This window comes from Paenibacillus sp. FSL H7-0918 (assembly GCF_038007025.1).
Lineage (GTDB): Bacteria > Bacillota > Bacilli > Paenibacillales > Paenibacillaceae > Paenibacillus_AQ > Paenibacillus_AQ odorifer.
In genome coordinates, this window is record NZ_JBBOWJ010000003.1 from 346,029 (window position 1) to 461,371 (window position 115,343).

A 115,343-nucleotide genomic window follows, 5' to 3' on the forward strand; every position below is an offset into this window, starting at 1 on the left:
TGATTTTTAATAATATACCGCCGTAACAACTCAGCATGAGTCCGGCTGCGGACGGCCTGACTGGAATCGGGTAACATATCGGCAGTTACTCGCTTATCTAAGGGATAACCGCTTAAATCAAGACCCAGCACCGATTTGAGCGATGCATGTCTGCGTTCAAGGCTTAAATTCGCATGTGCAGCTTTATGTAATTCAAGTGCTTCTTCGCGCGTATCGGCCAGGAAAAAATATAAGCCCGGCAAAACTTTGATAGCATCCGGATCACGGCCCTGCTCAGCCGCTTTTCTTCTCAGATCATTCCTTAGTTCCACTCCCGATTCGATATCCGGCATTGCGGCAAAAATAGCATCAGCTACAGATGAGGCGAAATTCCGTCCAATATCCGAAGCCCCAGCTTGGAATAGCGGCGGCGTTCCTGACTTGTGAGCAGGCAAAGTAAGCGGCCCTTTTACACTGAAAAATTCCCCGGAATGATTAATGGCAGTCACTTTATCCTTATCCGAAAACATACCTGACTGACGGTCGATAACAATCGCTTCATTCGGAAAACTCTCCCAAAGCTTGCATACAACATCCGTGAACTCCATAGCCTTGGCATATCTCTCTTCCGGTGACGGCATAGGTGAGTCGCTGAAATTATCGGCGCCTTCAATAGAAGTGACAATATTCCAGCCGGCGCGTCCATTGCTCAGCCAGTGTAAGGACTGCAGCTGCCTTGCAACAACATACGGCGGATTAAAAGTAGTGGAAATCGTCGTTACCAGTCCGATCCGCTCGGTTTCACGAGCTATCGCTGCAAAAAACAATGCAGGGTCTGGGCTGCCGAAATTTGAGGAATCTCCTAACATCTGCGGACTAACATACAGATAATCAGCTCTGAAAAGAAAATCGAGCTTTGAATTCTCCGCTTTTTTTGCCAAATCAATATAGTAATCAATAGAATCCATCTTTTCTACTCCGCTATCCGGGTGCCGCCAGCCGTCTCCTTTCATCCAGGTTGCATTTAAGGACAGGCCAATACATAATTGTTTGGGTCTTTTTTCTGTCATATCTACCAGCCTTTCATTTATAAATCAATTTACTGATAATGATTCTCAGTTACAAAGGTGAGTTTATCAAAAATTTAAATAAATTCAAATGTACAAATCTCAAATCCAGCATGCATCATTATTTAATCTAAATAAAAAAAGTCTGCACTTCTGGCTTATCACCAGTAGCTGCAGACGTAGTTCAAGTACAAGAAGCTCATTATGTACATTATTTATAGGCAGAGGGAGAAACACCGAATTTCTTTTTGAATAATCGGCTGAAATATAGTGGATTGTCATAACCGACACGGTCAGCAATCTCGCGGATAGGAAAATTACCTGCTTTGAGTAATTCACAGGCCCGTTCCAAACGATAATTAACAACATAGTCGATGGGTCGTAGTCCCGTATATTTATGAAAGAGGTAAGAGAAGCGGTTGGCACTCATTGCATGCTGTTCCGCTAACTCACCAAGTGTAAGTGAATTCATATAATGAAGTTTAATATACGCAAGGGCTTCGTCTACCATTCTTTGATTCGGAGAACGATCGTTCTCTCTGTAACTGCACGCAATCAGAACCTGGTGCATCAGGCTTAAGAACAACTCCTTGATACGCAGCTTCCCAATTTCTCCGGATGGATGGGCATTCTGATGGAGCATAATTAGTAATTCAATAATTTTTAGATTCGCTCCCGGCTCCAGTTTGAAATGAGAGTCAAATTCGTGAGTACTATTCAATTCTTCCGGCATATCCAATTTATAAAAAAGGGAGTAATACTCGAGCTCAGATTGTCCTATAACCTGCGAATCCATCTGCATGCCCGGAGCAGCATGAAAAACTGATCCTGGTCGTAATTCATATACCGTTCCATTCACACATATTCTGGCTCCCCCGCGAATGATAAATAGAAATCCATGCTTAACGGTGGTGAATTCACTTAATAAGCTTTTGGGCTGGATGACTAAGCGGCTTCTATCTTCTATTTCATAGACACCTTTAGTAAATGCCTTTGCTAATTTGTCCAAATTTATCAATGCTCTGCACCTGCTTCCTAGCACCATGCTTCTTATAAAAATCAGATCCAATTCCGATATTTATTTAAAACAGTATAGACAATAGTATGCGAAATTGCTAGAAGTGTAGTAGATATTCTACTGTACACTGCAACCCAAGAAGATGCTCAGGAGATTTTGCTTGAAAATATGCCGTTTTCATTACAATCAATTTGAAGAAGTTCATCCTGTAAAATCCAAACATCAGTTTTTTCAACAAAGAAATGAAATCCGCCAATGGATTGAACCCATGCGGGATCGATCGGTGTAGCACTTGCATTAATTCCAACAGTGAAAGCATCAGAGCCTCCACCGGCATATTTTGCGTAAATTCTTACATATTGCCCCTCTTCCAAACCCCATTCATTCTTAAATGAATCCAATGCTTTTTCGGATACTGCAAATGATATCATTCCTCTTCTCTCCTTCCTGCTGTTTAATCACATTTTTTTATTTCGCCACGATAATTGGCCATTCTGAAACTGGCTCCGCATCCACATGAAGCTTTTGCATTAGGGTTATTCATAGTGAATCCGCCTACCATTCCACTCTCTTCATAGTCAATTTCAAGACCGTCAATATATGGAATACTATTCGGGTGAACCAATATACTAAAATCTTGTTTATTTAATATAATATCCTCTTCTGCTTGCTGCTCATCCACGACTAGGGTATAGGATAGTCCACTGCATCCCCCTTCATCAACACCCACTCTTAGAAATGGATTTCGGATATTCGCACTTGATAAGATTTCGGCGATTTTTTCTGATGCTTTGTCACTGACCTCGATGATCATTGTGAACTCCTCCTTCGTTTATTTGTTTTTCAAACCTAAAGATTGAATACCCGTTCCTATCTGTTCAGCTACTGGTGAGATCCGAGTGCTCGCAAATAAACTCATTACAATCAACAAAAGATGGAAACCCATTGCTACAATTAATCCGGATTGGAGTGACATTCCGCCAGCCTGACAAACCACAAGGATGGAACCGCCGATCCCGATAACTACACCGGGTGTAAAAGAATCCGCAAATTGCAGATTAGCCGAGGTGTTGCCGACACCTCCTTCTCCTGTCTGAGAAAACGCCACAACACCGCTAATCGGATGCGCCAATCCAATGCCGATTCCAGCGATGATCTGTCCAATAACTGCTACGGTAACGGTCACAACGGGTATCCAAAATACGATAGTAATCCCTATGGCAAGCAGCAATACACCCAGAATAATTCGCGTATGCCGTCCACGGCCCTGATCTGCCGAATCCCACCGTCCTTGCAGATACGCTATGACGCACCAACTCAACGCAGCACTCGCTACAATCAATCCGGCCTGAGAAGGCGTTATTCCTTTCACATCGATTAGAGCCAATACCAAGAAATTCTGTGTGCTGGTATAGGCAGCGAAGAACAGCCCACGTGTTGCCAGAATAGCTGGCATGCCTCTTCGAAGCGTAAGAGTTCCCTTCGGTAGCAGTTTGCGGAGCGGAAATATCATAAGTACTAAGCCGATAATGACTAAAACAAATCCCATAATGCTCGGAAGCATGCTTAGACCAACTAAGAAAATCCCTGTACCCATCGTTAACAGTAACGCATTCCAAGTTGATGAAGCTCCGATATCCCCTTGCGTCTTCGGTGTTTTTAATTTCGTGAACGCAGGTAAACTAAGCAGTGCTGAAATCATCAGGATCGGTAATATTCCCCAGAAAACAAACCGCCAGGACCACTGATCTGCGATAAGACCTGCAACGTATGGACCGAGCATGGACGGAAGAACATAGGCCGTACCAAATGCTCCGAGTATTTTGGCGCGTAATTCATCCGGGTAGCTTAAGGATATTGCTGTGTACACACAAGTCATCATAGCTCCGGCACCCAAACCCTGCATGGCCCGTGATCCTATCATGGTATACATATCGCCTGATGTTGCGGCAGCAATCAACCCAACGATAAACAAAAGAAGTGCGATAGTGAACGGTACTGCAGGTCCTCTTCTATCTATGATTCGACCGACGACCAGAGTTCCGATAATCTGCGCAAGCAGATAAGTACTGAATATCCAGCCAAACAGGCTAAGGCCGTTCAAATCTCCAGCAATTGAAGGGGCAATGGTGGTTACGGACAGGCCTTCGAATCCAACGGCCATCACTGACAGAATAATACCTATGGATAGTGCAAAATAACGTGGGCTGAAAATACTTTGATGATTAGACGACATGAAATGTGACCTCCAAGAAAATTGGTATGTATACATCGTATCCGGACACTTAGTAAACATTTTTGTTTATAATGTCTAAGCTACAGTTCAGCTTTGACTTTGTCAACATTTTTGTTTAAAATGTAGTCTGTGATGTAGATTTAGTTGTTTCAGTAGGAGGTGCAACATGAGCCGAAATCAAACCAAAAAGGATGTCTCAACCAAGACCCGAAGAGCGATCATTGATCTGTTAAAGCAACAAGGGGGAATGGATGTTATGGCACTCTCCTCCCAGTTTTCGCTATCTGGAATGGCTATTCGTCAACATTTGAATGCGCTGAAAGAAGAAGGGCTAGTTACTAATATAGAAGAGTCCCGTCCCATGGGGCGACCCACCAAGCTATGGATCTTAACCCCCGCGGCCGATCGGTTTTTCCCAAGCGGATATTCGGATTTATCCGTCAGTCTGATCCATTCCATGAAAGAAGCTTTCGGAAATGAGGGGCTGGACAAGCTGCTGGCTGTTCGAAATAAGAATATGCAAGAACAATATCTTCAGCATCTTGGTGATACAGCAGACGTTAGAGAGAAGCTGGAGAAACTGGCCGAGATTCGAACAAATGAAGGGTATATGGCCGAGGTTAAGGAGCAGGATGATGGCAGTCTTTTATTCATTGAGAAACATTGCCCGATCTGTGAAGCTGCTGCTGTATGTACCGGGTTATGCAAAAATGAGTTACATCTATTTAAAACTGTTCTAGGTAATAATGTTCATATTGAACGGGGGGAGTACATATTAGCGGGAGGAAGAAACTGTGTTTATACGGTTAGACAAAATAAGCTCTTGTTTCCAAGCTGCCATGCCGAATGACCGCGCCACTAAGGGAAGGTGTTCCCGTTGAAATATTCATAATTTGAAGCGGTACCCTGCAGCGGTTTTACATATTGTAACAAATTCGCGGGGCATAACTTTCCTTTTCTGATACGGTCATATCATGCTTTATTTCACAATTGGAAATTTTGGTGGGAAATTTTGGATGGATATGTTCATGGGAAAATGGTAGATTATTCTATGGTTAATCCCTCAGCTTGTTCGTGTTCGATATATGTTATTGGGATTACGCGCAAGTCGGGAGATATGTTTAGGTTTATATAATCTATATTTGGGGCGGGTGTCTGCATGGACAAAAATTCTGGTTATAGAACAAACGTTATAGGCGCTGGTGAGGTTGGCGTCGCCATCTCGGTCGATATGGATACGAATACTATTCATGAAACAAACAGCTTATTTTGGGATACAAAAGGAAATGAAGTTTTAGGAGCTACTGCACTTCCTCTTTATGGAGCATTTGTATCGGAAGAACAATGCCAACTTTTTGGTGATGTCTCAGGGAAAAAGTTGCTGGAGATAGGCTGTGGAAGCGGTCAATCTTTGCAATATCTGGGTGAACGAAATGCATCTGAACTATGGGGTACGGATATAGCAGAGAACCAAATCGAAAAGACTAGGCAACTTTTGACGGAGCACGGTCTTTCAGCAAAGTTGATCTGCTCACCCATGGAAGAAGAATGTGGCCTGCCAGAGGATTATTTTGACTTTGTATATTCGGTCTATGCCATAGGCTGGACAACTGACCTTGAGGGTACTTTTAGCCGGATTGCCTCTTACCTTAAAAAAGATGGATCATTTATTTTCAGCTGGTCTCACCCTATACACAAATGTGTTGTTGCAGAAAATGATATGCTTGTTTTTAAAAAATGTTATTTCGATGAATCTTGGTATTCAGTATCTCTTGATGAAAGTACGCTAACTTTATCGGATCGTAAATTATCAACTTATGTGAATGCGCTATCTAAAGCTGGATTTGTTATTGAGCAAATGATTGAGCAATCTGATGATGAACTTATGCAGTCGCGGGACGATAAAAGCGATTTTGCAAAAAAAGCAAAGATGCTTCCTGTAACTTTTGTAATTAAAGCAAGAAAACTCTAGCATCCGATACCTATTGAACAACCTTACAACGTAAAAATTATTTTTCTAAGCCGATCCAGAAAAGGATCGGCTTATTTGATAGCTTTTTAAGATCAATCTTGTCTGTTCTCAACAGATTTCATGCGGTTTTGATCATCTGGCACTCGGTCATTACTGAATTCCTGGCCTGCTTCTGCTTCACCATGACCGGAAGCACTTCGGGCAAAATTTGTGAACTGCCTCTTCTGCTCATCCAGCTTGTGTTTACTTTTAAGAAGCTCCTGCGGATCTTGATTTGTCATCATTATCACCTCGCAAAATAGATTCATGCTGTTTATTCGCACTACATAAGTTTTCCATAATAGGGCGGTGCTTATGCAAGATAAAAAAACTCCTGCTCACCATAAGCAGAAGTTTCTAAATGAAGTTCTAGTTAACGAAAAATATCAATTATTTTATGCAAAACAAGGTATTCCAAAACAACAATTCCACCGCAAATGAGTATAAAAAACTGAAGTCTTGCCGTATTCATTCTATCCTTCCAATACTCTCCCCGGAATAATGAAATGATGTTAGGTGTAAAAGTATGCCTAATCGATTCGTTATAATCATCATTATCCACGAAGAACACGCGAAACAAAAATATATATACTGGAATATTTAAGAACAGTAATAAAATGATCATCACAAGACTCATTGTCCTCGCCTCCCAAGATCCAATTATCCTAATTTTACCACATGGGTAACTGTAGAAATCGGAAACTGATGACAACTTTATACCGCTCATAAAAAAAGACCTTCCTTTTAGGAAGGCCCTATTGAGTAATGTTCACTTTCAGCTGCGTAAACGACTATTTATGCTCCAACCACTTACACTCTGTAATTTCCATTTCGGTGAAAACACCTTTAAATGAAGAATTCTCTGGGCTACAAGCATATAAGCCAAAATTTATTTCCTCATTCCCTTCAAACAAATGAAAAATACGCATCTGTTCAAATGTAGTCCCGTCCAAAGAGCTTTCAATACAGAAATCACTTTCGCGTCGACTTAGTCTATAATACATAGTTTTAATGTTTGCATCGATATCAGTTGTTGCCCAATCTGAATATCCGTGATTTGTAACCACACTTCCAAGTCTTTGGAATTCCTCATTTTCATATTCTACCGATGCCTTGAACCAATTATCACTGTCCTGATAGATGACTATCCCACACTGCTCGTATCTATGTGTACTATCATAATCTGTTCTTACTATAAATGAAAAATACTTCTCAGCAGTTTTCATTAACAGTGCAGGTGAATTATCATTTCTAAAACCATAATAGGTTCGTTGCCAAAAATCTGTATTCGGCATCGTTACAAATTCAATCCTGTTTTCTGTAATAGAATAATCATTGATTGGATTTATCCAAAAAAGCTGTTCTTTATCAAAGTTCATTGCTCTACTCCTCACTTTTTATAAAGTTTTGTCAACCATTTTCATTGCTAAGATTCCAAATACAATTTAAATAGTTTTCAGCAGTTCATCCTAATAATACCATTTGAAAAATATAACGCACTACATTTTCTAATCTTTTATTTTGAAGTATCCAGAGAATTAAATAAAAAGGTTGTCCCGTTTACATACGCTCTCAAAATCGCTTGAGCATATGGCTGCACTTCAATCAAACCCTCGGTCTCTAGCGGATTCTCTGCATGAAAGCTATAGGCTTCGATTATTGCCATGACTAAGAAGCACTCTAGCTTCATTATATATTCATTTTCCAGCTTCCTGATTCTCTGATATCCTTCGACGAAATAAGCTCTCTGTGTTGGGTATAATCCCATAATAGCCTGAGCTATATCGTAAAGATGATAGCCGAAGCCACACCTGCCAAAATCGATAGGATACGGTTCATTATCCCGAAAAATGACATTTCCATTATGTAAGTCCGCGTGGATCATCCCATAATTTTGTTCATGTCTTGTGAACGTTTCGAGACATGTTGCCACTTTAGTGGCGGCTGCGGAATATAACTTAAAACCCTCATCCGATATGAAATGTTTGCGATGTAGACTTAGGTGATCCCAGTCCCGTTTAAAGCTCAGTACACCCCAAGAAGGACGAGTAAAACCGCTGGAAGGACTAAAATCAGAGCTGGCCTCATGAAGCTTTGCCATCAATGATCCTGTTTTACGGATGCCCTCCTCCGTTAGTTCGCTTTTGTCTACATGCTTTCCCTCGACCCATCGCATTAAGCTCGAATAAAACGGTTGTCCGTCACACACCGATGTTTCCGTAATAAAGGCCCCTTCACGATTGATTACAGCTTCGGGCAAGAGGAGGCCCTTGCTCTTCAAAGCGAACAACCACTCAATTTCTGAAATGGTTCCTTCGCGTTGTTTGTTATCCGGGTGAATGCGGAGCAAGAACTGTTCCCCCACATCGCTTACAATGCGGAAGGTGACATGTTCGGATACTTGAATGAAGTGAATGGAGTTCCAGTCTATTTCATATTCCTGTAAAGCATGAAACGCCGCTTGTTTTACTTGCCTCAGAGTTCGGTGTCGGTTCTCCTCAGTATTGATCCGAAAGCCATTATTCATTGCTTATCTCCTTTGTCTACCATACTTCCATCATTTTAACAGTCTAGACAGATAGCTGTAATGATAAAGAATGAATATGAAAAGAGTTTTCTCTTTTTGACTCACCTATAAAAATAGGGAATTCATTGCCACTTAGGCATGAGATTCCCTACTCTTCAAATCTAATAAGATTCTTCTACAAGCGAAATTGCAACAGGTTCTGCTGGCCCTCATTGTTCGCTCCCCATATCCATACGTTTCCATCGCTTTTCAGAGCCATGCTATGCAAGGCACCAGCGGATACACTGATAACTGGGACACCCTCGGATCAGCTTATCGCCTCACCCTTCGAGCAAAATCCACGAACTGGAATTTATCCAGCCGGTGTCTAGACTCGGTATATTGGTAAAGCACCGTGTTCTCCAAATACACATAGTTTCGTACTACTACAATATGCGTAAAATTCTTCAAATCGAGCAGTCTATGATCCTCCTCAGTAGAAGGCTCAACGGATATCAGCTTCTTCGCATAACTGATCTTAAGCCCCAATTCCAGCTCCAGATATTCATAGATTGAGCCTTCCGCGATTTCCTCACTCAGAAAGGAAACAATATCCGCACGAAAATAATCCTTATCCAAAATGATCCGTTCACCTTCAATTTCTCTGGCGCGAACAACCTTCCAAATCAGAGTTTCAGGTGGAATCTGCAGATGTCTGGCGATTGCGGAGCCTGCCGGCTCTTGTATCGTCCGCTCTACCAGTGTCCGTGAGGCAGTACCCAGGGTATCGGCCATCTCTTTAAATGAAATCAAACCGGTAACAGGGAAATCCATTCGGGTCATGTCAAGCACAAAGGAGCCTCTGCCCTTAATTTTGTGAATATATCCTTCACGGAAAAGTAGATTCAGCGCTTTGCGCACGGTCTCTCGTGAAGTGGTGTAAGCTTCGGCGAGTTCACTTTCGGAAGGCAGCTTGGTTCCCGGCAGCAGTTGTCCAGAATGGATTTGGTTGCTGTATTCATTATAAATTTGCAAATATTTATTTTCTCTCAATTTTGATCACCGCCCTTTATTGTATCACGTCATGCCTTTGGAAGCATCGATTCAATTGGAAGGGAATTTATAGCGTTGAACATATAAATTCTTATATTTATAGAAAAACAGCCCCCAAGGGGCTGTCTTTCTAAAGTATAAAGTCTTTGCCAATATAGCCTTTATCAACCCTTGAGATGAATAGTCAAGATGCTTGTTTGTTTGGCCGTAGCTGGTCCGGTCTTCTCCTCGATCTTCTCAACCATCTCCTGACCTGCAGGAATGATGATTGGAGTAATCACCGGGTAACCTGCTGCGCGGATAGCTTCCATATCAAATTCTAGTAGAAGCTCTCCTGCTTGCACCTTATCACCAATATTCTTCAGGCTGGTAAAACCGCTACCTTTAAGCGCCACCGTGTTAATTCCAACGTGGATTAATACCTGAATACCGCTGGCATGCTCCAGTATAAGCGCATGTTTGCTCTTAATCACATGGGCTACTGTAGCATCAAAGGGAGCATATACTTTCCCCTCAGAAGGTTCGATTGCAATTCCCTCACCCATTTGCTTTTCAGCAAAGGCAGGATCGGGCACCTGTTCCAGCGATACTGCAGTTCCACTAAGCGGGGAGACAAGCTCCAGAGTATTAACTGATTCCTGTGACCCTTGAACGGAATGACGGCTGCTCAATTCCTCTGCTTCGTTCGTAGTACTAGAAGTCTCTGTAGCTGTGTTCTTTTCGGAACGACCCACTACAGAACGTCCGTACAATACTGTGGCGGCAAATGGCACAACGAGAACAATAACCATGCCAATAAAGAAAACGCCCCACTGATTCGGGAAAATCGAAAGGAAACCGGGAATTCCCCCTACGCCAATGGATGAAGCTCGAACCTGGTTAACGGTAAGGAGCATACCGGCAATTGCTGAGCCGATCATCCCGAAGATGAAAGGATAGCGATAGCGGATATTCACCCCAAAGATTGCCGGTTCAGTCACGCCGAGGAATGCAGAGACGGAAGATGTAGCCGCCAAACCTTTTGCCTTTTGTTCTCTAACAACGAACATCATCGCCAGTGCCGCGGCGCCTTGCGCAATATTGGAGAGCGCCAGCATCGGCCAGAGGAAGGTGCCTCCCTCACTGCCGATGAGCTGAACATCGACTGCCAAGAAAGTATGATGCATCCCAGTGATGACCAGAAGTGCATAGAATCCACCATAGATCAAACCACCAAGGAGCGCAAAATGATCAAATACATAGATCAAACCCGAGGTGATAGCATTGGCAATGGCGAACGTAACGGGTCCGATAATGGTGAAGGCCAGAAAACCTGTAACCAGCAGGGTCACTGGAGCAACGACCAGTAGTTTAATGGAATCAAGCACCCGGCGGTTGAGGAACTTCTCCAGTCTAGCCAGAATATAGGCCGAAACCAGTACAGGCAATACTTGCCCCTGATAACCGATCTTCTCCAAATGCCAGCCGAACAAATTCCAGGTCGGAACGGTTCCCTCAGTTGAAGCACTTGCATAACTGTAGGCACTTAATAGATCCGGATGTACGAGAATGAGACCCAGCACGATTCCGAGTAGAGGACTGCCCCCGAAACGTGTAACAGCTGCCCAACCGATAAGGGCTGGTAAAAAGGTGAAGGCTGTGCTGGCAATCGTGTTAATAATCGCAGCAATGTCTTTCCATGCAGGATAGACATCTACCAATGACTTACTTTCAAAAAAGATACCAGGTCCGGTCAAAATATTATTAATCCCAAGCAGCAAACCTGCGGTTACGATGGCCGGAAGAATCGGAATAAAAATATCAGCCAGTGTTTTGATCGCCCGCTGCAGTGGATTCTGTTTCCGTGCTGCCGCTGATTTCACCTCATCCTTGGAAGAGCGGGCACCACCAGTGATCTGAATCATTTCATCATATACTTTATCCACAGTTCCTGGTCCGATAACGATCTGGAACTGCCCTTGCGTAGAGAATTGTCCTTTTACGAGTTCGTTACGGTCCAGGGCTTCCGAATCCACCTTGCTCTCGTCATACAGCGAGAATCTCAGCCGGGTTACACAATGCGTCGCAACCTCAATATTCTCCTTGCCCCCAACCGCCCGTACAATATCTTCAACATTTTTGCGGTCTATAGCCATATCTTCACTCCTTACAAAATTGATGTGTGCTCCTTCTCAAGTACACCTCGTTAGCGGACTAACCACATGTAGGAAGCATAAGGACTAAGCTGAAGCTCTTGTGTTAATGATGGTGCATCTGCTGTATTCCCAATCAGAAGCTCGTCCTTACCACTTGGCGACAATTCAGTCCAGTGATTGTCTTTAAAGCGGAAAGAGATTTCTTTATTGCTGAAGTTCGAGACCACAACAAGTGTCTCTCCATCTCCTGTTCTGGCGTAAGCGAAGACTTCAGGATGACCTTCATCGAGTCTCTTGAAAATACCTTCTATGAATACTCCATACTCCTTGCGAAGTGCAATTAGTTTGCGGTAATGGTGGAAGATGGAATCAGGGTTTTCCAGTTCCTTCTGCACATTGATGTCTGGATACCGCTCATCTACCTTCAACCATGGAGTACCAGTGGTAAATCCGGCATTCCGGCTGTCATCCCACTGCATCGGCGTACGTGAATTGTCCCGCGAACGCTCCTGTAGAATACTGAGGGCAACCTCCGGGCTTTTCCCCTGTTCACACAGAATGCGGTACATATTTAGTGACTCAATGTCGCGGAACTCATCGATGCTTTTCCATACCGGATTCGGCATACCGATTTCTTCCCCTTGATATACATAAGGTGTTCCCTGAAGGCCATGCAGAGTTGTCGCGAGCAGCTTGGCGCTTTCCACACGGTAGACCTTATCATCAGCGAATCTGGAAAGGGCACGCGGTTGATCATGATTGTTAAAAAATAGTGCGTTCCAGCCTCCGCCTTTCTGCATTCCGGTCTGCCACTGCGCGAACAACCGTTTCATTGCCTCGAAATCATAAGGCATCAGTTCCCACTTCTGTCCATTCGGATAGTCGACTTTTAAATGATGAAAATTGAAGGTCATGGAAAATTCCCGCTCTTCGGGACTTGAGTACCGGATACAATGCTCCAGTGTAGTTGAGGACATCTCTCCTACAGTCACCATCTCAAACGGACCAAACACCTCTTCATACATTGCTTTGATGTATGCATGGACCTGTGGACCGTCAGTATAGAATTTACGTCCATCCCCCGGTGGAACACTCCCGTCATCGTTAGGGAAGCGCTGATCTTTGGAGATTAAATTAATTACATCCATGCGGAAGCCGTCGACACCCTTTTTAGCCCAGAATAACATCATATCATTCACTGCTCTACGTACCTTCTCATTCTCCCAGTTCAGATCCGCTTGGGTTTTATCGAAGAGAGTAAGATAATATTGTCCCGACGCTTCGTCGAACTGCCAGGCAGGCCCCCCGAACTTCGACTGCCAGTTGTTGGGTAAGCCGCCGTCCGGAGCCGGGTCCTTCCAAATATAGTAATCACGGAAAGGGTTGTTCCTGCTTGAAATGGACTGTTTGAACCACTCATGTTCAGTCGAGGTATGGTTAACCACGATATCGATCATTAGCTTCATTTCGCGTCTATGCAGTTCCTGTATTAGCTCGTCAAAATCCTCCATCGTACCGAAATCCGGGTTAATATTTTCATAATCTGCTACATCGTAACCGTTATCATGTTGCGGCGAAACATAAACCGGCTGTAACCAGACAATATCGATTCCAAGCTTCTGCAAATAATCTAATTTCTCAATAAGTCCTTTAATATCTCCTGTTCCGTTGCCTGTAGTGTCCTTAAAGCTTTTCGGGTACACCTGATACACCGTGGAGCGGCGCCACCATTCCGAATACTGGGACTGACTCAAGTTGAACACCTCCAAAAAGAATTCCTATATTTCAACCATTAAACCTGTATATACAAGTTCAAACACTTCACACAGTTTAAACCTGTATATACAGGTTGTCAATACTATTACTATCGAAGGAGTGGCATGAGTAGAAACTAGATTATTTATAACGTTGTATTAGAATGCGATTCATCGAAAAAAGGGTTAACGACAGGTGGCTCTAAAATTAACCCTTTTAATAATTGATTATTACCCTAATATTTGATCCGTAATAACAAAAAAAGCCGCTTTCTCGGCAGCTTTTTAGATACAAAGATATGTAGATAAAAAAACAAACAGGATACCTTTTACTAATACAAGTTAGGTATCCTGTTTCTATTCAAAGTGTCTATTCAAATTATAGTTTATTTAAGCTCCTGTAGGAGGCTCTTACCAAATTGGGGCATGGTCACAACAAAGTTATCAGCAACTGTTGCTCCAATATCCGAAAAAGTCCTCGATATAGGCAGCTCCCCTTGTCGATTGAAACTCTTACTGTAGAGGAGTAAAGGAACATATTCACGGGTGTGATCCGTACCCGCATGAATGGGATCATTGCCATGGTCTGCCGTAATTATAAGAAGATCATCTTCGCATAGTTCTGCTAGAACTTCATGTAAACGATCATCAAATTCTTCCAGCGCTTTCCCATACCCGATCGGATCTCTACGATGGCCATAAAGTGCATCAAAATCAACAAGATTCAAGAAACTAAGTCCTGTAAAATCAGTATGAAGGGTCTCCATGAGTTTATCCATGCCATCCATGTTAGACACTGTTCTGAAAGACTTGGTGACACCTTCCCCATCGTATATATCTGAGATCTTGCCAATCGCTAGTACATCGAACCCGGCATCCTTGAGCTCATTCATCACGGTTCTTCCATAAGGCTTCAAGGCATAATCATGACGGTTCGATGTTCTTTTGAAATTTCCGGGCTGCCCGAGGAAGGGTCTAGCAATCACTCTGCCTAGCATGTACTCCTCACGTAAAGTAATCTCTCTGGCAATCTCACAGATTTGATACAGTTCTTCCAAAGGAATAACCTCTTCATGAGCCGCAATCTGAATCACGGAATCTGCAGAAGTATAGACAATGAGTGCACCTGTGTTCATATGCTCTTGTCCAAGCTCATCGAGAATAGCTGTACCACTAGCGGGTTTATTCCCAATCACCTTTCGTCCTGTTCTTTCTTCTAATTCATTAATTAATTCATAAGGAAACCCTTCAGGAAACACTTTGAAAGGAACATCAATTCGTAGGCCCATGATCTCCCAGTGACCTGTCATCGTATCCTTTCCATTAGAAGCTTCCTGCATTTTGGTCCAATAAGCTAAAGGGTGCTCTACGTTGGGAACTCCGGGTATTGGGTCAATATGACTTAACCCTAGCTTGGATAACGCAGGAACATGTAGCCCATTCATTTTTTCTGCAATATGCCGTAATGTATGTGATCCTGCATCCCCAAACTTGTCAGCATCTGGAGCTTCACCAATGCCAACAGAATCCATAACGATGACGAAAATCCGCTTAAACCGGGGTGTTTGTTTCATGTTAATACTCCTTGCATCAACTAGAATATGATACCGATAATCAAAGCTGATAAAACGCTTACAAGTGTGGCGCCAAATAACAGCTTTAATCCAAATCGTGCGACGATATTCCCTTGCTTTTCATTCAATCCCTTCACTGCACCCACAATGGTACCAATCGACCCAAAGTTAGCAAATGAGATTAGAAAAACGGAGACAATGGCTGTAGTACGGCCACTTAAACCTTCTTGAATCTTAACAAAGTCAAGCATAGCAACGAATTCATTCGCAACAAGCTTTGTCGCCATAATACTACCGGCCTCAACAGCTTCATGCCATGGCACACCGATAAGAAAGGCGATGGGTGCAAAGACGTAGCCTAACACTCCTTGGAACGAGATTCCGAATATGCCACTGAAGACTCCGTTAATTAAAGCAATGATTCCCACAAAACCAACTAACATTACCCCAACTACTATGGCTACTTTAAAGCCATCCATAATATATTCGCCCAGCATTTCAAAAAACGTTTGTTTTTCTTCTACCTGAACTTCAACAATATCTTCTTCAGGTGTAACTTCATACGGATTAATGATGGATGAAATGATAAATCCGCCAAATAGGTTTAATATCAATGCAGCTACTACATACCGAGGTTCTAGCATCGTCATATAGGAACCAACGATTGACATGGATACCGTAGACATTGCAGACGCACATAATGTATACAAGCGATGTTTTGGCAATAGTCCAAGCTGATTTTTCACCGAAATAAATACTTCATTTTGTCCGACAATTGCGGCTGCAACTGCATTATAAGATTCCAATTTACCCATGCCATTTATTTTACTCAATACCAGTCCAATATACTTTATAATGAATGGCAGTATTTTGTAATGTTGCAAAATCCCAATCAATGCTGACATAAAAACAATGGGCATCAAAACATAAAGGAAAAATGTATGCGCCCCTTCATTTGCAATGCCGCCAAACACAAAGTCAGTACCTTCATTGGCGTATCCAAGTAATTTTGCAAAACTATCAGCAAACCCTTTAATCAAAAATTCTCCAATGCTCGTTTTTAGGATAATTAATCCCAAACCTATTTGAATAGCAATCATTACAATGATCGGACGATATTTAATCTTTTTCTTATTGTTACTTCCTAGCCATGCCAGTAATAGAACAATAACCAGACCAGCAATAGAAATTAGATAATGCATTTTTAGCCCTCCAAATTATCGGTTAATTTTCTTGGAATCCTCATATCGAAATGCATCTTTCCACATTAACCCTTGTTCCAAAATAATCGCTAACAGGCTCCCGCATATTAATCCATTATTTAAAATGGCTATCACGATCGGAGATAAATGGGCCGTAGCTGATGCAGGAATAAACATTAAACCTACACCCACTAAAAGGGAAAGCCCACTGACAATAAATGTTCGCTCTTCATGAATAACCTTTTTCAATTCCTTTAGCGCTAGTCCGACCATCTTCACAAAAATGACGAAGGTAACAGAATAGCCTATGGGAGCTGGAATCGCAGATATGAAATTCATCATAGGCGGAAACAAGGATATTGAGATCACTAAGCTGCAGCCTATTAAAAATGATTTGCGCTCCCTCATCCCTGTTTGCTCAACATATCCCGCCGCTCCCGAAATAGGGACTGAGCCGACCGCTCCTAAACCACCACTAATAAGATGCGTAATTCCAGAAGTAAACCCGGCGCGCAAATAACGACGATGATCCCCTTGCTTTGGTTTCATAACGGTCTCCATCAAACGGATGGATGCCACTGCATTGGTTATTAATAATAGGGTTAGTAAAAATGCAGTAGTAATTGTCCCGGCATCGAATCGGGGTGTTCCAAATGGGAATATTTCCGGCAGCTTAAATAGAGTATCCGCACGAGAAACCGCCGGCATACTACCGCAGATTATAAATAATAGGCAGCCTATCACTATACTGAGAATTATTGAAAACTGGCTTAGTAATACAAAGCGGCTGTTGCCTAACCAAAAGGTAATGCAGACCACGATCACACTAAGGATGAATACTTTAACATCTAACATGGTGTGGGCTATGGTAATCCCCATCATCCCTTTCATAAAAGATCCGCTTAATTGAAAGATCAATAAAAGTAAATAAATAAAGGTGATGGTTGGAGTAAAAAGACGAGCGATTTTATCCATTAGCTTAAATGCTGAAATTAGGATAAACAACACTCCGCTAATGATCATCGCTCCACTTAAAGCCTGTAAAGCGCCGTTGTTAGAGGAATAGAGTCCCCCCACTAAACTCGCGTAAATGGTAAAAATGCTCCACCATAACCCTGCCGGACCTTCATGAATAGGGAATTTATGACCCATCAGGCCTTGTAAAAATCCAGCTATTGCTAAAGTAATCATGGTGCTCTGAATGAGTCCAGAAGTCTCTATGGGTGTTAAGTTATATAAATCTGCGATAGCAATGGGTGCAGCAATTGCACCAGCGATCATAAAAATCATCCACTGCAATCCTGACAGTATTACCTTCATTTCTTTTTCACTCTCTTTTCTAACAACACTGCACTCTTATCAATAAATCAGCCTTCAACGACTGTGTTAAGAGCTACTTCGACCATTTCATAAAAGGATTGTTCACTTTCTTTATGAGTTAGGTGCTCCTGTCTTAACAATTGACTGCCGACGGTCAAAATCGATAACGCTTTTACACCATATTTAGCGGCTAAAGTGTATAGGGCGGTACTTTCCATTTCTACAGCTAATACACCGAAATCCATGAACTTATGAAGCCGATCTAAATTTTCACGATAGAATTCATCAGAATTATAGATGTTACCAACAAACACCTTTGCATTTTTAGCTTGTGCTTGTTGATATGCTTTCATTAGCAATGAGAAATCTGCCGTTGGTGCAAAATTACAGCCATGAAAGATCTTTTCCGTCATATTACTGTCTGAAGATACTGCTTGGGCTAATATAATATCGCGGATATTGATATCTTCCTGCATCGCGCCACATGTACCAATGCGAATCAATTTCTTAACTTCATAATCGACGATCAATTCTGTTGCATAGATACTCATCGATGGATTTCCCATCCCTGTCCCCTGAACCGACACAGGCACACCCTTGTATAATCCAGTGTATCCATACATCCCTCTTACTTCGTTATAACAATAAGCCTCCTCTAAAAAGTGTTCTGCCACAAACTTTGCACGTAAAGGATCTCCTGGGAGCAAAACGAGCTCTGCTATTTCTCCCTTATTTGCACCTAAATGCCTACTCATAGTTCTTCCTCCAACTTTTAATAGTAAACTGAGGTTTACCGAAATCGCTTTCCACTTGCCTTCAAGTAAAATCAGTTTCGAAACTAGATTGAGCATAAGGTTTTTTAACATTACAAACTAGACCAAAAACTTACGGAGCTTACGGAAAATAATTGGTCAAATTATAAAAGCAGTTCTTTACGAATGTTGTCTAAATCTCTTTTAGAGGGGATCGTGGAAATAATAACAACAGGCACTGTCGTTAATGCAACCGGGATATTACTAATGACAAGATCGATATTATTTTGCTGCATGATCTCGTCGGTCAAGCCCTTCATTATGGAAGTATTAAGGATCAACTGATCTCCAATTTCCTTCTTTATCAAATCTGCTATGTAATGACGAATTGAAAATTCTTCCCCGATCACTAAAAAAGCCCTCTTACTTTTATAACGTAAACTCGAGCGGACAATTAAGGTTAGCTTTGTTAAATGAAAATGATTAAACAAAACGGAAGGGTAAGTTTTATTCCACGTTTGCATACAGGTTTGCAATTCTTGATAAATCTGCTGGCATTCCTTTTGAACATATGTTGTTAAATGGCTTGTTGAAATCATCATCCATTCCGGAATGGCATTTTCGATTAATAGCTTGTCAAAGAACCCGTAAATCTCCAAAATAAACCGTTCTTGCATATCTAAGTTCGGGTATACCTTTGCTAATAACATTAGAAGCAGATTCCCCATTTGATATTCTTCTTTATCCTTGTGTAATTCGACTTCTTTCATCGGAGTGATCTCTGACCCTTCATAATAATGATATTGGCTGAGACTAACCATGGATTGCATAAAGAATATTTCACTGTTTGGAAATTCAAGGGACAGCATATCCTCAAGACGTTTTGCAATAGTTTTCACTGGAAAATAAAACATCCCCTTTTCCCAAGGGTAAGCATTTTCGTCGATTTTTACACATTTTCCTTTAGCCACTCTTTTTATAACAATGGCCAACAAAAACGATAATCTCCTTTTGGAATTGATAAAATATACAATGTTATTCTCATTTTCTATATTTGTGATTAACTGATTAATATAAGCAAAATCAACATTCGCAAAGGGCCAGCCTGTAAACTCATACGCATCACAATATAACTTCCAATAAAAATATCGAATATTCATTTCATTCCCTTTAATCATGGGGGTAGAAAAACTAATGCGTAGCTTATAAGCTTTTAGATCATCATTATTTAATTGCACAATCAATTTCTTTAAAGACGAGGTACTCATAAACATGGCTTCGGAGAGCTCTTCCACTGACAGTCGACCCACATTCGTAAACAAAAAATCCATCAGCCGATAAAAGATGGTTTGTCTGAACATAGAAGAAATCACTTCACTAATCGTACTTCGCCCATCACGTTGAAGAACTATTCCCTTTCCTCTAGAAACCTCAATGGTTACAGTAGATGGTAATTGCTTGCTGATTTCCTCCACCATCTTCCGGATGGTCTTATCAGAGATCCCTAAACTTTTTTCGATTTCCGCTAAGGTAAACCATCTATGTTCTGTATCAAGCAGCGTTAATAGTTGACTAGCTAAATTAAATCCCTTATCCATTTTTCTACACCCACTTCAATTTCGTTTTAATTTTTATAGTATAAACAAATTCGCAACCATACCCTATTATTTTTCAATAAAAAAACCCGGGTTTTATTTACCCGAGTTTCAAATCACATTATATTTGTGTTTTTTCTTCAATAGGGCTAATTGCTTTCAACTGCATCGTTATGATGGCTGCAATAACGGCTTTGATGATGTCTCCCGGAAGAAAGGCCAACGCTCCGACAAGACCAGCCCAGATCGAAGTATTGGTTAACAATGCCATGACAGGGGCACCAATCAGACTCACTAGTAATACACCGAAGATTATGTTGATAGCTACCAGCTTCCAAGTTCGAACCTTCGGCCAGATTTTTTCGGAATACCAGCCAATAAGGCCGGCCGCGATTGGAAAACTAAATATGTATCCTGCAGAAGGTCCAACTAACACCGCGATTCCGCCGCGACCGCCAGTCAGTACAGGCAGCCCAATGGCTACTAGTATGATGAAAATAATGAGACTGAGGGCGCCCATCCGTTTCCCCAGAAAACATCCAGCCAACATGACGCCAAGCGTCTGGGCAGTGATCGGAACGGGGATGAAGCCGAGGGGGATGGGCGGTATCATCCCCAATACCGCGATAAGTGCTGCGAATAATGCAGCATAAATAAGTTCTTTTGTCTTCAAAAAAATGACCTCCATTGGATATCAATGATTGTATTCTGGTTAGTAAATACGTCCAGTAAGCTGAATTATAATGGAGTTATTCTTTATTGTAAACCATAAATTAATATATGGTTTACAATAGAATAAAATACCATGCTTGAGTTTTTCCTATTGTTATATAGAATTAGAGTATTCAGTCGCAATCGTTGGATGTTAATCTATTCAATGGGTTTTGGTCGGAGAGTTATACTTTTGGAGGTTTAAGTTCATGACAGTAAAAGAACATATTCTTGCCTTGCTCGACAGTAATAAGGGTGAATATTTTTCCGGCGAGGAAATAGCCGTTCAGTTATCCGTGACGCGCAGCGCGGTCTGGAAAGCCATAAAATCTTTACAGACAGACGGTTATTCCATACAAGCTGTAACCAATAAAGGATATTCCATGTCACCACAAACGGATATCTTATCAGCCAGTGCAATTTCAAAGTACCTGGATACTCAGGGGCAAAAGTTACGTGTTGAAGTCTTTAAGACCATATCTTCCACGAATGAAGCCGTAAAAAACCTTGCCTCAAATGGAGAAGCTGAAGGTAAAGTGATTCTTTCGGAAGAACAAACAGCTGGTCGCGGGCGAATGGGCCGGAAATTTTTTTCTCCACCTGGAACGGGTATCTATATGAGCATCCTGCTGCGTCCCAAGCTGTCCGCAACAGACTCAGCTTTATTGACCACTTGCGCCGCAGTAGCTGTAGCCCTTTCTATCGAGAGCGTATCCGGTAAAGAAACGCAGATTAAATGGGTAAATGACGTTTTTATGGAAGGTAAAAAAGTATGCGGGATCCTTACCGAAGCATCCGTGTCATTGGAAAACGGCTGGCTTGATTATGCTGTCCTCGGCATCGGTATCAATGTAGTCCTCCCTTCCGAAGGCTTTCCCAATGATCTTACCGAGATTGCAACAACTGTAATTTCAGAAAACAATCCTTATGGTGATCTGCGCAACCGTCTCGTTGCAGAAGTACTAAACCATTTCATGAGATATTATGAACATTTAACGGACAGATTGTTTCTTTCCGAATACAAAAAAAGGTTAATTTCACTTGGCGAACCTGTGACCGTGATAAAGGATAATGAACAACGTAAAGCAACAGCCATTGATATCGATGACGATTGCCATCTGAAAGTCAGATATGAGAATGGTGACGAGGAATATCTTTCAAGTGGAGAAGTTAGCATTAAAATTTAACTGTTCAAAAAAAGCCACCAAATTGGTGACTTTTTTGTGTTTTCCCGCTGCGTTTATAAGCGAAAACTTTTCCTCTTAAGATTATTCTACTTTAATTATTGTATATTATTTTTTATCCAGCTAAGCAGCGACTCTTCCTTCGGAGCCCAACCAAGTAAATTTCTTGCATGGGTGGCACGTACACGGCTGTTAGAGGCGATAGCAAAGCGTGCCCAGTCTCCAAGCTCTGCTATCGCTTTGTCTGCGGGCCAGCTTATGGTCTTGCCTCCAAAGCCTAACGCCTCGCTGACCGATTTGGCGATGTCCCCGTAAGATTCCTCTCCATTTTCGGCAAAGAAATACGACGCGGATGGTGCTTTTTCAAGTGCCAATACATACAGTTGGACCAAATCCTTGATGTGGACATTGGACCAGCGGTTTACGCCTTTACCTACGTGAACGCCTGCCTGCAACTCTCTCGATTTGCGAATAATTTGTGGCAATTGATCGCTTTCCACAGGCAACGCTAGTGCATTACCATAAATCATAGATGGGACTATCACGATGCTTCTTACCCAATCCTCAATTCCAACCTTGCGTACGAGGTTGTTGATCGCTACCCGGTTTTCCCTAATATCCATAGGCACAAATGGTGTTTCCTCCTCAAAAATTTGTTCGCTTGCTGTTTCGCCACGGGCATCATCCCCAACCACACTTGAACCTGATGTATGCAAAAATGGTTTTCCACTTCCGCGCAAAGCAGCTATGAACGTCTCAACTGCCAACAAATGATCCGAATCGGCCGTGTGAATTACTGCGTCGCTGAGCTTAGCATATTTCGTTAGAGTACCCGTATCTTCCAACGTGCCGAGTATAGGCTCTATACCAATAACTCTTAACGCCTCCACCTTATCGGGATTGCGAACCAGACCGAAAACAGTATGCCCGTTATCTAACAAAGCTTTAGCCACCGATCCGCCAATATATCCTGAAGCTCCTGTAACAAACACTTTCATAACAATTCCTCCTCATCTATGATGTTGACGCTTGTTCATTCGACCAAGTATGGCACCAGCCTCAATTATTTTTAATTTTGTTACTACATTATTGTAAGCTTCAGGGTATAAATAAAACAAATTACGAAATAACGACGTATTAATAAATATTTTTATAAATGATACTAGCTAATCCATCTTCGTTTCCCTTATGACAGAAATGATCTCATGAAATTGAGGCAAATGCTTATTCTTTAACTGATATGCGATATATAACTCGTTTTCTACTTTTAAATGCTTAAACACAACTTTTGTTTTGCCTGCTTTTAATGAATCTTGCAAGAGGTATGTAGGTATAACACTCAAGCCCATACCGATTTCAATAGCCTTTAGAATCATGTGTAAATTAGGAATGATGTGAACAGGTCTAATTTCAGGACGTTTCTTATAATGTTCTCTCCAAATTCTTCTTATTATCGGCAATTCCAGACCATAGCTGATCCACTTCTGTTCAGAGAGCCATTGCTCTTCAAGCTTCAGATTATCAAATTCATGGATTTCATAATCGATTGGAGCTACTATAACAAACTCCTCATCCATCAATTTCAAATACTCGATACCGGGAGCTGGGAACCTTTTTGACATAATGAGGATATCTAACTTGTCTTCCTTCAGCAGCTCTAGCAATTGCTCGGCGGTTCCAAAATGCGAAAGGGTACAAGTATTGTATTTAGGAAGCTGTGGCAGTATTTTTTCACTAAAAAACTCATGCGCTGCTCCAAGCTTGATTACACTTTGCGTAGGTAAAGAAGCCATTTTAAAGCTCATCGTCGTATTCTCTAATGACTCTATGAGCGGAGCGAGCTGTGAATATAACTCCTTCCCCCGCTCTGTAGGGGTGATTTTTCTAGTCGAACGAACAAATAAAGTTTCTCCCACCTCCGCTTCCAAGGCGGCTAAGTGCTGACTCATGGCTGGCTGCGTCATCATACGGGTTTTTGCAGCTTCGGAAATCGATTTATACTTATATATTGTGCAAAAGCTTCTATACCATTCGAAATCAACCATACTGTATGAACCACCTTTAGAAATGTATATTAATCAGAATTTGAACAAGATTGATGAGATGTTCCTTAGTGTTCCAAATTATATCATTTTACAATAAGCCCCGTAATTAAAAGCTATAGTGGACTTGTAAGCCCAATGCACCAAAAAAACCTTGCTGATTCAAGGTTTTTTTAGATGAACTAAAAATATCAACTTAAAGCTTAGGATTCTACTGTACTAAAGTATCTAAATCAGGCTGCAATTTGTTCCGCAAAACATACAGCATGATGGCACCCACAAGGAACGCGACAGCATCCGAAATGACGAGCGACCAGACTACTCCGTGGAAACCGTTCATTCGATTAGCGATATACAATACTGGAATCAGAGTAACACCTTGAATAATTGACATAATAAAGGCGGCGGTTCCTTGTGCTGTCGCTTGGAAGATCCCCGTAAACAACGCGGTCGTTCCTGAAATGAACAGGGATAAGAACGTTACATGAAGAATATAGCTGCCCAGTTCAATTAATTGCGGGTCATTCGTAAATAAACCGATTAAGTGGTCGGAAATCAGATATACAATAATGCCGAACACGGCTGCTAATGCCACAGTCACTTTGATTGTGAATGTAATGGTATGCTTCATGCGTAATTTATTGGCTGTAAAAGAGAAGGCAATCAGCGGCACGACTCCCTCACATAAGCCCATCAGAATAACCTCTGGAAATTGTAATAATCGTGATGAAATTCCGAAGGCCGCAATAGCCTGCTCCCCATATTCGACCAGAAAACGGTTAAAGATAAGTGACATTGCACCCATGAAGAGACTCATAACAAAAACGGGTACTCCAATTTTAAATACATTGCTGAGAATGTCTTTGGAAGCTTTGAACCATTTAACAGAGAGGGTTAAGAATTGGCTCTTATATCCCATGTGGAAGGCGTAGAATGCACTTGCAACCAAGTTAGAAATGACTGTAGCAGATGCAACCCCGATCACATCCCAATGGAAGACGAAAATGACTAGCGCATCGAGAATAATATTCACAACAACACTGAGAAGCATGCCAATCATCGAAGTGATTGCTGCCCCCTCCGAGCGCACGATATTCTCCAGCGTGAAGAATAAAACGACGAAAGGTGAACCAATAAGCATAATCGTGACATAGTCCTTCGTGAATCCGAAGGAGTCAGGCGTCGCTCCCAAGCCATGGACGATTGAATCGATCAACGGGATGCCGGCAGCCATCAAAATAAGACCGAGAACTAAACTGCTGTAAAAGGCGAATGAAGACACATGCTTTACATCATCATATTTTTTCTCTCCCAGCAAACGGGAGATGAATGCACTGCTACCGATGCCAATCAAGTTACCTAGCGCCATAATGGCGGCGAATAACGGTAAAGTCAGTGCGAGTGCGGTTAACATCGCAGTATTGCCCAGTGTACCAAGGAAATAGGCATTCAAAATGGAGTATATGACACTCATCGACATGCCTAGCATCATCGGTACTGCGAAGTGAGCTACGGCTTTTGCGACAGGTGCTTTTTCAAAGTAATGGAGGTTTTCTGCATCCATAAGGTTCACCACTATCTTTCTTTATTTTGTTTTTTGAAATTACTTAGAATTCTAACTATCGGTCCAATATGATCCGTGACGCAGCAACAAGCAAACCTGTACCCTAACGACGAGTTTTCAGATTTGGCGTACGAAATTTAACTATTCTTCAGTTTCACATTACGCTGCCTTTGACGTTCATCTTTCTCTGGTGGAAAGGCAGCGCCTCAGCTACTGTTTGCTAAAAGACTTTAATTACTTATCGTCTGGGCCATGTGACTTGTCAGGTGACGAATTACTGTCATCACTGGAAGGCCAGCCGAATCCGCGCATGTCACCACGCCCTTCTCCGCCAAATCCAGGGAACCTTCCGCTAAAGCGTTCGTCCCTAGAATTTCCCCACATTCTGTGCATTTGTCCGCGCATAGCCATCATTTTTTCAAATTCCTCTGTTCCCATACGCGCCTTGGCAGCTTCCATCCACATAGCCATCACATCACGTTCTTCGCCCGATCCAAGTTCTTCCTCCAAAGCTGTAATGACGCGAGTTAGGTAATCCGCGAAAGCTATCTGCTCTTCTGGGGATAAGCGAGAAAATATGTTGCCGCTGTCTATCTCTTGTTTCTCTTCCTCTTGTCCTTTTTGCGTTAGGTAAATCAACATGATACGTTTGTCTGTTTCTGAGGGTTTACGGGTGATGTATTCTGCTTTCTCCAGTTTACCAAGCAATTCATTGAGGGATGATACACGGATGTCCAACATATAGGATAAGTCTTTGGTGCTGATACCGTCTTTCATCCGAAGAAACGCTAATATCCTCCCTTGCCCACGTGATGCGTCGGCCATAGGACCAACCGCGGCATGAGACTTCAAGTGTTGCCTTTGCAACAGCCATTGCAGTTTCGCGAGTTTTTCGTACAATTCAGTATTCATGTCCATAATGAATCCTCCATTAAGTTTTTACGGTACCTGTTGAACTTTATAACGGTACCTGTTGATTTGTATTATAACGGTACCTGTTAGATATGTCAAAATATTTTTTACAGGTACCGTTAATATGTCGTTTGACTGTTTATGGACGTGGCTTATAAGCTTGCAAACAAATATAAAACCCGCGCGGTGCGCGGGTTATTTTAAAATTATATTGTGATTAGTTTTCATTTTTTATATCTGCAAGCAATCCTTCAAACCACTTCAGAACGGTTTGCTCGCCTATTCGATGTGCCTTGATATTCTACTTATCACCGGCAAGTGTAAGCCACTTGCGGTTATGATGTTCCTGTACTTCAACGGGGGTATCGAAGAAATCACTCAAAACATCTGACTGCAAGCAGTTTACTGTCTCGTCACCTTTGTAGATTTCACCGTTCTTTACCAGCAGCGTGTGCGTGAAGCATGGTGTTATCTCCTCGATATGATGGGTTACATACAGCAAGGTTGGTCCACCAGGTTGCTTTGTTATCTTCTCGATCATCTGCAGCAGCTGTTCACGGGCAAAAATATCTAGTCCCGTGCACGGCTCATCAAGGATTAGTAGATCTGGATTGGCCATTAGTGCGCGTGCAATGAGGACTTTCTGACGCTGTCCTTGCGACAAGGTATCATATGTACGACCAGCCAAAGAAGAGCAGTCTAGAAATTCCATTAACTCCTCGGCTTGCTTTTGATCCTCTTCATTCGTCTTATCATACAGACCAATGGTCGCAAATTTTCCGCTTAGGACGATGTTCAGGGCAGTCTGATGGCCGTACAGCTTCTGCTGCAAGGAGGTGCTTACCCAACCGATTCGTTTGCGTAGCTCTCTCAAATCCACATCGCCAAAGCGATGGTCCAGCACCTCGACTTGTCCTGTTGTCGGCCAGATATAGCCGTTCACGACGTTTAGCATCGTCGTTTTTCCTGATCCATTCAGACCGACGATACACCAGTGTTGTCCCTGCTTCACTTCCCAATTCATATCGCGTAAGATCATTGTCGTATCACGTTGCCATGATACATTTTTGAGTGATATAATCATGCCCAATTTCCCCTCCTTAAACATGCTTCAATGAGTTCAATATTATCATGGTACAGTCCTTCCCGTAAAAAAACCATAACCTCAAGATTTTTTTACCAGTGGTTCTGCGGACAATTAATCTTTGATTCTCTGTTTGTTTCGGTATACTGTCGGAGGCATCCCGTTTAGCTGTTTAAAAATCTTGCTGAAATGATATTCTTCGTAGTACCCGCATAATTTGGCGATTTCCTTAACTGGATAATCGGTAAAAACCAGATAACGACAAGCTTGCTGGTTCTGTAAGTGCATATGGTATTCCTTCGGCCCCATCCCCGTAAATTTCAGGAACATCTTCCGCAAGTAAGATGGCGAAATGCCGTATTTCTCCGCTAATTTCTCGATCCGGTGATGATCCTTATAGTCGTTCTCGAGTGTTTTCTTGATCTGTTCGAAGGCGGCAAAAGCTCCAGACTCCATCAGATTCCAGTCCGGTTGTACGGTCTGGTGCAGCATATGCAGCAGGATCTGCATTTTAGCCCGGGATACAGCTATGCCATCGGTTAGTCCGGGCAGCCAGTCCTGGTGAATCCCCCAGACCAGCTGGCTAATTTCCTCAGCCTGCTGTTGGTTATATTGGCTTAAGAAGGGAAGTCTCAGTTTTCCGATTGGCTTGACTTCCTTCCATACCGCATCATAACTAAGCTCTGCACAATCGAAGAGCAGCATCGTTATGCGAAGTGGAGCATCCATCTGCGAGCGCATGGACAGTTTAAGGCCTGGTTTTAAATAGATTAGCATTCCAGCCTCTACTTTGTGCTCAACATTGGTCAGGAAAACCCCTTTACCTTCATGAATCCAGTACAAGCTGTGCACATTTACCATGTTACGGATGTCCTCCCAGCCGGGATAAGTAGCTTTGTCGAGTACAAAATGGATATGCACTGTGAGGTCATTCAGCTTGTAATCATTTTCTTCCAATTAATATCCCCTCCTGCTGCTAAAAGAGCGATTTAAACAAGACGGTAACGTTTTTTTCTATTCAATGCTTAAACTCCAAATGTTACTATCCATATTATCAAGATGTCTGAAATTCACAATACATTCCAGGAAAAAAAGGAGGAACACACTTGTTAAGGACTTTTAGCGAGTATCAAATTCGGAGAACTGCGCTGTTGGATGGGCCTTGGGATTTCATGAAGGATCCGTTAAATACGGGTGTTCAAGAAAAATGGTTTGAGCGATTTCCACATTCTTGGCAGTCTCTTTATGTGCCCTCGTGCTGGAATAATGAACTGGGAATGTACGATTATGAAGGTGTCGGTTGGTATCGTAAAAAAATACAGATTGTGAATTCGCAGCATGTCAGACTCATCTTTCATGCCGTGCTGGGCCACACCGATGTCTATTTGGACGGGCAGCACCTTGGGTATCACTATGGAGGATTTACACCTTTTGAATTTATTGTTCCTTCCTTAGGGGCAGGAGAACATGAGATTATCGTCCGGACGGACAGCACCTTGGACCGACTTACGATTCCTACGGAGCAGGTGGATTGGTTTCATTATGGGGGAATCATACGGTCGGTGGAGCTGCAATATTTGCCTGAACTTTACATCGAACAACTGAAGATTGATTATGAACTGCATGGACCAGATGCCGATGTCACTGTTCAGGTGAGGCTCCATTCCTTCTTTAAGGAGCAGCACACTACAAAGATCACATTCTCCGAAAGCGGACATGAATTGCACTCGGAAGAAGTACAGATTGAGACTGGCCAGACCCTCAGTCATACGTTCAAGTTGCTTATGCCTGAAGTACGTTTGTGGAACGTAGGTCTTCCAGAACTGTATACCTTTCAACTGCGGACAGAGGAAGACGACAAGATTGAACGGATCGGTTTTCGCTATATTGAAACAAAGGATCATCGGATTCTAATTAACGGTTCACCCGTTTATCTTAAGGGGGTGAATAGACATGAAGAGCATCCTGAGTGGGGTTTCGCCTTCCCTCCGAAGCTGATGCACAAGGAGCTCAGTATCATTTTGGAGTTAGGTTGCAATTCCGTCCGGGGTTCTCATTATCCCCAAAGCCCATATTGGCTTGATCTACTCGATGAGCAAGGGATTGTATACTGGAGCGAAATTCCGATATGGGGAGCCTTTCTGCCGAACGAAACAGTAAGTGAGCCGCTCTTCCAGGAGCGTGCACTGACTATGATTGAAGAAATGATCAGCTTGCATATGCATCACCCAAGTGTGATCTTTTGGTCCGTTCATAATGAGATTGATACCCGGACGCAAGAAGCATATGCTTTCACACAAGCTCTAGTCGGATTGGTGAAGAAACTCGACAGTACTAGGCTTGTCACCTACGCTACGATGCATCCACTCGAAGATATTCTACTTCCTTTATTCGATGTTATCGGTATTAATAAATATTTTGGTTGGTACGAAGGCGATACAGCCAGCTTTAAAGACATGCTGGAACAGTTCCATGTGCGTGCGGAGCAGATGGGAGCCGGTGACAAGGTAGTGCTCATGACCGAATTCGGTGGTGCTGGACTATTTGGGGATGTGGGCTGGGAGCAGAGATTGTTCAGCGAGGATTATCAGGCAGATATTGTAACTGAAGCACTGGCGATCTTCAAAAATGATTCGAAAATTGGCGGGACTTACATCTGGCAGTTTGCAGACATCCGCGGCGATCTGAAGAGCAGCAGCAAGAACTTTCGCGACCGTGCCCGCGGCTTCAACAACAAGGGTCTGGTTAATGAATACCGCAAACCTAAACAATCCTTCCGTGAAGTGCGCCGTATCTATCGATCTTGGACAGATTAATATCCACATTGACTAAGAAGCCCATCGTCAGCATGGTTTTTTTTAGTGTCTGCATTCTTAGTTCCTTACAGTTGGTGTCGGACGCGGTATTTATATAGTTAAACTGGGCGTATTAAGTCGGTTCTATTCTTTGCGTACTCGGGTAGCAGTAAGTTGATTGTCTATTTTCGGCATTCGATACAAGTGCTAGATAAAGGAGTTTTAATCTAGAGTGATCAGTATGGTATGAATAATACTTGTTAATTTCTCATGGTCCGTTGCCGTTTTTACCATTGTACGTAGTCCTAACCAGGCATTCATTAAATAATGGGAAATAGCCTCGGGCTCCAGTGAAATTCTAAGTTCACCTCTTTGCTGGCCAGTCTGAACGAGGTCATATAACAACTTCTCCGTTTTTGAATAGCTATTCTCAACAAAGGATGCAACCTCCGGATCCAGTACTCCCAACTCCACACCCGAATTAACTATGAAACATCCTTGAGGTTCTCCTTCGCTCCTCATCGAAGATTCTAGAAATTGTCGAATGATCTCCTTTACGGGTTCTTGTTTCTCAACCAAGAAGCTCATTTTTTTGTTTTGAGTAGATTCGTACCGTTGGAGTGCCGTCAAATACAAGGCGTGCTTATCACCAAATGTATCATAGATACTTCTTCTGTGAATTCCCATACAGTCTACCAAATCTTGCATTGAAGTTTTCTCGTAACCTTGCATCCAAAATAGTTTTATCGCTTTATCTAGTACTTCATTAATTTCAAATTCTTTGCTTCTTGCCATTGTAATCACCTCAAGCAATCATTATACATTTAAGTAAACGATCCGCAAACTAATATATAAAACGTAAATAAAATCAAGCAAGATGCTTGATTTTATTCATAACATGATAACTTAACTGATGCTTACCGAAGAATTCTTACTTTGTCTGCTTATAAACAATCCAGATTCCAATCTTTTTCCAGCGTATGCAAAAAAGTTGTACCCCACGTTTAAGAATAGGGAAGCCAGTTCTTTTTGCTCCAGTTTCTTCAACGATCATTTTAGTGACTAATATCTAATTCGATTTAAAACTCAGATATAATTGGATAGATTTGATCTCTCAGATTGAAGTCATAGTTCTGGTCAACAATTCCTATCATATCATTGCTATCATAAAGCTCTACCATGAAACTCGCCATTTGTTTGGCAGTGTGGTATTTAGGCATGTTTGCTTTGTAATCAAATTCTTCAGCATCTATAGATTTCTTCACAAATTCCGTTTCAGTTATTGCTGGTGCTAAAACCTTTGCTTTTAATTTCGCGCCTTTAAGCTCTAGTTCCTTTGCAAGCCCTTCGGTGAAGGCACTAACATAATATTTAGATGCAGAATAAGCAACGCTCCCAACAGCAATGGCATATCCGAGTGCGGAGGATACGTTAATTAACTGAGTTCCTTCTACATCAGCATAATCTCGCACAAATAGTGTAGAAAGGATCGTCAAGGATTCGATGTTAACACGTAACATAATTTCAACTTTATCTAAATTCTGTTCTACCACAAAAGAAGCTTCACCAAGTCCTGCATTATTAATCCAGGTTTCTATTTGGTATTCCTTCAAAGTGTTATACAGTGTGTAAGCCTGCTCTGTAACAGACAGATCACTTGAACGAACAATAACATCTACACTAGGATCAATATTCTGAATTGTTGATTTAAGTTCTTCTAATTTATCTAATCTTCTAGCTACCAAAATTAAATTTTTACCGCGTGCAGCAAAAGCTAATGCTGTTTCATACCCAATTCCTGAGCTTGCTCCTGTAATCACTGTATATTTCATATTATTCTCTCCCTTTTAAGTTTTTTGATCATTTAACAACATTTCAATAGAGTTTTGTTCACGATTAAACTTGTATCTCATTCATCCCTCCCTTAATAAATTTCTTCAAAATATTCAAGAACGATCATTCTAGTTAAGGTAAAAAAACTACACTATTAAATCTAATTTGCATCAGTATATCAATTCTAGAATGATCAGTAAAGAATTTTTTGACAACAATTGAGCCCCCTCCTTAAAATCTGATAATAACTTTCCCTTTAGGATGACCTTCAGCAACAAAATTCAGTGCTTCGTTAATATCTTCTATATGGAATTCTGTAGGGTCCACTGCTGGTACAATCCCATTATCTTCAATAATCTTCGTAATTTTCTTTAATTGTTCGCCATCACTGCGAACAAAAATGAAATGATATTGAATCTTCTTTTTCTTCGCTTTATGATCATACTTAGCCCCGGCGATGGTGAAGAGCTTTTGTTTCCAGCCAGAGAAGCCCAAAACTTCTGCAAAACGTTTGTTAGGACCGGTCCGCAGAGAAAGAAGGCGGCCTCCTGCTTTAATAATTGAAAGCTCATGATCAAATTCGCTGGGTCCCAAGGTATCTATCACATAATCAACATCACTAAGCTGTTCCCAATAGTTCGTAGTCGTATAATCAATATATTGGTCTGCACCAGCGGCCATTGTCCGTTCACGTGCTTCTGGATTTCCACTGATAATGACCTTGAGCCCCATGTTTTTGGCGATAGGAATGGCCATTTGGCCAAACGAACCAGACCCTCCAGGGATAAACACGCTTTCGCCAGCTTTAGCATTTAATTCTTCATTTAATCCTTGATAAGCTGTTAATCCTGTTAATGGCGCAGCAGCACCAGTCACAAAATTCAGATTGGCAGGTAGGTACCCGATGGCATCTGCATTAATTGCCGCGTATTCCGCAAAGGCACCGATTTTTTGTAGTGGCAGACGTGAATAAATTGCATCGCCAACTTTGAAACCTTGCACCTTCTTACCCACTTTTTCAATAACACCCGTCAGCTCGTTACCAAGTACTAATGGGAATTCATAATCCTGAATCAGCTTTACACTTCCGGTACCAATAAGCAATTCCAAATGATTAACTGCTGCTGCTTTCACCTGAAGCAAGACTTCGTTATCACTTATTTCTGGGATTGGAATATCGTTCACTTTTACTATGAACTTTTTTGAATATTTGGTGATCTGTGCTGCTTTCATAATTAATGACCTCCTATGCGTTAAAAAAAGTAACATTTATTTGTTTTTGTAACTTACACAACAAGCATAAAACAATGAGTTACAAAAATCAACAATTGTTACTGAATATTTTATATGTTAGAATACTCGCAAGTGTATTAACGATAAAAGGGAATTTATTGAAGAAAGAAGGGTTAGCAGTACGGTGGCTAAAATCACTCAAGAGCTCATTATTGAAACAGCGGAGGCATTAATTAAACGCACGGAAAAATCCGAAGTGACACTCTCACAAATTGCGGATGAATTAAGTATCACCCATGCAGCGCTCTATAAGCACTTTAAAAATAAGCAAGAGCTCTGGGCAGCCGTATCTAAGAGCTGGTTCAACCGGATGATTTCAGAACAAATTAAATTAGATATGACTAATTTAACTAAACCGCAAGAAATGCTTCACGATTGGCTATGGGCATTTGTTAACGCAAAAAAACGCGCTTATAACGAGAATCCCAAGATGTTTGCCTTGAATACTCAATACGTGGATAGCAATCCACTGGTATTACGCGATGTTCTCTGGGATTCCTACCAAATCATTGACGGCCTCATGGACTATCACGATCCCCACTTGGAACGGGCTGAGGCGATTCTCTCTGCGTTTGCAGTATTTAGCCTCCCATCCTTCAAAGAATCCTGGAATTTACCTGACTACCAAGACAGGTTTGAACGCATCTGGAGTTTAATTAATAAGGGTCTTTGAATTCAAAGTTTTAGCGTATCTTATGGCTACAAATTCTAATTCGTAGAGTTCATGAATTGCTGAAATATGCTTAGCTTCTACAATCATTTATCTCACTCCTAAATACTCCAAACCGTATCCAGCAGCTCGTCCACTGCTTGAATTCTGTTCACAGAGGGTGTTTGTATTAAATTCCCTCTGACCATAACCATAGCTACATTCGACAAAGCTTTTATGTTCTCCAATGGGTTTTGCTCCATCATGATTAAATCCGCATATTTGCCAACATCTATAGAACCTGTCAGGTGATCGATTCCCAAAATCTCTGCATTTGATTTGGTTACTAGTTCAATAACCTGACTTGCGTTCAGCTTTGTTTGTCGCATGAAATGATCAAGCTCACGCCAAAGATCATAGTGGGTTACATAGGACATAGCGGCATCCGTGCCCACACCAATTTTGATATCATGTTCTATAGCCTGCTGTAGCCCTTTTAACATTGAGTCATACACAAGCCGAGCATTTTCCTTAACGGTTGTATTCAACTTTGTCAGGCTCGGATCTAATTTCGCACTGGGATAAGCTGCTTGTAAAGTAGGGATCACAGCGGTGTAGCCCTTTAAGGCTCTGGGATTATTTTTGTACAGCCTGATCATTTCCTCATCCATCTCCGCGCCGTGTTCAATAGTATCTACCCCACCCTTTAACGCAACTCTTACACCTTCGGTACTTTCTGCATGTGCCGCCACACGCATCCCAATTTTGTGAGCTTCCTCGCAAATGGCAGCCACCTCTTCTTCCGTCATTTGCAAGCGGCCTGCTTCTCCGACCCTTTTGGCATCGGTAACCCCGCCAGTTACACATATTTTGATTAGGTCCACTCCGTTTTTTACATTGATTCTTACATTTCTTCTCCCTTCCCATGGTGAATCACCGACCAAAGCCAAATAAGGTGCACCGTGGCCATCCGTTACGCTCAGGAAATACCCGGACACCAAAAGATTAGGTCCAATAAATTGATTTGCCTTAATCTCATCCCTCAAAAGAACATCAGTATAAAAAAATTCACCTACGCTACGCATCGTTGTTACTCCGGAATGCATTGCGGTTAGGGCATTTTTTTTCATCCGTTTCTTCAATACGTTTCTGCCCAGTCTCGTATCCAAAATATGATGAAACGCAAAATTCAGCAGCCCTTCACTGGCAGATAGCGTAAATGGCTTCCCATCGGCAAAAAGATGAACATGCGCGTTGATGAGACCGGGCATCACATATTTCCCCGAACAATCGATCGTTTGGTAATGGGTCGGAACAGTTACAGCGCTTGCTTTCCCGATCTCTCGAATCAATCCGTTTTCCTGAATCAAAATAGTCATATGGGTATCTGTGCCTTTTATTGCATCTCCATATATAACATTGCAGTCCTTAAACGCATAACCTATCTTCATCGTAGCTTCCCCCGTTTCATGATTACACCTTTCAATAGTGAATTTATTATTCATTATTGGATTAAAAAAATAGGGACCCTCGTAGATGCTTAATGTGCATATCCACTTAGTTGTCCCTCATTGCAGCGTTGTGCGTCAGTTCCACCCCACACCTAAATTCGGCGCATTGACGTTATTCGTTTAAGCTTTTTAGTCCATGCAGCCAGTATAAGCTTAATGCCTCAAAAATCCGTTTCCGGCTATCGGCGCTCATCTCATGCTTTAATAAATCCAGAATCATATTGATGACATTGTTCGCGATGATCTTCAGCAGAATCATATTTTCTTCGGTTCCGATTTCGTATCTTTTATAATGATCCTTAATATAGGGCCTTTTAGTTTCGATCATCAGATCGATCAGCTCGTTTTTGGCATTGCTATATACGGTCCCTTTATTCTTTTCAAAAATAATAACAATCTGCCTGCTGTACTGGGTTAATATAGTTATTTGCTCTTGAACGATAGCTGATTTTTTCTCATTATTAACATCATCAAAAAAAGTCTGGTTATCGATGCGAATATTTTCCACTAACACATTCTTCAAATAGTCCACTAAAGACGGCGGAACAACCGAATAGAACAACTCTTTTTTATTTTTAAAATAAGTATAAATATTTCCAACAGAAATTTGAATTTCATCGGCAATATCATTCATTTTGGCATCAGAGAAGCCTTTTTGGAAAAATACCTTTAAAGCGGCGGATTCAATTTCCTGTTTCACTTCATCTTTTTTAGACTGCATATTGCCCCTCACTTTTAATAATGAACTGATAATTCACTATTAAAAATAATTCAAAAGCTTGAATTTGTCAAACCACATTCGTGAATCAGCCATTACAATATCTCGATATAGCCTTCTGTTCCATGCACACGAATTCGTTGCCCGTCTTTTATCAATTTGGTAGCGTTCTCCACGCCGACAACTGCTGGCAAGCCATATTCACGCGCAATAACTGCCCCATGGGTCATGAGTCCACCAACTTCAGTAACTAGGCCTTTTACAGATACAAACAATGGAGTCCAGCTAGGGTCAGTAAATAAGGTAACTAATATATCTCCGTTTTCTAGATCAGCATCCTCCATGTTTAAGACGACACGCGCACGTCCCTCTATAACACCGGCAGAAACCGCTAAACCTACAATAGCTTCAGTTGGGAGGTTTTCTCGTTTATACTTCCCCGCAATGATTTCACCTTCAGACGTAATAACACGTGGTGGAGTTAGTTTTTCAAATAATTTGTACTCTTCTTTGCGTTTGCTGATGATCTGGTAATCCAATTTATTGGAGCTTACAACTTCGCATAGTTCTTCAAAAGTGAGGTAGTATATATCTCCTTTTTCAGGAATAACTCCCGCTTGTACTAGTTGTTCTGCTTCTTTCAGTAAAGCTTGTTTATAAACGAAGTAGCGATTAACCATGCCGTATTTTGGGTATTCTCTAAACCCGCTGAAATTCCGGATGAGATCAATCATTCGTTTTGTTTCATTCGCTTTTTGTTCACCATCGGGTAATTGCTTCAATCGATCTAATAGCTCTTGTTCTTTTTTCAAAGCTTCTTGTCGACCTTGCTCAAATTTCCGATGGCCAGCATTAGGTTTAAAGTTTTTGATATTACTGAGAATCATGGGGACAAGTGTAGTTGGTTTTTCGCTCCAACGAGTTCTTGTAAGATCGATTTCTCCGGTACATCGCATTCCGTATTTACTGAGATAGTCATAGAAAGCGTCTTGGGTTTCCTGCCCACCCTCAAAGCTAACCAGTTCATTTAAGAAATTTTCATCTTTAACCTGCTGTAAGTAATCAATGACTTCCGGATAAGGCCGAATCACATCAGCGAGATTGAGTAGCGCCAGACCCATTTCTGAAGTTATATTGCCTTGTACAGATTGAGAAAGCGTATCCGCTACGTTTTTTTCACCCAACCACTCGTTTATTTTTTCATTGATCCATGCTGAAGCATCCATAGCCGCCATAATCACACGCATACTTTGTGGGTTGAATAGAATCTTCTTTAACTGCTGCATATCTTCCAGAATAAAATCAAACAACTCCGCCCCTGATTTGGTTTGAATGTTTTGTTGCAACTCTTCTATCGAGGCTTGGTTGCTCTTAATGAGGTCAGAAACGATTGTCGGATCATTTTCGAGTTGTACTTGAGAATCACTAGGTGGCAGGCTTGCATTGCTCTTACTCGGAGTAGAAGCCTTTTCATTATCTGCCGAAAATTTCATAAAATCTTCTCGCTCTACGATGGTTATGAGTGCGTCTTTTATGAGGGGATCAGATTTACCTAAGGCTTCTATGATCATTTCTCTGCTGCCAGATGAAGCAAGACTTGGTGTGACATCAACAAACAATCTTCCGCCAGCTGTACGCATAGGTGCAGGAGTCGTTAACAGGTAAAAAGCCAATCCCAGCGGTTTCATGGGATCTGTCATCATTTGTTGATGACCAACAGATACATAAACGTGGTTTTCTTGATCATTCGCTTCTGGGATGGGGAATAAAGTCGTGATTGGCCGACTCTGGACGATATAAAATGTATCCTCAGCCAGACACCATTCGATATCTTGTGGGCAACCAAAATAAGCTTCAATCTGTCTGCCTATCCTTGCTAATTGTAAAATTTGTTGTTCAGTAAGTGTTTGAGTCTCTTGCTGATCGATTTCGATCTGCCGGGTCTCTGTTCCGCCTTCTTTTAATCCGTAAATAGCCAATTTTTTGGTCGCTATTCTCTTATCGACAATTTTCTCTTGCTGTACTTTATAACCATCGGCAGATACCAAGCCAGAGACCAGAGCTTCGCCAAGTCCAAAACTGGCATCGATGGATAGTAGTTTCCGGTTAGAAGTAATCGGATCAGCGGTAAATAAAATGCCTGAAGCCTGTGGAAAAACCATCCTTTGAACGATAACGGATAAATAAACTTGACTGTGGTCAAATCCATTTTGCGTACGGTAGATTACGGCACGATCCGTAAATAGAGAAGCCCAACATTTGCTGATATGCTGAAGGATTGCTTCTATGCCGATGATATTTAAATAGGTATCTTGTTGACCTGCAAAAGAGGCATGTGGTAAATCTTCAGCGGTCGCACTAGAACGCACTGCATAAGCATGTTCATCACCCAGCTGGGTGAGATAGTGAGAAACTGCCTTCACAACATCGGAAGGAATTTCTGCTTCCATAATGATTTGCCGAATCTTCCTACTGATTTCACCGATTTGATCCCGATCTTCTACTTTTAGCATAGTTAGTTGATCCAAAAAAGCATGATACGTTTGGTTCTGTTCGAGGGCTTGGTGATATCCTACTGTTGTAATACAGAATCCTTCTGGTACTTGTATTCCTTCTATTTGTGATAGTTTCCCTAAATTTAACCCTTTTCCGCCAACGAGCAAAAGCTGTGTATTGTCCACTTCCTGAAAACCGAGAACTAAAGAACGCATTTATTATCGCTCCTAACTATTAAATTGAGAAAAAAATTGACAAGAATTTAATGGCATGATAAACTAAATATATAAGATGCAATTATTATGCCTAACTATATAAATTCAGTCGTGAGTTGATTATATCATCGTGTCTTTTCATATGCAATATATAAGAATCTGATGAGATAAATCAGGTTCTTTTTTTGATTTCAGCTATCATTAGTGTTAAAGCAAATAAACCGTAGCCCCTCAAGTGGCCTACGGTTTATTTGCTTTAATATTAGAATGACGTAATAGGGTATATTATAATCCCTTCACTTCAAACTCATAGATTCGCGCTGCCGTATCGGCTCCCTGCGTAGGTTTGAGAATCAATAATTTTACATAGCGGGCTTTTACTAACGCAATTGAATCAGTCGACTCGGCAGCCGAGTTTCCTTGGACGTTGACGACATCCGTCCAGTTCGTTCCGTCACTGCTGACCTGAATCGTATAATCACTGGTATTAAAACCGGACCATTCTCCTCCGCTCTCAGCATGCTTGATGACAAAAGCGCTGAGTTGATGTTCGGCGCCGAGGTCGACCTGAAGCCAATGGGGCAGATTGCCAATTGCGCACCATTTACTGTTATCCGTCACTTTACCATCTACGGCGTTAGGTGCCCCTTCCTTTTCCCCGCAGGCATGATCGGCTGTTGCAGTTTTACCAAGTGCCAGATTTTTCACTGCTCCAGCTTCCTTACTCACTGTGATAAGCGCTTTTTTCGTAATTGTGTCTTGGCCCGAGCTGTTAGTTGCAGTCAGCGTCACACTATAAACGCCTTCCTGAGCGAACGTCACAACTGGGTTCTTTGATGTGCTGACCGCGGGGCTTCCACTTTCGAAGGTCCATGACCATCCTTCTGTCACTTCAGTCGACAGGTCGGTGAAGTTTACGCTCTCGCCTGGAGCGACTAGGGTTTGATCAGTTTTGAACTCCGCAGTCGGCTTTGGATAATCCGGCCAGCTGATCTTCACGCTAGAGGATTGACCTTGCTCGTATCTTCCATTGACGGAAACAACCTTCAATACTGTGATAGTTTCTTTGTCTATTCTTCGCATCTCAGGAACGTAAAACACATGATTTGGTGTTGCACCTATGAACATCTCACTGCCATCTGGAAGCACTCGATAGATTTCGTATTGCTTGACCTGTTGGTCAAGCTGTTTCCACTGTAATCTGGCATCTCCATAAATACCATTGCGAAAATCAGTTTGAGTGACCTTAAGATCGCGAACCGCGGGTAGTGGTTTGATTGGGTCATTAGCATTTTGAATGGAGAGCTGGCCAATTTGAATGTTGTAATTATTAACCTCATTCTTAGAATCAAAATACAGTGACAACGCTACGATCCGTTTCCCTTTGTATGGGGTCAAATTCAATGTTTCAGTTGTCCAGTCTGGCGATGTCTTATCCTTCACATTAAGGAAGATATTTTGATCGGGCTGATCTGCGAATGAAAGACCAACCTTCACGCTTGGCTTATTTTGTGTTTTGTACGTAATAGACAGCTTTGTGCTTGCTTCGATCTTAAGGTCGGTCTTGTAGAGCTTCAAATGTGTCGCATTGTTAGGGTTCAGCACGCCTGATACCATCAACGAACTGCCGCCGTAATAGGCATCGGACCAATCGAGCACTGGTGAAAGCGGGGTACCTTTGCTGTCTGCAATCCAGCGCCAGGAGGGAAGAATATCCTGCAGACTCCGGTTGTTCCAGCCTTTATCCCGCACCTGCTTCCCTCTTACAAAATATTTCTGTCCGCTTCCCGTGTTGAAGTTGGTGGTGAAAGGCAGCTCATTGATTGGTGATGATTCGATCACATCGTTAGCGATACCTTTCCAGGCTTGATCACTCGAGGTGTTACTCGGATTCCCGTTTGGACCCACCCAGAATTTATTCTCGCGTACGAAGAAATCTTCCATACTCTCTGCGCTGTTAAAAGCCCAATCGGGGCGGTAAATACCAAGGGAAGTAACGGCAGGATCTTTATCCGGAAACAACAGATTCCAGTTCACCTTTGTATCGTAACCCTTGGCTTCGACATCGATGCCTGCATACAAGTCATAAGGACTTCTGCCCAAGCTTCTAGCCTTCTCTGCCGAGCTTTTAAGATCCTTCCACCAAAAGTTCAGGAACATATTGTCTGTTATTTGCTTTTTATTGTCTTGCAGGAACATCGCATTCTTGTCGTTAAGTGCATTTTGCCAACTGATACTGCCCTCATTGGTCATGGAATCATACCATACGATGTGCATAGAATTTGACTTGTGTGACTCCAAATAACTTAGGAAAGCTTGCATTTGCTGTGCGTCAGCCGGCGTTCCGCCCTCAGTCTCCTGGTTAATAAACCAGCCGTCAAATCCGTAATGGCTCGCAACCTGGATCAACTTGTCAGCAGCAGGAAAGGAGCCGTCACTATTCTGCTGAAGCATCTGCTTGACCCATTCATACTTCCCGCCATATACGGTTGGTGGGAAGAATACCGTTCCAATGATCGGCACCCCATTTTTATGAGCCGCGTCGATCGTATCAGCGCTTGGAGGTACGATGATCCCTTCGCCCGCGGAACCACCCCAATAGACCAGCTTGTCAACATATTGCCAATAGGTAAATGTGTTAGCTTCGAATTTGCTTGAACCCTGCGATGGAACTCCGCTTGTTCCCGGGTTCAGTGCTGATAAAGCCATGACTTTTGGCGTTTTGGTTGCATGAGCGTTGACTCCATCTGCTACAAAACGGTCCTGCAGCGGCACTGTGCTCCGGTTAAATGCGGCATCCGGGTCGGATGCCGGACTCCACTGAAGCAATTGCTCCGGAAACCAATAGGATGAATAAGGCTGTTTCGCGAACGTAGTTGTGGATAAGGCTGCGCACATCACAAGTAAGAATATAAAACCTGCCCCAATCTTTTTCATGCCATACTCCTCCAATCGATTGATTAAATGATTGCGCTTACATTTTATCAAGTTGGACAAAGCTATAGATAGTGGATTAATGGCAAGTTCAGGTGCATTTATTACAGGTCGTCAGCCTAGGCTATAATCCCAGTGGGGAATTTGCTCCTAGAAATTTGATATTTATATACAAAAAGCCGCAATTATGCGGCTTTTAAATGTTTATGATAAGGTAAAGCGTCAGTTATTACACTTTTAGGTTTAAAAGAAAATGCCGTGTGTCCTGATAAGCCTCTGTCCAGCCCATCTTAGCATAGAATCGAAGTCCATCGAGTCCCTTAAAATAATAGGCACCGATTAGCCGCTCCTCAAAATTCGGGGTTACTATTCTAGCTTTCTTTTGATAATTTTGATATGTGTTAATGACATCACACCAAGGCATATGCTTGTTGAGAACCGCAAGGTCTATGAGAGAATCGCCATACATGCAATTTCCATCAATAATGCCGGTTATCCGTGTTCCGTTGGACAACATATTCCACTGTTGAAAATCTCCGTGTATAAAGCTTCTATTAGATTCATTATAGGGTACATAGGTCATCAAACGACTATAGATTTCTTCGTATACGTCTCTTTCCAAGCAAGACGTGCGGAAGAGTTCATGCCAATTCTCCCAGAATGTCCCCGTCTGATCTTCCGCATTTACGGCAATGACGAAGTCTTTCCAAGATGAATAGGAACCATTGCCGTCAGGTCCGATCCAACCATAACCGTTAGTTCCCCCAATATCCGCTTCGGCCATTCTTGTTAAAATGCCGATAATTTCTGGCATCAGACGGGTTTGTTCCTCTGCTGTACAATCGGATAGATTGCGACCTTCCATTCGCTCCATGATCAAATAGGTTAACTGATTAGTCCTCCCTAACCCCAAACATTTTGGGAAAGGGATACCTTGGTCGAGTAGCAAATTAGATACAAATTGTTCGGTCTCATATGCTCGTTCCAAATCGCTGAATTTCACAACATAGTCTTTTCCTTCTAAAATAAAAGAAAACACGTTGCTTATATTGCCGCCAGACAACGGTGTAATCTCAGCCGCTCCCTGTCCAAGATGATTCCACAGTACTTTTTCAATTTCACTCATGGTCAATTCCGGTTTTTCGTAAGCCATATTTACTCCAACTCCTGCTTATTTGAGTCTACATATGAATTTATCCGCAGCATATCAAAAACACCCTCATCCTAAATATCTCGTTTCTCATACTCAAAGGGTTCATCACATGAGTAAATTTCATGGAAAAATCCTACATATGGGATATCGTCTTCTAGACATTTTATACGATATGACAGCTCTTCATCGCATTCCGGGTCTTCACCATTGTTCCGCATTACCTCGAATGCATCAACGATGTTTTCCATGAGGGTTACTTGGATAAATAATGGCAATGTGTCTAACATCGAATCTTCGATCCTGGTCTCGGATCTGTAGCCATCAAGGACTGTTTTAAAATAATCATCCATAAACTTTTTGCGTTTATCAGTGTCTTGTTCAAATTGTATCCAGCCCACTCCAAGTGTCCAGAGATTTGCCAGGTCATACATATACCAACAAAAGCAGGAGTTATCGAAATCAAAAACAGTTATTTGCCCTGTATCAAAATCGATCATATAATTCCCATCGCAGTAATCAAAATGAACCATCCCAAAAGACTCGTGATTCCTGTCCATCCCTTCTAAGGTTGTTAAGAGATCTACCAGTTTCTCTTTCAACAGAGATAACGAGTCAGGTATTAGCTTATCTATATAATCGGCATTGTATTTATCAAAAAAATAATACCGGGAATGGACAGGTGTATAACCCTTCGATAATTGATGCATTTTTCCAAGAACTTTGCCACAGTTATAATAGTATTCCGTAATAGGAACGCCTTCCCGATACTGATAATTATTTTCCACGAGCATACCCCCCTTGGCCTTTTCAAACAAGCAGACAAAAAAGGTATGATTATTAAGAGTTATCGTTTCCAGCAGATTCCCCTTCTGGGAGTTGACCACATTCGAAACACTGCCGCCATGCTCGTACAAATACCTGATATATTCCACTTCACCCAAAATATCTTCTCGGCTTCTGTCACTTAAGAAGGCAATTCTGATTATTTTTGCTTCAGAATCAGCTTTATCACAGTTATATGCGACATTCCGTCCTCCTTCATGTGCATTGATAAGCCTGATTTCACAACCTTCCAATCCGTACAATTCATTCACTAATGGAAGTAAGTGTGTATCAGCGATTTTAATAACCTCGTTATAATTCAGAATATCTCTCCTTTCAACTTCTTCAATATATGGATAGTTTACCAGCTCCAGCTGATAAACTGGATGGAGAAAACAACTATAACTGAACTATCCTGCTTCATTAGGTCATCGTTCCTAGGTACACACGAATGAAAATATCTTGGTCATGGTTACCGAATCCAGCCCCATAAAGTGTCAAACCACCAACATTAACAGCCTTCTCGTCAACTGCGAACCGAAGCGTCCAGAATTGTTCCCGTAGCAAAATATCTGCGACAGTAATGTCCGACATCCTTTCTTCATCAATAAATGTGCCCGAAGTGTCAATGCGGATCGTCTTCAATAACCCGTATTGATTTACATTCCGATGCCACCAATCCGGAGTATATATGCCTCGTGCCGCTCTTCCAAAGTCTGCCGGACTGGTCCAAGTTCCAAGCTTCACACCGTTAAAAAAGAACTCAATATCCGAAGGCCAATGATCTTTCAAGCCTGGCGCTTCAGAAGCAATTTCCATTGAAATCTCGATGGCCTCGGGCATTTGACCGGGAAGTAAGTAGTTAGGCGTTTTGTACTCTACGTAACCTCTCCCAAACCACAAAATGCCGGCGTTGACCCGCTCGGGATCGAGAAAATAGCGGGGATCGTCCCAAACCCCAATCTCTTTCTCTTGTGTCCCAAGACCACATGTAGGATGGACATCAAACGAGGTATAATGACCGACTGAAATGGTCTGCTCTCTGATCCTCGGAGTTTGAGTGGCAGTGGGGAGTTCGATTTCAACTCTTTTTTGTTTAAGGAAGCACATTTTGTGTGTTCCTCCGTTTAGGCGTATCCTGTGACTTCCTGTAAGTCCAGCTTGTTCGAGCTTTCGGATATGCATAGTAACTATGGAAGGGCTAAGCTCTAACTTAGCCGCGATCTCCTTCACATTCATTTCATTATCTGCAATGAGGCTCATAATCCTCCATCTGACTTCGCTTGCCAGCGCTTCATACAACGACATGAATTTTGCTTCGCCGTTTGCTTTGATCATCATCATAATCACCTGACCTGTGCTTATTGAAATTACATATATATTAATTTAATAAATATAACGTATATCTTCAACCCCGATTCATTGAAAACCTATAAGCAATAGTGTTTAATTTTCTTAGTAGTTAAATATATTGAATTCTTATTTATATGAATTAATTAATGAGGTGGAGAAATGAAATACAATAACCCGGTCATCAAAGGGTTTTATCCTGATCCCAGCGCATGTAAAGTTGAAGACACTTATTATTTGGTCTGCAGTTCCTTTCAGTATTTTCCCGGTGTTCCGATTTTTGAAAGCAAAGATTTAATTAATTGGACCCAAATCGGTCATTGCTTAACCCGAAAGAACCAGATTCAACTGGATACTGTGGATAGCTCCGGTGGTGTATTCGCCCCCACCCTGCGGTACAATAATGGACGATTCTACATGACGACCACTAATGACACTCTGCGCCAGAACTTCTATGTCTGGACTGACAATATTTACGGCGAATGGTCTGATCCGATTAATGTAGATCAAGGCGGTATTGATCCGGATTTGTATTTTGAAGACGGCAAAACGTATTTCATGAGTAATGGGACAGACGATTACGGAGTTAATGGTATAGTCCAATGTGAAATTGAAATTGAAACTGGGCAGAAGCTGTCGCCAAGCCGTTCAATCTGGCAAGGATCCGGTGGGCGTTATTTGGAGAGTCCTCATTTATACAAAATTAATGGACAATACTATCTACTAGCTGCTGAGGGTGGAACCGAATATGGGCATATGGTTACTTATGCAAGAGGCAATTCTCCTACTGGTCCATTCAAAGCCTACCCGCATAACCCCGTATTGACTAATCGAAATTTAGGCGGTTACGAGCTTCAGGGAGTTGGACATGGAGATTTGGTACAAGACCATGAGGGGGAGTGGTGGCTGTTACATCTCGGATTCCGGCAGACTGGCCAGTATCTTACCTATCACCATTTGGGGCGCGAGGTTTTTCTAACTCCGATTACCTTTGGCGAGGATGGATGGTTTACAGCAGGTCAGGAAGGTACCACACTTATAAGTTTCGAGACTGATCGTATTGCGGACACAGTCATTCAGCAGGAGAAAAGAGTCTTTACGTTCGAGAATACAGATTGGAATTTGGACTGGTGTTACCTGCGTCACCCGGTTACAGAAAATTATCGGTTAGAAGCTGATAAAATAAAGCTTAAAGGAACAGCAGTTACGTTAGATATCCCGGCTACTCCGACATTTATTGGTATACGTCAAAAAGATTTTAACGCAATTATTTCCTGCCAAGTCAGCCTTACGAATGGTGAAGCCGGAATTACACTTTACATGGACGAAAATCACCATTATGACTTGGCCTTGCGTAAACATCCAGAGGGTTATGAGATTATCGAACGGCTGAATATCGGAGATATCAAATCCATTGAAAAAACAAAAAATATAGGTCAGTGCAACCATGCTTCATTAGTTGTCAAAAGCAGTCCAACGCATTATCACTTTTATATCCAGGTAGACGGTACTGAGATCTTACTCGGAGCTGCGCAAACCAAATATCTATCCTCTGAAATAGCCGGAGGATTCACAGGTGTGCTTATTGGTTTGTACGCCACTGGAGAAGATCAAGATTATAATGCGATATTCACAAACTTTAGCTGCCTTTATTCTTAAACCTTCAAATTAGAATGAACTGTTCAAGGCTAAGGGTGTTCATATAAATAAAAGAGGGGTTAACCCCTTAATTATGGTTAACCCATCTTTTATAAAAACCAACAAGATCCTAAGAAAATTAGATATCCAGCTTCCTGGTACTTAACGCTTTTACCATTACAGGATCTCTATGTGAAAAGAACAAACTCTCTTTTGTGTCTAACAGCGCAATTTGTTCTATATCCTCTGAGTTTAATTCAAAATCAAAGATATTAAAGTTTTCAATTATTCTTTCTTTCCGGACAGACTTTGGAATCACAACAACTCCTCTTTGCGTCAACCAGCGTAAAACCACTTGGGCAACAGATTTATTATATTTTTGAGCTATTGATACTAAAACTTCGTTCTGGAACATGTTGTTTTTACCTTCAGCAAATGGACCCCATGATTCAATCTGAACATTGTTTTCTTTCATGAATGCAGCACTTTCAATTTGTTGGCAGAAGGGATGTGTCTCAACTTGATTAACGGCAGGTGTTACTTCATTATGAATAATCAAATCAATCAGACGATCGTTCTGGAAGTTACTTACGCCAATCGCTCTGATTTTTCCTTCACGGTACAATTCCTCCAGCGCCCGCCAAGAACCATGCACATCGCCAAATGGCTGATGAATTAAATACAAATCCAAATAATCAAGATGCAATCTTGTAAGGGATTTTTCAAATGCTTCCTTTGTACGTTCGTATCCTGTATCTTGAACCCATAATTTCGTAGTAATAAATAGATCCTCTCTTGGTACTCCACTCCGTTTGAGGGCTCTTCCCACCGCTTCTTCGTTTAGGTATGAGGCTGCGGTATCTATCAGTCGATAACCTGACATGATCGCATCGTAAACAGCTTGTTCACATTCAGCTTCATTTTGAATTTGAAAAACCCCAAAACCAAGTATCGGCATTTCAACACCATTGTTCAAAATAACTTTTTGCATAAAAAATCCTCCTATTAGTTGATGATATAGCTCTATTTAAAAGTGTGAACTATCAATATCCATTTTAGACAAAGCTTCATTTAGACTATCTACATCTTCCTTTGTTAATTTGAGATCAGCTCCATATAGGTTTTCTTCTAATCTGTTTAATTTTGTAGTGCCTGGAATTGGAATGATATATGGTTTTTGAGCTAATTCCCACGCGAGTACGACTTGAGCTGGTGTTGCATTTTTACTTTTTGCAACTTGAGTAATTAAATCTAATAACACTTGATTATGATCAATCACATCAGGTTTGAATCTTCCCATGAAACTTCGATAGTCACCTTCATCATATTTGGTTTCCTTGGTATATTTACCACTTAAGAAACCATTTCCTAATGGACTGTAAGCGATAAAAGCAATTCCTAACTCTTCACAAAGCTCAAACAACTCTTTTTCCGGTTCACGCCACATCATGGAGTACTGATTTTGGGTTGCAGTAATCGAACATACAGCATGTGCTCGTTTCATATAATCAATCGGTGCATTAGAGACTCCCCATGTTTTAATCTTCCCTTCAGCTATTAAATCTTTCATTGTTTCTGCGACAGCTTCAGGTTCGACATTCGGATCCACTCGGTGCTGATAATATAAATCAATGCAATTGACCTTCAACCTTTTTAATGAGCCTTCTATTTGTTCACGAATAGAATCTGGTGTGCTATTCAAAATAAGTTGAGGTTGACCGTCTACAGCTTCTTGTCCTAAAATTCCAAATTTAGTTGCAATCACAACTTGATCTCTTAGTGGTGCAAGGGCTTCGCCTACTAATTCCTCATTGGAATCTCCATAAAAAGCAGCAGTATCAAAGAAATTACATCCTAGTTCAACTGCTCTGCGAATTAATTTAACCATTTCATTACGATCGGCTGGCTTTCCATAGGCATGATCCATTCCCATACAGCCAAGCCCTATTGCCGAAACTTCCAAGCCACTATTTCCTAATTTACGCATTTGCATCTGTGATCTTCCTTTCGCATGAAGTTCAGTCAAAGTTCAACGTTCGACGTAGTCTGCATTATTTTCAGCACGTTAATCCAGCTAAATTAGTTTGGGTACTATTTTAGTATGCAACAATTTTTCACAAAACAGATATCATAATAGTATTAAATCATTGCCTATTCCTCTCATTTCATTGAATTCTCCCTATGTATGAGTCACTTTATATCGACTACAAGGATTTCAAACCAAATCTTAAGATTAGATAAATATTGATTCTGCTCCCTTTAAAACAAAATCCTAACAGGTAATAATGGATACAAACCTACTATTGGAGTGAACAGTAATGATTAACATACTCGTAGTTGAAGATGATAAGCATGTAAGAAGACTTCTTGAAGCTGTTCTGAAACGCGAAGGATATGATGTTGTAACTGCTGAAGACGGAGTTAAAGCTTTGGAGGTCCTTGATTCACAGCATATTGATCTAATCATTCTGGATATCATGATGCCTAATATGGATGGTTATGAATTCGCCAAGGAAGTAAGAGATGCCGATAGCTTGGTCCCCATTCTTATGGCTACAGCAAAACAGCTGCCTGAAGATAAGAAAAAGGGGTTCCGGATTGGAACTGATGATTATATGACCAAACCCATTGATACCGAAGAAATGCTGCTCAGAATCCAAGCGCTGCTTCGCCGTTCGCAAATCGCAAGTGCCCGTAAATTAGTAGTGGGTAAAGTGATCCTTGATTATGACGCATTGACAGTAACCCGGGAGGACGAGAAACAAACGCTTCCGCAAAAAGAATTCTATTTGTTGTATAAGTTGTTGTCCTATCCTGAACGGATTTTCACGCGCATCCAGCTTATGGACGAGATATGGGGCATGGAAAGTGAAAGTACGGATACAACCGTTAATGTGCATATCAATCGTTTGCGGAAACGGTTTGACGCTTATCCAGAGTTTGAACTGGTTTCCGTCAGAGGTCTTGGATACAAGGCGGTGCGAAGCCAGTGAGCAAAATAAGTAACAAGCTCAGCAACAGAATCAGCCTTCCCATCTATTTTTCTCTTATCATATTTTTCATCTTTCTTATTACCGTTGTGATTACAGGACTACTCTTCTTTCTCGCACAGGTTTTTGGTTTGTTGAACGAAGAGCTTGCCCAGGATGGATTCGTACTACCCATAATGGTATTAATCGCTTGTACAATTATCGGTACCACGATATCAGCCATCACAAGCCGGAAAATGGTAAAATCCATCCGGATATTTATAGAGGCCACAGAGCGTCTTGCCAGTGGTGACTTCTCCATGCGGCTCCAGCTCAAAAGCCCGCCAGAGTTTGAAATTCTATCAGAGAACTTTAACCGTATGGCTGAAGAGCTTGGGGGTATCGAAATTCTGCGAACTGATTTTGTAAACAATTTTTCCCATGAATTCAAAACACCGATTGTATCTATTAAAGGGTTTGCTGAAGTCTTAAAGAATGATGATCTTACTAAAGAGGAACGTGATGAATATCTAGATATTGTCATTGAGGAATCGACCAGACTTGCCTCCCTTGCTTCGAATGTACTGGAGCTGACGCAGGTTGAGACGCAAAAGATTCTGACAAACAAAATGCGGTTTAATGTTGGGGAACAAATTCGCCAGTCTGTGCTTTTACTGGCTGCCAAATTTGAGAAGAAGCACCTGAAGCTGAATGTTAATATTCAGGATTATGAACTCTCCGGCAATAAAGAGCTTTTAAATCAAGTTTGGTTAAATTTATTGGATAACGCGATCAAATTCACTCCTGAGCATGGTGAAATTGAAGTTAAGATGAAGAAAAACGAAGATAACCTGGTGATTCTAGTTCATGACTGCGGAAGCGGTATTCATCCTGAGGCTCTTCCCAAGATATTCGATAAATTTTATCAGCAGGATACTTCCCACTCGACTGCAGGCAATGGACTTGGATTAGCAATTGTTAAAAAAATCATTCATCTACACCATGGAACCATTTCTTGCGAAAGCATTCCATTACAAGGAACCACATTTACAGTTACGATTCCGATTGGAATGTAGTGCGAGCCCTGGAGAACCTCATCGTTCTTTCAGGGTTTTTTTATTTTTCAGAAAAGTTAACTTTCAGTTTATCTTCTTTCGTTATCATTTAAGCAACGCCACATAAAGGAGTCAGATGTATGGTAACTATACTTAAGTACTTAAAACCGAAGGAATGGGCCCTAATCGGTATCAGCATCCTATTCATTGTCACACAGGTATGGCTGGATCTGGAATTGCCCGGTTATATGAGCGAGATTACTCGTCTTGTACAGATACCAGGGAGTGAAATGAGCGAAATCATTGCAGCCGGAGGCTGGATGTTGCTCTGTGCCCTCGGCAGCTTAGCCACATCAATTATAGTGGCAGGGATCGCCGCTAAAATTGCCGCCAACTTCTCTTCAAGATTACGCTCCAAATTGTTTGATAAGGTACAGTCTTTCTCTATGGAAGAAATCAACAACTTCTCTACAGCTAGTTTAATTACCCGTTCAACAAATGACATTACACAAGTGCAAATGCTGATTGTCATCGGTCTGCAACTGCTGGTGAAGGCTCCCATCCTTGCCGTTTGGGCAATGCTCAAAATTACAGGCAAGAGTTGGCAGTGGTCGCTTGCTACCGGTGTCGCCATTGGGGTATTGATTCTTATTGTCGGCATAGTGATCGTGCTAGTGCTTCCGAAATTCCAAAAATTGCAGCAACTGACTGATAATCTTAATCGTGTTGCAAGAGAGAATCTTACCGGCCTTCGTGTCATTCGTGCGTATAATGCGGAAAGCTACCAGGAAGATAAATTTAGCGTAGCCAACAGCGAGCTTACCCGAACGAATTTATTCGCCAATAATGTACTGTCCATGATGATGCCAAGTATTTCTCTGATTATGAGCGGTTTAAGTCTCGCAATATATTGGATTGGTGCTATTTTGATTCAAAATGCCAATGGTACGGCGAAGATGGGCTTATTTTCAGATATGATTGTCTTCTCATCCTATGCGATGCAGGTGGTTATGGCATTCATGATGCTGATCATGATTTTTATCCTGATGCCTCGTGCCCATGTATCCGCTAAAAGAATCAATGAAGTGCTGGATACTAAGCCAAGCTTAGAGAACGGATCACTTACTTCCTCCAAGGCAAATCGGTTGGGTGAGGTCGAATTCAAAAATGTCAGCTTTAAATATCCGGATGCAGAAGAATACGTTATTGAAGATATCAGCTTTACGGTGAAAAAAGGAGAAACTGTAGCCTTCATCGGTTCAACCGGATGCGGAAAAAGTACCGTCGTGAACCTGATTCCTCGCTTTTATGATGCTACAGCAGGTGAAGTGTTGGTGGATGGTATTAATGTTAACCAATATGAGCAAACTGCACTGCGCAATAAAATGGGATATGTATCTCAGAAAGCGATTTTGTTTGGCGGCACGGTGAGCTCTAATGTTGCTTTTGGCGATAATGGCAGTGATCTGTCCTCTGATGTTGTTGATGCCATTTACACCTCTCAAGCTTCAGATTTTGTTGAAAAGATGGAAGGAAGCTACGAGGCTCATGTCTCTCAAGGCGGTACGAACTTGTCTGGCGGTCAAAAACAACGTCTTTCCATTGCCCGAGCCATTGCCCGTCGTCCTGAAATATTAATCTTCGACGATTCCTTCTCAGCGCTTGATTATAAGACGGATCGCAAATTGCGAAGTGAATTGAAGAAAAAATCCAGCGGTACAACGATACTAATCGTTGCCCAACGGATCGGTACAATCAAAGATGCAGACAAAATCATTGTACTGGAAGCCGGACGAATGGCAGGCATGGGAACACATGATGAATTGATGCAGACCTGTGATGTCTACCAAGAGATTGCTTACTCACAACTTTCAAAGGAGGAGCTAGCTTAATGAACAAAAGCAAAGAGCAACTCAACACGTGGAGCAAACTTCTCCACTATTGCAGAAAATATATCCCTGTAGTTCTTATAGCTATTATTAGTGCAGCAATCGGTACGGTTCTGACTCTGCTTGGACCGGATAAGCTTTCGGAGATGACAGACTTGATCACGGCCGGCCTCGTCACCGGAATTGATATGGAAGCAGTAACTTCTATCGGCCTTTTCCTTGTATTTATCTATATCCTTAGCGCTATGTTATCTTTGGTACAAGGATTAATTATGTCCGCAGTTACGCAAAAGGTCTCCAAAAACTTAAGAGCCGATCTCTCACGCAAAATGAACAAACTTCCGATCTCTTATTATAATAATTCTACAACCGGTGACATCCTGTCCCGGGTTACCAACGATGTGGATACGATCGGGCAAGCTTTAAACCAAAGCGTCGGCACACTGGTAACTGCCCTTGCCCTCTTTACGGGATCCATCATCATGATGTTCAAAACAAATGTGATCATGACTATTACGGCGGTTGTTGCAACTATCATTGGCTTTGGCCTCATAGCGGCAATTATGAAAAAATCCCAAAAGTATTTTCAAAGTCAGCAAGAATACTTAGGGAAAATCAATGGCCATGTGGAGGAAGTATATACAGGACATACTGTAGTGAAAGCCTACAATGGTGAATCGCAAATGCGCAATACATTTGAATCCCTGAATATGAATCTTAAAGATAGTGCATTTAAAGCGCAGTTCCTCTCCGGTCTTATGATGCCGATTATGATGTTTATAGGCAATCTAGGTTTTGTGGCCGTTTGTGTAGTTGGTGCTGTACTTGCTATGAACGGAACGATATCCTTTGGGGTCATTGTAGCCTTTATACTGTATGTCCGTTACTTTACACAACCGCTCTCTCAGATTGCTCAAGCCGCACAAAGTCTGCAATCGGCTTCCGCGGCAAGCAAACGTGTCTTTGAGTTCCTCGATGCTGACGAAATGGACAATGAAAGTCATAAAGAAAGACATCTTAAAACTGCTGTGGGCAAAGTTGATTTTGAACATGTGCAATTTGCTTATGAAAATTCAGATAAACTTGTGATTAAAGATTTTTCTGCAGAGATTAAGCCTGGGCAAAAAATTGCTATAGTCGGTCCTACCGGCGCAGGTAAAACTACACTGATAAATCTTCTAATACGGTTTAATGAATTAAAGGGCGGAGAAATATATATTGATGATACCCCCATCAGCAGCTTAACAAGAGAAAACATCCATGATCTATTCTGTATGGTCTTGCAGGACACCTGGCTTTTTGAGGGCACTATCAGGGAAAATCTAGTGTACAACAAAACAGGTGTAACCGATAAAGAAGTTGAAGATGCTTGTAAGTCGGTAGGCTTGCATCATTTCATTCAGACCTTAAGTGCCGGTTATAATACCATACTAAATGACAAAGTTAATTTATCCACGGGCCAAAAGCAACAGCTTACGATCGCCCGCGCGATGCTCAAAAATGCCCCAATGCTCATCCTCGATGAAGCTACAAGCTCAGTCGATACAAGAACAGAGCTCTTGATTCAGCAGGCAATGGATAAGCTCATGGAGGGAAGAACCTCTTTTGTTATTGCGCATAGACTCTCAACCATTAAGAACGCCGATGTGATTCTGGTTCTGAAGGAAGGCGATATCCTGGAAAGCGGCAGCCACGAAGAACTACTTGCCAAAAATGGTTTTTATGCGGAGCTTTATAATAGCCAATTCGACCAAGCCTCTTAAAGCCTAGTTGACACTGTGAATTATATAACGAAAGTCAAAAGGACCTACTCATTGTTCTTATCCAGAACAATGAGTAGGTCCTTTATTTGCTATGAACACATATCATCTACTGGCAAGGAATTCATCAAGCTGTTTTTGCTTTTCAGCAATGACTTTATCTAGGCCGGCCGATTTTTGGGCGGCGATAAATTTCGGCAATTCTTTGTCCAGATCAACCGAGCCGGTCTCAAGCATCTTTTGATATTCTCTTAGAACGTTTGCTAGTGCTCCGACTTCGGATTTGACTGGCTCGCTGTCAAAGGTGAAGCCCAGTGCCGGCGATGATTTAGCGCCTTCGTTGAACTTTTTGAACTGCTCCCACTTGTCTGGAGCTTCCGAACTCCAGACATAGTTCAGGAATTGATTTCCCAGCTCCCAAGCGACGCCCGGTGCGTACTGTCCTGACTTCTCCGTCTGCGTCATAACATTACCATTAAGTGTAAAGTGTGTACCTTCAATACCGAAGTTAAGCAGATTAATAATTTCTTGATCTGTATGAAGCAGGTTAATCAGCATCATGGCGCGTTCCGGGTTCTTAGACGTTGATGAGATGGCTAACATGGCGCCGGTAGTCTCCGATGTGGCGACCGTTTTACCTGTTAAAGTAATTTGTGCAAGCTTGCCATCAAGTCCTGTCGCGGATGCGATTTCTTCTGCTTTGCCTGGCTTAAGAGGCTCTACAGTGGAAAATACATTGCCCGTCTTATAAGCATCAAGGGATGACGTTTGGGAAGTGGCCGCATCTTTGTTAAGATACCCCTTCTGGAAGAAATCACGGGTTACTTTTAATGCATTTAAGTATTGTGGATACTCTTCGGCCGGTTTGACTGTCGCTTCCGTGCCATTCTTATCGATAGCGCCAGGTATCGTCGTATCACCTAAAAAATCCAATTCCACAAAGGAGTGAGAGGCGAACGTGCCACCCGTTGTATACAGCGGATACATGGTTGGCTTCTTCTCTTTAACGATCTTATAAACGGCATCTAAATCTTCGATCTTTTGCACTTTACTCATGTCAATGCCGAGTTCATCAGCGATATCCTTCCGGTACACAATGCCCCCTGACGATGCCAATTCTTTATTCGTAGGGACTGCATAATTTTTGCCGCCGATTTTGGAGCCATCGAGAAAAGCTGGATCTAAGCTATCCTTAATGCCCTGGCCATACTGATCGAGCAAGGGACCGAGATCTAAGTAAGCACCTTTGGCAACGTTCTTTGCATACCCGTTCCATGAGGCTGTAAATAGAATGTCTACGGGCTCTCGAGAAGCGATGATGAGGTTAGTCTTATCATCCCATGCTCCCCAATCGATTGGTGCGATATCTACCGTCGCGTTGATTTTTTCGGTCAAGATCTTGTTCAGCGCTTCCTCGACGATAGCCTCGTCCGCCTGTGGAGCTCCTTCGTAGACCAGCTTTATTTTATAAGGCTCCAGCTTCGAGGGCTCATTGGATGTGTTATCGGTGGTTGAGTTCGCTGATGAGCTCGGTGCGGCGCTTTCTTTTCCGGCATTATCTGGTGTAGCGTTGTTCGAGTTGTTTGAATTGCCGCAAGCCGTAGTGGCTAATGCTGAAATAAGCATCAATGTGAGAAGCAGTGAAGCCTTGCTTTTCGTATCCTTCATTTTCAAGTAATCCCCCCATAAAATAAAATGATATGCTAAACCATATACTGGTTTTAGCCGTTTCCGTGCCCACGTAAGTGATCGGCAATCTTAGCCTTTAACGGAGCCTACTGTCAGGCCTCTGATAAAGTATTTCTGGAAGAACGGGTAAGCAAATACGATAGGTCCAACACCTACAACCACCATCGCCATACGCACGGTTTCACTTGGAAAGTTGATCATTCCGCCAGCTCGGGTAATTTCAGCCATCGCGTTCGGGTTACTGGATAAGTACTGGATGTTGACCATCATCTTGTAAAGAAAGTACTGCACGGATATATTGTGGTTGTCTGTAATAAACATTAGGCTTAGGAACCAGTCGTTCCAGTATGTCAGTGTTTGGAACAGTGCAACGGTTGCCAGAACCGGCAGAGATAATGGCAATACAATTCGGATAAATATCCGTAGCTCCCCTGCCCCATCTATTTTTGCTGACTCCAGCACAGCTTCAGGTACGGTCTCCTTAAAGAAAGTGCGCATGATCAGTACCCAGAATGCGGACATGATCAGCGGCATGATCAGTGCCCAAAGTGTATCTTTTAATTCCAGCATCTGTACGTATACCAAGTACCAAGGGACTAAGCCGCCGGAAATCAGCATCGTTAGAAAAACAAAAAATGTAAAATACTTAGCCTGCGGAAAATTATTCCGTGAAATGGGGTACGCATACAGAGCTATTATGATGACACTTAGTATCGTACCTATCACCGTGACGGTTAGTGAGATTCCATAGGAATGAACGATTTGACTGATATCTTTCATTAGGAATCGATAGGCTGCCAGATTGAAATTTTCAGGCATAAATCGATATCCGTGTGTCATAACGGACTGCTCATCGGAGAACGATACCGAAAGAATCAGCAAAAGCGGTAGGATACAGAGCGCCGAATAGATGACAAAGAAGATGTTGATGAGGGTTGACGCCCATCCCGACAGCTGATTCTTTGGATTGGACCCAGATAAGGATTTACTCATTGTATTGGTCATAAGGGCTCCTCTCTTAGAACAGCGCGTTCTCGCGGTTAAAGCGGCGAACGACCCAATTAGATACAAAAACCAAGATGAAACCAACGACTGATTGGAACAGGCCTGCTGCTGAGGAAAGTCCGATATCCCCAACGGTCAAGAAGGTGCGGTAGACATAGGTATCGATAACGTTTGTCACAGGGAACAATGCCCCCGATTCACGTGGCACTTGGAAGAATAGACCAAAGTCGGCATTGAAGATCCGGCCAACCTGCAGCAAAGTCATAATCGTGAGGACAGGCATGATCAAGGGAATCGTGATTTTCTTGATCTGCTGCCACTTGTTTGCCCCATCAATTGTCGCGGCTTCGTAGTACTCCTCGTCGATACCAATGATTGCTGCCATGTACACAACCGTGTAGTACCCCATGTTTTTCCACGTGTTAATGATCGGCAAAACGATCGGCCACACTTCTTTCGTGAAGTACCAGCGTACGGAATCAAGACCAAGCGCCGGCAGCAACGTGCCGTTGAAGTATCCTCGCTCGTCGCTCATGAACCCATACACTAAGTACGAGATGACGATCATCGACAGGAAGTATGGCAGGAACATGATCGTTTGGTGTAGCTTCGAGAGGAAGCGGTTCTTCATCTCGTTAAGCATCAAGGCGAACCCTAGAGGAAGCGCCATGTTCAATACAATAAACAGCGAATTATAAAGCAATGTGTTGCGAATGATGATGTACGAATCCTTCGAGGCAAACAAATATTCGAAATTCTTCATCCCTGTCCATGGGCTTCCCAGGATTCCGTCCTGGTAATTGATTGTTTTAAAGGCAATAACGATCCCGAACAAAGGGATGTAGTTATTTATTACAAGCAGAACGATTCCCGGCAGCATCATTGCGTAGAACATCCAGTAAGTACGAAGATTCTTCACGATGGAAAAATTACGTACAGTACGTATTGGTTTCCTATTTGTAGGAAGCGGCATAGCTTTCAATAGAGTTGTTGCACTCCTTTCACTGTCTTACACACTCCCCACACCGTTGTTTAGGCGGTAATGGGGAGTTCAGGTTTTCACTATTGAGCCGTAACGTCAATTGTGACGTTACTTATTGAGGTTCTGTTCCCCACTGAAGAGCGCCTGCGATATAGCCAGTTGTATGGCTCCAATCGGTGTAAGTCGAATCGGTCGGATCGAAGGAGTAATCTCCCGTCTGCGTGTAGTTCGTCCAATCGGTCTTGTTCACGCGGATCTGAAGCTCAATGCTGGCTCCAGCTGCCAAACTTCCGGCTCCGCTCGTAAAGCCGATTTCCAGATAATGATCAGCTCCTGTCAAAGGAGCCGGCAACTTGACGAAGTCGCCAGTTACGTTGCTACTGCCGACAGTGGACCAATCGCACCAGAAATTCTGGTCCTTCTCCCCATCGATCGTGTAATAATAATGAAGCTTCACATCGGACAGATTGATGGCAGTGGTACCGGTGTTCTTCAGCTTTATCCGAGGGCTCAACGAATTGCTCGTTGCCGTAACAGGAGAATTGTACTGCTGCACTTTGATAGAACCACTTTCGGCAGTGGGGGTATCGACCACGGAGACCTCAAGATTCGCACTTACTCCTGCGCTAAAGTTGAACGTCAGCGTCGTTGTTCCCAGCGGTTGGGCAGCCAGATATGCCTTCTGAATCGTCACTGTCGTGCCTGATACGGTGTAGTCCGTATCAGCAACTAGGGCAGTCGTGCCATTATTAATGCCGATGAGTGTGTTATCGTTCAGCGTCAAGGTCACCGGAATGTCGGTCTGATTCGCGGTTTGCTTGTCAAAGGCAGCGGTCGTCGGACTGATCGTCGAGTTAATAACCGACGAATCGTTCACAGCAACGGATAGCGTAGCAGATGAACCGGCGTTAAACAGGAAAGTGAGGTTCGCCTTGCCGATTGGCTGCTGAGCGAGATAGCTCTTGTGTAGAGTGACCGTGTTGCCCGAAACGGTATAGTCCGTGTCCACAACGAGAGATGTCGTACCGTTCTTAATGTCGGTGAGCGTGTTGCCGTTCAACGTTAGAGTCACCGGAATATCAGCTTGATTTGCTGTTTTCTTATCAAAGGCAGCAGTCGTTGGACTAATGGTCGAATTGCTGCTATTTCCGGTTGCGAATGCGGCAATGAATACCAACCCTGAATTCCAATAAACGGTATGTTCATTTGTAGTCCATTCTTGGAAGTTATCGGTATAGTTTTTGGCTGCAAATCTTGATATCTGGTTTCCTACGGTTATGTCGTTGGAGTATTTATTCGGTCCTCCGACAAGATATCCCTTAGGTACACCAGGTAATCCATCTGTTCTATACATGATGCTGAACGGATATTTCACGCTGTTATCGCCGTAACCTGATACAAAAGATACGCCTACCGGGTTCTGGCCAAGAATCCAGTCTAACTGACTATTGTTAATCTCATTAATGATAGCGCGGTTGCTCTCAAAAGTTCCCAGTAACTTCGTACCGATGATCATTTCCATCGGTGTGTCCGCAACCTGCATGGTGATTCCCCAATAGTAGTTACCATCTTTTATGATGCTTTTCCAAGGGCTATCGTTATATCTGCTCACTTTGTCATTGAACCATTGCTGGAATTTATCCGAATACCAGCTTAAGACTCCGGAGTCCGGATTAGCAGATTTCAGATAACTGAAGAAGCCTGTATTCCAGGTGTTTGCCCAACCACTGGCGAAATCAAGGGTATCCTCAAAAAATATTCCCATATCGGTGTAATTCGCCAGGAAATAATCATTGTATTCGGCATCGCCGGTCGATCGGTACAGGGAGCCTGCAGCCCACAGACGATTCGAAGCGTCATCCGTCACATCGTAAGGCCATCTGCCCGTGTTAGGCGTCCGAATATTTTCCGGATGTGCTTCCAGGTACCCCCATGCGTCTATTGCCGCATCCAAACAACTTTGGGCAAAAGCCGGATCAATATTCTGATAAATTAAGTAGGCATGTGCCAATACACCGGCTGCGGTAGCTGTATCGGCGGTCGTTTTGATATCAGTCCGCGAGCTTACCGTATCCTTATCGATAATTTCTCTGTCTACCATATTGTCGTCATCCTGAAAGGTCACTCGCGCATAGAAACCGCCAGTTGCAGCATCCTGCATTTTGAGCATCCATTCCAGTTCCCACCTTGCCTCATCCAGGATGTCGGGAATGCCGTTTCCGCTCTCAGGAATATTAAATTGATTGTCTGTAAATTTCTCCGGCATCATTTCATAGGCCCAGAAGAGATCCGACAAGGCTTTGGCTCCTGCGTTAACGTACTTGCCTTTATCACCCGCATCGTACCATCCCTTGGAAACATCTTTTTTGATGGAAGGGTTAGACATTAAAGGCACTGCGGTGTCAGGAGTAAAATCTGTTCTTTGATAATTTTGAGTGTATGGGCTGGTAATATTAATCCCGGTTCTCTGGTAATAGAAGTATCTTGTTACGTCATTTAAAAAGGGTTCATAGATTTCGTTAGCTTCGCCGATAGTGAACTTGGGCGAATTCTGAAGACCCTGCACTGAAACATAATATTTTCCCGGAATCGTTAAATTTGTGAAATCGGCGGTAAAAATACGCTCCCCGCTATCGATAGCATCATAATTTTTGGTGAGTACAAGCGTTCCGGAGTAAGCTGTCGAATTATTTGTGGCGTTAATAATGTTAAACGTAGTACCTGCATCGACCGTGAGCACATCCTCAAAACCGGTTACAAGCGCTTGCTTTACTCCATCTACGGGATACCCTAATTGATTGACCTTGATGGGGGCGTACTCTTTCTCCTTATCGGGAGACGTAACCCTAATGTCATTAAGCCACACTTTTAAAGGTTGAAAACCATTATTCTTGATGGATAATGCATCTATGGAAGATACATCAATTCCTTGGGAGACCTGAATTAGATCCTTTAACGGGATCTTCACATGGGTCCAACTTGTAGTAATGTTGACGTAGTTGTTAATGTTTACTGTAGTGGTAATTTCATTGCCGGCAGCTCTTTCGAATACCCGGTCTTTGAAGCCCAGTAAAAAGGACTCTCCGCCCGCATTTCCTTTGATATTAAACTCAAGGAATCCATTTGGATGATAAGAGGTAAAGTCATATGCTTTCCAGCCGGCAACTGTAATTAAAGCGTTGTACCAGGAAGGACTGGTAGGCGTCTTCGCATTCAACAATAATGAAGGCAATCCATTGTACATTGCTGTAGTATCAATGGGCAGCTTGCTGTTCTCCGTCTCCAATCCAAACCCGCTATCTCCTGCCCAGCCGTCGGATATATTACTGAATATTTGGTAATCTAGTAAGTCTCTCCACCCTGCAGGCGCTTCGGGGGTTGCCGCATTAGTCTTGATCGGATTTGAAAAAAAGATAGCCACAAACATAGTTAATGCCAGAAACACGCTTACTTTTTTCCTCATTACCTCTCCTCCTAAAAAGTTTTGTGAGCATAAACTGCTTCGCTCCGCTTCATACAAAAATCAGTTCGAAAGTTTACACTTAGTTAGTGAGAGTTACTCTATGATTAACTTCGTATACCATCACCTCTTTTTTTGAAAACGCTTTCTAATAAAATCATTTTAATTCACGAAGTTAATCCTGTTATATAGAAGAAATAAAGGAACATAGAAGAAAACAAGCCACAATATTATGGCTTGTTTTCCATGTACCAATTATTTACTTCTCTCGTGATTACGTCGCCGCCATTCTTGTAAAATTGGGCTACGAACTCATCAAAGTAGGAGAGCGGCTTCTCGCCATAAATGATGCTCAGATAACTCTCCGTTGCGAGTTTCTGCAGGAACACTCCGTGTTTCTCCATCCCGTCCGTTAAAGGTCCGTGGTATCGGTTTGGGATTTCGAGTCCCTGCTCGGCAATCGCCACCCCAGCCGCCGTAAGTTGAGCCGAATTTAAACCTTTAATGGCTTGTTCGATCGGCGTCGTCACTATGGCTTCCGAATTTTCAGATAATTTTCTGATTGCATCCGCATTCATATAAGGCAAGGCTGGAGCGCCACCTGTCAGCGGATAGAGCATCCAGCGCATATCCATTGAAGACCCGTCCGCAAGCGGCCACTTATCATTTGGCACGCCTTCAGTCGCGAAATTGACAGTAATGACCTTGTCGTTCATGATCACATAATCGTAACCTTCGTGAAACCCTTGTGCGAATCGGGGATCGAAGTACGGGTCATCCGGGCCGAAATTTTTGGCAAGCAACTTGTTATAATAAGCGAACCAGGCTTCCATATTCGCGAAATCCTTGCTGAACACCGTGTAGATACCGTACAACGGCTTTTGTGCCTTGCCCTTTAACCCATCCGGTCCGGCAGGAAGGGGGTAAGCCTGCCAAGCCGCTTCGGGATCGACCTTCACTGTATCGCCGAGCGGCCAGGCTCCCATCCAAAACGGGCCGAACATGACACCGGCCATTCCGTTAACCGCCAGTTCGGACGCTTGGCTCGGGTCCTGCATGCCTGCATCCCTGTCCATATAGCCCTTCGCCATCCAGGACGCCATCGTTTCCAGGTATTTCTTAGCATCCGGGTGTACGGCGCCAAAGATCAAGCTGCCCTTCTCGTCTTCATTCCAGAACAGTTTGATGTCAGACGTGCTAATCATCTGCCTTGAAAAAGCTCCGGCAATCGCATCTGTCTGCCCCATCCAGCTCCAGGGACCTTCCTTCAGCGGAACCGCTAGACCAACTTCGTCATCTTCGCCATTCCCATTAGGATCTTGTTCAGAAAATGCCTTCAGCACGTTCTCCAACTCACTTATCGTCGTAGGCGGGTTCAGCGACAGTTTCTCAAGCCAATCCTTACGGATCCACATGACCGTTCCCTCATCTCCTGCACTAAAACGGGGAAGTCCATATATCTTGCCGTCTTTGGTCACTTCTGCCATGGTATAAGCGTACTTCTCCAGCGCTTCTTTTAGCTTAGGATGAGCATACTTCTCGATGGCATCATCCAGCGGAAGCAACTTGTCGGCTTTGAGCAGATACTTCAGGATGTCTCCTTCTGCGCTAAGGGTGTCCGGCAGCTTGCCATTCACAGCCAGCGCGAGCCGAATTTTGGTATCTGCATCTTCGAACTTGCTGACAATCCAATCAAACTTCGTGACGATTCCCAGATTATCTTCCATCCAGCGGGTATGCACGTTGTCAGTAAGGCTCTCATCTGGCTTGAATGCGTTAGGCCGATTCTCGTCTACGATTCCTGTTGTGATCGTTATAGGCGGATCGTATTTAAAGTCCCATACCGGAATCTTTTCCCCATTGGATGTACTGTTTTGTGCCGTTTTCCCTGTGCTACTTAAACAGCCGGAAACTAGCAGCACTCCGCTCAGAACTGCCCATAGAAAGATGGCCTTTCTTTTTTGTTTTTTCACCGGCCCATTCCCTCCATTCCCGATCGGTATCTATCCCTGAATTCCTGCGGCGTCACCTGATAATAGTCACGGAATTTCCGAATAAACCAGTTAGTATTGGGATAGCCAATGCTTTCACCAATATGGTAGATTTTATTATTTGTATGCTTGAGCATCTCGCAGGCTTTGAGCATACGCTGCTCGTAAATATATTGGGATACGGTAGTGCCTGTACACTGCTTAAAGATTTTTGACAGATGGTTAGGATGTACGAAGACGCGTTTGGCCAGCAAAGTAAGTGACAAGTCCTTGTCCAGCTCCTTCTGGATGTAGAGTTGCGTCTTCCGGACGATCACCTGGCTGTGGTCCTCGGTCTCCTCCCCTAGCTTATCGCGAAGTGTGCGTAGTAAGTCGAGCGCCCAGCTTTCCAGCTGCGATGCGTGCAGCATTGCTTTTCCTTTTACGAAAGCCGATTGCTCAGGAGTGAGCATTTGGGCCAGCGTCCTGCCACTGCGATTCGCGATATACTGGAAGGCATTGGAGAGAAAGAAAAAGACGTCGCGCATGAGGTAAGGTGAACCCGTATGCATAAGCGGTGACACGAACGCTCGGATCTTAGCTTCCGCCGCTTCCCATTGCTCCGTTTCCAAAAGATGTGTCAGCAGAGGCGTTTCATAGAGCTTGCGCATAAGACGCGCTTCCTCTTCATTCCGCTCTGGCACCTGCCCATCCGAAAAACTGTCACTATCCAATCGTGATTTAGCTGTCATATAACTAGCTTGCAGTTCTTCCGGGAATAGACAGTCGGTTTCTCCTACAGAAATTTCACCTTTAAGCAAACGCTGTACTTCTTTCTTTAATCGCTCTATCCGCTCAAGCACCCATTCCGGTTCGGGTGGTGCTCCTGATAGGTCGTATACCAGAGCGAGCAGGTTTCCTTCATCATCCGCAGCCGACCAGCAGTCATAGCGGTCCATCAGCAATTCTTCCAGCATGTTTGTTACCGCGAACCGGATCAGTGACTGCGAATAGAGATCTTGTCCGTCGAAAGGGGAACCCAACCGAACAAGGCACATCGAGACATGACCTGGTATTGGAAGAGGGAGGTCAAACAGCTTTAACTTCTCCGCAAGCGCCTTGCCATTCAGATTTCCGCTGAGCACTTTGAGCAACAACCCTGCTTTCAGTTCTGCACTATTGTCTCGGTAGATACGGAAGCCCTGTTCGATTGATCGCTCCTGCTCAAGCTGCTTAATGATCCGGCCCATTGCCGTAAGTAGCTGCTCGTCCTTCGCGGGCTTCATCAGGTAATCGAGCGCTTGCAGCTCAATCGCTTTTCGGGCGTAATCGAAGTCCGCATAACCTGTGAGCAGCAGGCACTTCAGCCCTGGAATACGAAGCCTGGCCTGTTCGATCAGTTCCAAGCCGTTCATGCGTGGCATACGGATATCCGTCATAAGGATGTCAATGGGGAAGGAGTCTATCAGAGCAAGTGCCTCGCTCGCGCTGTAAGCCTTCCAAACGCGGGAGATACCAAGTGTCTCCCATGGAATCGTATCTGCCAGACTGTCCGCATAATGTTTCTCGTCATCAACTACAAGCAGGCTATTCAATGCTCTTCCTCCTTCGTTTCTTCTTTCATCCCCTGTCTCCAATTCAGCCTCACGTTTAGACCACCCAGTCTGGACGGGCAAAACTCAATTTGAGCGTCTGAACCGAAGTTGCCTTGCAGTCTTTGATATACGTTCCAAAGACCGCAGCCTGCATATTCGCTGGCCGGAATATGAAGCTCCATTTGCAGTTGGTCCATCCGTTCTTTATTTAATCCTTTTCCGTTATCCTCCACTTCCAAGTGCAATTGGTCTTCATTGACGTAAACTCTAATTTCAACCCGGCCTGGATATTCGACGTTCTCAAGTCCATGCACGATCGCATTCTCCACGATTGGTTGGATAAGAAGCCGGGGAATTCGCAGCTCCGCCAACTCTTCAGGCAGTTCGATGCTGTAGGACAGTGTCTCATTGCGAAGCCGTAGAATCTCGAGGTGAATGCGCACGAACGCCAGTTCTTCACCCAGGCTGACTCCTTGATTATCCATTCGCGTCGTATACCGGTAATAGTCGGCCAGATGATACGCCATGTCTATAACTGCCCGATTCTTTCCCATTTTGGTCATATTAATGATGAAACCCAAACAATTGTACAGAAAATGAGGATGGATCTGTGCTTGTAGCTGTTTTAGCGTGGCATCGCGCGCAAGGATACGCGATTGTAGGACATTCTCGATGAGATCTTGGATCTGCGTCGCCATCTCGTTAAAGTTCTGCATCAGGAACGTGAATTCATTGTTTGATTTCTTCGGTAGCCGGTACGCGTAATCGCCTTCCTTAATCCGCTGCACCGCACGCACAAGTTGGAAGATAGGTCGATGTACGTTCCAGTACAAAGCAGACGCGGCGGTAATACAGGATAGGAGCAAAATAATCGAAGAAGCTCCAAATAATAACCTCTGTTGCTTGATAGGTCCGATAATCTGGTTAAGTGGAACAGAATCGACGAGATGCCACTCAAGAATATTGGAATAATAATAGGTAATCAGATAAGGCCTGTCGTCGAAGGAATGAATTAAAAAACTTGAATCCCGGCTATTGATCCTGTCGCCTAATTCCGCGATAATTTGGTCCATCTTGGGCCCATCTGCGGATCGGCTGGCGATGATGGCATGTCCTTCTTTGTAAAAAAACGGGTTGTCAGAGTGACCAGATTTGTAGGTATCAAGCAAATTTTCAAAGCTCCACTTGTAGAGGTTAATGCGAACGGCAACATCCAGATCGTCCGGACGGGCTGGTTTGTAACCCGTAGTGACATAAGTTCGAGTAAAACCGGAGCCAATTTCCAAATCTTCGCTGTAGCTCCACCCTAGCGAAAATCGGCTATCAAACTCTTTAAGGTCATATTCATAGGAGGGGGAAGAAGAAATACTATCGTCTCGTTGCGGGAAATAGACGGTCACGTCATTGCGCCAGTTGCCCGATGCGCTGGCCAGCGACAGCTTCTCTTGGATCAGCAGCCTTGTCTTCATTAGGGAATAATCGCTCATGTTGAGGTTGTAAAGGTATTCCAGCACGTTCGTGTCAACGAGCATAGGTGCGGAGACTAAGTCGAACTTCTCAATGCTGGCATCCAGTTGTGCCACGAAAAGCTCCATCCGGTTCAGGCTGGCTTTGATAAGCTCCTCCTGTATGACGTTGATGCTCTTAGAGGTAGAATAATAGTACAGCGCCACGACCGGAGTTAGCAGAATCAGCAACAACACTAACATTTTCTGAAAAATATTAAATTTGATCCGCATGGGATTTCCATCCTTGTTTTGTAATTACACCTCAACCTGTATTTTACAATGGATAGAAAGCGTTTTCTATACAAATTCTTTGCGTTTCAGCAAATTAAAATAACCTCATTCCCAATAAACTCTACTTAGGAATGAGGCTGCGTTAAAATTTGAAGGCATTATCAACCATTATTTTAGGACTCCCCAAAAAGAATCTCCGCATTAAATATCTTGCGATCCTGCTATTTCCCATCAGTTTCATGCAGGCTAGCGAGAATTTTTTAACCCCTTTAGGGGATTTAACGGCCATGCTGATTATCAACTGTTGAGCAAAATGCACAAAACGAATTTCCCGATTACGAATGGGCTGCAAACGATCTAAACACTTGTATTCATGATTTAGCTCTAATTTTGATGCAACAATAAGTTCAGCAGCGACCAGCGCTGTTTCAAAAGCCAAGGACAATCCGATAGCTCCGAGTGGTGAGGAACAATGTGCAGAATCACCGATTAGAATACAACCCTTATTATGCCAATTGTCCACCATGAAAGTTTCTGATTGGATAGAAACAAACGATTTGAAATCAATGATCTTTTCAATGTCTTCTTTAAGCTCAGGAAAGGCCTTTATGAATTCAAGCTTTAATGGTTCGATGCCTTTGCTTTTTATGGAATTCCATTGGTCTTTCTTCATTGTAAAACCTATCTGCACACAATCAGAGGAATAAGGAAGCCCTATGAAGTTACTAAAATCAGACAATCTGAAAAGGAGTTTTTGATTTAGCTTGAACTCATTAGTCGATATTTTGCACCAGATTAAATCAAAATCTTCTTTTTTATACTTAAAAGAAAAATCGCTTGTCTTCCTAACCGTGGACATCCGTCCATCCGCTCCGACTACTAAAGAAGCATGGATCGCAGTCATTTGTCCATCTACTAAGGCGTTTACTCCGACTGTTCGATTTGCACTTTTAATAGTTGAAGTGACCTTTGCGTTAAAAATGAGCTCAAAATTACTAAAATCCTTTGCTAGATCATAAAGAAAAGTTAACAGGACGGATTGTTTTATTTTAATTGCGTAAGGTGCCTCCGGCATTTCTTTTTCATAATCAATTTGAGTGATATATTTCTTATTATTCCATATTTCAGCATTAAATAATTTTATATGCTCATACTTTTCAAGACGCTGTTCCAGATTCAACTCTTTCATGAGCCTTACAAATCGAGGCTGAAGAACTTCTCCTCTGAACTTGCGATTAAAGCTTGTTTGACTTTCCAGTACGGTAACTCTAATTCCGTTTTTGGCTAACAACAGCCCTAGAAAGAGACCAGAAGGTCCACCACCAACAATGCAAATCTCCGTTTCTTTATTCATTCCTATCACTCTGTGGGTAAAGTAGCAGCCCGTTCAATTTTCACTACTGGAACCACCCTAGCCGATAATCTAAGAAAAAGAGAAATTAAAAAACCTAATAAAAGAATAGAACCTAATATAGTAAAGGATAACGAATAATTTTCTGTTTTTAGTAATTTCAAAGCTAATATCGGGCCTGTGCTAGCGCCTAGGAATAGAATAAATGCATTGAATGAAATCGCAGACCCTCTTGCATTTCCCCCTAATTGACTGACGATTGAGATGATAACGGGAGTTACCAGCGCGATACCAGCCACAAATACAACGCTCATTAGGACAAGAAGTGGCAGGTTCGTACTAAAACCTAGAGCAAGCAACCCAATTGCAGCTAAAGCTAAGCCTCCCCTTAGAACAGCGGCCATTCCAAGTTTTTGAGCAATTCTTCCGGAAAAGGGTGATAAAAGCATCCCCGCGATTCCAAATGCACGAATATAAAGGATATCCTGTGAGGAAAGACCAAACTTAGCTGAGCTTAAATAACTTCCCAAAACGGTGTACATGCCAACTAAAGTTAATAGAAGCATAAAGGTTATCGCAAAAGCCAAAAGCAATTGTGATTGTTTTAGCAGAATTGTCATTTGTTTAAACTTCCGCAGAACATTTTCTTTCGGTCTTAGCATTTCATCTTTAGGAAGGAACCTCATTACTATCACTGAAGTAATACCATACACAATTCCCAAAATAAAGAAAATAGCACGCCAGCCAAGAGCTTCGTTAACAATCCCACTAAAAACCTGGCCTACTATACCTGCCATTAACAGTCCTGAGCTTATAAATCCAACGGCTGTTAGTCTTTTATGAGGCGGGAACATCTCCCCTGCATACACTAGCGCAATAGGTGCAAAAGCAGCAGCCACTAGGCCTTGCACTCCTCTGAGCATAATAAGCCCGTAAAAACTATCCACAAATCCTAATGCAAGCGTAACTACGGTTAACCCAATAATGCTGGCTACTAAAAATACTTTACGTCCATATCTGTCTGAAAAAGGTCCATACAAAAGACAGCCCAGAGCATAACAAAGAGAAAATGAACTCCCAATCCAAGCCGCCTCACTCGAGCTAATCTGAAAGGCATGTGAAAATACTTCGGATAATGGAATTGTAATATACATGCTAGTTAAAATAACTAATCCACACCAAAATAAAATAATCGTCATTAATGAATAGTTCTTATTGTAATTCTGAACGTCTATCGTCTGATTCATAAAGTAAATATCCCCCGGTTTACTATTAATTTGCAATAGTGATGCCTTCCAAGACATGGATCAACAAATCGTTTATGTAATCCGCATCCGGAATTTGTTTATAGATGAGAATTTGAAAGTATATGGGACCATAAAGCAGATCTAAAGTTATATCCAGGTTGATTGTTGGTTTCAATTCTCCCTTATCTATGGCTGCTTGGAGTAATTGTTTGGCTTCATTTCTTTTTGTCATTAAAAACAATACGTAAAAATCTTTCGCGATTTCTTCGCTCTCTGTAACTATAGTTAAAGTGGATTTCCCGATTTTGCTATTGAGGATACGAGCTAAAGCTTCAAGCTGTTGTTTGAAGTTATCCTGAATGGATTTATTACTATCAAATTCAAACTCTGATTCTACGGTCATTAGATAAGCGTCCAGTACAAGACGCGCTTTATTTTCCCACCATCTATAGATGGTTGTTTTGCCTACTCCAGCTTGTGCTGCAATCGCCTCAATCGTTAAAGATGAATAACTGTTGGATTCTAACATTTCAAGAGTTGCAGTAAGAATCTCTTTTTTACTTCGAGGTCCTTTGTTTTTCACGTTCATATTCATTTCACCTCCTAGATGTTATTTAAGTTATTAAAAGGATGTAATTATAGAACGATACGTATCGTTTCATTTGTTACACTATCTTATATCATTTTCATAAAATTTAAAATAGTTAATTTGAAAATTATTATTTTCTGGATTTAGGCATGCGTTAGATGACGAAACATAACTTGCGCATACAAAAATTAACGCTTCGGAATGGTCCGAAGCGTTAGTTTTCGTGGATATTTGCAATTAAGGATTCGATGACTGATTAAATATGTGCGATATGTACAATATGATCCTTTTTATTTAAATTTTCACATATAAATCATGGATATCAAAGCTAAGTTAATCATTGTTTTTTCTTTGTTCTTTTTCTCTTGATTTTATCAACTATAAACATAATAAAAATAAATAATCTTGGCGAAGTGATTAAATTTTAATTTTCGTGGGATTTGTCCCGAGAGTAATACTTGTAAGCGCTCCTATTCTATCTTATCAAGAGTCCCAGGCCACTCATTACATAAGGACGAACAATGTCCACAAGTAAATCGGTCTGATCAGCCTCCCCCTCAATTAACCAAGAAAATGCAGCGCCATAGATCGCTGAACCTGTCATTGCTGAAATGATCTTTGTATGTTGGCGGTCTGCAATATCGTATTTATCCCCTCTCAGAAATATGTTTTCAATGATTTGCTGCAGCATATTTTTTACTTTCTCATCCACCAGCTTAGCAATGGATTTGGAATCCATTCTGCATTTCTGATAAAAATCAACGATGTACTGATGAGTCAACAAGATCAGCTGGTTACATATTTCATCTGAAAACTCCCGTGCATTTATTACTTGTTCAGGAATCATTTGATGAAAAGACTGTTCTGTAAATTCATCGAGTAATGCATATTTATCTTCATAATGAGCATAAAAAGTAGCCCGGTTTATCGTAGCTTTCTGTGAGATATCTTTTATTGTCATTGAATCAAATCCTTTAGTCTGTAAAAGATTTCTGAAAGCTTCTCTTATTAACAGGCGAGTCCGTATTACTCTCGGATCTTCTTGATGTACCATCTGAATATCCCCTTTCTAAAACATCAATTATCGGAATTTGTTGTCTATGCAACTCTTTTCTTACACTGACGGTTGTAAGCATAAACTTGCCATACTATTATCTTATCAAACAGATGTTGCTTAAACAATCAGTGTCTAGTTAGTCGGAAGGAATGATATTAGTGAACATAAAACAAAATAGACTTCTAATTTTTGGGGCTGGTGTGATTGGCAGTTTATACGCTCTTAGATTTGCACAATCGGGGTTTGACGTCACTTTACTGGCTCGGGGAAAAAGGCTGGATGAACTTAAGCGGAAGGGTTTGAGATACAACGACAACAGAATGATAAAGCAACTATCCATTAAGACGGTCGAAAAGCTTGCAGATGATGACATCTATGATTTTATCTTTGTTCCTGTACGATATGATCAGGCAGAATCTGCCCTGTCTGCGATCAAAAATAATCAGAGCAAAACAATAATTACACTGACCAACACTATTGGTTATAATTCCTGGCTAGAGATCGTAGGTGATCGGTTACTTCCAGGTTTCCCTGGTGCAGGTGGAGACATTAAAGAGGATATTTTATACGCTCAATTTGGTTCCAAAACTTATTTTGGTGAAATAAATGGACAAACGACCGAAAGAGTTAAGGAGCTTGCTTTGATATTCGAAACAGCTGAAATGCATTATGAAATACAAAAAGATATTCAAGCCTTTCATGTTTCACATGCTGCACTCGCTGCAGTCAACAAGCATTTTTATACGAATGAAGGAATGGTAGATATTGAGACAGCAATAAGTGAAAGCATTCTTAGCAAAGTAGCTACAGATATCAAACAAAATCTTCACTTGGTAGAGCAAGCTGGAATCCCTGTAATCCCGGCCGAAACGAAGTCAATGGGAGAATTGATGGAAGAAGAGATTATATCCCGGTATCGGCAGATGCTGAGTGATGAATTTATCATTGATGTTAAGTTTGGAAACCAAGCTATCAGCAGAAAAGCAGAAATAATGTTATTGGATGAAAAGTTTCATGAGAAGTTTTCGTTTTTGTCCAAGCAAATTTTTCCATAAAAGTTATCAAATGAGTTCATAGCCCATATTACTTAATACTAAAACAACGTAAATATGGAGGTGTTAGATTGCCACTGAATCAAGATCAGCAGATCTTTCAACAAAGTACAACAACTCAAAACTGGGGAAATATTCAGGGACAGACCTTAGTTGCGGGCCAGGGTAGCTTGAGAAGAGGAATGAACTATAAGTTAGGCGCACAGGCTATGGCACAAATCAATAATTTATTAAATAAATGGGCTGAATTAAAAATATTGGGGAGTGCCGAAGTTTCACTTCTTCTCCAAGTACAGATACAAACGCCCCTGGATCTATTCGACGAAGCCGGGCTAGCTGGACGACTTCAAGCCGTTCTTAAAGCGGCGGTAGCGGCTGGATTAAGTATGAATATGACCGTTAAAGAGTTATTGAAAATCCTGAAGAATAAACCGTCAGGAAATGGTTTATCCGGTGAATTGATTGAGCTATTGTTAGAAGAATCAGAGCTCGAAGGTTATTTGTATGCCCAATTTGCGGTTGGTTTTATGGCGTATGCCAATTTTGTTATGCTTGGTAATTTACATAAGACAGCTACTCTAGGGGAATCTGGATTCCAATTTGTCTATGAGGCGGGAATGGGATTTATTGCGGGGGGTGGCTATAGAGGTGGCATCAATTTTAAATTCCCCGATCCTGCAAAACTGGTCAATCGTTATGGGAACGGCTTAATTGAGGGCATTGTTAATAAAGCTATTGACACACAGCAGGAACAAGCATTAATGCTCGGTACTATGCTGAGGATAGGAGTGAAATCAGCCTATGAGGTCAGTAGACAATTAAATGAAGGTACCGGGAGCAATACCGAAAAACTAGCGCAAACCGTTCTTACATTTATTGGAGGGCAATTCCAATCGTTGTTCTTCTTGACTATGAATGTGTTCTTTAAGGAAGAGATCCTTCGTTTACTTGGCCTTGCTTCTTTACCAGCTGAACAAACCACAGAAGTCATTCAAAGCCTGAAAGGTTTTAATTCTTTTCAGTTAGTACCGGATAACCATGAAATCTTTGTTCGTTTAGACTCATTATCAGCATTAATTCAAAACGAGCAGCTTAAGAAGGAATTTGTCCGAAGTATTTCTGCTTTGTGGGTATCAGCTTTGTTGCTCCCCCTTGCAGTGGAAGCGGCAGACAAAGCAACCATCCCTACTTTTACGGCACAATTGTCTTACCAACCTCCTCCCGCTGTCAAAAGTGCAATTAATACAGATTTGAACCGTCCGTCTGACACAAATTTGAACCAGGGGGATCTTCTTTCATTTCTACTTGATAAACCTTTGACGATTGCCATTCAACATGTAGATAGCGTTCGGGAGATAGCAGCAATTCTGAAACCTGCGGTTTCAGGAACTGCCCAAGATGCAATGAAGTTCTTGTTTAGTCCCTCATTTCCTTCGACTACAGGGGAAAACTCTTTTAGATCAACACTTGGAGCCATAAACCAAGCTTTCGATCATTATGTGGATACGGAAATAAGTGCTAGAAAAACTGCAATCTCGAACACTTTGGCTGGCGAGGAAGAGATTAAGATACTGTTTGAGCAAGCCCTGATTCCCTGCATACAACTGACTTCTGATGTTCTGATTCCAGAGATCGTTAATGGATTTCAAAATTTTGACATAAAAACTATGCAAGAAGCATTATCCAGCGTATTACTCACAATGCTTGGAAGAAGCGTTATTCATGTCATGGACGGAATTCAGACTTCAGTTAATGAACAAATCGAGGGTCTTCTTCGCGAAGCTGCAGGTCAGGCTGCAAATGTTCTTGGACCACTTGGAGCTCAAGATATTTTAAAGAAACCGTTGGAGGCAGCTGTTAAAATTATTGCGGAAATGGTAGCGCCTTTGACACCTGAAGCACAAGAACAGCTTTTTGAAAATGCTCTAAACATATTTACTCCAATAAAAGGTAACGCCGTGGACTTCGCCAACCATTTGCAAAGCGATCCGATGTGGATGCCTCAAATGGCTGAAATAGAAGCAATAGCCAAAATATTGATAAATCATTTAACTGATCATATGATTCAATTCGCTCTAAAACTGATTCCAGCGTTGTTTCAAGCCTTGATCGATGAACTACTCGCCATAATCGAACGCTGGCTAAATGAAATAGCCAAGATATTAAATACTATTACCGACTTCATAACTAAGCTGATGCAAGAAAAACTAATGAAAGAACTGATTGAACCAGTAATGGAAATCGCTGAGAAAGCCGCTGACGTATTAACGTTTAACATTTTTTCTCTAATCGGTGCCGGTAAAGTAAAAGATGAATTTTTCAAAGGGTTAAGAGGAGCAGTCGAAGCTATAATTCAAGAAGCAATCATCCCTCCTGTTGTTATGACAGTGAAAGAAATCAAGTTCAATCCTCGTAAGCTCGTGGATCTTTGCCGAGACGTTTCCAACTTTACTTTTACAAAATTTTCTGAGATTTTTAACGATTATATTTTTGGGGAGATCCAGAATCAACTTGAAAAAGGTTTAAATATGAAAAATTTCAAATTGGATATTAAAGTGCCGGTTTCTTTTTCGATTGACTTACCATGGCCTTTAGGGTCACAATCCTTTTCTCATACGTTTAGACTTACAGATGTCCTCATTCCGTCATCAATCGTTTTGGACATTGTAATGAATTTAATACGTAACAATCTAAAATTAGGAGGAACATCTGAGTATCTTTTCCAAATGGTTGTAGCAACTATCGATAATTTAAAAAAAGTAGATCAATATAGATTGGATATGGCAGATGCTTTGAAAAAGTATAGTAATTAAAGGAATATTCAAGATTCCATTCCCCTTATATTGCATTTTATAATACAAAAAAGGCAACCAGTCATCCCTGTTTTTTCGGCGACTGGTTGCCTAAATTTGTTATTTTTGTCCCTGTTCTATTCCTTAACGACTACGGTCATTTCTTTGCTACGTGTGATCCCGCTGCTGTTCGCCAGCTCAGCCAGATTCATCGTGATTTTGAAGCTGCCGTCACCATCCCAATGATCATTTCCGAAAGCAAAAAGAGCTGGAGCCAAGTGAACTTGGCTCTAGCTCTTCTTTGGTGCTTACAATTCCATTACTCTGTAAATTAAAGCAGCGGCTTCCGCACGTGTGGTCAGGCTCAGTGGTCTGAAGGTACCGTCGGTATAACCGTTGACAATTCCTGTCTCCCGCAGGTACTCAACCGCATCCATCGCGTAAGAACCGATTTGCTTCTCATCGGCAAGAGTTGCTGCCTTGCCGGAGATATCCGACTGAAGAGCAGATATGCTCAGAGCGCGAAACAGAATAACAGCCATTTCTTGGCGGGAAATAGGTTCTTTTGCGGCAAATACGCCTTCGCTACGTCCGTTAACAAGCTTTAGCGCCTGAGCTGTTGAGACAGCTTGGTAATACCAAGCATTTGAACTCACATCTTTGAAAGTACTGCTACTCTCGGCTTGAAGTTCTAGCGCTGATACTAACAGCTGAACAAATTCCGCTCTTGTAATTTGCCGGGCAGGCTCGAATTTGCCCCCGCCTGTGCCATGAATAAGATCACGGGAAGCCAAAGCTTCCAAGATGACTGTGGAGCCTGAATCAACATCAGAGAAGTGGATATTTGCATTAGCTGCAGCATAGAGTCCAAAATCACTTGATGTAAACGTAATTTTTCCAGTACCTGATACGTATTTGGAGTTTTTGACCACTTTGGCCACTCCCTCTCCGGTAACAGAGTAGACGATGGCTTGATGTGGGACTTCATCAGGGTTTAATTCATATCCAAATGATACCTTCATTGCCGCAGAAGGGCTTAATGTTTCTTTGGACTTACCGTCTACCGTCATTGAGATCCGGAACAAAGCATGTGTTTTCCATTTCTCTTGTAAGGCAACTGGAAGGGTTGACGCATCAACAAAATGGATAGATAGCTCCAACTGCCGGGCACCCTCTGGAATATTCTCACCTAAAGTGTCAATTGGAAGTGTTATTGTGGCTGCACCTGCTTTTACAGTTAGGGAAGTAACATTATCTTTTAGTTCGGGAACTGGCACTTGAAAAGCCACACCACTGGCAGTCGCATCCTCTTCAGCAAGCTCAAGTACTAAAGCTCCATCTTGCACTCCCTTCATCACTTTTTGGAGTTCTCCAGTGAAAAGCTGTGCAATTTTCATTCCTTCAGCACCGGGTGAACCCTGAATGCGAATACGGCCCGCTGAAATTATATTCACTGGACTAACTATTTTTCCTCCACTACTCTCATTTGTGTTGCTATTATTGCTGCCGGACGAATTGCCGGGCGTATCTGTTCCCCCACCTTCTTCACTCCGCACTACATTCAAAGTGTAGGTCTTAGTTGTTATGCCGTTCGCAGCGGTAACTTTAACATCGATTCTGTTATCTCCTACCTTAAGCTCACTTCCGCCTGTTACCGTCAATTTGGCTTCTGCATCAGAAGGTGTCCCAGTTACAGCCACCGCTGTCTTGGAAAAGGGCACATTTATTGTATAGGTCAGTTTCTTACGGTCAAACCCAGGGATGTCTGTACCGTCCATACTCAAAACGCTCAAATCGGCATTATCACTCAGTGGGGTCTCTTCTTCACCTTCTACGTTCATAAACTGGAAGGTGCGGAAAAGTGAGGCGTCCTTCGCAGCGCCAATGCCTGATCCCCATTCAATATATCCTTTTCGACCCGCGCCATCATTATCGTTAACCAGCATGGAGAAGCTTAAGATATCGCTCGCCGCTGGACGGATCGGGCTTATTTCGCTCCAAGGTAGTGCCAGTGCATATGATGTAACCTTGGTCGCCTCATCTCTGGTCACACTTAAAGTTCCCTTAGTCAACACTCCGGTAGCTGCACCTTTCATAGACAGCCAACGATATATTTGCGGCCCCTCTGGGGTTTGCGAGATTCCGTATTCATACCAGGATTGACTATCGCCCGGTACACCGGGAGCAAGACTGAACTGAATACTGTCATTTTGCCAAATATTAATCCCGGCGGCATTATGGCTGAATACATCATCGCGGATATCGGCGGTCAAATAAATGTGTTCTTCATCCCAGCGTAGTTGCGCTGTTCCACTAAGATCATCCGCACCCTTATATCCGTTGAGCAAAGGGGTTCCGTCCGCAAGATCAATCAGAGCTGGACTTCGTGTATCGGACTGATGCTGCATCCGGTTAATATCTATGTTTTGCTTGAGGTGAACTGTCTCATAACCTTCAAGGTCAACTGTCAACTCAAGAGGATATTTAACCCCTTCAGAGAATCCCGGCAGTGGAATTGAATAAGTAAATCCACTATTTGGGGCAATTTCAGACAATTGCGATTCACTACCGCTGATCTGACCAGTCTCTTCCCCTAGGGTCCAGGAAATCTTTTTAATTCTCAGAGGATCCACACTGGAACTGTTCGTAAATTGAAGTTGTAGCGACATGCCGCCGTTATTACCATCTGTAATATGAGGAGCAATTTTTAAACCTTGAAAATATAGTCGCAGATCATCTACAGGGGCTTCTGGAAGCGTAGCAGGATCAAGTCCGGGTCCATTATAAGCTCCAATATTCGGTGGAGTTGCTGCTGAAACGGGATTGCCCCAGTAGTCCCGCCCACCGTTGTCTGCAATGACAGCACCGGCCCCAAGTGCAGGAGACCCCTCTCTCAGCTTGTAACCGTCCACTGTATTCCAGCCCATTCCGGCGGTGCCCTGAGCAACTAAGAGTGGATTTGCTGTGATAGGATTGGTATTTTCCGGCTCGCTTACTGGATGGTTGCCATATAATAGATTATGGTCGAAGCTACCGTTCACCCCTGGCAGATTATAACCTCCTTGACCAAGGTTGTAGACCAGATTGTTCCTAAAAGAATATGGAGCGTTAATATTTCCTGCGTCATCCCATTCATGATCGATAATTTTGGTGTTTTGCCCAGCTCCGATATAGATAGTATTGTTATAGATTTGTGTATCTGGCGTAACCCCGCCTGCAAAATTAAACGTATGCGTTAGATCATTCTGGCTGATGTTGTATCTGACTACATTGTTAGAGGAGCCTGTCAGCACGCCTGGAGTCAAACGGGCATCGACAAAAAGCATGAATCCGCCTTTGTTGCCATGGCTGTAATTATATTGAACCACACTGTCCATCGTATCGATATCCAGATTGAAGCCTTGACCATCTCCCTCTGGTTTGTTCGTGTTAAAAGACTCATTGAACTGGACGATATTATTCTTGCCGCGAGTCGGCCAAATTGCGGCAGATCCGTTAAACTCGCCTTCTTCGGAATAATTTCCGCCTTCCTCCGCTATGTTATGCTCAATCACCGCTCCATCCGCACCGAAGGTGAGAATACCGTCGCTGTCGGCTTGTTTGACATAATTTCCACGGATCGTAACATTGACCGTAGCATAGTCTGCTCCGTTAAAACGCTGATCCCATACCACAATACCGGTCCGGCCTATCCGTTCCACTGTATTGCCCTCGATCCATACCCCATCGAACTTGTCCGTGCCCGTCGTTCCGCCCACATATACGGAGATACCTCCAAACGCATGTGGGCCACCTTCGGCTCCGGAAACCGTTGGATAACGGAAACTGCTTGATACATCATGGACATAGTTATCCTGAATGCGGATATTACTTAATGTTCCTCCATTTGCGTTCTCCACCATAATACCTTCCCGGTAAACACTTCCCCTCTCGGAAGCATAATTAGTGACCTCAAGATCCCGAATCACCCAGTTCGAAGCGTTACGTAGGTATACAGCTGCTCCGGCCATGCCTCCACCGTTGATAATCGGTTTGCTTCCACTCCCATAGGCAGATATTGTAATCGGTTCTTCATCTGTGCCGCTGCCCTTAGGATATAATTGTTCGTTCCAGATTCCACCCTTCTTTAACAAAATACGATCCCCAGCTTCAAAGGTAGTCTGATTCACTACAGAGAAGGTCTTCCAGGCAGTCTCCGGTGTTTTTCCATCGTTGTTGTCGCTGCCTGCAAATGAATCCACATAATATTCTCCGTCTCCACCGCTGCTCCCTCCATCTCCAGGCAAGCGGTTGGATAAAGTGACCGATCCTAGTTGCATCAGCCAGGGTGCGGAATCACCGCTAAGCTCGATTTTTAAATAATGAATGCCGGAAGGTATCCCTTGTGCCGGAGTATAATTCGTCCCAGTCCAAGCTGCATCACCAGTGGCCTGTGGAGGTTCATGAACAGCAGAAAGTTCTGTCCAAGTGGATGCATCCGCCGAACCATAGAACTTGATAGTCCCGCTAGACCCGGCAAAGGAATGCATGCGGGCTGTGAAATGTTGCAGATTATGCAAATGGTACACGAGTGATTCTGCTGAGTCTGCTGTTCTCACCGCACGAGAATGATCTCCAAAAAAAGCGGGATTGCTTGTATCTAAAGACCAATTTGTACTGTGTGCATAAAGCTGTGCAATGTCGTCAAGCTCATCAACAATCGTTTGTGGTGCAAGCGACACATTGGAGAGCGTAAGGTGCCCAAGCTGCATCAGCCAGGTATCGAGGTCACCACTGACTTCAATTTTGAAATAATTTACACCATCCGGCAGCGCCCCCGAGGGTGTATATACTGTTCCGTACCAGCCAGAACCGGTTGCGGTGGGACTGTCGTTGATGGCTGGAAGCTCCGTCCAGATATCTGCATCTGGCGATCCGTAGAACTTGATAACAGCCGTGGAACCAGAGAAATAATATGCTTGAAGCGTAAACGACTGAACTCCAGTCAAAGGGTAAATGGCATAGCCAGTCTCCGCGGAGGTTCTGACCAGCCGGGCTGCATCTCCTCCGAAAAACTGAGGATTACTACTGTCAATTAGCCAGTTCTCGGACCTGTGTTCCGCTGCCGGTAGGGTTGAGAAATCATCGGCATTCGTCTCTTCAGCATGGGCAGAAACGCCCATTACAGGAAGCACCGCTGTGAAGATCAGCACCATTATAAGCAGTGATTTTGCGAGTTTTTTGAACATTATTGTATTATTCCCCCTTGAACATTTATTGGATGGTATGGTTTGCGAGATCTTCAGCCATCGGGTAATTCCATTCCACGACAGCTTCGGACAGCTTTTCGTCCACAATGGATCTATACTTCTGCTGCGCCAAATTCAGTGCGATGGCATCCTTCACATGATCGAGCGGCTGAACAGCTGCATCATCTGCCGACAGGCAGTAAAGTAGATGGATAGCCCCATTTTCAGTAAACAAACCGCTAAACTCTCCCGGCGCCAGTTGCTCTGCGGTAAGCAATACCTTTGGATTTTCCAAAGCTGCTGTTCGCCGTGAAGCACTTGTTATTTTCACCTCGCCAACGTTTACGCCAAACTCTTTTGCCTGGTCTTGGAAGCCTGTGCCTGAAGAATCTGTTGCTGCTGTCGCTGTTGCTATTGCATGGAGCTTTTCCATTCTTTCTAAGGCTTTTTGCTGATCTTTGTACTCTGTTTCTGGGCCAAAGGGAAGCGTTGCCCATTCCAGACGAATCGTTCCCGGCAGAGAATATTTCGCAATTAGATTTGCTGCATATTCCAATTTCACCTGTTCGTCTGAAATCACGATACTTCCGTTACTGCGCATTGCCTCAATCGTGGCATCCTCAAGGTTGCTCATGTAATAACTGAAATAGGCCTGCGCCTCCAGATGAAGAGGACCATACACCACCTCCTTATTCGCTGCTGCCTGACTCCGCCGATTATTCTCGCGCTCCATCTCCTTGAGAAAACCTTCAAAACTGATATCCGTTACGACTCCTGCTTCTTGAGCAAGCTGTAGCTCCATCCGCTTCGTCAAAAGCTGAGTTTGAGCTGTATTGATCCATTTCTGCATTGGATTTTCGCCGGAATAGTAGGCAGACCAGAAGTCTATTGAATAGTCGGCGTTGTAAGTTTGTTTAAAATAATCAACAATCAGTGCCCGATTCATTTGAAGATGCCAGTTGAACTCCGCTGCTGTGGCCTCCTGCCCGTTAAGGGTCAGAAGCATTTCTTCTGCTTGTGGAGCTTGCAACTTCTTCGCACCAATCAGCAGCAGGCTTCCTGCTAACAGAGCGGTCAGAATAACGATTAGCTGATTTCTTTTGGAATGAAGTTTTAGAGTCATAAGTTATTTCCTCCTCTCTCATCCTCGATGTTAAGCGCTTTCATTCTCTTCGATATTAGACATGTTTACGTTGAAATAACAGGCGGGAAAGCTGCGAAATGGTTTGCCATTTCACGATTTGACCGTAAAGCCCAGTTTTCGCCCTATAAAAAAATGCTGTTGGAGAATAGAGAAGTTACGTATTCGAACGTGGAATGTTGTACAATGTGCAAAAATTCAGCGCGTTTGTCGGGAGTGAGCAGCAGCTTGTTGTATATCAAGCATGATTTCCATGCAATTACGGGATCGGAGTGATTTATAGAAAAGTCGATTTGCATTCATCACTGATTCAGTGTGTTCCTCAATTTTTTTTGATTGTAAAATCATCTAATAAAAACAAAGGCAGTCCGGAATTTTCCAGACTGCCTTGCATTGTTCTTAAGACTGATCTGTGCCCGAAAACATACAGAAATTCAAGACTCCACCTTTGACAATCTCATCATGTGACAGAGAGTTGTGCTGCCATAGCGATCCGTTCCAGTGGACGGATTTACTGTACACATTGGCGGGGCTGTTGTTCTCTGCTTCAATGATCCATTGCTGCCCATTTTCAAGCTGAATAGTTACCTTATCAAAAAGCGGGCTGCCGAGCACATATTCAGGAATTCCAGGACTTAAAGGGTACAGGCCGATGGCGCTCCAAATAAACCAAGCACCCATGCTGCCGTTATCTTCGTCGCCGGGTAAACCATCCATCTGGCTGCTGAACAGTTTGGTCATGGTTTTGCGGACCCAATATTGCGTTTTGGACAGCACACCCAGTCTGGCAAATATATAAGGAATGTGGAAGCTCGGCTGATTGCTGATGGCAAACTGCCCCAGATCGGCGGAGGCCATTTCCGACATTTCGTGTATTTCCAAACCATAGGATCCCACTTTAAATACCGGTTCCTCGGTCATCAACTGATCCAGACGCTGGACAAAAGCCTCTTCACCACCCATCAGCCCGGCTAGTCCCGGGAAGTCGTGGGGCACTGCCCAGCTCCCCTGCCAAGCCCCGCCTTCACAAAACGGATTACCCCACTCCAGAGGATCAAATGCTTCCTGCCAAGTACCGTCCTCATTGCGACCTCTCATAAACCCAACTGTTGGATCAAACAGCAGCTTATAATTCTGTGCCCGAGCCATAAAACGCTCATAATCATCCATTTTGCCAAGTGTTTTGGCCATCTGCGCAATACAGAAATCTCCGTATACATAATCCAACGTGTTGCTTACACTTTCATGGAAACGGTCATGCGGCAGATAACCATGCTGCAAGTACAATTCAAGGCCCCTTCTGCCCAGCTTCTCGTCCACTGATGGACGATCTGCATGCTTCAGAAGACCTTCATACAGTACCTCTGTATCAAATCCGCCGATGCCTTTAACCACGGCATCCGCAGCTGCGGCATCAATCAGTGTGCCTGGCATGGCACTGCGCTCCCCTGGTGACAGCCACTTTGGCAGCCAGCCGCTCTCCTTGTATGCCAATGTCCACGCCTGCATAATCTCACCCAATAAAGATGGGAATAAGATACTGTATAAAGGAAGGCTGGTTCGGTATACATCCCACAGCCCGATATCCGAATACATTGGACCCTGGCAGATGCTGCCATTAAAAGGGCTGTAATGGATTTTCTCGTTCTGCTCGTTATATTCATGCCACGTTCTCGGGAACAGGCAGATTCGGTACATGCAGCTGTAAAAGGTGCGGAGGTTCTCTTCATCTGCGCTTTCAGCAACAATGCGCCCCAACCGTTCTTCCCAGCTTGCCTCTGCTCTATTCAAGATCTCTCCGAAGCCGTCTTCCCCAATCTCTCGGTTCAGATTAAGCAGCGCCTGCTCTCCGCTAATAAAGGAAGTCCCGCACTTCACTCCCACTATGCCAGATTCCGGTGCAGCTATTCCTACGTAAGCGCCCAGTCGTTCGCCAGTCCCTTCATGGGTCCCCAGTGGCTGATAATCTCCGTTAAAGATTCCCGACTCCTCCATGTGAAAATCCCTATCGAACTGGAACACGAAATACATCGCGAAATTATCGGGCACCCCGGCGGTATGGCCTCTTGTGTAGCCGGTGATTCTACGTTTATCCGGCTGGAAGGTGAGATGTGACTCACCTTTCAGAGGTGCTATAATAAGCCTGTTCTGCTGCCTCTCAGCGAAAGTTATTCTTATCGCTGCACAACGTTCGGTTGGAGTCAGCTCAAGCCGGGTGCGGTAACGTTGAAGAAACACATCGAAATAGTGAGGGGACACTTGCATCTCTTCCGTTTTGAAGGAAGAAGAACGTGAACCGGGACTGAGGAGCAGTGGACCTGTCTGCGGCAACAGGGTCAGATGCCCATAATCTCCGATCCACGGGCTGGGCTGATGGGTCAGCCGGATGCCCTCTAGGTGGCGATGGCGCGGGTGGAAGAACCAGGTTCCACCTGCTTCATAGGTTTGCGGGCACCAAGCCGCCATACCAAATGGCATCGCTGTAAGTGGCAGTGTATTGCCATGTGAATACCGGAAATCTGACTCCGTTCCCTGTAATGGATTTACATAATCTAACCAACCCAAATAGATACACTCCTTTAGCCAGTTTTCACCGGCTCTATATTCTCCGCTCTTTACTGATACCGGTTAAGATAATCGGAATACTTGAACATCTCCAGCTTCCACCCGCACAGTCAGTTTTGTAGTTGTGGGTTTCAATAGATTCATTGGTTGAATTTCAGCGCTGCCATCATCAAACCACGGTTCGACAGAAGTATAAACAATACCCAGCGTAACGTCAGACTTAACCGCCTTATCCCCTTCATTATGAACATAAAGAAATGCCCCTCGGTCCTGCTCACCTTCCCACTCGGAGAGATCCGCGCGGACACCGCCGCTTGCTTGTACATACGGCTGCAGCTTTAGTTCCTTCTGTAATAGATCCCGCACCAGCTGAAGCGTTCCGGGATGTCCATCCTGCCAGTAGGCAGCCGCAAGCAAGGTACCGAACCATACGGCACGCCCGTTGCCATAAGCGGCGGTAGTCAACACAGGCATGCGGTCCTCGGCAAATTCAGCCAGTACCTTCACATGGCTTTCCAGCTCGATATCCGATTTGTAATAGGATCCGTGCGCCGTATCGTCTGCTGCCGATTCCTCCGCCTTGCTGTGCTCCATAACATTCCGCAACGGAATCGCTGTCCGTGATTCGAACGCAACCTGATGATAGCTGTGATCCAGGTTCTCAGCGGAATGAATCCAAGTCTCACGGACCCCGAACACCTGGTCAAATCCATAACCGGGCACCGTATAGCTGTGGCAGCCATTCTCTGCCTGAAGTGCACCGAACGAGCATTCCGAAATCAAGATCCCGCCCTTTTCCACCCACTGGCGTAGGATGTCACACAGTTTGCGGTTCAAATATAGAGGATAAGGCATCCACAAGCAGTGGTATTGCTCCAGTGTCTTCTCGTTAACATCCGTCTCATGCAGAAATTCAACTTTATAATTGAGCTCATGCAGTAGTTTATGGGCGCCTTGTAAGGAATCGTTGTAGGTGTCCAGATGATCATGTGCCGCAAAGTTAGCAACCTGGTTCTGCGGACTGAACAGAATGGCAATCCCGTCTCCGCGCCGTTTTGCATGCATCAGCTCTTGCTTATTGTTTTGCACCAGCTTATTTAGATGAGCCATATCCTTGTACCATGGGGTTGGACTTCCGTCCAAATATACACTGCCCCATGCAGGGGCCTCCTGTCCCAATATCTCTGGTCTGTACTGCCAGAACAAATATCCCGTGATGCCACGAGCGAGCGGGGTCAGAATATGCCGTTTCATTTCCCGCAGGTCCGGCTGACGCGGCTTCATTGCAGTATTGCCTGGCAAAGCATGAATCTCCGAATTGATAATGGGTTTACCTTTGGCGGCAGAGATCAGTAGATCAGCAGACCAGGCCGAGGACCCAAGGCTATTGCCTGTCAAGTCACAGGGCTCAGCCAGCTTGAAGTCGTCCGAACCCGCTGTAATCATATTAAAGATAGGGGCGGGCACAGTGTGGGCCATAACAGGATGCAAAAGATCCAGTGACTTCACTATATCTACCCGGCTCCGCAGCTCATCCGTTAAAGTACCGGACATGAACAGGCGCCAGTCCACCAGATCATTAAATACGCCTTGTCCACGCGGTGCCTCTACTTCCTCCCAGCTTCCGTAAGTCCGCTGCCATGATTCATTGAGAGCTTCCAAAGTAACATATTTATTTTTTAGCCGTTCTTGGAACACCAACAGCGATTGCTCGCAATAACACACCTGGTTGTCAAAAGACAGCTTGCGCTTGATTCCTGTGGTTAGTTCAGGCTCATTCCATAAATCCCAGACCCAGAGCGCCGGATGATCCTTAAAAGTCTTCACCGTCTCCGCCAGAAACTTTGCCTTTTCTTCGGCGGCAGCTGCATGATGATAACAGGGCCCCGGCGCTCCGCCGATCTGGCGGCAGTTAATCGCCCTTGGTTCCAGAATGGAACCGTCCGCTGTAACCATTTTGGAATCAGGATATTTTTTATAGAACCAGGCCGGCGCCACGTCGAAAATTACATTCAAAATGACCTTCAAACCATTCCTCTGCGCAATATCCATTAGCTCCTGAATATCATCGAAATGATAGGTCCCTTCTTTGGACACACTCGCGCGCCATTGTACCCAATATTTCACACAATTGAAGCCCTGTCCGGCAATATTGCTTAGGTCTTGTTCCCATTGATCACGGAAGGGGGTCGGGGAACGGTAATATTGAAACCCAAATGGAATAAATGAATCTTGCATCTAGTGTACTCCTCCTACAACGTTCAATTTCGATCTCTCTATGTTTATAAAAGCGCTTACTGCTCTTTTACGCTTAAAGTCTATCACAGTGGATTTTGCAAAAGTTAGGATGGAATCCTATGAAACGGTTTGCGAAGCTGTTGAAATGTTTGATCCTTACGCTACGTGGCAGTCACTGCGCAGAGTCACCGGGGAACATACTGCGAAATCGTTTGCGATCCTGACAACCTCAGAAATTATACCTCCTCTTTAAGAGGTTTCATGTTTATAATGGCTGTAAGACATATTAGAAACTACTTCGAGGTGAAGCCAATGTTGAAAGCGCTTGTAGTGGATGACGAATATCTGGTCCGCATGGGCATCACCCAGACCATAGACTGGGCAGAATACAACGTCGAGATCATAGGAGAAGCCAGCAATGGCGAGGAAGGATTGGAGCTTGCCCTACAGCACCGTCCAGATGTGATCATTACCGATATTCGTATGCCGTATATGAACGGTCTTGAGCTCATCGAAAAAATACGGGAACAGGACATGCTCGTAGGGATTGTCGTGCTCAGCGGTTATGACGAATTTCAATATGCGCAGGCTGCTTTGCGTTATGGCGCCTCCACCTATTTGCTAAAGCCCATTAATATAGAAGAACTTGCAAATACAGTTCGAAGCGTCGGGGATGAAATCCTTGGCAAAAAGCAACTCTCCAAGCGGTATTCACAGCTTAATGAGGAATTGGCCTCGATCTCCAAGCAGTTCTGGCAGGATTTGCTGCATGACCAACTGCATGACGAAGAGTTTATTTCAAATAAGATAAAATTACTGGAACTGCAATTGGAACCTGGAAAAGCTATCCTACCGCTGTCCATTACCTTTCCTCCTGATAACGGCCTTCAAGGAAATACTGTAGGCAAAGCGCTGGAGGATGCAGCGGCGACTATTCTGGAAGCGCATTCTTTTGAGCAACTGTGTCTATTCCGGGACAGCCATCTGGAGTGGGTTATGATCCTTCGGACCGGGGAACCAGAGCTGGCCGGAGATTCTGCACGAAAATTGGGCAAACAACTATCTGAATGGAGCCAACAGCACTTCGGCCAGGCCTTAAGCGTCGGCATAGGTAAACCTGCGGGAGAATGGAACGGGATCGTAGATTCATACCGGCAGGCTGTACTTGCTGCGCAGCGTGCCCTTTCTGGCATTGAACGTGTGCTGTATGCTGAAGAAGAGGCTGGGGCTCGGTGCCGGCGTGAAATCAGGGACGCACTCTCTTTTATTCGGGAGCACTATGCCGGAAACATTACCGTTGAGATGGTTGCTGCGGCGGTCTTCGTCAGTCCAACCCATTTGATGCATCTATTCCGTAAAGATCTGAACAAAACCTTTTACGAATGTCTGACGGAATACCGTATCGAGGAGGCCAAACGTATGCTGCGCAATCCGAAGTATCGGGTGTACGAGGTTGGCAATCAGGTCGGCTTCACTGACTCCAAATACTTTAGCCAGATCTTCAAAAAAATGACGGGCATCCCGCCGAGCGAATATGCAAAAACCTATGGGTAAGCGGAGACTAGCCAACCGGATGGATTCCTGGATGAGGCGGTTCAAGATCAAAAGCCGGATTGTTGTTGTTCTGTTAGCAGGACTGTCTCTGCATCTGGTACTGATGCTCGTTATTTTCAATTTTTATTCCTATACCTACCTGCAAAAGGATCTGTACCGCCATGTCGTTCAGACTCAGCGCCAAATTGGGCTTAGCGTGGAGCTCATGGTCGATGACATTCAAATGTTGTTTCTGCGGTTTCTGGTGAACAGTGATATCTACCAAATCATCAATAATGATTCCCTGCCGTCAGCTGATAAGGAATCGCGAATCGGAGCTATCATCGACGGTATGCTGGCCCAGAACGACCTGGTGGGTAACGTGATTATCAGCACCAACGATAATATGCTTTATTCTTACCAGTCTAAGGAGCAGATGCTGGAGGTGCCTGAAGCCCTGTTCATCAAACGAATTCAGGAGAGCAGCATGCCTGTTGTCGGTGAGATCAAACGGGATGGAGAAGGCAATGCGTATATTCCATTCGGCCAGCAGTTCCGCAATTTCAATACAGGGCAAAATATCGGGGTCGTGATCATTTATGTCAGGGAGGCTGCTTTGGCGGACCTGTATTCCTCCAGCTTCACTGGCATCGGCTACTCCTTCCTGACTTCCGACAATCGGATTATTTCTCACCCCGACAAACGGCTCTTGGGCAATTTTTTGGAGGAAAACGCCCCTCTTCGCCCAGGTAAAAAAGAAGGCTATCGTACCTGGTCAGATAACGGAAATTCCTACATCATTGCTACTTATCCTTTGAATCCCCGGTTGGAGACACTTGGGGTCAGCTGGGAATTCACCAGCGTGATTTCCAATCACAAACTGCTCTCGGGAATCGCCAAAGGCAATCAAAATGCGCTTTTGTTCGCCAGCGTTACCTTTATTGTGCTGCTGATTTTTTCCTTCTATCTGGCAGCCAAAATCACCCGTCCACTGCTGAACTTGAAGAAGAAGCTGAGCCTGTTTGGCAAAAAAGATCTGGCCGCTGTTTATGAACAGCGCGGTCAGGTTGATGAGATTTTTCAGCTTGAGAACAGCTACTATCAGATGGTGGAGCGGATCAGCCAATTAATGCTGGAGAAAGATGAGGAGAAAGAAAAGCAACGGAAAGCTGAGCTGACCGCACTTCAATCACAGATCAATCCCCATTTTCTCTACAACACACTGGATGCAATTGCCTGGATTGCCCGACTGAAGAAGCAGCCCGATATCGAACGGCTGATTTCTTCATTAGCTACCTTTTTTCGAATCAGCCTGCATAAAGGCGACAAGTTCGTGACCGTGGACGAAGAAATCCGCTTGGTGCAGAGTTTTGTGACAGTTGAGCAAATGAGGTTTCCGGATAAGTTCGAGATTGAATACGAGATTGAGGAATCGCTGCGCAAGGTTCGCATTCTGAAGCTGATTCTTCAGCCTATTGCAGAGAATGCGATCAAACACGGCATCAGCGAGAAACGCGGGATGGGCCGAATCTGGATTAAAGGCGAATTAGTGGCAGATGAGATTCGCTTCACAGTGACTGATGACGGGGTGGGATTTTCCAACGGTGCGACGCTTAGCCAAGCCAAGGAAGATGTGTTGTTTCAGAGCGGGTATGGACTAAGAAATGTGGACGAACGAATTAAACTGGAATATGGTCCTCAATATGGTTTAAGTATCTCCAGCACACCGGGGCAAGGCACCACAGTTACGATCAACTTGAAGAAGGAACTGCCCAATTAGCGAATTTAGTTTATAAATGCGGACATAACAAAGAAATCGATCCTTTTTGAGTGGGTAGGCGGGACTTCTACTTTGCTTAAAAAGACGATTGAGTAGTGGCAAATTAAAGATACTTTCGAGAATTATAGGTGCTTTAGTTGTATTTAATACAGCTAAAGCACCCTTTTTTTGCAGCGAGCAGAAGTTTAAGTGTATTTGGTACATCTATACGTTCCAATTCTGTTGGCAGCAACTAACTTTCCGAATAATAAGTGTACTGAATACAACTATATCTTACTTCATCCGTTTATTGCCCACGCTAGATGTATGAAATACACTTCGGTTAGCGATTTTCATGATTCAGACTCCATCTTATCTTAGTCTTTCATTGTTGAATTAATCTTCAGGTACAACTGCTTCAGTGGATTAACTATACTGCCGCTAAGCACTGAGATCAGCAGCCAAAACACTATGAACACTACGAGGTTCAGGGCGAGCATTAAATACTTAAACGTTCGCAGCTCTGCATTCATGCCATCTGCTGAGATATAGGTGACAATCCGCTCTGCCGATTCCGGTAGTGGATAGAGCAAAATCAGGCCGTCAGCCGTTTCCCGCTCCAGCAGATCTGCATCACCTCTGCCTGTACTATTTTGATCGATACCCTGTGTCACAGGCTCAGGCAAGGTAGCTTTTTCCGAAGTAACTAGTGCTGCTTTGATCTCCTGCAGGCGCTCCTTCGGGACATCGGCAGCACTCAATAGCTTCCTGTTTCCGGTCAGTAGGTAAACTTCATTTCCCCCGTAGATTGTATTCTCGCCAGATAGGTAGAAGCTGTAAAGCTTGTCAATCTCCACTTCGAGCGAGAGCAGACCGAGGACGTCTCCCATCGAACCCTTAATTTTTACTTCAAGCAACAGACGGTCGCGCAGATCCGAAGGTGCATTCATTAGATGCTCCCGGTTCAGCACCGTCCAGCGCAAAGCCTGCTCTCGGTTATTTAGAAATTGTTCCATCCCTGGTTCTTTTTTGATCTCTGCAAAGGGCAGCAACCCGGAAACATTGCTCGAGGAGTAAGTTCCCCCTGCTTCTCCCCAAATGTAAATGCCGAGAATGTCACTACTGGAAGAACGTATGCCCTCAAGTATCGGAGAGATTGCCCCGTCATATGTTGGTTTTTTCAGCGCATTCTGCACCACCTGGTTGTTGGATATAAGCTTCGAGGTCTCCTCCAGCCAGTTCATGAACAGAAGTGTGTTCTTATGCTGCTGGCCAGTGTACTGAACGGATAGCTGCCGCAGCATGTCAAGGCTTCTATGCTCCATAGTACGGTACAGAATGAAGCTCGAAGCGACAATATAGACAGTAATGAACAACACCAGGACTAGGCGGATATTGCGGCCGAACGATCTGAACATATGACTTCCCCATCCCCCTCCGGTGTATGAATCATGAAAACAAAATCAACTGAAATCAGACTAACAGCTAAGGTGACTAATGTCGATCTCCTTGTAAAAGGAACCCTCATCTGTCTCATGCACTTCATGATTAGGCAGAATTATTGTAATTGCCGATCCGGCTTGCCAAAAAGCTTTCATGTGGAAGATCTCCTGTCCTGTTACTGAACGGATCTCCCATTTGATGTTTATTGGGCCGATACTTGTACTTACGGTTCCGCTGGCCTGCCGCAGTTCTCCATAGTGGGGCTTTATAGTTATTCCCTCTATTCCTTGTTGGACACCCAATATCCCTCTGGTGAACTCAGTGATCGGCAGTGCGCTCCATGCGTGGCAGTCACTTCTGGTGCCGGTTGAATCTATTTCTGGAAGTGTAGTGAGATTAAGCTCCAACTGCTTCAACCACCGTGTCCATAGTCCGAACGAGCGGTCATACATTCCGCATTTCTCTAGCGCGCGGAATAGATAGTAGCTCATCGGCAACGAAAGCTTAGCCAGTGATGTGTCTGTTAACGTTGACTCCAGCAGTGCCGCCCCTTCTACAACATCCACTGTGCCCGCCAAAACCGCCCAGACCTGCGTGTGCTGGCTATGCTGCGTTCCCGCAGATGCCTCCGAACTGTCGCGGAACAGCAGACTGTTCGTTAGCCGGCAGCAATCCATTACCGCAGCGTTGACCGCCGCTTTGCGTTGACGCAGTTCACCAGCAATCTGTGTCCAACCGCTGGCTGCAAGCAATTCAGCCGCTTGCTCCAGCGCGGCTGAATACATCAGGCTCAGTACGGTTGCGGGTGCATCATCCGTACAATCCGGTGCGCCGAGCGGCCATTCCTCCACCCAATCGAAGTAATTCCAATATTGGCGGGGCGTTCTGTCCACCAGACCCTCCGGAGTCAGATGTTGATCGAACCAGTCCAGCACAGATAACAGCGCTAACCGGTACTGATTCACCAAGGCCATATCCCCGAAGGATCTGTAGTGGTCATGAATCATTCCGATCCAATATAGGGAGAAGGAAGGAATGACCTGCGGCAGCACAGAGGGATAGCGACTTTGCAGCATCCCGTTTGGTAGCTGAGAGGCCTTATAATCTTCCATAGCTCTCCGCGCTAACCGGTCGTCCCCTGATAATAGGTACGTAAACTCCATCATCAGTTTGGTATCCATGGTATACTGCAGCTGTTCATAATACGGAGTATCCTCGTAGGTCTCATGCATGCAGCGCTGAAGTGTTCGTACACTGAGCTCCCATAGTTGGTTATATTGTTCATCGGAGCAGTGAAAGTTTCCTTCCGGCTGCAGTGGATATCCGGTCTCCCTATAGCTAAAGCTGGAAATCGTTAGAGGCTCGACACCAGCCTGCACTTCCAGCCGTACATAGCGGAAAGTACGAAACCAGAACGGTTCGTAGATTTCCATCCGCGCAGAGATGCCGTAACCTGCCGGGTGATAGCTATCGTAGCCCCCTCTTAATACATGTTCCTTCGTATTATCGCGGACAGCTTTGCGGCGAATCTCATCATCCCCCGTTTCTTCTTCATAACACTCAGCGCATAGTAGGGTAATCCGGCTACCTTTGCCTCCAAGAAGTCTAAGCTGCAAATACCCTGTGGTTAGCTCGCCAGCATCCAACTCCAACCAAAAATGTTGCCCTGCTTCTATTGTTATTCCAGCGGAAGGCAGTACTACGTTGGGTGAAGCGCCGCCATCTCCATTTCGCAGCTCCAGACTATGCCCTTCCTCAAAAAAGGCTTGCCCTACCCCGCTACTGCTGCGCATTAGCTTCAGAAAAAATTGCTCCCGCTCATACAACAGCGGAATCGGACGTCGGGCCAGCTGCCAAGGGGTTAATTGGCCATATTCATCCCGCACCGGTTGCACAATTCCGGTAGCAAGCCAGGCACTGTCATCATATTCGGGCAGTGTCCAATCCAGCAGCGCTGCGTCACCCTCCACTTCTTCCAGTCCACCCATCCAGCGTATGATCGGAAACTGCTGGAGCTTATAGCTGCGATCCTTAATACTTTTCCATGAGCTATCCGTATTTAGCTCCTGTACTAGCTGCCCGCCTTGTGTAACTGCCGCTTCCACAAGCAGACCGCCTTTTTGCGAGCGCCAGACGGACAAAGGTCCGTCTTCACCCAGTTCAAAGGGCGTAGTCCCTGCATAATGAACGACCATAACAGCAAGCACATTTAAACCTGGTTGTAGAACATTGTCCAGACTGAATTCTTCATAATACTGTATATGACCATGTCCTTTACAAGGACCGGCCCATAAACGCTGCCCATTGACGAACAGCCTGTAGCGGCTGTCTGCGGTAATGGCCAAATCCAGGGTGCAGGTCTTTCCGATACCAGCTGGCAGTTCGAACACTCTGCGAAAGTACGCACGCTCGTGCTGCTGTTCCCTATCCGCTGATCCTTGCTCCTCCTGCGGCCAGATCCAGCGTGCTCCCCAGTCTCCCCATTCTTTTGCTGCCATGTTATGCATATCTCCTTTATCTCATTTAAGTAGTTAAGGCAATCTACGCAGAAACGGCATCGCCGCCCTTCAGAAGGACGACGTCGCCGTTGGTCTGCGTTTTATTTAACCTTATCGAGATAATCACGTTGGAATTCTTCGGCAGCCCTATCCAAGATCTGTTGCGGATCTGCGTTCTTGTCCGTCAGTACGGTTTGCAGTACGATATCCAGCTTTTGGTACAATTCCTGTGCGTTGACTGGTTCTTCCGCCCGCATGCCTTTGCTGCCATTGTCCATATAATCACGGAACAAATCCAGATTGACGTTGTTGTATTTGTCGAGAATCTTTTGTTCTTCTCCAATCCGTTTCTCATCAGTCCAAATCCGCAGCCCGTAAGGCCCTACGATCAGCCCTTGATCGCTCAGTGTCTTCTTCTCAATATCCCAACCGGTCAGTGCCTCTTCAGAGGACTCTGGTGTAAATCCGTAGGTTTTTAGCCATTTGAATCCGGCATCAATCTGCTCAGGTGTTACATTAGGCGAGAACATATATAGGCCGCCACCGAGCAGGGTTACAGGTTTCCCGATTGGTCCTACTGGAAGCGCGGACATTGCCACATTGTCCTTGGACATCTTAGTCTGTTGCTGGATGACCGGTGACCAGTCATTCGTGCCGAAGCTCATAGCGACCTGATCGGTTCCGAACAAGCGGAACATATCGTTCGTAACATCGACCAGATTGTTGTCGGGCAGTACATCATATTTCCATTTTAAGTCCTTCACATATTGCAGGGCCGCTGCTGCTTCAGGCGAATTGAACACCGCCTGCCATTTCCCGTCTACCTGTTTTTCAAATTCTGCTCCGTATGCCCAGGCAATGTTCATGAACATCCAACCGCCTTGACCACTTTTTGTAGGCAAGAACATTCCGGCTTTACCGGTCTTTTGTTTAATAATCTGCGCAGTTTCTGCTAGCTCTTCATATGTTTTAGGAAATTTAGGAATCCCCTTGTCGTCCAGCAGTCCAGCCTCCTTGAAAAGATTCATATTGTAGAGCATACCGATGACGTATCCGTCCTTCGGAATCCCATAATACTTGTCGTCCTTGGTAACCATTTTCAGCAGATCTGGATTGATCGCCTTGTCGTAGCCATATTTTTTCATCGTATCCGTTATGTCAGCCGCGTAATTTGCCTTGATGATTTTGCTTGTTTCTGTAAAAAAGGTTTCGTATACCGTCGGAAGCTGGCCGCTGGCCGCTTTTGGCAGGAATGAGCTGACATCATAACCCCATTCATCTTTGTCCACAATAATTTCCGGATAATTGGCTTTCATCTTCGCCATGACCTGCTCATACTGGGCGATTTTGGCTTCCTCATTCGGCTTTGGCCAGTTACTGACCTTGATCGTCACCTGTTGATTGCCCGCTGTCTCCGTCTTTCCTCCGGCATTCTTCTCATTGGAGCCGCCTCCGCAGCCAGCCAGTCCGGCAGAAAAAAGCAGCGTAAGTGCCAGTGTAGCTGTCAGGTTCTTGGTGTGTCCTTTTTTCAATGTAATTCCCCCTAGTCTTATTGTTAAAGCATTCTTCGCAACATGTAAAGCGCTTTCTTTTTGAATCTGAAATCATCTTAACATGCACCTTCTGCAGCACCCTACGGGGCAAAACTGTGAAATGGTTTGTGATCGGGTGATGTTACCCTTTAATACTGCCGCCGAAGGATTGCCCGTTCATAATGTACTTTTGGAAAAAAATAAACAGGATAATCGGCGGCAGAATCGCAAACGTCAACGCAATAAACTGTATGTCCTGCGGCAATGTCGCCTTCAGATTGTAAATAGCCACAATGACCGACCAGGTCGATTTATCCTTCAGCACCATAAAGGGCCAGAAGAAGTCCTGCCAGACACTGTTCATCGTAAGGATTGTAATTGTAGCCATAACTGGTCCGCTGAGCGGGAGAATGACTCGAATAAAAATACCGATGGTGCTCGCTCCGTCAATTTTGGCTGCTTCCAGCAGCGCTTGTGGGATGGTATCGAAAAAGTTTTTGAAGATCAGAATTACCACCGGATTCACAGCAGCCATAAACCACATCGGCCAGTAAGTATTGGTCAGGTTCAAGTGCAACAGCGGAAAATCAATCAGATTCTTAAACAGCGGCACCATGCCCACTGTATTCGGCACCATCATGGTCCACACGATCAGGGCAAACAGCAGGGCACTGCCCCGCGGCTTTAGCTTGGAGAAGAAATATCCGGCCAGTCCGTTAAAAGTAAGGCAGAACAGTACAGAACCTGCGGCCAGATAAGCCGTATTCAGATAATAACTGAGGAAGTTAAACTCCTGCCAGGTCTCCCATAGCTTGCCAACATTGAACGAGCGGGGGATCAGGGTGGGCGGGATTGCATAAAACTCTTTGATGTCCTTCAGACTTGAGACCATAATCCAGACCGGAGGCAAAATACAGACAGCGGCCAGCACAATCATCAGAATGAACATGCACCAATACAGCAGGCGCACCCAAGGTGATCTGTATTCTATATTGCCGATAATGCCATATGCTTCTTTAGTTTTCATAGCTTCTACTCCCTGTTCAATTTCTTATCCAGCCGGAAATAAATAATGGTAAGCACCATCAGGACTAGAAAAGTAATAACCCCGAGCGCCATTGAATGGCCTGCTTCAAAACTCCGGAACGCATAATAATAGCTTTGCAGCATCAAGGTCATTGAGGCATTGTTCGGTCCACCCTCAGTCATTACCAGGGGTTCATTGAAGATCTGGAATACACCGCTGATCTGCAAAATCATCATCAGTCCGATCATGCTAGAGATTTGCGGAATGGTGATACTTTTGAATCTCCGCCATACATTCGCACCGTCAATCGAGGCTGCTTCGTACAGATCATGATTAATACTCTGTAGACTTGCCAGATAAAGCAGCACTGTTCCCCCGAAATTTCGCCAGGTAATCGTGAAGATAATCAGCATTATCGTCATTTGCGGATCCTGAAGCCATTGCTGCACCGGAAATCCCATGGCACTCAGCATAATATTCAGCACGCCACCCTTTCCGGGCTCAAACAAAAACATCCATAACATCGAAGCGGCAATGCCGGGAACCATACTCGGAAAAAAGACCGAAAAGCGAAAAAATGACTTCCCATGTCTCAATTCATTAATCACGACAGCGACAATAATGGGTACGGCAAAACCGATCAGTAGTGACCAGAACACATACACAAAAGAGTTGGTCAATGTCTGTTGAAACGCCGAGTTCTGTATAACATCCTTGTAATTCTGCAGTCCGGCGAAACTTACGGCATTATAACCCTCAGTATTGAAAAAAGAGAGCACAATGCCCTTCACGAGCGGCTGCCAGGAAAAAAAGAAAAAGGCAAACAGTGTGGGTACAATTAATATCCAGGATGACCAATCTTTGAATAAACGCCGTACAGGATAACCTTTCTTTTTCTCTGTCATTAAAGGATTTAGTTCACTGGTTTTTCCAATCATGCTCCTGTCCTTCCTTCCTCCCGGAATCAAGCTTTAATCCGGTCAGGCGTTGTATAGTTGTTATACCTAAATGATAGCGCTTCCTACTGAGCGCCGAAATCCGGTAACCCTGCGAAAGCGTTTGTAAAGCTACTTATTTGTTGGCAAAAAAAAGCAGTGCACGCACCGGAATGGCCGCACACCACTTATGTTCATGTTATGGTGAATCGTTTAGGCCTCACTTAACCCTGCGCTGATGCAGAGGACGGCCGCTTCCGCCCGAAACGCTTCGCTCGCCGGATTGGGCTGCTCCTCCAAAATACGAAGCACCGACTGAGGCTCTACGCCGGGCTGTGGCACACGGGAGGGAGAAACTACGCTCCACTTCTGCTCACCCTTGAGCCTGTATGACAGCTCATAAAGATAAAAGCCCGCATGTTGTCCGTCAGTGAGCTGGCTTACGCCATCCTGCCACGAGCAGAGTTCAAGCGGATGCTGTTTGTCCGGCAATACACCGGACGCCAGTGTGATGCGCTCATTTCGAACTACCTGCTGCTTCTGTTCCCAAGCCTGCTGATCTAGGATTCCCAGATCCAGGCGGTATTCCATTCCCGGCTCTCCATAAAGAGTCCAAGCCACAGGGCTACCCACCGCTACGAACTTAGGTGCTTCCAGAAAAACGGGTTGATGAGTTGGGACAAAACGTTCGGTCTGCTCCCACTCTCCCGCAGCCGGACTGTGTCTGCGATAATGCACCGTGCCCGTGAATTCGAGCTCCTGTTCCTGTAGCAGAGCTATTAGACATAGAGTAGCTTGCTCGTAAAGATCCGTGCAGTTGTTATGGCCGAAGCGGTATCCGATCTCATGGCGAAGCGGTATCCCGCGACTCCGAACCAAAGCCGCGAAGGAAAAGCTGAAGCGGCTAAGGGTAAAGGCATCATGCGTGCCATGGTTAATCAGCAGCTTTGTGCCACTCGCTTTAAGACCCTCCAGAAAAAATTCGGATTCCAGTCCGGTCGTTTCCTTTAGACTTGCAGAGTCAATAGTTCCCGTCAGAGTCTGTAGCAGAGTCTCGATTCCCGTGCTGCCGTTCTGTGGATGCTGCCAATCTTTCTTCCAGATTTCCCGGTAACCGGTGTCTACTTCCGCCACATGCCAGATCAGTGGGCAAGCTCCTTCGGCAAACTCACGGGTGAGCCCGTTCAGAATCAACGGCGGTGCATAACACAGTGTGTAGCGCACCCGATAGGGTAAGCAAAGCGGATTGCCTCCAGCCAGCAGCGCAGTTAAGCCGCCGCGCGAACCACCTACAGCCACTACTTGCTCTGCATCACCGCCATAACTTTCTTGACCTCTGGTAATTGCCGCCCCAATGCCAGCATAGATGGAGCCTTGCAAGGAACGGCTGCCGATATATCCTCCTCCGTTCCACAGAATGCCGACAACGCCTTTGCCGGTGCTGGCCAGAGTCTTGCCGATGATTTCCAGAAATGAGGGACCTACCGTGCTGAAGGTATTCTCATTGGCATCATAATAACCATTGAACAACAGTGGATATCCCTTAACATTTGCCGCACTCCAAAAGGGCGGCAGAATATAGGAAGCAAGGCTATGCTGGTCATTCTCTGTAACTAGCAGACTGCCGCTGATGAGCTGAAATACAGGCGCATTGCTTAAAAGTGCAGCATTGTCTGTGGATGCATTGCGGAAAACCACCGGAAATCCGAAGGTCTTAAGGATGCGGTCGCTCAGGGAAACTGCAACTAGATCATCTACAGCATAGAGACTGTAGCGGTCACCGATATAATGCTCGAATTGCGGAGTTTTAAGATTCTTATTCCCCTCGTTGCCTCCGAACAGCTGATGATCTTCCGTATTGTATACATAAGGGCTATCTGGGTCGCTATTGTAGAGCCGTGCATGCTCGGAAACAACCTTTTCCCCGGCTTCGTCCATCCGCAATGTCCCTATGCCATCTGTTCCGCCATAACGGAAGCCTCCTTTTCCCTCAGCAACGCTATTATCCCAGTGAGACACTACAGGAAGCATATTGGTCAGCAAAGGACTGACTAATACAAATACCCCCTCCCCTTTCTCGGAGATCCCTTCTGCTGCTTCAGCTTCAACAGTGTCTTCATGGAGGGTTGACCAATTCGCTTTCTGATAAGCTACTTCGCCGCCTCGCAAGCAAGCAAGCAGCAGTGGAGCGTTGTGCAGCCTTAAGTAATCAGCCACTGCTCTGCTAACAGGTATAGCGACAGGTGTAGATCCCTCGGCTTGAATAAACCGACTTAGCGGAACATATGCCTCCGGTATAAAACACAATGTTTTACTCATGATTTTTTTCTCCTCCATCCTCTATCATTCTGCTCTGTGCTGTTAGGAACGACATGAATCTAATTTCTGGCAAGCCATCTGTGATCCTATAATTTTCCCCAGACAGGAATCCTCCTGAGAGTTTAGGAGTGCAAGTAACCGTTACTGTTTTGGTCTCACCCGGAAAGAGGGTATGGAACTGCTCATCCGCTTCCATCCAGTAGCGGTCTCCCCTTTCCTCTGCATGGATATGCAGTAAAACTTCACTACCGGTATTTTGGACTGTAAAACGGGCCTGCTGGCTCTTCTCCTGAGCACCCGTCGGCTGCCATAAACTCTCCTGACGCACCTCAAGATTGCCTCCTGTAAGTGCAAGCGCGGGAGCATATGGATGCTTTTTATTAGTAGAGAATACATATAAATTCTGCTGTGGTGCTTCATCGCCGTCCTGGTAGGACAATCTGACGAAATATAAAGCATCCTCATGCTCTGGCACGTTGAAATTCAGCACCCCAGCGCCGACAGCCTGATCGTTGTTTCCCTCTGCCTCAAATGATTGCTGATAGATGCACCGTCCGACTGCATCGAAGACTTCCGCGTCGACTTCTACCTTGCGTCCATTTCCTCCATGCACGTATACATCTCCCTGAAATCCGGTGCTTGGTGTAAGCAGTAGACTGCGGTAGTCCAGCGAAACATGTAGCGGACGGAAGGCAGATTTCACCCAATGGTAGGCCATCTTCGTTTCACCGTAATAATCGACAAGGTTAGTGCAGGACACATTCGGCCACGGCTCGTTGAATTGCCAGACAATGCTGCCGCTGTTTCGGAACTTACGGCGGCGGTTAGCCTCCAGCACGAACCGGATTCCTTCCGCCTGTATCCACTGGCTGCAGGCAGAGAACTGCTCCAAATCTGTCATGCTGCCGAACATTTCTTCTTCACGGCTCAGCGTATCCCACCACTCCCCGTGATGTCTCCATATCGCGTTGTTCTCCATAGAAACCGGTCGCCGGTTGGTCTCACTCAGAAATTTCTCCAGACTTTTGAGAGAACTCAGACCGTCCACCCCAAATTCGCTGTGCAGCAGATTATCGTTGCTGCCATATAACTCGTAGTGATAAGGGTTTCCCATATACTTCCAGTAACCGTGCACATCATGCCCCTGACCTTTTGCATCCGTAATATATTCTACCGGGCCGGAAGCTGAGGTCGGTAGGAAGAGTCGCTGCGGATCATACTGTTCTACCAGTTCTTTCAACATCGCCAGATTGGAATCGCTGCTGTCGGAAGGCTTATTCGGCTCACTCATTAATTCATTGCCGCCGCTCCATACCGTTAGCGATACATGATTGCGTTTGTCACAGAGCGCTGTGCAGGCAGTCTTGTGAAGCAGCTCCAAAAACTCCGGCTGCTTCGAAGGGATATTGTCAATACCTGAACTGGACTGAATGAACTCCTGCCAGACCATAATGCCGTTTACATCACATAAGTCGTAAAAAGCCTTTTTCTCAATGATTCCACCGCCCCATACCCGAACGAGATTAATATGAGCTGCTTTCATCAGACGAATCATCAGTTGATATTGTTCAACCGTTACATTCCCGTAGAGATGGTCCAGAGGGGTCATATTTACCCCTTTCATATAGATCTTGCTTCCGTTAATCACCACTGTATATGGTAGGGCGTTGTCTGGACTGTCTACATTGTGGATATAATCGAGCTTGCGAATGCCCGTTTGAAAGCTCTGGGTATCCAACTCCGTTCCAGCTTCATCCAGTAGCTTTAGTTCAAGATTGTACAGTGGCTGCTTTCCATAACCGTTTGGGTACCATAACTCAGGTTCGGGTATTTCCAGCTCCGCGTTCAGAAGCTCTCCAGCTCGAACTGGTCGCGATTGAACCAGCAGCAGATTCCCCTCCGGATCAGCACAGGTGATGCACGCTGTCAGTGTCCCATCATCTTCAGAGCCAGCCATTCGCTTGATTCCTGCTTGAATGGTGATTCGACCAGACGAGATCTGATTTCTATCGTTCTCGCCAAACTCCGCATCTGTAGTGATCGACACATCATCCCAAGAGCACTGTTGATGTACCCTCAATACCACATCATCCCAAATTCCGACATTGACCAACCGGGTAGAGAAATCCCATTTATAATTAAAACGGCTCTTCTGCGTGAAGGTAGCCGAGGTTTTGCCGATTTGCCCCATTTCATCTGGCGCCTGCTTCAACAGCACTGAAATTTCAAGGCTTTCCCGCCCGGAGAGCAGGTCTGTAACATCAAATACAGCCGGCTCGAACATACCTTTATGTTCACCCAACAGTAAATGATCAGCGTATACCGAGGCTTCATAGTCCAGTCCCTGAAAGACCAGTTCAACTCTGGCTGCTCTCAGCTCAGGCTGCTTCAAGGTCGTACGGTAAACCCACCAGCGGTTCTCCACCCATTCACAACTCAGGCTATTTAACTCTTGATAAGGGTTGGTAATCCAGCCCTGTCTGAAGAGATCATAGTGAACTCCACCCGGCACAGTGGCAGGCATCCAGTCCGTAACCCCCATCAATTCCTGTCCCAGCTCCATACTGGTGCCCTTTAGCGGAACCCAGGGCCAATACCCTTTGACTTCCCACTTCAAATCGTTCAATAGAATTTCATTCATGTCTTCTCCCGTTCCCCCAAACCCTGCTAAATTTGGCGCTGTTCCTGACGATGAGCGGCTCTGGCGCCATTCGTTAATGCGCTTACAACTTTAGGTGTGCAGCTTCATTACCAATGATAGCACCGGGTTAATGTTTTCAAAGGTCTCCAACCCTGTGAAATCGTTTGTAAAACTGCTCAGTTGCTGATAAACACAAACAACCCCTCTAGGCTGGAGTGAGGGTTATCAGCAATCATCTATAGAGGTGACTTTTTAAGGCTTGTTTTGTTTCGGAGCCTCTGACTCCCGTGCTTTACCAATACGTGTAATACGTCGAACGCGAAAAAAGGAGTTCCCTTCAGCCGCGAAAGGCTGCTTGGTGAACTCCTTTACTTTTTGTTCGATAGAAGTTTTAAGAACTATTGCAACAATGTAGCACCACCTATCGGACATAGATGACGCTAAAAGCAGTATTATTGTACTTTTGGTGGGCTAACGGTCCCCATAGCCACTATCTGTATGAAATACAACACATATGGACCTCTTTTTAAGCAATAGCGTCACTGGAGTCCGAAATGTTGTTCAAAAGGCTGAAAATTAGCAAATAGTGTCATCTGGGTCCGAAACCCTCAGAGACTCAGATAACGATGACACAGTTGAAGCTGGCGGCTACCAATAAACTAAAAGCAGCAAAAAACTAAGAGCAGCGAATCTCTCTTTATTATGAGAAACGCTGCTCTAGAGTTTTTTACGATGAAACCTTCTGTCTTACTCAATAAAAAAGTAGTTTTTAGTATAGCGCCCTTGGACTGTTCATCCATATGAAATGCGATAAGTAACTCAGTAATCGCCTGCCTCTGCCTATTGGATCAGCTCTAGTAGCTCCGCAACATTGGCCTTGTACTGTGGTTTGAAATCGTCTGATTTCATATAACCCGCAAGGCTGGATAAGAACTGTCTGCCTTCCGGCGTATCGCTAACCTTAACAGCATCCAATGCGCATATCAGCAGGTTGCCTGCTCTTACACTGCATTCCACTAGGAAACTCAGCTTATGATTGCGTTCAAAATTATCGATAGTCTGCACTACGGGATTCCAGTTGCGGTCAGCTGCATCCATGATGAGCGATTTCGAATTCTCAACAATACTCCACCAAGGATAAGTAGAATATTCCTCGCTCGGGAACTCACGCAGCGCCGGGTGGTTGTTATCAATCAACAGCCCCATAGTACCAATGGGTACTGGCCGGTTCATGCTCTCTGAGATCGAGCGGAACATTGGATAACACCAGAAATCTGTGCAGTAATAACCTTCAACAGCATTTTTGAGAGATTCCGGTTTCGGCATAAGCAGTACATTCTCACCTTGCTCCAGCAATGCAAGTGCATCATCAGATAGCTTGTCGAAGACATGGACACCCTCCAGCATGTTGCCACTCTTCACTGGATAAATCCACAGGTCATAGCTCTTACGGATATCTGTTCCCTGTATGGAGAGGGACAATACGATAGTACTCATCCGGTCAACTACAGGTAGTTTTATTGCCAGATCGCAGATATCGATATAATTCGTTCCTGCAGGTACGTCCACCTCGGTTGAACCTGCGGCGAGTATACCGTTATCTGAGGTAAGCTCCCAATGCAGTTCAAATGTACTCGGCATCCCGCTGCGGAAACAGCTCAGTTCGACATGGGCATCGAACGTTTCACCAGAGACATAGTTATACTTGGGGAATCTTGCCAGCAGAACGGCATCATTACAAAAAGTTCGCCAGTCCTCAGCACTTATCATTCCTTTGGAATCCATAAAGGCGTCGAGGACACCCACCAGCGCCGTTCCCTGGCCACTGAAATCCTGCAAATCAAGCAGTTGGAAGCCCGCAAGCCGCCGGGAGCGGAATGCCGCCTCGAGTTCCTCTTTGTAGCAAGCTACTGCCAGTTGCCCTGAGCATTCGAAATATTTGGCAGCCAAATGACCCAGCCCTTTACTTTCCAGTCGTTCACGGAAAATTATGAAATTCTCAGCTTTGAGCGGACCGTTGTATTTATCGATTTCCTCATAATTAGGATAGGTAGCATACTGTCCGATCTCATGCGAGATTACCGGAATGTGCGGTATCCATTCTGCGGAAGCGTCTCCAGCCTTCACCGTCTTGGCTTCCGTACCATACTGGATCTGGATCTCTCCGCCAGCGGCAGCTTCCATCCCCTCTCCGTTGAAGAGATCCTGAGGGACGATCTGATCGTCATAGTCTTTCATCGTGCCTGGCAGATCGATCTGGACATGACCTAATGGAGCATCACACATCGCATAGGAGCCTCTGAACAGCCGATCTCTGGAGAAGCGCACGCCGCTGAAGAAATCGTCATGTCCCAGAATTTCTGGCACCCATTGGTGGTTATTGGACCCCTGTGTATAGAGAATCCGGTTATCAAATGCTTTATAGTCCTTTAGGAAGGAATCAATCTTAGCTTTGCTGCCCCATAGCTCGTTGCCAAGCGACATCATCACGAAGGAGGGGTGATTGCCAAAAGCCTGGAGAATGGCATAGCCTTCGCTAATCAGATAGTCCTGCTCCGCCTGATTATGGCCCTCATCGGTTTCTTCTGTGATTGTTCCCCAGAAGGGAAGCTCTGGTTGCATGTAGATACCGAGCATATCCGCTGCGGTGAAAGCAGCTTCCGGCGGACAGCAGGTATGAAAGCGATAATGATTGATGCCGTAAGACTTGGAGATGCCCAGGATTCTTACCCATTCCTCGACGTCAGTCGGGGCATAACCGGTAAGCGGGAAGATCAGGCCGTCATGTTTGCCGCGGAGGAAGGTTTTTTCTCCGTTGATTGTAAACTTATCGCCCTCTGCCCGGAATTCCTTCAATCCAAAAACGAGCTCCTGTCGGTCCATTATATATCCATCGCTGTCTTTCAAAACAAGGTTTATGTTATAAAGATTGGGAGCGCCTTCACTCCAGAGCAGCGCGTCTTGACCTAGCTCATAGTTGACGGAAAAACTACCCGGTGAGACTGGGTACTCCCGCTCGTCCACAGCATGTGTATTGTCGCTGTTGAAGCTCTGAGCAGACACTGTAAGTATAGATTCATTCCTGCTGTCCAAGGTTGCCGTGATTCGGACTGAGCGGGCTGAGAGATCCGGATCGAGCCGGATGCCGCTGAGCCGTGACTCACCATAGAACTGAAGCTCCATACGTCCGGTAATCCCGTTCCAGTTGGTTTGGGTATCCTGCGACGTTAAATGTCCACCTTTGGTTGGGTAACCAGTATTGTCCACGCGGATGGTGAGCGTATGATTCCCAGGTTGAAGCTGCGGCAACTCATATATATGTGGGGTATTTAGACTGTTACGGCTGCCTATTTCCTGATTGTCCAGCCATAGAGTCGTCAGTCTCGTACGTTCCAAAAATAGGAAGCAGACTTTGCCGGCTAGTTCTTCCGGAATGACGACCTCTTTTGAATACCAGACTTGCCCTTCAAACAAATACTCATCCGTTAATGCGCTTACTAAAACATCCTCGTTCTTCGGACCTTTGCGTGCGTAGGACGTTGTTCCGGGCAGTGTGATAACATCTGTAAAAGGCAATGCCAGCAGTCCTTGTTTTCCCTCATCCAATTGCAACTTCCATTCGCCTTCCAGGCTGATCTTTGTCTGCAAAATATCACTCCTAATAATGATAATCTCTGAACTCCTGAGGTGTAGTGCCGGTTGTTTTCTTAAAAAGGAAGGCAAAATAAGCCGCGGTCTGAAAGCCCACCTGCTCGGCAACCTCGTAAACCTTAATATTGGGGTCACGAAGCAGTTCCTTGGCTTTGTTCATACGCGCTTCCTGCACGAAGTCGGAAATCGTCCGGCCCATTTCTTTCTTGAAGAGAACACTTAAATAGCTGTGATTCAAGTGGAACTGCTCAGCAAGCTGCTTAACAGTCATGTTCTCATGCAGATGCTCCTCCAGTTGGCGGGCGACCCGCTGGATAAGGTTATGCTGCTGAGCGACCTGCTCTCTTTGATTAAGCTTAGCATATTGCGCCAAATATTCCAGTACGACCTTCCTGACTTCATCTACGCCTGTACAGTCGATCAACCGCTGCCACATGAGGATGTTCATCTCTGTTTCCTTCTCATGTACACGCTTCAGTTTTCTGGCTAGCTCGCTAAGCAAACCCATTCCGAAAGCCTGCACATAGGAAAAGGATACAGGCTCTCGTGCAAGTAACACTTCGAAAGCATGATTGAAATAAGCGGAAGCTTTATCGCTCTCTCCTCTGTCCAGTAGCTTAACGATTTCCGGAATGTATTCTTCACGCAACCTGAAATCATGATATTCATTCATCAAGTTCCGGTCGAAATAGAGGATTTGTCCGTAGCCGGCCAGCCTGGCACCGCTCATCATATGCCTTACTTCCTTATACAGCAACGGTATTTCCGTCCAGAACAAACACTCTCTGCTGATTCCGACCGAGACGGAGGCTTTATACTGCTCTCTTAGGATATCTTGGATAAACGCAAGCTGCTTCTCAAGTCTTGCCCGCACCAATGGCGTTGCGTTCAGCACAATGACGGCCAGTTCATCCGCTCCTGTCTTCCCTATATAGGTACCGGAGAAACCAGATAGACCAGTCTTAACGCAGTTCAATAGCCCTTCGCTAAGCAGGATCCGATCCTTGGCATCATGCGGATTATCTAGGAACCTGCGGTCATATCCAAACAGGAATAAAGTTGCCTGCCATTCCCCATTAGGCAGATCCAGCAGGCGCCGCCAGGATTCGAGCAGCTCTTCACTGTGGATCCAGCCTTCAACCATATCTTTGACGAAACGTTCCTGCAGCACCTCATAGCTCTCTGTAACTTTCTCCCTAAGTACAGTGGTTTCCTGTTCAATCTGTTTTTTCTTCTCAACTACTTCTCTGAACGCAGCCAGTTTCATTTCGAGTTCTTCCGTCTTGATGGGCTTCAGAACGTAAGCCTTAGCTCCCAGATGTATAGCCTCCTGCACAAATTCAAACTCGTCATATCCACTGATCATCACAGTCTGTAAAGACTGGAGTGTCGGATAATCCGCTCTGCATCTGGCGAGCAGTTCGATCCCTGTCATACCGGGCATCGAGACGTCAGCGATCAGCACATCCACAGGAGTTTCTCCTAGAATCGTTAGTGCTTCTTCACCAGATAATGCAGTTAACGGTTCCTCATACCCCAGAGCTTTCCAGCCAATATGACGAAGAAGCCCTTGAATCTGCATAGGCTCGTCGTCGACAATTAATGCCCGCATTAAGCTCCATCCCCCTTTTTTATCTCAGGACTTTCCTTGCAAACAGGGATATCAATGGTTACACAAGTCCATTCGTCTTCTACACTTTCAATCTCAAAGCGGCCCTCTGTGCCAAAATACAATGCAAGACGTTCACGGATATTGTTCATCCCGAATCCGTTTTGCGTACCCTTGTAGCTGCCGGCACGGATCTGTTCCAGCTTCTCACTGCCAATCCCTTTTCCATTATCAAAAATCTGAAACTGCACCGTATTCTCCACTCGTTTGATCGTAATTTGTATAAAAGCATGAGTTCTAGTTGTGATACCCCCGTGCAGATAACAGTTCTCGACCGTTGGCTGTAGGATCAGCTTAATGCTGTACAGGTCAAGAACGTCCGGCTCTACCAGCCACTCTACGGATACTTGACCGGGATAACGCAGCTGCTGAATTTCGATATACGCCTTAAGATGCTCAATTTCGTCACGGATCAGCGTCACATTAACCCGGTTATTGAGTGCCAGCCGATAGAATGTCGTCAGCGCATCTATGGTTCGGATTTGCAATTCGTCCTGCTGATCTAATGCCCGCCAACGGATCAGACTTAGCGAATTATAGATGAAATGAGGGTTAATCTGTGCCTGCAACGCCCTGAATGATTGCTCCCGCTCTTTGAGCATGGCCTCTGTATGTTCTTCGACCAGTTTTCTCAAACGGCCAGACATGGAATTGAACAATATCTCAAGCTCCCCCAGCTCATCGTTGTCACGGTTTCTCACTGTAACTTCGAAATAGCCCTGTGAGATATCTGTCATCCTGGTGCCCAGCTTGCGGATCCGCCAAATCACATTTTTAAGTACAATCATGATTAGAAAGATGGACAGCAGCAGGAAAAAAGCAATACCTGCTCCGATATAGTACATAATCCGCGTAGACTGCTCCTCCAGTCGGTCAAGATGCACAAGTGCGGCAACCGTCCAGCCAGACTTAATCTCCTGAGTGATCAGCATCATCCCGCTTTTTGTCGCTGAGGTTTCCAACGAGTTGTTCCAGTACTGACCTAAGGAGGATGAGGATAACCGGCTGCCAATTTCAGAGGGCTCCGAGGATGCAATAATGCGTTCGTTGTCGTCAACGATATACAATTCTCCGGCCCCTTCAAAAGGATGTTCGAACGATTCCATGAAGACACCGTTATAGTTCAGTAACAGGTACACAATCCCGTAAACATCTCCATACGCGTTCAGAATTTTATGGGATACCACTAGCTTAGTCCTGTCGTCAGCTGCATTAGTCCATACCAGATTGTCTGTTGTGCGAAGCATTTTCGTATACCAATCCCGCTCTCGAATTCCCGAAAGGCTACGTTCTTCCGGCTTCCACAGAAGCCCTCCATCTTGCACTAGTGTATCGTTGGTATGATAGATTCGGAAATTCTCAATCCCTGGCAAGTATTTACTGGTGAGCAGGAAGGAACGGTCCACATAATTGACCGTACCCAATTGTTCATCGATATCCGCATAGTCCCTGGCTAATCTAGAGATCAGCTCACCATCCGTAGCCGTCCGGGTAGCCAGCAGATCATAGCTTTGCTTCCTGAATTCAATACTCTGCGCACTTTGGCGAACGGCTTCCCTGATCGTAAGCAGATAATTGGCCCGCACCGTATGAAGCATCATGTACCCTGCACCTGCAGCCAGCAGTACGGTGGGGAGAAATACAATGAGTCCGTAGAATAATACAATTTTACTCCTCAGGTTCATGGAACGGGTCATACGGATGATCCATTTCTCTATTTGTTGTTTAATCATAGATTCCCCCCATGAAGTGCAAAGGGAGCCCCCTCCAAGTGAGAGGTGCTCCATTAATTTTTTATCGTTTACGATCCGCGACTGAAAGAGCGGCACGGTTGTCTATTGCAAGGCTGTTACTTCCTCCTTGTACGTATCCAGCCACTCCTGCTTGACTTCACTCCAGTGCCCACGCTTCTCTAGTGCTGCTTGGAAATCGCTCCAATTCTTTTCGAATTGCCCCTCGTCTTTGGCCATTAAAAGCTTGGCTCGATATTCCTTGCGGATATTTTCGATCTCCGGTGAATATTTCTCCCATGCGCCGCCCTGTTTCATCTGAAATAGATCATAAGGCTCTGCCACGCGGATCGTTCCCATTTTGCCGATAGCTTCTGTGAACTTAATGGTCTTAGCAGCTCCGGCTTTTCCTGCATCCTCTGTGTTCCACCATGGGTACCATTCATTGCTGTAAGAGGCAGTCATGTAAAGCTCAGGGGTGACTTTAGCTTTTTGTGCGGTGTCTCCGGAATTGCGGCTCGTCTTGTAGGTTTCGTCTGTGAATTTCCATTTGCCCAACGGTTGATCAATCCAATCCCAGTATAATCCCGCCGGTCCTTCATTAATGACCTGCTGCTGCTCGGGTTTTGGTTGCAAGGTATAATCGAAGAATTTCAGAATAGCTTCCAGATTTTTAGTTTTTTCACTAACATAGACATCATAGCCTGGATTCGGATTGGTAACCTGATTAATTCCGACTTTCTCTACACCATCCACTTTAGGAAAAGGGATCGCTTCGTAAAACCACCCTGGCTCTGTTGGACCGTCCAATGTCTCCCAGGCTGAGGCAGGAATGTTCCAGAAGCTGCCGATATTGAAGGCAATACGACCTGATTTGTTCTTTTCTGTATACTGTTCTTTTTTGCTGGTGACGACCTCTGGATCGATCAACTTCTCCTGGTACATCTTGTTCATCCATTGATACGCTGCTTTATAATTGGGATCGTCGTAAGCGAATACAAAATCATCGCCGCGTTTGTCAACGCCATTACCTGCTGTAGTCACCCCGAATGCTGTCAAAATCGCGTTTTCATCGCTCCAGCCCAGATTATCACTAGTGTCCATTAGGAATGATAGAGGAATAAGCGATTTGCCGGAAGCATCCTTCTCTTCTGCAGCTTTCCGAAGGAAGGTCTCAACTCCTTCTAACGTTGCTAAGTCCTCTTTGGTCATACCTGTTTTCTCCAGCACATCACTTCTGACAATCCAGGCTTGAGATGCCCAGCCTGGCCACGGATCTTCCGGGTTTTGGTCAAACCAGGTAGGAATGGACCAGATATGGCCCTCATTATCCTTCATAAGTTCCAGATACTGCTTTGGAATAGACGCCAGTCCTGGATATTTGTCAGGCATGTCGAAATACTGCTCTAGCGGCATAAGCTGTTTCGACCGGTTCATCGCGCTTTTGACCGTTTCGTTTCGGCTGAAGATAGCTGCATCTTCAAAGCCGCCTGTGTTTATCTTCAAATTAAGTGCAGTCATCGCGTCGCCTTGAGTGGTTTCCAGCTTCACATTTACTCCAGGCTCCTGTTCACGCCAATATTTCTGGACCAAACTATCATTATTGATGGTTGCCGTCCATCCAAGCCAGAGATTAAAGGAAGTCGAGCCACTGGCGGGCAGGTTACTTGACGTTTCATTGTCGCTTCCAGGCTTGTTCGCAGTATTCTCACCTGATCCGGAGCATCCGGCAATAGACATCAGTAAGGTTGCTGCAGCCAAAGCGGCTAGACCCGTTTTTTTGAATATCATTGATTTTTCCCCCTGTTCTATTATTGAAAATCAGCCTTTTACTGACCCTACAAGAACTCCTTTCACAAAATATTTCTGCAGGAACGGATACACGCACAGGATGGGGATTGCACTCACCATAACGACTGCCATCTTAATCGACATCAGTGTAATATTCTGCATTTGTGAGCTTCTCGCCAAAGCTTCCTGGTTGGTATTCGAGCCAAGGACAGCGGATAAATCCTGAGCAGCGAGCAATTGCTGCAGGAAGGTCTGCACCGGAATCAGGTTCTGCTTCGTGACGAAGAAAGCACCGGCGAACCAGTCATTCCAGTGTCCCACTGCGGTAAACAATCCAAGTGCGGCAAGCATAGGTTGAGAGAGTGGAATAATAATCTGAATCAGAGTACGAACAGGACCGGCTCCATCTAGTTCAGCGGATTCTACCAGAGCTTCAGGGATTCCCTGTATAAACTTCAGCATGACAAACATGTTCCAGACCGAGAACAGCCCGGGAAAAATATACACCCAGAACGTGTTGATAAGCCCAAGATTATTAAGCTGAATATAGAAAGGAACCAGTCCTCCACTGAATAGCATGGTTAAAAGAATATAGCCTAGAATCGTGCTTCTTAATGGAAGGCCGCGGTAGGACAAGCCAAAGGCCACCAGAAGTGTGACGATAAGTCCTGCGAATGTGCCAATGACTGTCCTAGCGATTGTAATTAGATAAGACTGGCGGATAATCTCATTTCCTAATACAATCTCATAATTAATTAATGTGAAATTTTTGGGCCATAGATACACGCCACCTTTGGCCGCACTTGCACCGTCATTCAGTGAGATGGCCAGCATGTATAGGAATGGATATAGTACAGACAAGCACAGACCTGCCAGTACTATGACGATGACGTATTGAGCTATTTTTTCACCTCTGCTGAGCTTCATATGCCATCACCATAATCCTTCACCATTTATTTTTCTGGATAACTGATTAGTCGAAACAACCAATATCAAGCTGATCACTGAGGATAACAACCCCACTGCGGTCGCCATTCCAAAATATCCCTGCTGCAATCCGTTGCGGATGATATACGTATCCAGTACATCCGCGACCCCTTGATTAGCAGAATTCATCAGCGGATAAATCTGATCCATCCCTACTGAAATCAGGCTTGGGATACTCAGAATTAGCACAATCGATATTGTCGGTAGAATACCCGGGAAGGTGATATGCCGAATCTGGGCTAGCTTTCCTGCACCCTCTACTTTGGCGGATTCATACAATTGCGGATCAATCGTTGTGATCGCAGCCAAATAGAGAATCGTGTTCCATCCGGTCTCTTTCCACAAGCCGCTTAATATAACCATGGGCCGGAACCACTCCGTGGAACCTAGAAAAAATACAGGATCACCGCCTGCTTTCTCGATGAACTGATTGACCAGCCCACCATCCAAAGTCAGAAAAGACTGCAGGATGTAAGCGACTACAATCCATGAGAAAAAATGAGGCAAATAGCTGACCGATTGCACGAATCGCTTAAATACAGGCCGGGTTACCTCGTTAATCACCAGTGCCAGTAGAATCGGTGCCGGGAATCCGAAGATGAACTTAAGCACAGATATATATAACGTATTTTTGACGACAGTTAAAAACTGGGGATCTTGCAGGAAAGAAAAGTTGTCTAATCCCACCCATGTGCTGTTCCAGATCGAGGTGCCAATCTGAAAGTCGCGGAAGGCGACCTGAATCCCTGCCATCGGAATATAGCTGAACAAAAATAGCAACAGCACTCCCGGAAGAATCATTAAATATTGCCATCGGTACTTGTAGAACTTAGCGTACAATTTACATCCCTCCTTGATATTTCTATCATAAGGTGCAGCGGGAACCCTGCCTATATAACAGTGATTGGTTATCTATTGCTCTGATTGGTTCTTTAAAGCGCTTACGTTGTTAGACAAGCTCCGCTCGCACGCAAATAAACGCAGCCTTAAACGGCTGCGTTACATTTTTTATGACGAAAGCTAATTATTCGATTCAAATTATTATTGTTAATGTACGGCTTTTTGCCCTACCGGTTGTGAAGCCTTGGAATAGCGGTTCTCTGGCAATGGAATACCGAGATTTCCACGCAGGGTGCTACTTTCGTATTCAGTGCGGAACAGGCCCCGCTCTTGCAGAATCGGCACTACCCGATCGACGAATTCCTCCAGTCCATTAGGAACAGCAGCTGCGATCATAAATCCGTCTGCTCCTCCACCCTCAAACCAGGTTTGAATCTGATCAGCCACTTGCTCAGGTGTGCCAATAAAGCTGCTGCGCGGGGTAGCGGATTGTAAGGCGACCTGTCTTAGTGTTAAGCCTCTCTCCTTCGCGTCCTTTTTGATTTTATCCGTGCCGCTCTGAAAACTATTACGCCCCAACTCGCCAAGCTCAGGGAACGGTTCATCCAGCGGATATTGCGAGAAATCATGATGCTCGAAGAATCTGCCCAAATAGTTCAGTGCATTCTCAATCGTCACGAGACCAGCAACCTCCTGATATTTACGCTCTGCTTCCTCTGATGTGTCGCCAATGATTGGTGCAATACCAGGAAAGATCAGCACCTCATTCGGATCCCGGCCAAATGAAGCTACCCGTGTCTTAACATCGCTATAGAATGCCTGGGCATCTTCTAGCGTTTCGTGGCCAGTGAAGATAGCATCCGCTTCCTTTGAGGCGTAATTTTTACCAACTTCTGAGGAACCTGCCTGAAACACGACTGGCTGCCCCTGCTTCGAACGAGCAATATTGAGCGGTCCTTTCACGGAGAAGAACTCTCCTTGATGGTCCAGGGTATGCATTTTTTGCGGATCAAAGAATACACCTGTTTCTTTATCTCGAACAAACGCATCATCCTCCCAGGAATCCCATAATCCGCGTGTCACCTGCAAATATTCGGTAGCAATACGGTAACGCTTGCCATGGTCAGGATGCTCTGTTTTGCTGTAATTCGAGGCAGAGCCTTCCAGCGGTGAAGTCACCACATTCCAGCCGGCCCGGCCACCGCTGATTACATCCAGTGAGCCGAATTGACGCGCGACGGTAAACGGTTCACTGTAGGAGGTGGACAGGGTACCAACCAGACCGATGTTGGTGCTGACGGCGGCGAGTGCGCTAAGAATGGTCAGCGGTTCAAATCGGTTAAGGAAATGCGGAATGGACTTTTCATTAATGTACAAACCGTCTGCGATGAAGATCAGATCCAGCTTGCCTTCTTCTGCCTTTTGTACCCACGCTTTGTATAATTCAAAGTTTACACTTGCATCCGGCTTAGCATCAGGATGGCGCCACATCGACGTGCTGCCTCCTACTCCATGCAGCAGTGCGCCTAGCTTCAGTTGTTTTGGTTTGGTCATGTTCATTCCTCCTAAAAGTTTTGTGAGCATACGATTCCCAGGTTTTACTTCATGCAAAACTAACTATGAAAGTATTCATTGCACGAACGATGCATTGGCTGCACCCTGCTTGATTCGCTCAATCTGGCCAAGATGTCTCTCTACATGTGCGGTGAAGCTATGGACGATATCGGAAATTTTAACGTTTTCCCCCTTGAAGTTAACCCCGCTTTTCTCCCAATCCTCTGCGCTGAGCCGTTCAAACAATAGACTGTTATAATAAAGCAGGCTGCGGAACAACTCCAGACTATCGGAAGCACTACCACTATTGGCGTACTGGCCGCTGACCCAAGCGTCCTGATTGAAGACTGGCAGCTGCGCAGTTGTAGCAGCGAGAATATCACGTATACGGAACGAAACCACAATGCTGTGATCAGCTAGATGGGCTAAAACCTCAGTAATACTCCAACTCGTTGGTGCTGCCTTCCATTTCAGCTGTTCCTCTGATAACCCTGCGGTTGCATGCACCAGTTGGTTGTGCGTACTTAAAAAATTGCTAATTTGAACATTGCTCATTAAATCCCCTCCAAAATAAGGCCTGCTTGCGAATGATCAGGTGTAAAACGTGATAACGCAAAAGGTTGAATGTTGTGGTTGGTAGCTCCACTTGTCGCCAAATCAGCAAGTATTTCACCTACAACACTAGAAAATTTAAAACCATGCCCTGAGAACCCTCCGGCTACCAGCACATTGGAGTGGAGCGGATGGCGGTCAATAATGAAATCTTCATCAGGTGTATGCTCATATTTGCATACAGAGCCTTTAAGTAATCGGCCAGCTGCACCCGGCATGTAAGTCTCCAGTACTCTTCGGAGGTCTTGCTCATCGCTGGTTTCACTGCCAAAGGGAGCAAGTAGTGTGCCTGGTTTCCATTCCAGCCCCGTATCGTGCCGGCCGATCTTCAGACCGGCTCCAG

83 protein-coding genes (2 of these 83 cut by a window edge) are annotated in these 115,343 nt (G+C 44.2%); 14 read left to right on the plus strand and 69 right to left on the minus strand.

Going from position 1 to position 115,343, the window contains the following annotated elements:
- The 5 genes from MHI15_RS21430 to MHI15_RS21450 all read right to left on the minus strand — a co-directional run.
- On the minus strand, positions 1 to 1,049 hold the 5' portion of the coding sequence (locus MHI15_RS21430; RefSeq protein ID WP_341164829.1) for an NtaA/DmoA family FMN-dependent monooxygenase. Its footprint begins 262 nt before the window's first position; only the first 1,049 of its 1,311 coding nucleotides appear in the window; the start codon lies at positions 1,047 to 1,049; the stop codon falls past the left edge of the window.
- Between the two features lie 208 nt (positions 1,050 to 1,257).
- Positions 1,258 to 2,055 (minus strand): AraC family transcriptional regulator, encoded by a 798-nt coding sequence (locus MHI15_RS21435; protein ID WP_254848963.1) that lies wholly within the window; start codon positions 2,053 to 2,055, stop codon positions 1,258 to 1,260.
- 155 nt (positions 2,056 to 2,210) lie between these two features.
- Positions 2,211 to 2,495 carry a HesB/YadR/YfhF family protein gene (locus MHI15_RS21440; RefSeq protein ID WP_076217679.1) on the minus strand — a complete coding sequence of 95 codons (285 nt, stop codon included), beginning with the start codon at positions 2,493 to 2,495 and terminating at the stop codon, positions 2,211 to 2,213.
- 23 nt (positions 2,496 to 2,518) lie between these two features.
- Positions 2,519 to 2,875, minus strand: coding sequence for a HesB/IscA family protein (locus MHI15_RS21445; RefSeq protein ID WP_076130520.1), 357 nt, complete (start codon positions 2,873 to 2,875; stop codon positions 2,519 to 2,521).
- 21 nt (positions 2,876 to 2,896) lie between these two features.
- Positions 2,897 to 4,300, minus strand: a complete 1,404-nt coding sequence (locus tag MHI15_RS21450) for an MFS transporter (RefSeq protein WP_076184920.1) — start codon at positions 4,298 to 4,300, stop codon at positions 2,897 to 2,899.
- A gap of 166 nt (positions 4,301 to 4,466) precedes the next feature.
- Here MHI15_RS21450 and MHI15_RS21455 point away from each other — a divergent pair, with 166 nt between their 5' ends.
- Together MHI15_RS21455 and MHI15_RS21460 are read left to right on the plus strand one after the other, a co-directional pair.
- On the plus strand, positions 4,467 to 5,150 hold the full coding sequence (locus tag MHI15_RS21455; protein ID WP_076217678.1) for a helix-turn-helix transcriptional regulator: 684 nt from the start codon (positions 4,467 to 4,469) through the stop codon (positions 5,148 to 5,150).
- A 309-nt stretch (positions 5,151 to 5,459) separates the two neighbouring features.
- On the plus strand, positions 5,460 to 6,272 hold the full coding sequence (locus MHI15_RS21460; protein WP_076130506.1) for a class I SAM-dependent methyltransferase: 813 nt from the start codon (positions 5,460 to 5,462) through the stop codon (positions 6,270 to 6,272).
- A 92-nt stretch (positions 6,273 to 6,364) separates the two neighbouring features.
- On the opposite strand, the gene MHI15_RS21465 is transcribed toward MHI15_RS21460, so the two are convergent.
- From MHI15_RS21465 to MHI15_RS21530, 14 genes are all read right to left on the minus strand, one after another.
- Positions 6,365 to 6,556 (minus strand): hypothetical protein, encoded by a 192-nt coding sequence (locus tag MHI15_RS21465; protein WP_076130505.1) that lies wholly within the window; start codon positions 6,554 to 6,556, stop codon positions 6,365 to 6,367.
- 128 nt (positions 6,557 to 6,684) lie between these two features.
- On the minus strand, positions 6,685 to 6,948 hold the full coding sequence (locus MHI15_RS21470; RefSeq protein WP_076190298.1) for a hypothetical protein: 264 nt from the start codon (positions 6,946 to 6,948) through the stop codon (positions 6,685 to 6,687).
- A gap of 154 nt (positions 6,949 to 7,102) precedes the next feature.
- Positions 7,103 to 7,690 carry a DUF1349 domain-containing protein gene (locus MHI15_RS21475; RefSeq protein WP_076130504.1) on the minus strand — a complete coding sequence of 196 codons (588 nt, stop codon included), beginning with the start codon at positions 7,688 to 7,690 and terminating at the stop codon, positions 7,103 to 7,105.
- A 137-nt stretch (positions 7,691 to 7,827) separates the two neighbouring features.
- The gene (locus MHI15_RS21480) at positions 7,828 to 8,838 is read right to left on the minus strand and encodes a phosphotransferase enzyme family protein (protein WP_341164830.1); all 1,011 of its coding nucleotides are present in this window, start codon (positions 8,836 to 8,838) and stop codon (positions 7,828 to 7,830) included.
- 175 nt (positions 8,839 to 9,013) lie between these two features.
- Positions 9,014 to 9,127 (minus strand): RCC1-like domain-containing protein, encoded by a 114-nt coding sequence (locus MHI15_RS21485; protein WP_139330042.1) that lies wholly within the window; start codon positions 9,125 to 9,127, stop codon positions 9,014 to 9,016.
- A 23-nt stretch (positions 9,128 to 9,150) separates the two neighbouring features.
- Entirely contained in the window at positions 9,151 to 9,870 is a 720-nt protein-coding gene (gene treR, locus MHI15_RS21490; RefSeq protein WP_076130502.1) for a trehalose operon repressor, read from the minus strand.
- A gap of 164 nt (positions 9,871 to 10,034) precedes the next feature.
- Entirely contained in the window at positions 10,035 to 12,005 is a 1,971-nt protein-coding gene (gene treP / locus MHI15_RS21495; protein WP_341164831.1) for a PTS system trehalose-specific EIIBC component, read from the minus strand.
- A 50-nt stretch (positions 12,006 to 12,055) separates the two neighbouring features.
- Positions 12,056 to 13,759: an alpha,alpha-phosphotrehalase gene (treC, locus tag MHI15_RS21500; protein ID WP_341164832.1), complete on the minus strand. Its 1,704-nt coding sequence runs from the start codon at positions 13,757 to 13,759 to the stop codon at positions 12,056 to 12,058.
- Positions 13,760 to 14,145: 386 nt separating this feature from the next.
- A complete protein-coding gene (deoB, locus tag MHI15_RS21505; RefSeq protein ID WP_340010177.1) occupies positions 14,146 to 15,333 on the minus strand; it encodes a phosphopentomutase in 1,188 nt (395 codons plus the stop codon).
- A 20-nt stretch (positions 15,334 to 15,353) separates the two neighbouring features.
- Complete coding sequence (locus MHI15_RS21510) at positions 15,354 to 16,535, minus strand: NupC/NupG family nucleoside CNT transporter (protein WP_036677141.1); 1,182 nt, start codon at positions 16,533 to 16,535, stop codon at positions 15,354 to 15,356.
- A 15-nt stretch (positions 16,536 to 16,550) separates the two neighbouring features.
- Positions 16,551 to 17,855, minus strand: coding sequence for a purine/pyrimidine permease (locus tag MHI15_RS21515; protein ID WP_076302118.1), 1,305 nt, complete (start codon positions 17,853 to 17,855; stop codon positions 16,551 to 16,553).
- 47 nt (positions 17,856 to 17,902) lie between these two features.
- Positions 17,903 to 18,610, minus strand: a complete 708-nt coding sequence (gene deoD / locus MHI15_RS21520) for a purine-nucleoside phosphorylase (protein ID WP_076130497.1) — start codon at positions 18,608 to 18,610, stop codon at positions 17,903 to 17,905.
- A 161-nt stretch (positions 18,611 to 18,771) separates the two neighbouring features.
- On the minus strand, positions 18,772 to 20,205 hold the full coding sequence (locus MHI15_RS21525; RefSeq protein ID WP_341164833.1) for a helix-turn-helix domain-containing protein: 1,434 nt from the start codon (positions 20,203 to 20,205) through the stop codon (positions 18,772 to 18,774).
- A 118-nt stretch (positions 20,206 to 20,323) separates the two neighbouring features.
- Positions 20,324 to 20,875 carry a biotin transporter BioY gene (locus tag MHI15_RS21530; protein WP_076309463.1) on the minus strand — a complete coding sequence of 184 codons (552 nt, stop codon included), beginning with the start codon at positions 20,873 to 20,875 and terminating at the stop codon, positions 20,324 to 20,326.
- 247 nt (positions 20,876 to 21,122) lie between these two features.
- Here MHI15_RS21530 and MHI15_RS21535 point away from each other — a divergent pair, with 247 nt between their 5' ends.
- Entirely contained in the window at positions 21,123 to 22,100 is a 978-nt protein-coding gene (locus tag MHI15_RS21535; RefSeq protein ID WP_076190305.1) for a biotin--[acetyl-CoA-carboxylase] ligase, read from the plus strand.
- Positions 22,101 to 22,195: 95 nt separating this feature from the next.
- Here MHI15_RS21535 and MHI15_RS21540 read toward each other — a convergent pair whose 3' ends face one another.
- The 6 genes from MHI15_RS21540 to MHI15_RS21565 form a co-directional block, all read right to left on the minus strand.
- Entirely contained in the window at positions 22,196 to 23,095 is a 900-nt protein-coding gene (locus MHI15_RS21540; RefSeq protein WP_076278528.1) for an NAD-dependent epimerase/dehydratase family protein, read from the minus strand.
- A 168-nt stretch (positions 23,096 to 23,263) separates the two neighbouring features.
- On the minus strand, positions 23,264 to 24,142 hold the full coding sequence (locus MHI15_RS21545; protein WP_076217670.1) for a LysR family transcriptional regulator: 879 nt from the start codon (positions 24,140 to 24,142) through the stop codon (positions 23,264 to 23,266).
- 208 nt (positions 24,143 to 24,350) lie between these two features.
- Positions 24,351 to 25,703, minus strand: coding sequence for an MATE family efflux transporter (locus MHI15_RS21550; RefSeq protein WP_341164834.1), 1,353 nt, complete (start codon positions 25,701 to 25,703; stop codon positions 24,351 to 24,353).
- Between the two features lie 234 nt (positions 25,704 to 25,937).
- The gene (locus MHI15_RS21555) at positions 25,938 to 26,621 is read right to left on the minus strand and encodes a MarR family winged helix-turn-helix transcriptional regulator (protein ID WP_076184946.1); all 684 of its coding nucleotides are present in this window, start codon (positions 26,619 to 26,621) and stop codon (positions 25,938 to 25,940) included.
- A 295-nt stretch (positions 26,622 to 26,916) separates the two neighbouring features.
- Entirely contained in the window at positions 26,917 to 27,699 is a 783-nt protein-coding gene (locus MHI15_RS21560; RefSeq protein WP_076130491.1) for an ABC transporter ATP-binding protein, read from the minus strand.
- A gap of 114 nt (positions 27,700 to 27,813) precedes the next feature.
- Positions 27,814 to 28,656 carry an AraC family transcriptional regulator gene (locus tag MHI15_RS21565; protein ID WP_341164835.1) on the minus strand — a complete coding sequence of 281 codons (843 nt, stop codon included), beginning with the start codon at positions 28,654 to 28,656 and terminating at the stop codon, positions 27,814 to 27,816.
- A gap of 149 nt (positions 28,657 to 28,805) precedes the next feature.
- Between MHI15_RS21565 and MHI15_RS21570 the strand changes: the two genes are divergently transcribed.
- Positions 28,806 to 30,515 carry a glycoside hydrolase family 2 protein gene (locus MHI15_RS21570; protein WP_341164836.1) on the plus strand — a complete coding sequence of 570 codons (1,710 nt, stop codon included), beginning with the start codon at positions 28,806 to 28,808 and terminating at the stop codon, positions 30,513 to 30,515.
- A gap of 201 nt (positions 30,516 to 30,716) precedes the next feature.
- Here MHI15_RS21570 and MHI15_RS21575 read toward each other — a convergent pair whose 3' ends face one another.
- From MHI15_RS21575 to MHI15_RS21585, 3 genes are all read right to left on the minus strand, one after another.
- Complete coding sequence (locus MHI15_RS21575; protein WP_076277331.1) at positions 30,717 to 31,289, minus strand: TetR/AcrR family transcriptional regulator; 573 nt, start codon at positions 31,287 to 31,289, stop codon at positions 30,717 to 30,719.
- 284 nt (positions 31,290 to 31,573) lie between these two features.
- Positions 31,574 to 32,326, minus strand: coding sequence for an SDR family NAD(P)-dependent oxidoreductase (locus MHI15_RS21580; RefSeq protein ID WP_076190309.1), 753 nt, complete (start codon positions 32,324 to 32,326; stop codon positions 31,574 to 31,576).
- A gap of 232 nt (positions 32,327 to 32,558) precedes the next feature.
- Positions 32,559 to 33,560 (minus strand): NADP-dependent oxidoreductase, encoded by a 1,002-nt coding sequence (locus tag MHI15_RS21585; protein ID WP_341164837.1) that lies wholly within the window; start codon positions 33,558 to 33,560, stop codon positions 32,559 to 32,561.
- A 184-nt stretch (positions 33,561 to 33,744) separates the two neighbouring features.
- Between MHI15_RS21585 and MHI15_RS21590 the strand changes: the two genes are divergently transcribed.
- On the plus strand, positions 33,745 to 34,293 hold the full coding sequence (locus MHI15_RS21590) for a TetR/AcrR family transcriptional regulator (protein WP_076278517.1): 549 nt from the start codon (positions 33,745 to 33,747) through the stop codon (positions 34,291 to 34,293).
- A gap of 98 nt (positions 34,294 to 34,391) precedes the next feature.
- Here MHI15_RS21590 and MHI15_RS21595 read toward each other — a convergent pair whose 3' ends face one another.
- The 7 genes from MHI15_RS21595 to MHI15_RS21625 form a co-directional block, all read right to left on the minus strand.
- The gene (locus MHI15_RS21595; protein WP_341164838.1) at positions 34,392 to 35,720 is read right to left on the minus strand and encodes a metal-dependent hydrolase family protein; all 1,329 of its coding nucleotides are present in this window, start codon (positions 35,718 to 35,720) and stop codon (positions 34,392 to 34,394) included.
- A gap of 172 nt (positions 35,721 to 35,892) precedes the next feature.
- Positions 35,893 to 36,501 (minus strand): TetR/AcrR family transcriptional regulator, encoded by a 609-nt coding sequence (locus tag MHI15_RS21600; RefSeq protein WP_076133162.1) that lies wholly within the window; start codon positions 36,499 to 36,501, stop codon positions 35,893 to 35,895.
- 92 nt (positions 36,502 to 36,593) lie between these two features.
- Entirely contained in the window at positions 36,594 to 39,209 is a 2,616-nt protein-coding gene (ppsA, locus tag MHI15_RS21605; RefSeq protein ID WP_341164839.1) for a phosphoenolpyruvate synthase, read from the minus strand.
- 285 nt (positions 39,210 to 39,494) lie between these two features.
- Entirely contained in the window at positions 39,495 to 42,146 is a 2,652-nt protein-coding gene (locus MHI15_RS21610) for an endo-beta-N-acetylglucosaminidase (protein WP_340396644.1), read from the minus strand.
- Positions 42,147 to 42,372: 226 nt separating this feature from the next.
- On the minus strand, positions 42,373 to 43,296 hold the full coding sequence (locus MHI15_RS21615; RefSeq protein WP_341164840.1) for a phosphotransferase family protein: 924 nt from the start codon (positions 43,294 to 43,296) through the stop codon (positions 42,373 to 42,375).
- 71 nt (positions 43,297 to 43,367) lie between these two features.
- The gene (locus MHI15_RS21620) at positions 43,368 to 44,390 is read right to left on the minus strand and encodes a phosphotransferase enzyme family protein (protein WP_341164841.1); all 1,023 of its coding nucleotides are present in this window, start codon (positions 44,388 to 44,390) and stop codon (positions 43,368 to 43,370) included.
- Between the two features lie 151 nt (positions 44,391 to 44,541).
- Positions 44,542 to 45,456: an ArsR/SmtB family transcription factor gene (locus tag MHI15_RS21625; RefSeq protein WP_341164842.1), complete on the minus strand. Its 915-nt coding sequence runs from the start codon at positions 45,454 to 45,456 to the stop codon at positions 44,542 to 44,544.
- Positions 45,457 to 45,630: 174 nt separating this feature from the next.
- On the opposite strand from MHI15_RS21625, the gene MHI15_RS21630 reads away from it, so the two are divergent.
- Entirely contained in the window at positions 45,631 to 47,127 is a 1,497-nt protein-coding gene (locus MHI15_RS21630; protein WP_339187024.1) for a glycoside hydrolase family 43 protein, read from the plus strand.
- 118 nt (positions 47,128 to 47,245) lie between these two features.
- Here MHI15_RS21630 and MHI15_RS21635 read toward each other — a convergent pair whose 3' ends face one another.
- Complete coding sequence (locus MHI15_RS21635) at positions 47,246 to 48,097, minus strand: aldo/keto reductase (RefSeq protein WP_312149071.1); 852 nt, start codon at positions 48,095 to 48,097, stop codon at positions 47,246 to 47,248.
- 36 nt (positions 48,098 to 48,133) lie between these two features.
- Positions 48,134 to 49,099, minus strand: a complete 966-nt coding sequence (locus MHI15_RS21640) for an aldo/keto reductase (RefSeq protein ID WP_076281835.1) — start codon at positions 49,097 to 49,099, stop codon at positions 48,134 to 48,136.
- Between the two features lie 325 nt (positions 49,100 to 49,424).
- On the opposite strand from MHI15_RS21640, the gene MHI15_RS21645 reads away from it, so the two are divergent.
- The 4 genes from MHI15_RS21645 to MHI15_RS21660 all read left to right on the plus strand — a co-directional run bounded on the left by MHI15_RS21645 (position 49,425) and on the right by MHI15_RS21660 (position 54,782).
- Positions 49,425 to 50,099, plus strand: a complete 675-nt coding sequence (locus tag MHI15_RS21645; RefSeq protein ID WP_036677195.1) for a response regulator transcription factor — start codon at positions 49,425 to 49,427, stop codon at positions 50,097 to 50,099.
- Positions 50,096 to 51,151 (plus strand): HAMP domain-containing sensor histidine kinase, encoded by a 1,056-nt coding sequence (locus MHI15_RS21650; protein WP_081383288.1) that lies wholly within the window; start codon positions 50,096 to 50,098, stop codon positions 51,149 to 51,151. Before MHI15_RS21645 ends, MHI15_RS21650 begins: the two co-directional genes overlap by 4 nt.
- A gap of 119 nt (positions 51,152 to 51,270) precedes the next feature.
- Positions 51,271 to 53,022: an ABC transporter ATP-binding protein gene (locus tag MHI15_RS21655; RefSeq protein WP_076130605.1), complete on the plus strand. Its 1,752-nt coding sequence runs from the start codon at positions 51,271 to 51,273 to the stop codon at positions 53,020 to 53,022.
- Positions 53,022 to 54,782: an ABC transporter ATP-binding protein gene (locus MHI15_RS21660; protein WP_076307836.1), complete on the plus strand. Its 1,761-nt coding sequence runs from the start codon at positions 53,022 to 53,024 to the stop codon at positions 54,780 to 54,782. The genes MHI15_RS21655 and MHI15_RS21660 overlap by 1 nt, the downstream gene beginning before the upstream one ends.
- 102 nt (positions 54,783 to 54,884) lie before the next feature.
- Here MHI15_RS21660 and MHI15_RS21665 read toward each other — a convergent pair whose 3' ends face one another.
- The 11 genes from MHI15_RS21665 to MHI15_RS21715 all read right to left on the minus strand — a co-directional run bounded on the left by MHI15_RS21665 (position 54,885) and on the right by MHI15_RS21715 (position 71,460).
- A complete protein-coding gene (locus MHI15_RS21665) occupies positions 54,885 to 56,447 on the minus strand; it encodes an ABC transporter substrate-binding protein (RefSeq protein WP_076130604.1) in 1,563 nt (520 codons plus the stop codon).
- Positions 56,448 to 56,537: 90 nt separating this feature from the next.
- The gene (locus MHI15_RS21670; RefSeq protein ID WP_081383287.1) at positions 56,538 to 57,473 is read right to left on the minus strand and encodes a carbohydrate ABC transporter permease; all 936 of its coding nucleotides are present in this window, start codon (positions 57,471 to 57,473) and stop codon (positions 56,538 to 56,540) included.
- A 13-nt stretch (positions 57,474 to 57,486) separates the two neighbouring features.
- Positions 57,487 to 58,392, minus strand: coding sequence for an ABC transporter permease (locus tag MHI15_RS21675; protein WP_305953568.1), 906 nt, complete (start codon positions 58,390 to 58,392; stop codon positions 57,487 to 57,489).
- 175 nt (positions 58,393 to 58,567) lie between these two features.
- Entirely contained in the window at positions 58,568 to 61,918 is a 3,351-nt protein-coding gene (locus tag MHI15_RS21680) for a glycoside hydrolase family 9 protein (protein WP_341164843.1), read from the minus strand.
- Positions 61,919 to 62,145: 227 nt separating this feature from the next.
- Entirely contained in the window at positions 62,146 to 63,888 is a 1,743-nt protein-coding gene (locus MHI15_RS21685; RefSeq protein WP_341164844.1) for a hypothetical protein, read from the minus strand.
- Positions 63,885 to 65,480: a response regulator gene (locus tag MHI15_RS21690; protein ID WP_341164845.1), complete on the minus strand. Its 1,596-nt coding sequence runs from the start codon at positions 65,478 to 65,480 to the stop codon at positions 63,885 to 63,887. Before MHI15_RS21690 ends, MHI15_RS21685 begins: the two co-directional genes overlap by 4 nt.
- The gene (locus tag MHI15_RS21695) at positions 65,477 to 67,219 is read right to left on the minus strand and encodes a sensor histidine kinase (protein WP_076303715.1); all 1,743 of its coding nucleotides are present in this window, start codon (positions 67,217 to 67,219) and stop codon (positions 65,477 to 65,479) included. Before MHI15_RS21695 ends, MHI15_RS21690 begins: the two co-directional genes overlap by 4 nt.
- Before the next feature lie 142 nt (positions 67,220 to 67,361).
- On the minus strand, positions 67,362 to 68,573 hold the full coding sequence (locus MHI15_RS21700; protein WP_341164846.1) for an FAD-dependent monooxygenase: 1,212 nt from the start codon (positions 68,571 to 68,573) through the stop codon (positions 67,362 to 67,364).
- 5 nt (positions 68,574 to 68,578) lie between these two features.
- Positions 68,579 to 69,817 carry an MFS transporter gene (locus MHI15_RS21705; protein ID WP_076278551.1) on the minus strand — a complete coding sequence of 413 codons (1,239 nt, stop codon included), beginning with the start codon at positions 69,815 to 69,817 and terminating at the stop codon, positions 68,579 to 68,581.
- A 25-nt stretch (positions 69,818 to 69,842) separates the two neighbouring features.
- Entirely contained in the window at positions 69,843 to 70,406 is a 564-nt protein-coding gene (locus tag MHI15_RS21710) for a TetR/AcrR family transcriptional regulator (RefSeq protein WP_341164847.1), read from the minus strand.
- 475 nt (positions 70,407 to 70,881) lie between these two features.
- A complete protein-coding gene (locus MHI15_RS21715) occupies positions 70,882 to 71,460 on the minus strand; it encodes a TetR/AcrR family transcriptional regulator (RefSeq protein WP_076278503.1) in 579 nt (192 codons plus the stop codon).
- A 152-nt stretch (positions 71,461 to 71,612) separates the two neighbouring features.
- On the opposite strand from MHI15_RS21715, the gene MHI15_RS21720 reads away from it, so the two are divergent.
- Positions 71,613 to 72,518 (plus strand): ketopantoate reductase family protein, encoded by a 906-nt coding sequence (locus MHI15_RS21720; protein WP_341164848.1) that lies wholly within the window; start codon positions 71,613 to 71,615, stop codon positions 72,516 to 72,518.
- Positions 72,519 to 72,586: 68 nt separating this feature from the next.
- Positions 72,587 to 75,328: a hypothetical protein gene (locus MHI15_RS21725; RefSeq protein ID WP_341164849.1), complete on the plus strand. Its 2,742-nt coding sequence runs from the start codon at positions 72,587 to 72,589 to the stop codon at positions 75,326 to 75,328.
- Between the two features lie 116 nt (positions 75,329 to 75,444).
- Here MHI15_RS21725 and MHI15_RS21730 read toward each other — a convergent pair whose 3' ends face one another.
- The 5 genes from MHI15_RS21730 to MHI15_RS21750 all read right to left on the minus strand — a co-directional run bounded on the left by MHI15_RS21730 (position 75,445) and on the right by MHI15_RS21750 (position 86,479).
- Complete coding sequence (locus tag MHI15_RS21730) at positions 75,445 to 75,585, minus strand: hypothetical protein (RefSeq protein ID WP_339187011.1); 141 nt, start codon at positions 75,583 to 75,585, stop codon at positions 75,445 to 75,447.
- Between the two features lie 30 nt (positions 75,586 to 75,615).
- The gene (locus MHI15_RS21735) at positions 75,616 to 80,535 is read right to left on the minus strand and encodes an S-layer homology domain-containing protein (protein ID WP_341164850.1); all 4,920 of its coding nucleotides are present in this window, start codon (positions 80,533 to 80,535) and stop codon (positions 75,616 to 75,618) included.
- A gap of 25 nt (positions 80,536 to 80,560) precedes the next feature.
- Entirely contained in the window at positions 80,561 to 81,658 is a 1,098-nt protein-coding gene (locus MHI15_RS21740) for a hypothetical protein (protein ID WP_341164851.1), read from the minus strand.
- 417 nt (positions 81,659 to 82,075) lie between these two features.
- Complete coding sequence (locus MHI15_RS21745; RefSeq protein WP_341164852.1) at positions 82,076 to 84,241, minus strand: GH92 family glycosyl hydrolase; 2,166 nt, start codon at positions 84,239 to 84,241, stop codon at positions 82,076 to 82,078.
- A 63-nt stretch (positions 84,242 to 84,304) separates the two neighbouring features.
- Entirely contained in the window at positions 84,305 to 86,479 is a 2,175-nt protein-coding gene (locus tag MHI15_RS21750) for a beta-galactosidase (protein ID WP_341164853.1), read from the minus strand.
- A 270-nt stretch (positions 86,480 to 86,749) separates the two neighbouring features.
- Between MHI15_RS21750 and MHI15_RS21755 the strand changes: the two genes are divergently transcribed.
- Both MHI15_RS21755 and MHI15_RS21760 read left to right on the plus strand, forming a co-directional pair.
- Positions 86,750 to 88,033: a response regulator gene (locus tag MHI15_RS21755; protein WP_341164854.1), complete on the plus strand. Its 1,284-nt coding sequence runs from the start codon at positions 86,750 to 86,752 to the stop codon at positions 88,031 to 88,033.
- Complete coding sequence (locus tag MHI15_RS21760; RefSeq protein ID WP_170914192.1) at positions 88,026 to 89,792, plus strand: cache domain-containing sensor histidine kinase; 1,767 nt, start codon at positions 88,026 to 88,028, stop codon at positions 89,790 to 89,792. Before MHI15_RS21755 ends, MHI15_RS21760 begins: the two co-directional genes overlap by 8 nt.
- Before the next feature lie 356 nt (positions 89,793 to 90,148).
- Here the strand turns inward: MHI15_RS21760 and MHI15_RS21765 are convergent, their stop codons facing one another.
- From MHI15_RS21765 to solA, 16 genes are all read right to left on the minus strand, one after another.
- Complete coding sequence (locus MHI15_RS21765) at positions 90,149 to 91,189, minus strand: hypothetical protein (protein ID WP_280752977.1); 1,041 nt, start codon at positions 91,187 to 91,189, stop codon at positions 90,149 to 90,151.
- A 60-nt stretch (positions 91,190 to 91,249) separates the two neighbouring features.
- On the minus strand, positions 91,250 to 93,712 hold the full coding sequence (locus MHI15_RS21770) for an alpha-L-rhamnosidase-related protein (RefSeq protein ID WP_341164855.1): 2,463 nt from the start codon (positions 93,710 to 93,712) through the stop codon (positions 91,250 to 91,252).
- A gap of 101 nt (positions 93,713 to 93,813) precedes the next feature.
- Positions 93,814 to 95,244: an ABC transporter substrate-binding protein gene (locus MHI15_RS21775; protein WP_081383668.1), complete on the minus strand. Its 1,431-nt coding sequence runs from the start codon at positions 95,242 to 95,244 to the stop codon at positions 93,814 to 93,816.
- Between the two features lie 142 nt (positions 95,245 to 95,386).
- The gene (locus MHI15_RS21780) at positions 95,387 to 96,271 is read right to left on the minus strand and encodes a carbohydrate ABC transporter permease (protein WP_051490964.1); all 885 of its coding nucleotides are present in this window, start codon (positions 96,269 to 96,271) and stop codon (positions 95,387 to 95,389) included.
- 5 nt (positions 96,272 to 96,276) lie between these two features.
- Positions 96,277 to 97,176 (minus strand): carbohydrate ABC transporter permease, encoded by a 900-nt coding sequence (locus MHI15_RS21785; protein WP_036677455.1) that lies wholly within the window; start codon positions 97,174 to 97,176, stop codon positions 96,277 to 96,279.
- Between the two features lie 243 nt (positions 97,177 to 97,419).
- Complete coding sequence (locus MHI15_RS21790) at positions 97,420 to 99,525, minus strand: hypothetical protein (protein ID WP_341164856.1); 2,106 nt, start codon at positions 99,523 to 99,525, stop codon at positions 97,420 to 97,422.
- Entirely contained in the window at positions 99,518 to 102,166 is a 2,649-nt protein-coding gene (locus tag MHI15_RS21795) for a glycoside hydrolase family 2 protein (protein ID WP_341164857.1), read from the minus strand. The genes MHI15_RS21790 and MHI15_RS21795 overlap by 8 nt, the downstream gene beginning before the upstream one ends.
- 840 nt (positions 102,167 to 103,006) lie before the next feature.
- Positions 103,007 to 105,814, minus strand: coding sequence for a glycoside hydrolase family 2 TIM barrel-domain containing protein (locus MHI15_RS21800; protein ID WP_341164858.1), 2,808 nt, complete (start codon positions 105,812 to 105,814; stop codon positions 103,007 to 103,009).
- Positions 105,815 to 105,824: 10 nt separating this feature from the next.
- Complete coding sequence (locus tag MHI15_RS21805) at positions 105,825 to 107,429, minus strand: response regulator (protein ID WP_076280605.1); 1,605 nt, start codon at positions 107,427 to 107,429, stop codon at positions 105,825 to 105,827.
- Positions 107,429 to 109,219 (minus strand): cache domain-containing sensor histidine kinase, encoded by a 1,791-nt coding sequence (locus MHI15_RS21810; RefSeq protein ID WP_341164859.1) that lies wholly within the window; start codon positions 109,217 to 109,219, stop codon positions 107,429 to 107,431. The genes MHI15_RS21805 and MHI15_RS21810 overlap by 1 nt, the downstream gene beginning before the upstream one ends.
- Positions 109,220 to 109,321: 102 nt before the next feature.
- Positions 109,322 to 111,007 carry a hypothetical protein gene (locus MHI15_RS21815; RefSeq protein WP_341164860.1) on the minus strand — a complete coding sequence of 562 codons (1,686 nt, stop codon included), beginning with the start codon at positions 111,005 to 111,007 and terminating at the stop codon, positions 109,322 to 109,324.
- Between the two features lie 30 nt (positions 111,008 to 111,037).
- The gene (locus tag MHI15_RS21820; RefSeq protein ID WP_036677267.1) at positions 111,038 to 111,934 is read right to left on the minus strand and encodes a carbohydrate ABC transporter permease; all 897 of its coding nucleotides are present in this window, start codon (positions 111,932 to 111,934) and stop codon (positions 111,038 to 111,040) included.
- A gap of 6 nt (positions 111,935 to 111,940) precedes the next feature.
- The gene (locus tag MHI15_RS21825; protein ID WP_081383282.1) at positions 111,941 to 112,834 is read right to left on the minus strand and encodes an ABC transporter permease; all 894 of its coding nucleotides are present in this window, start codon (positions 112,832 to 112,834) and stop codon (positions 111,941 to 111,943) included.
- Between the two features lie 207 nt (positions 112,835 to 113,041).
- Positions 113,042 to 114,388, minus strand: a complete 1,347-nt coding sequence (locus MHI15_RS21830) for an LLM class flavin-dependent oxidoreductase (RefSeq protein WP_076125544.1) — start codon at positions 114,386 to 114,388, stop codon at positions 113,042 to 113,044.
- Between the two features lie 75 nt (positions 114,389 to 114,463).
- On the minus strand, positions 114,464 to 114,943 hold the full coding sequence (locus MHI15_RS21835) for a DinB family protein (RefSeq protein WP_312148529.1): 480 nt from the start codon (positions 114,941 to 114,943) through the stop codon (positions 114,464 to 114,466).
- On the minus strand, positions 114,943 to 115,343 hold the 3' end of the coding sequence (gene solA / locus MHI15_RS21840) for an N-methyl-L-tryptophan oxidase (protein ID WP_341164997.1). Its footprint extends 772 nt past the window's final position; only the last 401 of its 1,173 coding nucleotides appear in the window; the start codon falls outside the window, past its right edge; it ends in the stop codon at positions 114,943 to 114,945. Before solA ends, MHI15_RS21835 begins: the two co-directional genes overlap by 1 nt.

What these genes read in the sequence shown, in the direction of transcription:
- MHI15_RS21600 (WP_076133162.1), bottom strand. Translation starts at nt 36,501, where the DNA reads ATGCAGTCTAAAAAAGATGAAGTGAAACAGGAAATTGAATCCGCCGCT.
- MHI15_RS21710 (WP_341164847.1), bottom strand. Translation starts at nt 70,406, where the DNA reads ATGAACGTGAAAAACAAAGGACCTCGAAGTAAAAAAGAGATTCTTACT.
- MHI15_RS21635 (WP_312149071.1), bottom strand. Translation starts at nt 48,097, where the DNA reads ATGCAAAAAGTTATTTTGAACAATGGTGTTGAAATGCCGATACTTGGT.
- MHI15_RS21790 (WP_341164856.1), bottom strand. Translation starts at nt 99,525, where the DNA reads ATGAGTAAAACATTGTGTTTTATACCGGAGGCATATGTTCCGCTAAGT.
- deoB (WP_340010177.1), bottom strand. Translation starts at nt 15,333, where the DNA reads ATGAAACAAACACCCCGGTTTAAGCGGATTTTCGTCATCGTTATGGAT.
- MHI15_RS21455 (WP_076217678.1), top strand. Translation starts at nt 4,467, where the DNA reads ATGAGCCGAAATCAAACCAAAAAGGATGTCTCAACCAAGACCCGAAGA.
- MHI15_RS21640 (WP_076281835.1), bottom strand. Translation starts at nt 49,099, where the DNA reads ATGCAAATGCGTAAATTAGGAAATAGTGGCTTGGAAGTTTCGGCAATA.
- MHI15_RS21560 (WP_076130491.1), bottom strand. Translation starts at nt 27,699, where the DNA reads ATGATTATATCACTCAAAAATGTATCATGGCAACGTGATACGACAATG.
- MHI15_RS21595 (WP_341164838.1), bottom strand. Translation starts at nt 35,720, where the DNA reads ATGAAGATAGGTTATGCGTTTAAGGACTGCAATGTTATATATGGAGAT.
- MHI15_RS21525 (WP_341164833.1), bottom strand. Translation starts at nt 20,205, where the DNA reads ATGGATAAGGGATTTAATTTAGCTAGTCAACTATTAACGCTGCTTGAT.
- MHI15_RS21785 (WP_036677455.1), bottom strand. Translation starts at nt 97,176, where the DNA reads ATGACAGAGAAAAAGAAAGGTTATCCTGTACGGCGTTTATTCAAAGAT.
- MHI15_RS21720 (WP_341164848.1), top strand. Translation starts at nt 71,613, where the DNA reads ATGATATTAGTGAACATAAAACAAAATAGACTTCTAATTTTTGGGGCT.
- MHI15_RS21545 (WP_076217670.1), bottom strand. Translation starts at nt 24,142, where the DNA reads ATGGTTGATTTCGAATGGTATAGAAGCTTTTGCACAATATATAAGTAT.
- MHI15_RS21780 (WP_051490964.1), bottom strand. Translation starts at nt 96,271, where the DNA reads ATGAAAACTAAAGAAGCATATGGCATTATCGGCAATATAGAATACAGA.
- MHI15_RS21765 (WP_280752977.1), bottom strand. Translation starts at nt 91,189, where the DNA reads ATGTTCAGATCGTTCGGCCGCAATATCCGCCTAGTCCTGGTGTTGTTC.
- MHI15_RS21480 (WP_341164830.1), bottom strand. Translation starts at nt 8,838, where the DNA reads ATGAATAATGGCTTTCGGATCAATACTGAGGAGAACCGACACCGAACT.
- MHI15_RS21665 (WP_076130604.1), bottom strand. Translation starts at nt 56,447, where the DNA reads ATGAAGGATACGAAAAGCAAGGCTTCACTGCTTCTCACATTGATGCTT.
- MHI15_RS21460 (WP_076130506.1), top strand. Translation starts at nt 5,460, where the DNA reads ATGGACAAAAATTCTGGTTATAGAACAAACGTTATAGGCGCTGGTGAG.
- MHI15_RS21830 (WP_076125544.1), bottom strand. Translation starts at nt 114,388, where the DNA reads ATGACCAAACCAAAACAACTGAAGCTAGGCGCACTGCTGCATGGAGTA.
- MHI15_RS21740 (WP_341164851.1), bottom strand. Translation starts at nt 81,658, where the DNA reads ATGACTCTAAAACTTCATTCCAAAAGAAATCAGCTAATCGTTATTCTG.
- MHI15_RS21820 (WP_036677267.1), bottom strand. Translation starts at nt 111,934, where the DNA reads ATGAAGCTCAGCAGAGGTGAAAAAATAGCTCAATACGTCATCGTCATA.
- MHI15_RS21660 (WP_076307836.1), top strand. Translation starts at nt 53,022, where the DNA reads ATGAACAAAAGCAAAGAGCAACTCAACACGTGGAGCAAACTTCTCCAC.
- MHI15_RS21750 (WP_341164853.1), bottom strand. Translation starts at nt 86,479, where the DNA reads ATGCAAGATTCATTTATTCCATTTGGGTTTCAATATTACCGTTCCCCG.
- MHI15_RS21610 (WP_340396644.1), bottom strand. Translation starts at nt 42,146, where the DNA reads ATGAAAAAGATTGGGGCAGGTTTTATATTCTTACTTGTGATGTGCGCA.
- MHI15_RS21470 (WP_076190298.1), bottom strand. Translation starts at nt 6,948, where the DNA reads ATGAGTCTTGTGATGATCATTTTATTACTGTTCTTAAATATTCCAGTA.
- MHI15_RS21670 (WP_081383287.1), bottom strand. Translation starts at nt 57,473, where the DNA reads ATGACCAATACAATGAGTAAATCCTTATCTGGGTCCAATCCAAAGAAT.
- MHI15_RS21540 (WP_076278528.1), bottom strand. Translation starts at nt 23,095, where the DNA reads ATGAAAGTGTTTGTTACAGGAGCTTCAGGATATATTGGCGGATCGGTG.
- ppsA (WP_341164839.1), bottom strand. Translation starts at nt 39,209, where the DNA reads ATGCGTTCTTTAGTTCTCGGTTTTCAGGAAGTGGACAATACACAGCTT.
- MHI15_RS21510 (WP_036677141.1), bottom strand. Translation starts at nt 16,535, where the DNA reads ATGCATTATCTAATTTCTATTGCTGGTCTGGTTATTGTTCTATTACTG.
- MHI15_RS21575 (WP_076277331.1), bottom strand. Translation starts at nt 31,289, where the DNA reads ATGGCAAGAAGCAAAGAATTTGAAATTAATGAAGTACTAGATAAAGCG.
- MHI15_RS21535 (WP_076190305.1), top strand. Translation starts at nt 21,123, where the DNA reads ATGACAGTAAAAGAACATATTCTTGCCTTGCTCGACAGTAATAAGGGT.
- MHI15_RS21655 (WP_076130605.1), top strand. Translation starts at nt 51,271, where the DNA reads ATGGTAACTATACTTAAGTACTTAAAACCGAAGGAATGGGCCCTAATC.
- MHI15_RS21700 (WP_341164846.1), bottom strand. Translation starts at nt 68,573, where the DNA reads ATGAATAAAGAAACGGAGATTTGCATTGTTGGTGGTGGACCTTCTGGT.
- MHI15_RS21815 (WP_341164860.1), bottom strand. Translation starts at nt 111,007, where the DNA reads ATGATATTCAAAAAAACGGGTCTAGCCGCTTTGGCTGCAGCAACCTTA.
- MHI15_RS21550 (WP_341164834.1), bottom strand. Translation starts at nt 25,703, where the DNA reads ATGGATGCAGAAAACCTCCATTACTTTGAAAAAGCACCTGTCGCAAAA.
- MHI15_RS21760 (WP_170914192.1), top strand. Translation starts at nt 88,026, where the DNA reads ATGGGTAAGCGGAGACTAGCCAACCGGATGGATTCCTGGATGAGGCGG.
- MHI15_RS21440 (WP_076217679.1), bottom strand. Translation starts at nt 2,495, where the DNA reads ATGATATCATTTGCAGTATCCGAAAAAGCATTGGATTCATTTAAGAAT.
- MHI15_RS21465 (WP_076130505.1), bottom strand. Translation starts at nt 6,556, where the DNA reads ATGATGACAAATCAAGATCCGCAGGAGCTTCTTAAAAGTAAACACAAG.
- MHI15_RS21625 (WP_341164842.1), bottom strand. Translation starts at nt 45,456, where the DNA reads ATGATCAAAGCAAACGGCGAAGCAAAATTCATGTCGTTGTATGAAGCG.
- MHI15_RS21795 (WP_341164857.1), bottom strand. Translation starts at nt 102,166, where the DNA reads ATGAATGAAATTCTATTGAACGATTTGAAGTGGGAAGTCAAAGGGTAT.
- deoD (WP_076130497.1), bottom strand. Translation starts at nt 18,610, where the DNA reads ATGAGTAGGCATTTAGGTGCAAATAAGGGAGAAATAGCAGAGCTCGTT.
- MHI15_RS21475 (WP_076130504.1), bottom strand. Translation starts at nt 7,690, where the DNA reads ATGAACTTTGATAAAGAACAGCTTTTTTGGATAAATCCAATCAATGAT.
- MHI15_RS21615 (WP_341164840.1), bottom strand. Translation starts at nt 43,296, where the DNA reads ATGGCTTACGAAAAACCGGAATTGACCATGAGTGAAATTGAAAAAGTA.
- MHI15_RS21705 (WP_076278551.1), bottom strand. Translation starts at nt 69,817, where the DNA reads ATGAATCAGACGATAGACGTTCAGAATTACAATAAGAACTATTCATTA.
- MHI15_RS21645 (WP_036677195.1), top strand. Translation starts at nt 49,425, where the DNA reads ATGATTAACATACTCGTAGTTGAAGATGATAAGCATGTAAGAAGACTT.
- MHI15_RS21835 (WP_312148529.1), bottom strand. Translation starts at nt 114,943, where the DNA reads ATGAGCAATGTTCAAATTAGCAATTTTTTAAGTACGCACAACCAACTG.
- MHI15_RS21715 (WP_076278503.1), bottom strand. Translation starts at nt 71,460, where the DNA reads ATGGTACATCAAGAAGATCCGAGAGTAATACGGACTCGCCTGTTAATA.
- MHI15_RS21810 (WP_341164859.1), bottom strand. Translation starts at nt 109,219, where the DNA reads ATGATTAAACAACAAATAGAGAAATGGATCATCCGTATGACCCGTTCC.
- MHI15_RS21770 (WP_341164855.1), bottom strand. Translation starts at nt 93,712, where the DNA reads ATGGCAGCAAAAGAATGGGGAGACTGGGGAGCACGCTGGATCTGGCCG.
- treP (WP_341164831.1), bottom strand. Translation starts at nt 12,005, where the DNA reads ATGGCTATAGACCGCAAAAATGTTGAAGATATTGTACGGGCGGTTGGG.
- MHI15_RS21755 (WP_341164854.1), top strand. Translation starts at nt 86,750, where the DNA reads ATGGCTGTAAGACATATTAGAAACTACTTCGAGGTGAAGCCAATGTTG.
- MHI15_RS21515 (WP_076302118.1), bottom strand. Translation starts at nt 17,855, where the DNA reads ATGAAGGTAATACTGTCAGGATTGCAGTGGATGATTTTTATGATCGCT.
- MHI15_RS21695 (WP_076303715.1), bottom strand. Translation starts at nt 67,219, where the DNA reads ATGCGGATCAAATTTAATATTTTTCAGAAAATGTTAGTGTTGTTGCTG.
- MHI15_RS21805 (WP_076280605.1), bottom strand. Translation starts at nt 107,429, where the DNA reads ATGCGGGCATTAATTGTCGACGACGAGCCTATGCAGATTCAAGGGCTT.
- MHI15_RS21555 (WP_076184946.1), bottom strand. Translation starts at nt 26,621, where the DNA reads ATGGACATGAATACTGAATTGTACGAAAAACTCGCGAAACTGCAATGG.
- MHI15_RS21585 (WP_341164837.1), bottom strand. Translation starts at nt 33,560, where the DNA reads ATGAAAGCAGCACAGATCACCAAATATTCAAAAAAGTTCATAGTAAAA.
- MHI15_RS21735 (WP_341164850.1), bottom strand. Translation starts at nt 80,535, where the DNA reads ATGTTCAAAAAACTCGCAAAATCACTGCTTATAATGGTGCTGATCTTC.
- MHI15_RS21630 (WP_339187024.1), top strand. Translation starts at nt 45,631, where the DNA reads ATGAAATACAATAACCCGGTCATCAAAGGGTTTTATCCTGATCCCAGC.
- MHI15_RS21580 (WP_076190309.1), bottom strand. Translation starts at nt 32,326, where the DNA reads ATGAAATATACAGTGATTACAGGAGCAAGCTCAGGAATTGGGTATGAA.
- MHI15_RS21450 (WP_076184920.1), bottom strand. Translation starts at nt 4,300, where the DNA reads ATGTCGTCTAATCATCAAAGTATTTTCAGCCCACGTTATTTTGCACTA.
- MHI15_RS21680 (WP_341164843.1), bottom strand. Translation starts at nt 61,918, where the DNA reads ATGAGGAAAAAAGTAAGCGTGTTTCTGGCATTAACTATGTTTGTGGCT.